General features: G+C 38.4%; 103 protein-coding genes, 7 tRNA genes, 1 rRNA gene and 1 riboswitch (2 of these 112 only partly in view). Of the genes, 22 read left to right on the top strand and 89 right to left on the bottom strand.

Going from position 1 to position 115343, the window contains the following annotated elements; translation table 11 throughout:
* Positions 1–615, top strand: partial view of a pyridoxal 5'-phosphate synthase lyase subunit PdxS gene (gene pdxS / locus ACYQ2D_RS15605; RefSeq protein ID WP_117457990.1) — the 3' portion only. The gene continues 258 nt to the left of window position 1, outside the view; 615 of the gene's 873 nt are visible here — the last part of the coding sequence; its start codon lies beyond the left edge, outside the window; its stop codon occupies positions 613–615.
* Positions 615–1178 (top strand): pyridoxal 5'-phosphate synthase glutaminase subunit PdxT, encoded by a 564-nt coding sequence (pdxT, locus tag ACYQ2D_RS15600; RefSeq protein ID WP_444147719.1) that lies wholly within the window; start codon positions 615–617, stop codon positions 1176–1178. Before pdxS ends, pdxT begins: the two co-directional genes overlap by 1 nt.
* A gap of 51 nt (positions 1179–1229) precedes the next feature.
* On the opposite strand, the gene ACYQ2D_RS15595 is transcribed toward pdxT, so the two are convergent.
* Genes ACYQ2D_RS15595 through ACYQ2D_RS15585 form a run of 3 tightly spaced genes read right to left on the bottom strand, consistent with a single transcriptional unit; the run spans position 1230 to position 4100 of the window.
* On the bottom strand, positions 1230–1910 hold the full coding sequence (locus ACYQ2D_RS15595) for a YoaK family protein (protein ID WP_022302836.1): 681 nt from the start codon (positions 1908–1910) through the stop codon (positions 1230–1232).
* 33 nt (positions 1911–1943) lie between these two features.
* Positions 1944–3284, bottom strand: a complete 1341-nt coding sequence (locus ACYQ2D_RS15590; protein ID WP_022302837.1) for a threonine/serine exporter family protein — start codon at positions 3282–3284, stop codon at positions 1944–1946.
* A gap of 18 nt (positions 3285–3302) precedes the next feature.
* Entirely contained in the window at positions 3303–4100 is a 798-nt protein-coding gene (locus ACYQ2D_RS15585) for a DUF4866 domain-containing protein (protein WP_459786093.1), read from the bottom strand.
* 126 nt (positions 4101–4226) lie between these two features.
* Between ACYQ2D_RS15585 and ACYQ2D_RS15580 the strand changes: the two genes are divergently transcribed.
* Positions 4227–5123: a LysR family transcriptional regulator gene (locus ACYQ2D_RS15580; RefSeq protein ID WP_459786091.1), complete on the top strand. Its 897-nt coding sequence runs from the start codon at positions 4227–4229 to the stop codon at positions 5121–5123.
* A gap of 36 nt (positions 5124–5159) precedes the next feature.
* On the opposite strand, the gene ACYQ2D_RS15575 is transcribed toward ACYQ2D_RS15580, so the two are convergent.
* The 13 genes from ACYQ2D_RS15575 to ACYQ2D_RS15515 all read right to left on the bottom strand — a co-directional run bounded on the left by ACYQ2D_RS15575 (position 5160) and on the right by ACYQ2D_RS15515 (position 23838).
* Positions 5160–6530, bottom strand: a complete 1371-nt coding sequence (locus ACYQ2D_RS15575) for a sodium-dependent transporter (RefSeq protein WP_459786090.1) — start codon at positions 6528–6530, stop codon at positions 5160–5162.
* Positions 6531–6833: 303 nt separating this feature from the next.
* Positions 6834–8231, bottom strand: a complete 1398-nt coding sequence (locus ACYQ2D_RS15570) for a sodium-dependent transporter (protein WP_459786088.1) — start codon at positions 8229–8231, stop codon at positions 6834–6836.
* 170 nt (positions 8232–8401) lie between these two features.
* Positions 8402–9424, bottom strand: coding sequence for a galactose ABC transporter substrate-binding protein (locus ACYQ2D_RS15565; protein ID WP_459786086.1), 1023 nt, complete (start codon positions 9422–9424; stop codon positions 8402–8404).
* A 26-nt stretch (positions 9425–9450) separates the two neighbouring features.
* Complete coding sequence (locus ACYQ2D_RS15560; protein ID WP_117457609.1) at positions 9451–10410, bottom strand: sugar ABC transporter substrate-binding protein; 960 nt, start codon at positions 10408–10410, stop codon at positions 9451–9453.
* Between the two features lie 4 nt (positions 10411–10414).
* Positions 10415–12277: a sensor histidine kinase gene (locus tag ACYQ2D_RS15555; protein ID WP_459786084.1), complete on the bottom strand. Its 1863-nt coding sequence runs from the start codon at positions 12275–12277 to the stop codon at positions 10415–10417.
* A complete protein-coding gene (locus ACYQ2D_RS15550) occupies positions 12258–13868 on the bottom strand; it encodes a response regulator transcription factor (RefSeq protein WP_117457610.1) in 1611 nt (536 codons plus the stop codon). The genes ACYQ2D_RS15555 and ACYQ2D_RS15550 overlap by 20 nt, the downstream gene beginning before the upstream one ends.
* A gap of 113 nt (positions 13869–13981) precedes the next feature.
* A complete protein-coding gene (locus ACYQ2D_RS15545; protein WP_459786082.1) occupies positions 13982–15631 on the bottom strand; it encodes an ABC transporter permease subunit in 1650 nt (549 codons plus the stop codon).
* 21 nt (positions 15632–15652) lie between these two features.
* The gene (locus ACYQ2D_RS15540; RefSeq protein WP_459786081.1) at positions 15653–17161 is read right to left on the bottom strand and encodes a sugar ABC transporter ATP-binding protein; all 1509 of its coding nucleotides are present in this window, start codon (positions 17159–17161) and stop codon (positions 15653–15655) included.
* A 90-nt stretch (positions 17162–17251) separates the two neighbouring features.
* Positions 17252–18550 carry a substrate-binding domain-containing protein gene (locus ACYQ2D_RS15535; protein ID WP_459786079.1) on the bottom strand — a complete coding sequence of 433 codons (1299 nt, stop codon included), beginning with the start codon at positions 18548–18550 and terminating at the stop codon, positions 17252–17254.
* A gap of 226 nt (positions 18551–18776) precedes the next feature.
* Complete coding sequence (locus tag ACYQ2D_RS15530) at positions 18777–19952, bottom strand: NAD(P)-dependent malic enzyme (RefSeq protein WP_459786078.1); 1176 nt, start codon at positions 19950–19952, stop codon at positions 18777–18779.
* 31 nt (positions 19953–19983) lie between these two features.
* Positions 19984–21114, bottom strand: coding sequence for an Ldh family oxidoreductase (locus ACYQ2D_RS15525; protein ID WP_187559214.1), 1131 nt, complete (start codon positions 21112–21114; stop codon positions 19984–19986).
* Between the two features lie 152 nt (positions 21115–21266).
* On the bottom strand, positions 21267–21986 hold the full coding sequence (locus ACYQ2D_RS15520; RefSeq protein ID WP_459786076.1) for a FadR/GntR family transcriptional regulator: 720 nt from the start codon (positions 21984–21986) through the stop codon (positions 21267–21269).
* Between the two features lie 232 nt (positions 21987–22218).
* On the bottom strand, positions 22219–23838 hold the full coding sequence (locus tag ACYQ2D_RS15515) for a Na+/H+ antiporter NhaC family protein (protein ID WP_118701532.1): 1620 nt from the start codon (positions 23836–23838) through the stop codon (positions 22219–22221).
* 160 nt (positions 23839–23998) lie between these two features.
* A riboswitch (Lysine riboswitch) is annotated at positions 23999–24168 on the bottom strand.
* Positions 24169–24416: 248 nt separating this feature from the next.
* Between ACYQ2D_RS15515 and ACYQ2D_RS15510 the strand changes: the two genes are divergently transcribed.
* Complete coding sequence (locus ACYQ2D_RS15510) at positions 24417–25016, top strand: cytidylate kinase-like family protein (protein WP_459786074.1); 600 nt, start codon at positions 24417–24419, stop codon at positions 25014–25016.
* Positions 25017–25283: 267 nt separating this feature from the next.
* Here ACYQ2D_RS15510 and ACYQ2D_RS15505 read toward each other — a convergent pair whose 3' ends face one another.
* The 5 genes from ACYQ2D_RS15505 to ACYQ2D_RS15485 form a co-directional block, all read right to left on the bottom strand.
* Complete coding sequence (locus ACYQ2D_RS15505; protein WP_459786072.1) at positions 25284–26246, bottom strand: beta-ketoacyl-ACP synthase III; 963 nt, start codon at positions 26244–26246, stop codon at positions 25284–25286.
* A gap of 120 nt (positions 26247–26366) precedes the next feature.
* Positions 26367–27338 (bottom strand): ABC-2 transporter permease, encoded by a 972-nt coding sequence (locus tag ACYQ2D_RS15500; RefSeq protein WP_117457618.1) that lies wholly within the window; start codon positions 27336–27338, stop codon positions 26367–26369.
* A 62-nt stretch (positions 27339–27400) separates the two neighbouring features.
* Positions 27401–27955, bottom strand: coding sequence for a DUF5662 family protein (locus ACYQ2D_RS15495; protein WP_459786070.1), 555 nt, complete (start codon positions 27953–27955; stop codon positions 27401–27403).
* Positions 27955–29862 (bottom strand): alpha-amylase family glycosyl hydrolase, encoded by a 1908-nt coding sequence (locus ACYQ2D_RS15490; protein WP_459786069.1) that lies wholly within the window; start codon positions 29860–29862, stop codon positions 27955–27957. Before ACYQ2D_RS15490 ends, ACYQ2D_RS15495 begins: the two co-directional genes overlap by 1 nt.
* Positions 29863–29872: 10 nt before the next feature.
* The gene (locus ACYQ2D_RS15485; RefSeq protein WP_117457620.1) at positions 29873–31447 is read right to left on the bottom strand and encodes a ClC family H(+)/Cl(-) exchange transporter; all 1575 of its coding nucleotides are present in this window, start codon (positions 31445–31447) and stop codon (positions 29873–29875) included.
* A gap of 197 nt (positions 31448–31644) precedes the next feature.
* Here ACYQ2D_RS15485 and ACYQ2D_RS15480 point away from each other — a divergent pair, with 197 nt between their 5' ends.
* Positions 31645–32094: a DUF1292 domain-containing protein gene (locus ACYQ2D_RS15480; protein ID WP_117457621.1), complete on the top strand. Its 450-nt coding sequence runs from the start codon at positions 31645–31647 to the stop codon at positions 32092–32094.
* 75 nt (positions 32095–32169) lie between these two features.
* The gene (locus tag ACYQ2D_RS15475) at positions 32170–33066 is read left to right on the top strand and encodes an amidohydrolase family protein (protein WP_022302763.1); all 897 of its coding nucleotides are present in this window, start codon (positions 32170–32172) and stop codon (positions 33064–33066) included.
* A 96-nt stretch (positions 33067–33162) separates the two neighbouring features.
* Here the strand turns inward: ACYQ2D_RS15475 and fabV are convergent, their stop codons facing one another.
* From fabV to ACYQ2D_RS15385, 18 genes are all read right to left on the bottom strand, one after another.
* Complete coding sequence (gene fabV / locus ACYQ2D_RS15470) at positions 33163–34344, bottom strand: enoyl-ACP reductase FabV (RefSeq protein WP_187559221.1); 1182 nt, start codon at positions 34342–34344, stop codon at positions 33163–33165.
* A 155-nt stretch (positions 34345–34499) separates the two neighbouring features.
* Complete coding sequence (locus tag ACYQ2D_RS15465; protein WP_117457624.1) at positions 34500–35027, bottom strand: dUTP diphosphatase; 528 nt, start codon at positions 35025–35027, stop codon at positions 34500–34502.
* A gap of 6 nt (positions 35028–35033) precedes the next feature.
* A complete protein-coding gene (nrdG, locus tag ACYQ2D_RS15460) occupies positions 35034–35528 on the bottom strand; it encodes an anaerobic ribonucleoside-triphosphate reductase activating protein (protein WP_117457625.1) in 495 nt (164 codons plus the stop codon).
* A gap of 170 nt (positions 35529–35698) precedes the next feature.
* A complete protein-coding gene (locus ACYQ2D_RS15455; protein ID WP_022304798.1) occupies positions 35699–37801 on the bottom strand; it encodes a polyribonucleotide nucleotidyltransferase in 2103 nt (700 codons plus the stop codon).
* Positions 37802–37983: 182 nt separating this feature from the next.
* Complete coding sequence (gene rpsO / locus ACYQ2D_RS15450; protein WP_022304797.1) at positions 37984–38250, bottom strand: 30S ribosomal protein S15; 267 nt, start codon at positions 38248–38250, stop codon at positions 37984–37986.
* A 133-nt stretch (positions 38251–38383) separates the two neighbouring features.
* A complete protein-coding gene (locus ACYQ2D_RS15445) occupies positions 38384–39316 on the bottom strand; it encodes a bifunctional riboflavin kinase/FAD synthetase (RefSeq protein WP_117457626.1) in 933 nt (310 codons plus the stop codon).
* Positions 39317–39336: 20 nt separating this feature from the next.
* Positions 39337–40239, bottom strand: a complete 903-nt coding sequence (truB, locus tag ACYQ2D_RS15440) for a tRNA pseudouridine(55) synthase TruB (protein ID WP_187559209.1) — start codon at positions 40237–40239, stop codon at positions 39337–39339.
* Complete coding sequence (locus tag ACYQ2D_RS15435) at positions 40236–41198, bottom strand: DHH family phosphoesterase (protein ID WP_459786065.1); 963 nt, start codon at positions 41196–41198, stop codon at positions 40236–40238. The genes truB and ACYQ2D_RS15435 overlap by 4 nt, the downstream gene beginning before the upstream one ends.
* Positions 41179–41574, bottom strand: a complete 396-nt coding sequence (gene rbfA / locus ACYQ2D_RS15430) for a 30S ribosome-binding factor RbfA (RefSeq protein WP_022304793.1) — start codon at positions 41572–41574, stop codon at positions 41179–41181. Before rbfA ends, ACYQ2D_RS15435 begins: the two co-directional genes overlap by 20 nt.
* 13 nt (positions 41575–41587) lie before the next feature.
* Positions 41588–44383: a translation initiation factor IF-2 gene (gene infB / locus ACYQ2D_RS15425; protein WP_459786063.1), complete on the bottom strand. Its 2796-nt coding sequence runs from the start codon at positions 44381–44383 to the stop codon at positions 41588–41590.
* Between the two features lie 17 nt (positions 44384–44400).
* On the bottom strand, positions 44401–44751 hold the full coding sequence (locus ACYQ2D_RS15420) for a L7Ae/L30e/S12e/Gadd45 family ribosomal protein (protein WP_459786062.1): 351 nt from the start codon (positions 44749–44751) through the stop codon (positions 44401–44403).
* The gene (gene rnpM / locus ACYQ2D_RS15415) at positions 44702–44980 is read right to left on the bottom strand and encodes an RNase P modulator RnpM (protein WP_187559207.1); all 279 of its coding nucleotides are present in this window, start codon (positions 44978–44980) and stop codon (positions 44702–44704) included. Before rnpM ends, ACYQ2D_RS15420 begins: the two co-directional genes overlap by 50 nt.
* Positions 44981–44986: 6 nt before the next feature.
* Positions 44987–46147: a transcription termination factor NusA gene (nusA, locus tag ACYQ2D_RS15410; RefSeq protein ID WP_459786060.1), complete on the bottom strand. Its 1161-nt coding sequence runs from the start codon at positions 46145–46147 to the stop codon at positions 44987–44989.
* Between the two features lie 32 nt (positions 46148–46179).
* Positions 46180–46644: a ribosome maturation factor RimP gene (locus ACYQ2D_RS15405; RefSeq protein WP_459786058.1), complete on the bottom strand. Its 465-nt coding sequence runs from the start codon at positions 46642–46644 to the stop codon at positions 46180–46182.
* Between the two features lie 127 nt (positions 46645–46771).
* A complete protein-coding gene (locus ACYQ2D_RS15400; RefSeq protein ID WP_459786057.1) occupies positions 46772–47938 on the bottom strand; it encodes a transglutaminase domain-containing protein in 1167 nt (388 codons plus the stop codon).
* A 21-nt stretch (positions 47939–47959) separates the two neighbouring features.
* Complete coding sequence (locus ACYQ2D_RS15395) at positions 47960–50203, bottom strand: DNA gyrase/topoisomerase IV subunit A (RefSeq protein WP_459786056.1); 2244 nt, start codon at positions 50201–50203, stop codon at positions 47960–47962.
* A gap of 11 nt (positions 50204–50214) precedes the next feature.
* The gene (locus ACYQ2D_RS15390; RefSeq protein WP_459786054.1) at positions 50215–52137 is read right to left on the bottom strand and encodes a DNA gyrase/topoisomerase IV subunit B; all 1923 of its coding nucleotides are present in this window, start codon (positions 52135–52137) and stop codon (positions 50215–50217) included.
* Positions 52138–52144: 7 nt separating this feature from the next.
* A complete protein-coding gene (locus tag ACYQ2D_RS15385) occupies positions 52145–52693 on the bottom strand; it encodes a phosphatase PAP2 family protein (protein WP_022304784.1) in 549 nt (182 codons plus the stop codon).
* Positions 52694–52876: 183 nt separating this feature from the next.
* On the opposite strand from ACYQ2D_RS15385, the gene ACYQ2D_RS15380 reads away from it, so the two are divergent.
* The 4 genes from ACYQ2D_RS15380 (at position 52877) to ACYQ2D_RS15365 (ending at position 56363) form a co-directional block, all read left to right on the top strand.
* Positions 52877–52948, top strand: a tRNA-Glu gene (locus ACYQ2D_RS15380).
* A gap of 135 nt (positions 52949–53083) precedes the next feature.
* The gene (locus ACYQ2D_RS15375) at positions 53084–54451 is read left to right on the top strand and encodes an MATE family efflux transporter (RefSeq protein ID WP_022304783.1); all 1368 of its coding nucleotides are present in this window, start codon (positions 53084–53086) and stop codon (positions 54449–54451) included.
* Between the two features lie 688 nt (positions 54452–55139).
* Positions 55140–55427, top strand: a complete 288-nt coding sequence (locus ACYQ2D_RS15370; protein ID WP_117457636.1) for a DUF3221 domain-containing protein — start codon at positions 55140–55142, stop codon at positions 55425–55427.
* Between the two features lie 33 nt (positions 55428–55460).
* On the top strand, positions 55461–56363 hold the full coding sequence (locus tag ACYQ2D_RS15365; RefSeq protein WP_117457637.1) for a trypsin-like serine peptidase: 903 nt from the start codon (positions 55461–55463) through the stop codon (positions 56361–56363).
* Positions 56364–56581: 218 nt separating this feature from the next.
* On the opposite strand, the gene ACYQ2D_RS15360 is transcribed toward ACYQ2D_RS15365, so the two are convergent.
* The 25 genes from ACYQ2D_RS15360 to ACYQ2D_RS15240 all read right to left on the bottom strand — a co-directional run bounded on the left by ACYQ2D_RS15360 (position 56582) and on the right by ACYQ2D_RS15240 (position 86048).
* Positions 56582–58729: an RNA degradosome polyphosphate kinase gene (locus ACYQ2D_RS15360; RefSeq protein WP_459786196.1), complete on the bottom strand. Its 2148-nt coding sequence runs from the start codon at positions 58727–58729 to the stop codon at positions 56582–56584.
* 9 nt (positions 58730–58738) lie between these two features.
* Positions 58739–60283, bottom strand: a complete 1545-nt coding sequence (locus ACYQ2D_RS15355; protein WP_459786053.1) for a Ppx/GppA phosphatase family protein — start codon at positions 60281–60283, stop codon at positions 58739–58741.
* 115 nt (positions 60284–60398) lie between these two features.
* Positions 60399–61259: a patatin-like phospholipase family protein gene (locus ACYQ2D_RS15350; RefSeq protein WP_459786051.1), complete on the bottom strand. Its 861-nt coding sequence runs from the start codon at positions 61257–61259 to the stop codon at positions 60399–60401.
* 193 nt (positions 61260–61452) lie between these two features.
* Positions 61453–62127: a DNA alkylation repair protein gene (locus ACYQ2D_RS15345; RefSeq protein ID WP_187559199.1), complete on the bottom strand. Its 675-nt coding sequence runs from the start codon at positions 62125–62127 to the stop codon at positions 61453–61455.
* Positions 62128–62575: 448 nt separating this feature from the next.
* Positions 62576–63547 carry a sulfite reductase subunit C gene (asrC, locus tag ACYQ2D_RS15340; protein ID WP_117457677.1) on the bottom strand — a complete coding sequence of 324 codons (972 nt, stop codon included), beginning with the start codon at positions 63545–63547 and terminating at the stop codon, positions 62576–62578.
* A gap of 16 nt (positions 63548–63563) precedes the next feature.
* Positions 63564–64355 carry an anaerobic sulfite reductase subunit AsrB gene (gene asrB / locus ACYQ2D_RS15335; protein ID WP_459786050.1) on the bottom strand — a complete coding sequence of 264 codons (792 nt, stop codon included), beginning with the start codon at positions 64353–64355 and terminating at the stop codon, positions 63564–63566.
* Entirely contained in the window at positions 64345–65349 is a 1005-nt protein-coding gene (gene asrA / locus ACYQ2D_RS15330) for an anaerobic sulfite reductase subunit AsrA (RefSeq protein ID WP_459786049.1), read from the bottom strand. Before asrA ends, asrB begins: the two co-directional genes overlap by 11 nt.
* A 109-nt stretch (positions 65350–65458) precedes the next feature.
* Entirely contained in the window at positions 65459–66145 is a 687-nt protein-coding gene (locus ACYQ2D_RS15325; RefSeq protein WP_459786047.1) for a Crp/Fnr family transcriptional regulator, read from the bottom strand.
* Between the two features lie 9 nt (positions 66146–66154).
* The gene (locus ACYQ2D_RS15320; protein WP_459786046.1) at positions 66155–67171 is read right to left on the bottom strand and encodes a M20/M25/M40 family metallo-hydrolase; all 1017 of its coding nucleotides are present in this window, start codon (positions 67169–67171) and stop codon (positions 66155–66157) included.
* 16 nt (positions 67172–67187) lie between these two features.
* Positions 67188–67832 carry a beta-phosphoglucomutase gene (gene pgmB / locus ACYQ2D_RS15315; protein ID WP_459786045.1) on the bottom strand — a complete coding sequence of 215 codons (645 nt, stop codon included), beginning with the start codon at positions 67830–67832 and terminating at the stop codon, positions 67188–67190.
* Positions 67804–68709, bottom strand: coding sequence for a DMT family transporter (locus tag ACYQ2D_RS15310; protein WP_187559195.1), 906 nt, complete (start codon positions 68707–68709; stop codon positions 67804–67806). Before ACYQ2D_RS15310 ends, pgmB begins: the two co-directional genes overlap by 29 nt.
* A gap of 48 nt (positions 68710–68757) precedes the next feature.
* Positions 68758–71070 carry a glycoside hydrolase family 65 protein gene (locus tag ACYQ2D_RS15305; RefSeq protein ID WP_187559194.1) on the bottom strand — a complete coding sequence of 771 codons (2313 nt, stop codon included), beginning with the start codon at positions 71068–71070 and terminating at the stop codon, positions 68758–68760.
* 17 nt (positions 71071–71087) lie between these two features.
* Positions 71088–74081, bottom strand: a complete 2994-nt coding sequence (locus ACYQ2D_RS15300; protein ID WP_459786044.1) for a glycoside hydrolase family 2 TIM barrel-domain containing protein — start codon at positions 74079–74081, stop codon at positions 71088–71090.
* A gap of 81 nt (positions 74082–74162) precedes the next feature.
* Positions 74163–74984, bottom strand: a complete 822-nt coding sequence (locus ACYQ2D_RS15295; RefSeq protein ID WP_117457649.1) for a carbohydrate ABC transporter permease — start codon at positions 74982–74984, stop codon at positions 74163–74165.
* Positions 74984–75919: a carbohydrate ABC transporter permease gene (locus ACYQ2D_RS15290; protein WP_459786043.1), complete on the bottom strand. Its 936-nt coding sequence runs from the start codon at positions 75917–75919 to the stop codon at positions 74984–74986. Before ACYQ2D_RS15290 ends, ACYQ2D_RS15295 begins: the two co-directional genes overlap by 1 nt.
* A gap of 66 nt (positions 75920–75985) precedes the next feature.
* Positions 75986–77224: an ABC transporter substrate-binding protein gene (locus ACYQ2D_RS15285; RefSeq protein ID WP_117457651.1), complete on the bottom strand. Its 1239-nt coding sequence runs from the start codon at positions 77222–77224 to the stop codon at positions 75986–75988.
* 275 nt (positions 77225–77499) lie between these two features.
* Positions 77500–78492, bottom strand: a complete 993-nt coding sequence (locus ACYQ2D_RS15280; RefSeq protein WP_459786042.1) for a LacI family DNA-binding transcriptional regulator — start codon at positions 78490–78492, stop codon at positions 77500–77502.
* A gap of 251 nt (positions 78493–78743) precedes the next feature.
* Entirely contained in the window at positions 78744–78884 is a 141-nt protein-coding gene (locus ACYQ2D_RS15275) for a hypothetical protein (RefSeq protein WP_187559190.1), read from the bottom strand.
* Between the two features lie 169 nt (positions 78885–79053).
* A tRNA-Leu gene (locus ACYQ2D_RS15270) sits at positions 79054–79135 on the bottom strand.
* 116 nt (positions 79136–79251) lie between these two features.
* Positions 79252–80526 carry a diaminopimelate decarboxylase gene (locus ACYQ2D_RS15265; protein ID WP_022303525.1) on the bottom strand — a complete coding sequence of 425 codons (1275 nt, stop codon included), beginning with the start codon at positions 80524–80526 and terminating at the stop codon, positions 79252–79254.
* A 113-nt stretch (positions 80527–80639) separates the two neighbouring features.
* Positions 80640–81266 (bottom strand): alpha/beta hydrolase, encoded by a 627-nt coding sequence (locus tag ACYQ2D_RS15260; RefSeq protein WP_459786040.1) that lies wholly within the window; start codon positions 81264–81266, stop codon positions 80640–80642.
* A 366-nt stretch (positions 81267–81632) separates the two neighbouring features.
* Positions 81633–83069, bottom strand: coding sequence for a pyruvate kinase (gene pyk / locus ACYQ2D_RS15255; protein ID WP_459786038.1), 1437 nt, complete (start codon positions 83067–83069; stop codon positions 81633–81635).
* Between the two features lie 18 nt (positions 83070–83087).
* A complete protein-coding gene (locus ACYQ2D_RS15250) occupies positions 83088–83942 on the bottom strand; it encodes a rhomboid family intramembrane serine protease (RefSeq protein WP_022303529.1) in 855 nt (284 codons plus the stop codon).
* Between the two features lie 75 nt (positions 83943–84017).
* Entirely contained in the window at positions 84018–84959 is a 942-nt protein-coding gene (locus ACYQ2D_RS15245) for a magnesium transporter CorA family protein (protein WP_022303530.1), read from the bottom strand.
* Between the two features lie 27 nt (positions 84960–84986).
* Complete coding sequence (locus ACYQ2D_RS15240; protein ID WP_459786037.1) at positions 84987–86048, bottom strand: lactonase family protein; 1062 nt, start codon at positions 86046–86048, stop codon at positions 84987–84989.
* Positions 86049–86280: 232 nt separating this feature from the next.
* Between ACYQ2D_RS15240 and ACYQ2D_RS15235 the strand changes: the two genes are divergently transcribed.
* From ACYQ2D_RS15235 to ACYQ2D_RS15220, 4 genes are read left to right on the top strand one after another with little or no spacing between them, the layout of a single operon-like run.
* A complete protein-coding gene (locus tag ACYQ2D_RS15235; protein WP_117457655.1) occupies positions 86281–87354 on the top strand; it encodes an ABC transporter ATP-binding protein in 1074 nt (357 codons plus the stop codon).
* Complete coding sequence (locus ACYQ2D_RS15230; protein ID WP_459786036.1) at positions 87347–88162, top strand: ABC transporter permease; 816 nt, start codon at positions 87347–87349, stop codon at positions 88160–88162. The genes ACYQ2D_RS15235 and ACYQ2D_RS15230 overlap by 8 nt, the downstream gene beginning before the upstream one ends.
* Positions 88162–90042: an extracellular solute-binding protein gene (locus ACYQ2D_RS15225; RefSeq protein ID WP_459786034.1), complete on the top strand. Its 1881-nt coding sequence runs from the start codon at positions 88162–88164 to the stop codon at positions 90040–90042. The genes ACYQ2D_RS15230 and ACYQ2D_RS15225 overlap by 1 nt, the downstream gene beginning before the upstream one ends.
* 10 nt (positions 90043–90052) lie before the next feature.
* Positions 90053–90940 (top strand): RluA family pseudouridine synthase, encoded by an 888-nt coding sequence (locus tag ACYQ2D_RS15220; protein WP_117457657.1) that lies wholly within the window; start codon positions 90053–90055, stop codon positions 90938–90940.
* Between the two features lie 116 nt (positions 90941–91056).
* Here the strand turns inward: ACYQ2D_RS15220 and ACYQ2D_RS15215 are convergent, their stop codons facing one another.
* Together ACYQ2D_RS15215 and trpS are read right to left on the bottom strand one after the other, a co-directional pair.
* Positions 91057–91551 carry a heme-degrading domain-containing protein gene (locus ACYQ2D_RS15215; RefSeq protein WP_117457658.1) on the bottom strand — a complete coding sequence of 165 codons (495 nt, stop codon included), beginning with the start codon at positions 91549–91551 and terminating at the stop codon, positions 91057–91059.
* Positions 91552–91595: 44 nt separating this feature from the next.
* The gene (trpS, locus tag ACYQ2D_RS15210) at positions 91596–92600 is read right to left on the bottom strand and encodes a tryptophan--tRNA ligase (protein WP_459786032.1); all 1005 of its coding nucleotides are present in this window, start codon (positions 92598–92600) and stop codon (positions 91596–91598) included.
* Positions 92601–92734: 134 nt separating this feature from the next.
* Between trpS and ACYQ2D_RS15205 the strand changes: the two genes are divergently transcribed.
* Positions 92735–93214, top strand: a complete 480-nt coding sequence (locus ACYQ2D_RS15205) for an S-ribosylhomocysteine lyase (RefSeq protein WP_459786031.1) — start codon at positions 92735–92737, stop codon at positions 93212–93214.
* Positions 93215–93273: 59 nt separating this feature from the next.
* Here ACYQ2D_RS15205 and yqeC read toward each other — a convergent pair whose 3' ends face one another.
* The 17 genes from yqeC to dapF all read right to left on the bottom strand — a co-directional run bounded on the left by yqeC (position 93274) and on the right by dapF (position 106803).
* Positions 93274–94584: a selenium cofactor biosynthesis protein YqeC gene (yqeC, locus tag ACYQ2D_RS15200; protein WP_459786030.1), complete on the bottom strand. Its 1311-nt coding sequence runs from the start codon at positions 94582–94584 to the stop codon at positions 93274–93276.
* Positions 94581–95393: a selenium-dependent molybdenum cofactor biosynthesis protein YqeB gene (gene yqeB / locus ACYQ2D_RS15195; RefSeq protein ID WP_117457662.1), complete on the bottom strand. Its 813-nt coding sequence runs from the start codon at positions 95391–95393 to the stop codon at positions 94581–94583. Before yqeB ends, yqeC begins: the two co-directional genes overlap by 4 nt.
* A gap of 28 nt (positions 95394–95421) precedes the next feature.
* Positions 95422–96036: a sulfurtransferase-like selenium metabolism protein YedF gene (gene yedF, locus ACYQ2D_RS15190; protein WP_459786029.1), complete on the bottom strand. Its 615-nt coding sequence runs from the start codon at positions 96034–96036 to the stop codon at positions 95422–95424.
* Between the two features lie 25 nt (positions 96037–96061).
* Entirely contained in the window at positions 96062–96298 is a 237-nt protein-coding gene (locus ACYQ2D_RS15185) for a putative Se/S carrier protein (RefSeq protein ID WP_459786028.1), read from the bottom strand.
* A gap of 96 nt (positions 96299–96394) precedes the next feature.
* Positions 96395–96967: a biotin transporter BioY gene (locus ACYQ2D_RS15180; RefSeq protein ID WP_117457665.1), complete on the bottom strand. Its 573-nt coding sequence runs from the start codon at positions 96965–96967 to the stop codon at positions 96395–96397.
* A gap of 172 nt (positions 96968–97139) precedes the next feature.
* A complete protein-coding gene (locus tag ACYQ2D_RS15175; RefSeq protein WP_187559182.1) occupies positions 97140–97715 on the bottom strand; it encodes a cytidylate kinase-like family protein in 576 nt (191 codons plus the stop codon).
* Positions 97716–97733: 18 nt separating this feature from the next.
* Positions 97734–98426 carry an LrgB family protein gene (locus ACYQ2D_RS15170; protein WP_459786027.1) on the bottom strand — a complete coding sequence of 231 codons (693 nt, stop codon included), beginning with the start codon at positions 98424–98426 and terminating at the stop codon, positions 97734–97736.
* Positions 98423–98776, bottom strand: a complete 354-nt coding sequence (locus tag ACYQ2D_RS15165) for a CidA/LrgA family protein (RefSeq protein WP_117457668.1) — start codon at positions 98774–98776, stop codon at positions 98423–98425. Before ACYQ2D_RS15165 ends, ACYQ2D_RS15170 begins: the two co-directional genes overlap by 4 nt.
* 174 nt (positions 98777–98950) lie before the next feature.
* Complete coding sequence (locus ACYQ2D_RS15160; protein WP_117457679.1) at positions 98951–99556, bottom strand: HD domain-containing protein; 606 nt, start codon at positions 99554–99556, stop codon at positions 98951–98953.
* Positions 99557–99675: 119 nt separating this feature from the next.
* Positions 99676–99981, bottom strand: a complete 306-nt coding sequence (locus ACYQ2D_RS15155; RefSeq protein ID WP_117457669.1) for a Beta-galactosidase C-terminal domain — start codon at positions 99979–99981, stop codon at positions 99676–99678.
* 24 nt (positions 99982–100005) lie between these two features.
* A complete protein-coding gene (gene lacZ / locus ACYQ2D_RS15150; RefSeq protein ID WP_459786025.1) occupies positions 100006–103032 on the bottom strand; it encodes a beta-galactosidase, LacZ type in 3027 nt (1008 codons plus the stop codon).
* 227 nt (positions 103033–103259) lie between these two features.
* On the bottom strand, positions 103260–104516 hold the full coding sequence (locus ACYQ2D_RS15145; protein WP_459786023.1) for an RNA-guided endonuclease InsQ/TnpB family protein: 1257 nt from the start codon (positions 104514–104516) through the stop codon (positions 103260–103262).
* 53 nt (positions 104517–104569) lie between these two features.
* A complete protein-coding gene (tnpA, locus tag ACYQ2D_RS15140) occupies positions 104570–104980 on the bottom strand; it encodes an IS200/IS605 family transposase (RefSeq protein ID WP_459786022.1) in 411 nt (136 codons plus the stop codon).
* Between the two features lie 199 nt (positions 104981–105179).
* The gene (locus tag ACYQ2D_RS15135) at positions 105180–105590 is read right to left on the bottom strand and encodes a substrate-binding domain-containing protein (RefSeq protein ID WP_459786020.1); all 411 of its coding nucleotides are present in this window, start codon (positions 105588–105590) and stop codon (positions 105180–105182) included.
* Positions 105574–105759, bottom strand: coding sequence for a hypothetical protein (locus ACYQ2D_RS15130; RefSeq protein WP_459786194.1), 186 nt, complete (start codon positions 105757–105759; stop codon positions 105574–105576). The genes ACYQ2D_RS15135 and ACYQ2D_RS15130 overlap by 17 nt, the downstream gene beginning before the upstream one ends.
* Positions 105680–105904, bottom strand: coding sequence for a hypothetical protein (locus ACYQ2D_RS15125; RefSeq protein WP_243182824.1), 225 nt, complete (start codon positions 105902–105904; stop codon positions 105680–105682). Before ACYQ2D_RS15125 ends, ACYQ2D_RS15130 begins: the two co-directional genes overlap by 80 nt.
* Before the next feature lie 86 nt (positions 105905–105990).
* Entirely contained in the window at positions 105991–106803 is an 813-nt protein-coding gene (gene dapF, locus ACYQ2D_RS15120; RefSeq protein WP_117457454.1) for a diaminopimelate epimerase, read from the bottom strand.
* A gap of 152 nt (positions 106804–106955) precedes the next feature.
* On the opposite strand from dapF, the gene ACYQ2D_RS15115 reads away from it, so the two are divergent.
* The 4 genes from ACYQ2D_RS15115 (at position 106956) to asnB (ending at position 111263) form a co-directional block, all read left to right on the top strand.
* Positions 106956–107795 carry a helix-turn-helix domain-containing protein gene (locus tag ACYQ2D_RS15115; RefSeq protein WP_117457453.1) on the top strand — a complete coding sequence of 280 codons (840 nt, stop codon included), beginning with the start codon at positions 106956–106958 and terminating at the stop codon, positions 107793–107795.
* 118 nt (positions 107796–107913) lie between these two features.
* Positions 107914–108765: a dipicolinate synthase subunit DpsA gene (locus tag ACYQ2D_RS15110; protein WP_459786019.1), complete on the top strand. Its 852-nt coding sequence runs from the start codon at positions 107914–107916 to the stop codon at positions 108763–108765.
* A gap of 24 nt (positions 108766–108789) precedes the next feature.
* Positions 108790–109374, top strand: a complete 585-nt coding sequence (locus tag ACYQ2D_RS15105; RefSeq protein ID WP_117457451.1) for a dipicolinate synthase subunit B — start codon at positions 108790–108792, stop codon at positions 109372–109374.
* Positions 109375–109412: 38 nt separating this feature from the next.
* Positions 109413–111263, top strand: coding sequence for an asparagine synthase (glutamine-hydrolyzing) (gene asnB, locus ACYQ2D_RS15100; RefSeq protein WP_459786017.1), 1851 nt, complete (start codon positions 109413–109415; stop codon positions 111261–111263).
* A gap of 30 nt (positions 111264–111293) precedes the next feature.
* On the opposite strand, the gene tsaA is transcribed toward asnB, so the two are convergent.
* Both tsaA and ACYQ2D_RS15090 read right to left on the bottom strand, forming a co-directional pair.
* A complete protein-coding gene (tsaA, locus tag ACYQ2D_RS15095) occupies positions 111294–111989 on the bottom strand; it encodes a tRNA (N6-threonylcarbamoyladenosine(37)-N6)-methyltransferase TrmO (RefSeq protein WP_022303555.1) in 696 nt (231 codons plus the stop codon).
* Position 111990: 1 nt separating this feature from the next.
* Positions 111991–112971 carry a tRNA dihydrouridine synthase gene (locus ACYQ2D_RS15090; RefSeq protein WP_459786016.1) on the bottom strand — a complete coding sequence of 327 codons (981 nt, stop codon included), beginning with the start codon at positions 112969–112971 and terminating at the stop codon, positions 111991–111993.
* Positions 112972–113157: 186 nt separating this feature from the next.
* Between ACYQ2D_RS15090 and ACYQ2D_RS15085 the strand changes: the two genes are divergently transcribed.
* The 3 genes from ACYQ2D_RS15085 to ACYQ2D_RS15075 all read left to right on the top strand — a co-directional run bounded on the left by ACYQ2D_RS15085 (position 113158) and on the right by ACYQ2D_RS15075 (position 113382).
* Positions 113158–113229, top strand: a tRNA-Glu gene (locus tag ACYQ2D_RS15085).
* 4 nt (positions 113230–113233) lie between these two features.
* Positions 113234–113304, top strand: a tRNA-Cys gene (locus tag ACYQ2D_RS15080).
* Positions 113305–113309: 5 nt separating this feature from the next.
* A tRNA-Asn gene (locus ACYQ2D_RS15075) sits at positions 113310–113382 on the top strand.
* 91 nt (positions 113383–113473) lie between these two features.
* Here ACYQ2D_RS15075 and ACYQ2D_RS15070 read toward each other — a convergent pair.
* The 4 genes from ACYQ2D_RS15070 to ACYQ2D_RS15055 all read right to left on the bottom strand — a co-directional run.
* On the bottom strand, positions 113474–113737 hold the full coding sequence (locus ACYQ2D_RS15070; protein ID WP_459786193.1) for an electron transfer flavoprotein subunit beta/FixA family protein: 264 nt from the start codon (positions 113735–113737) through the stop codon (positions 113474–113476).
* A gap of 130 nt (positions 113738–113867) precedes the next feature.
* Positions 113868–113938: transfer RNA gene (locus tag ACYQ2D_RS15065), tRNA-Cys, on the bottom strand.
* 4 nt (positions 113939–113942) lie between these two features.
* Positions 113943–114014: transfer RNA gene (locus tag ACYQ2D_RS15060), tRNA-Glu, on the bottom strand.
* A gap of 88 nt (positions 114015–114102) precedes the next feature.
* Positions 114103–115343: ribosomal RNA gene (locus tag ACYQ2D_RS15055) — 23S ribosomal RNA — on the bottom strand; it runs 1645 nt beyond the window's last position.

Here is a 115343-nt window from a genome sequence, read left to right as displayed (position 1 = left end):
GAAGCACAGATTCTTGAAGCAATTGAAATTGACTACATTGATGAAAGTGAAGTATTATCTCCTGCAGATGATGTTTATCATATCAATAAAAGAAACTTTAAAGTTCCTTTTGTATGCGGTGCAAAGGATTTAGGCGAAGCATTAAGAAGAATTAATGAAGGAGCTTCCATGATTCGTACCAAAGGCGAACCTGGTACCGGTGATGTTGTCCAGGCAGTCCGCCACATGCGCAAAATGAACAGTGCGATTGCTCAGATTAAAGGAATGCGTGAAGATGAATTATTTGAAGCTGCAAAACAGATGCAGGTTCCTTACGAATTAATTGAATATGTTCATGTAAACGGCAAATTGCCGGTTGTAAACTTCGCAGCAGGCGGCGTTGCAACTCCTGCTGATGCCGCACTTATGATGCAGCTTGGCGCAGAAGGTGTTTTTGTCGGTTCCGGTATCTTCAAATCCGGTGACCCGAAAAAACGTGCCAACGCAATTGTAAAAGCGGTTACAAACTATACCGATGCAAAAATGATTGCTGAACTGTCCGCTGACTTAGGAGAAGCCATGGTCGGAATCAACGAGCAGGAAATTGAATTACTGATGGCAGAAAGAGGCAAATAATGACAATCGCAGTACTCGCCGTTCAAGGCGCTTTTATTGAACACGAAAAAAAATTAGAACATCTTGGTGCAGACTGTATTGAACTGAGAAAAGCAGAGGACTTAAATCAGCACTATGATGGAATTGTACTGCCCGGAGGAGAAAGTACCGTTCAGGGAAAATTAATGAAAGAACTTGGTATGTTCGATATCATAAAATCCCAGATTAAAAATGGCATGCCGGTTCTTGCTACCTGCGCCGGAATGATTCTGCTTGCCGATAAACTGGAAGCAGAATCCAAAGTACATCTTCAGACGATTCCGATGACCGTAAAACGAAACGCTTACGGTCGCCAGCTTGGAAGTTTTCATACAAACGCAACGATAAAAGGAATCGGAGAAGTTCCAATGACTTTTATCCGTGCCCCTTACGTTTCCCAGGTTTCTGATGAAGTCGAAATTTTATCTGTTGTAGAAGAACGAATCGTAGCAGTCCGCTATCAAAAACAGATTGCCCTTGCCTTTCATCCGGAACTTGATAACGATTTAAGAATCCACGAAATGTTTCTCTCTTTATGTAACTAAATAAAAGAAATGCCAGACAGCCATATTTTCAGAGCTGTCTGGCATTTCTTATTAGCGTTCTTCCTGTTTAAACATTACAATAAATCCGACAAGCAATAGCAAACAGGAAATCCAAATTGTATGCATACCTAATATTGGAATAAACCTGCTTCCAATTCCTGCACCTAATGCAAACAAAAAAATGATTCCAAAATAATGGAATGATTTATAAAGCATCTGTTTATTATGATTCTGCTGATAAGAACATAATGCCTCCATTCCACTTCTCAGATTGCCAATACACATTGTACTGGCAAATGCATAGCTGGCAACTTTTCTAAAGGATTGAACCTGCATTGCACAGGAAAAGGACACCAGTGCATTGGCAATCAGATTTTGTTCTTCCGGCATAAATCCAACCAAAAACAACAAAACAATTTCAATCAGTAAAATAATCTGTCTCCAATGAAGTCTCTGGGCATTTTGAAAAGACTGACGAATCCACGTCGCAACTGCCACTCCAAATGCAAAAAACAAAACCGGAACCAGGTAACGAATCGTAAGTTCCCAGTTACATGCAAATACATTCTGGCTAAATAATACAATATTTCCTGTCTGCGCATTTGCAAATACTTCACCTCGTGAAACATAAGTATACACATCCTGAAGCCCGCCGGATATGGACAGTACAGCGGCCGTCAAAAATGATTCTGACATCTGTCTTCCTACATGTTGAAAATTTAAAGTTCTCATTTTATCTCCCCAATTAATTTATTATTCTTTCACTCAAGTACAGTACCTGAATGTTTTATCCGTAATAATTCTTGCAAATATAAGTCCTAAAGGCAATGCTAAAATGATAAGCAGTGCCGATGCAAGCCACGAAGCTGCCGCTGTCAGATTCATAATTCCAAGATTATAAAATCCTTTATATAGATATAGTCCGGGAACCATAATTACAATTGATGGAACTGTAATGGAAATTCTTGGATAACCTGCCATACCTTTTAACGTTGAAGCAAGAATCCCCGCAAAAAAGGCACCAATAAAAGCTGCTGCTGCCGGGGGCAGAGATAAGAGGTCAATCAGCTCCAATCTCGTTGTATTTGATATCGCACCTATTATACCAGCGGCAGCAGCAAGACGAATAGGGCTGTTAAACATAATAGAAAATCCTAAAACCCCACAGAAACTGGCAAGTAAACGAAACACAATCCACTGCCATAAGGCAAACTCTAAAGGCAAAAATGGTATTGGTTTAAGCCCCAGTACCATAGCAAGTATCCATGCTGTCATCGTTGCAACCGTTACAATAATCATTGAATAAGCAAGCCTCTCTGTTCCCGAACGCATATCCAGCTTTGCAAGATCAATTCCACTCGTAATAAATGGAAATCCCGGAATAATAAACAGCATAGAACAAATATACCCTGCTTCATGCTGTAAATTCACAGCAAAAATAAGCTCCAATAATTTTAACAAAACCGTATAAGTAAGACAGGCTGTGGATACCGAAGAAATGATACATAAAAACAGCGTAAAATGATGTTTTGAAAGTTTACACCTGATATAGTTTCCTATTCCTGCACCTGCAAATGCACATAACATTTCTACAATTCCTCCGCCAAGAAGGAAAGTAAATGCACCACAAGCCAATGCTGCGAATACAGCTAAAGTAACAGGAGAATATAGACCATGAATTTTTTCAATTTTATCCAGTCTTGAATGAATTTTTTCACAACTTTGCCCGATTTCATCTGTTGCGAAATTGCTTACCAGCTTTTCCAGACGATTCAGCTGCGACGTATTTACCCCTGTATTGGTCAGACATAAAGACTGACTAAAACTATCATTTCCATCAAAACATGTATAATTAATTGACATTAACCCAATATCAACTGTACAAGTAACATTCATAAGTTCCGATAATTCATTCATGGAACTACGGACACGCCATGCTCCTGTGCCACAGGCAAGCATCATAATTCCAACTCTTCCAATTACAGATGCTTTTTCTGACAGACTCGCCCCTGTAATTGGTGTTAAATCTTTTTTATCCGTATATTCATGCCAGAGGACATCCATATGATTTTTCTTAATTGTCGCTTCATTCTTTTTTGTCCTCATATTTTTCCCTCTTTTCGTCTATAAATCAAAGCTGTCTGTTCCTGCCATTTTTATCATTTCTTCTCGACATGCCAGCACCAGTCCATCTATTACTTCAAGATGCTGAAGCATTTTTGATTCAAACTGATGAATTGGCAAAAGAACGCCTAATTCATCAAACGATTTTCCGGGTTTACTGCCTGTTTCCTGACCATAATATACTACAGCTGAAAATGCTTCTTTTTGTATTTTGTGGAAAACAGACCAGATAATATCATATGCCTGTGCTTCGGTCAGATTCAATTTCTTTGTATCCGGAAGCGCATATAAGATGAGAATTCCTCTCTCTTTATTTTCCTGTTTCTCGCAAATATTCATACCTGAAGTGTAATATCTGACCAGATTATATCCATCTGCCAGATATAATTTGGAACGCGGAGCTGCTTTATGCATCTGATAAATTTCCCGAAATTTTTTATATTCATGTTTTGAAACAACTGCTTTTTTTTCTTGTAATAACTCTCCGTCTACATCGGTAAGAAGAACGGGATTCTCCCCGCATTTTCCATGGAACCGTCTCGGTATTAAATAAGACTCCTTTAATAAATCAAACATACTGCGATTACAGAGTTCAAGCAAAAGTGCACTCACATCTCCATTTTTATATGCATTCAGCAAAACTTCCGCAAAATGATGCGGATCCGGATCCATATATCGATTGTCATCACATAAATGATCATAAAATGTCTCCATTAATCTTTCACAGGATTGTTCTGAAGAAAGAATCCTCGAAAATATATTTTCAACCTCTTCTTCTCGTGGTAATACTAATGACATAACACCATCTCCCTATATTTCTCTTGTTTTTTTATTCTAAAAAGATTATAATTTCATATTAGAAATAAGTAAAAGATATCATTGATATAATAGAAATATTTTTTTGATATGTCAAGGAGTTTTCGTATGAATGTAAATTTTGAATATTATAAAATTTTTTATTATGTGGCAAAATACAATAATTTTACTAAAGCTGCCCATGTTCTGAATAACAGCCAGCCAAATATCACACGTGCAATGAACTGTTTGGAACACGAACTCAACTGCACATTATTTGTCCGGACAAACCGTGGAGTCTGTTTAACACCAGAAGGCGAACGACTTTTTACAAGAGTTTCTGCCGCCATGACTCAGCTTCAGCTGGCAGAAGAAGAACTCTCTGACAGTGTTAGACTAGAACACGGCAGCATTTCTATCGGTGCAAGTGAAACCGCACTGAATATTTATTTACTGGAACATCTAAAAAAATTTCATATCGCTTATCCCGGTGTTCGTTTAAAAATCTGTAATCATTCTACTCCACAAGCTATTCGTTCTGTACGAAGCGGTGAAATCGATTTTGCGGTTGTCACAACTCCAACTCAGCTTGATGCACCATTAAAAGAGTTAAAACTAAAATCTTTTCAGGAAATTTTAATCGGAGGGAAAACGTTTACCTCCCTTGCCACTCAAAAATTTTTTCTGAAAGACCTGATAAAATATCCTTTTATTTGTCTTGGCTTAGAAACAGCCACCTATCATTTTTACTATAACTTGTTTCTTTCCCATGGAATCGAACTGATTCCCGATACAGAAGCTGCAACAACTGACCAGATTCTTCCATTGGTAAAAAATGAACTGGGACTTGCTTTTCTGCCAGAAGAGATGACAAAAGAAGCACTTCAAAGACAGGATATTGTTCAGATTCCCCTAAAAGATAAGGTTCCGAAACGTCATGTATGTATGGTATATGATTCTAAACGACCAATGAGCATTGCTGCACAAAAATTAAAAAAGATTCTTCTTGAAGAAAAAAAGCTATAGTGTTAACCCCACTACAGCTTTTTTTACATTATTGATTTACATGGAAATTAATCCAAACGCATTTGCCACTGAACTGATCAAAATAATTGCCGCAAAAATCGGACATAAGTATTTAATCATAAAACGGAAAATCTGTCTTCTCTTAAATGGATGTCCCTCTTGTACCACTTCTTCTTCAATTTTATCGACTCCTACCACTCTTGATATCAACAGACAAGTAGCAATCGCTGCAATCGGCATCATAACAGAGTTTGTCAGGAAATCAAAGAAATCCAAAAACTGCATTCCAATGATTTTAATACCGGCAAGCGGACCATAGCCAAGACAAGATAATGTACCAAGTAAAATCATAATCGCACCCATTACAACTGTGGATTTTTTACGAGTCCAGTGTAATTCATCTTCAAAAGTTGATACTGCACTTTCTGTTAATGCAATGGAACTTGTGATTGCCGCAAACAATACTAACAGGAAAAATAAAATTCCAACCGCAGTTCCGAATCCCATATTTGCAAATACTTTTGGAATGGTAATAAACATCAGTGCCGGTCCTGCATTTAAGGTATCTGCATTTCCACCGGAGAAAGCAAATACTGCCGGAATAATCATAAGACCTGCCATGATTGCAATTGCAGTATCAAAAATTTCTACATTTTGGGTTGATTCCTCAATTGAAGTATCTTTCTTCATATAAGAACCAAACGTTACTAAAATACCCATCGCAATTGACAAAGAATAAAACATCTGTCCCATTGCAGACACTACTGTCATCCAGGAAAAGTTCTTAAAATTCGGTACTAAGAAATATTTTACACCTTCAATTGCTCCTGGTCTTGTCACAGAATAAACTGCAATAATAACTGATAATACAACCAGAATCGGCATCATAAATTTAGATACCCGCTCAATTCCGTTACGCACACCTGCATAAATAATTCCAAGTGTGGCAAGGGTAAAGATTAAGAAACAGATTTCTGTTGATAATCCATTTGAAATAAAGCTGGAAAAATAATTATCGGAAGCCAGATTCTTGGACTGTCCTCCTATATATCCCACCAGATATTTAATAACCCATCCTCCGATAACGGAATAATACGGTACAATCAGAATCGGAATAATTGCATTAATCCATCCTCCAACTGCAAATCCCTTTGACTTTCCAAAGTGCTCAAATGCACCAACGGGACTCTTTCTGGTCATACGTCCTAAAGAACTCTCTGCCATAATCATGGTATAGCCAAATGTCAGTGCCAGTATGATGTAGACCAGTAAAAAGATTCCTCCGCCATATTTCGCTGCCAGATATGGAAATCGCCAAATATTTCCAAGGCCTACAGAAGCACCGGCTGCTGACAATACAAAACCGAGTTTTCCAGAGAAGGTACTTCTTTTCTTGTTTTTGTTCATAAAAATATTCTCCTTCTTTTTTGAATATACCTCTTAGTGTAACATAGGCATGGCAAAAAAGCAATCATAAGGACTGGAGGTTTTTTGCCAGTCAAGTGGATATTCGCAATCCGCTTCGCTACTTGCTCATAACCAAATAGCTGCTACGCAGCTTATCAGAAGGGACTTGCCCCCTCCTGATACAAGCAAGTCCCCGCCCCTGCTTATTGCTTTTCGCAATTGAAGCAGGGGACTTACTTGATTTGGTTAAATTAAAAACAGAGAGAACCTTTCAACCGGAACTCTCTGTTTTTGACTCTCTCATCATTTAATAAATAAATTCAGGAAACCGGTAGACTGTAAGAACAAAATGGTCATAATCACCGGCATGATGTAACAAATCATAATGTTATATAATTTTTTTCGGCCAAATTTGCTACCATTTAATTCCATCTCTTCCGCAATCCACTTCGGTTTCATAATCCATCCGATTAAAATAGAAGAAAGCAACGAAATAAACGGCATCAGGAAACTATTACTGATATAGTCCATAATATCTAATAACTGTCCGATACTTCCATTCGGAAGTTTGACTTCCACATAAAAGATACTGTATCCCAGAGCAATGACTGCTGTTGCAATTAAGTAAATAACAGATAACACTTTTGTTGTAATTTTTCTTTTTGCATGAAATAATTCCATACAGTTTGCAGCAATGGATTCCAATACAGAAATACAGGAAGTTAATGCTGCAAATCCGGCAAGTACGAAAAATACAATTCCAATTAATCTGCCGGCAAATCCCATACTGAAAAATACTTTTGGCAGGGAAACAAACATCAGCCCAGGGCCGGCGGACATTCCGTCTAATCCAGAGAATACATAGACAGCCGGGATAATCATAACACCTGCTAAAAATGCAACACCGGTATCCATAATTTCAATCTGGGATACGGCCTTATTTAAATCAACGTCTTTTTTTACATAAGAACCATAAGTAATCATGATACCCATAGATACACTTAAAGAAAAGAATAACTGGCTCATGGCATCCAGTGTAATCTGTAAGAAACGACTCACTGTAAGCCCGGAAAGATCAGGAGTTAAATAAACTTTTAAACCATCAATACCGGTTCTTACTGTTCCATCATCCAGTGTATTCTTCAGAGTTAATGAAAATATGGCAATTCCAATTACCATGACTAAAAGAATCGGCATGATAAACTTAGAAACTCGTTCAATTCCTTTTTCGACTCCATTATAAACAATAAGAGCCGTTAACAGCATAAAGATAACACCAAACCACACAGAGGATGGCGAAGAAATAAAGGAAGTAAAACAATTATCATCTACTGCCTGTTTTCCTGAACTAAACAAATAAATAGTAATATATTTTAAAATCCATCCACCAATAACTGCATAATAAGTCATAATCAATACCGGAACAAGGAAAGTCAAGATTCCTAAAAATTTCCATTTTTTACGCATTGACTCATAGGCGTAAATCGCACTTTTTCCGGTTTTTCGTCCGATTGCAATATCTGTAGTCAGTAAAGTAAAACCAAAGGTCAGAACCAATACAAGATAGATAATCAGAAAGAGTCCCCCTCCATCTTTCGCAGCCAGGTAAGGAAACCTCCATAAATTGCCGACTCCCACGGCACTTCCAGCGGCAGCAAATACGAATCCTATCTGACCGCTGAATCCACTTTTTTGTTTCATTCTCTTTCACCTCATCTTTTTTATTTGATACTTAGATATCATACCATCAAAACAATCCAGACCTCATCAGTCAGTGTGTTGATTTGCTACGCCAAACAGCGTCTGCTACTCCTTCACCGGAATTTTCATTGGTACATTTTATCATTAAACACTCTTTATTGTCAATTTCTTTATTTCAGAAAATCCTGTACATTATCTTTCGTCACTTTTTCATAAGGCAAATAGATATATCTTTGATTTTCAAATTCCACTTTTTTCATTTTTTCTCCGGTAACAAGCTGACGTGCAAGCTGTGCCATTGCATTTGCCTGTGCCTCTTTATCATTATATACCGTAGCGGCCATCTTTTCTTCTAAAACAGCTTCTAAACCTTCATCTGTGCCATCAATTCCCAAAAAGGCCGGAATATCAGTCTCTGTATAGCCGAGCTTTTCATAGGCATCAATCGCTCCAAGTGCCATATCGTCATTATTTGCCAGCACAAGTTCAATCTGATTGTTATATTGATTGATCATCTGTGTCATTCGATTTTGAGCCTGTGCCCGATTCCAGTTTGCGATTTCATAACTTAGTTTTTCTAATTCAACTCCTTTTTCTTTCAAACTGTCAACTGCACTCTCTGTTCTTACGATTGCATCCTGATGTCCCATTTCCCCTTCCAATACAACATACTGAATTTTTCCGTCTTTATTTCGATCAACCGTTTTTCGTTCCCAAATCAAATCTGCTGCCAGCTCTCCCTGCATGACTCCGGACTGCTTTGCTTTTGCTCCGACATAATACAGTTTCTCCCACTGGTTCAAATCCTCTGCCACAGGCTCCCGATTAAAGAAAATGAGCGGAATATCACTTTTCTTTGCCGCCTCGATAATTTCAGACGGATTGGTTCGATCTGCCAGATTCACACAAAGTACGTTACATCCCTCTTTGATTAAACGCTTCACCTGATCATTCTGTATTTTTTGTGAACCGGCTGCATCCTGAACCGTTACAGATATTTTATGTTGATTTGTTTCCAGCCTGTTGCACTCTTCTTTAAAACAGGACACCAGTTCATTGATATACGTATCACTTTGGTTGTACGAAGCAAGCCCAATATTTATTTTTTCGGTTTCTGTTTTTTCCGGCATTCCACAGGCACTTAAGCCACATAAGCATACCAAAAACACGAACGCCAGTTTTTTTTGTTTCATTTTTTCTTCAGCCTCTCTTTGTTTTCTTACTGACTCATCTTAAATAACAATTCCTGATTTTTTTCTGAAAATAAATTTTCTTTTCGAAGCACAGTATAAGATAATACTTTGCCATGCACACAATACGTCATTTTTTTTAAAGCGTGTGAGAGTTCTACCAGACTTTCATATCCCACATTAAATTCATCCGGTACAAGCAAACACTCTGCTTCTCCGGTATCCAGATAATATGCTGCCTCTGTCGAGCAGCCAATTCCATAAATCATAGAACCATAAATTTCATTTTCTTTTACCGCTTTTCCTGCCTCTACCAGACTTCTATCATCTAACGCAAACAGATAATCTACCTTTTCCTGCTGTTTTAATAGCTTTGCATCTTCTCCCGCTTCTGTCACCCAACAGATTTTGGCATCTGTTTCTGACAAAGCATCCTGTACTCCTTTTTCTCGCTTTTTAATTGCTTCAGAACGATTATTACTTAAAAAAATTCCGACTTTCTTCTGCTTTAATTTTCCATCGTTATCCTTTAACAACTCTTCTACCAGACGTTTTCCCATTTCATAATGGTCCGGCTCTGCTACAGGAATTTTGGAAGTGTTTTCAGGCGCTGCCGAAAGTTCAGAAAGCAATAACACCGGTACCTTTATTTTTTTTAACTGTTCTGCAAGCGTTTCGTCTGCTACCGGCTCGATAATCAGTGCATCTGCTCCTTTATCAATTTCATGTTGAATAGCAGACATTTCCTCTTTTGCAGTCTGAAACTGTGTCGGATTTATAATAAATACATCCACATTTTCATCCTGTGCTGCCATCTTTAATCCATACTTAAAAGCCGACCATTGCGTTTCATCTGAATTTTGAATGATTACGGAAATTCTTTTTAAATCCTGCCCTTGCCTCTTTTGAACTGTAAAAATAATCATTCCGATCAGCAAACATCCTAAAATGCATTCCACTAAAATAAACATTTTTTTGCTACTTTTCATAAATTTATTCCCTGTCTTTTTTCTGTATTTGATCCTTGCTGAATAAATAACCTTTTTCAAGAATCCGACGATTTTCTTCTGTATATACGATTGCAGGAATACGAATCAAAACTGTTGTTCCTTCATCAAGTTCACTTTCGATTTTTAAGCCATACTCTTTTCCAAATAAGATTTGAATTCTGTTATTTACATTCGTAAGCCCTACTCCCGAACCTTTCTTGTGAACTCGATTCGTATCCATCAAAAGAAATTCAATTTCTTCTTGTGGAATCCCAATTCCATTATCAATCACGGATAAAATCAACGTTCCCTCTTCTTTTGTTACCTGAACCTTAATTTCTCCGTCCTCATCTTCTTCCAACAAGCTCATTCCATAGTTAATTGCATTTTCAAGAATTGGCTGCAGCGTTAATTTCACCGCACAATATTGTTCCAATTCTTCATCTACTTCAAAAGCAACCTGAAATTTATTTTTATAACGCACTTTCTGGATATTCATATAACTTTTTGCATGTTGCAATTCATCTTTTAAGCTGATAATCGTATGCCCTTTTGAAAGACTGATGCGGAATAGTCTTGCAAGCTGCGAGATCATAAAAGTCGCTTCGTCATTTCGCTCTCCCTCAATCATCCAGGTAATCGAATCTAACGTATTATATAAAAAATGAGGATTAATCTGACTTTGTAAGGCATCCAGCTCACTTTTTCGCCTTTCATTTTGCTCCCATACAATTTCATTCATCAACGCTTCATTACGTTTATAGGAATTTTGGATTGACTTACCTAAATGCCGGATTTCCAGGGAACCACCAATATAAATATCCGGTTCTTTTCCGGCCTCATGCTCTGATACCGAATGATTCAATTTTAAAATCGGACTTGAAATTCGAAGTGAAACAATTCGATTGACAAGCACTAACATCATTGCCATTAACAGCATCAACATCACAATAAAACATTGCAAATTCGTCAACTGATTTGTAAAAATCGAATACGGTATCACACCAACTAATTTCCAACCGGTATAACTGATTGGACTTACGATTACCTTTCTATGTTTTCCCTCGAAGTATTCATCATAAATCATCTTTTGTGATTTTGCGGCCGCTTCGCTGCTTTCACTGAGCTTTCCGTCACTAATCTGCATCTGTCTCGGATGATAAATAATTTTGCCATTACTATCACATAAATAAAAATACTGCCCATTTTCTAAGGTGTTAATCTGATCCATCATACGTGAGATTTCAGAATAATCCATATCTACCAACAAGACACCTTTTTGTGAATTTACACCATTTGTCAACTCCACAACACGACTTGAAGAAATAACCCAATAATAGCGAAACGTTCCATCATCAAATAAATTCTGGATATGTGGAATCGAAAAATGTATATTTTCCATTTCATCCATCGCATGGATAAACCAATCCTGCTTTGTCACATTTGGATCCTCTTTTTGAGATACGACCGGCTCTGCTGCAATCAGACTTCCAAAATTATTATAAATTGCGATACTTCTTAATCTACTTTTATTTGCTTCATATAATAACTGCATTCCTTTTTGAATTTCTTCTGACTCCGTAGAAAAATCGCTTTCTTTTATCACACTATAATAAGCTGCATCGGAAATTTGTCTCATATTCATCAGATAATCTTCCATGCTTTCTTTGCTTTGTTCCATCAGCTTTTGTGTGCTTTTAATCATTTCCTGCCTGGATAAGTTAGAGAAACGCATATACATTACAATTCCCGTAAGCAGCATGATTGAAACAGAAATAATAGAAAACGCAACCATAATCGTCGACTGGATTCCGCCTGGTTTTAATCTCTCTAAATAGTTTGCGATTTTATTTCTCACCTTTTGCATACTCCGTTCTATATTTCGATGGAGAAACTCCATATTGTCTTTTAAATACATAACTAAAATAATTTGCGTCGGTATATCCTACACTTTTTGCAATCATGTAACTTTTTTCGTTTGTTTCTATTAAACGTTTACATGCTTTTTCCATACGATACTCTGTCAGATAACCCACAAAAGAATTTCCGGTCTCTTTTTTAAACATGCTCGAAAAATACGAATTTGACACTCCTAATTCTTCACAAATATCATCCAAAGAAAGCCCTTCTTCTCTATAATGACTTTCTACATAGGTTTTTGCTTTTGTGATCAACGACTTTGTAGAAGACGAACGGGCATCTGTAATCTGCTCCCGAAAAGAGAGGCTCACTTTTAACAACCATTTTTTTAGTCCTTCCGGTTCTAAATTGATTAAAATCTGATAAATCTCTCCCATTTCTCCGGAAAACTCTTTACTGCTAATTTCATTATTTTCAGAAAAACGATACAAGGTACTGATTAGTTCCATTAATGCAACATGATGTTTTTGTAGTGTCTCAGATGGCACAAACAAATGTTTTAAATAATTTTCCACGCTTTCTTCTATTTGTGCTTCGGAGCCAAGGCGAATCATTTTAAATAGTTCTAAAAGTTCTCCCTCGCTTGACACTTCCTGGTCGACCTGTTTTTTCGGAACAATTTCCTTAATATTAATTGCTCTGGAACTTCCATATAATACTCTGTAGGAAACCGCCTCTTTTGCTCCTTGATAAGATTTTGATAATTCCAGCAGTTCGTTACAAACTGCCCCAACTCCGATGGTGGTAACGGCGCCAAGAATTCTATGCACATATTTACAAAAGCGGTCACATTCGTCTGTCAATTCCGAAATCTCACTTTCCTGTCTAAGCTGTACAATTAAAACAGTATTTCCTAAATAAGCAAAGCATTTCGCTTTCCATTTTGGTGCTAATTGCTCTTTTGCCTGCCTTTCAACTGAAATTGCTAACAGTTGCGGATTCATTCCTTCCGGCACCCGATTGGTCGATGTATGAATCACGATGCAGCCAAACACAGGCGCTTCAAATTGAATTTGATAATCTTTTAAATATTGTTCTAACTGTTCTTCATAAATGCGTCCTTCAATTAAAGTCGAATAAAAGTTTGCCTGAAGCAGCGGTAAGGAATCCATATAATACTTTTGCAGCGTTTCTACATTTCGTTTTTCGTCGATTTCCTGATCCAATTTCTGTTTTAATTTTGCAAATACTTCTGTTAGTTCAATCGCATTTAACGGTTTTAAGATATATTCTTCGATCTCCAAGTGAACGGCTTCTTTTGCATATTCAAATTCATCAAAGCCGGTAAATAACAAAATTTTTGTTGTCGGATATCGGCTTTTGATTTCGCCACAAAGCTGCATCCCGTCCATATAAGGCATTCGAATATCTGTCATTACTACATCCGGTTGGAATTCCTCTATCATCTCAAGCGCCTTTAAACCATTATTCGCATGACCAATTACGCAAAATCCAAGCTTGTCCCAATCTATTTTTCTTTCAATCACTTGTGTTACTTCTTCTTCATCATCTACCAAAAGCAAGCTATATGTATTCATCCGCTTTTCTCCGTTTTTTTCTTTTTAATTTTCTTTTTATTATACATGATTTTATGCCAAAAAAGAATCCTGCATTTTTTTTGCAGGACTCTTCCTTTTGCCTTGATTTTTTATTATTTTTTCTGTACGTATTTTAAGCAGTCCAATGTTACCGCTACAAGAATAATGATACCTGAGAATACGAACTGAAGATTTGTATCAATACCAAGAATGGTAAGAGAGTAGGTCAGTGCTGTAAAGATAAATACACCGGTCACAACGCCTGAAATTTTACCAATACCACCGGTAAAGGATACACCACCTACAACACAGGCTGCGATGGCATCCATTTCCCATCCCTGTCCATATGCTGCGGAACCGGAACCAACCATTCTTGCACATTCCAGCCAGGCACCAAATCCATAAAGAATACCTGCCATGATGAAAGCACCAAGCATTACACCAAATACTGAGATACCAGAGACTGCTGCGGCTTCCGGATTTCCACCTACTGCGAAAAGATTCTTTCCAAATGTGGTTTTATTCCAGATAAACCATACAATTGCAACTGCTGCAACGGCCCAAAGAATAATAGTTGGGAAACCATTTACTTTTGGAATGATCATTCCCGGAATCGATGCTTCAATCGCACCAAAGGATACACCCTTTGTTGAATAAGTAACTAAACCAAAGATTACAAGCATGTTTGCCATCGTTGAGATGAACGGATGCATTTTAAATTTCGCCGTAAAAAAGCCTGCGATTGTGGTAAACAAAGTACATAAGAATACACACACAACTAATGCGAGGAATACTCTGCCTCCAACAGACATTCCTGTAAAGTCAAACACATGTCCAAATACAGTACCGGTATTTATGCCCTGATGCATAATGATGGTTGCTGCAGTCATACCCATACCAACCATACGTCCGATTGACAAGTCTGTACCGGTAAGTAAGATCAGACCTGCAACACCAAGTGCCAAGAACATTCTAGGAGATGCCTGCTGTAAAATATTTAATACATTGTTATAAGTTAACAGCGGAGTTCCTTTTTTAATCGGAGTAATAATACAAAGTGCAACGAATACCAAGATAATTGCAATGTACAATCCATTCTGTAAAAAGAACGAACGGGTATTAAATTTATATTTGTAGTTTTCCCATTTCTGCTCTCTTGTCTCTAAGAAAGTGAACTTTGACAGACGAAGCATATCAATTAAATGATATTTATGATTAAATGCTTCATGTCTTTCATCTTTGATTCCCTGATATTCTTTCTGTAACTCTAATTTTGCATTCGCTAAACGGTTTTTATAAACGTAATTTTCATCTTTAATTTCTTTTTGCTCTTTTAATCCGGAAAGAATTTCTTTGTGCTGTCTCTCTAATTCTGCAAGTCTTTCTTTATAACGTTCCTTGGCCTGTACTTTTTCTGCGGCACAGCTTTCTTTTATCGGTGTATAATACTCTTTATCAAAGTGAGCTTTTAAATAATTTTCTGCATCTGCAATTAATTTTGAAATTTCATCTTTATTTTTACTTTCAACTGCTTTTGCTTTTTCAAGTTCTACCTGACACTGTGAAATTCGGTTTTCACGTTCTCCTTTTGTAAGAGTACGATCTCTTTTGATTCCGTCAATGATATTCTGGTACTCTAATACCTTTGCGGTACCATCTTTTCTAAGTACATCAATCTGCTTTTGAATTTTACCAACATATTCGTCAATTGGCTGACGAAGTTTCATCTTATCTTCCGGTGTAAGAATTTTACTATTTGCCATATCTATCAATCTCCCTTTAATTTACAGGTACTTCGCACTCAGTCTTAAAAGTTCTTCCTGATTTGTTTCTTTCGTATTTACTATTCCAGAAAGACGTCCATTTGACATTACGCCGATTCTGTTTGTAATTCCAAGAATTTCAGGCATCTCTGAAGACACTACGATAATGGTTTTGCCCTGTTTTGCCATGTTAATAATCAGCTCATAAATCTCATATTTTGCACCAACATCAATTCCTCGTGTCGGCTCATCCATCATAAATACTTTTGGATTTCTCTCCAGCCATTTTCCAAAGATAACTTTCTGCTGATTTCCACCGGAAAGACTTGAAATCATATCGTCCGGTCCCATACATTTTGTATGCATGGTCTTAATCTCTTTTGATGTCGCTCTGACCATCTTTGCATCAGAAAGCGCTGCTCCATTTTTATATGCATTTAAGTTAGCAATCGTTGTATTAAACGTAAGGTCTCCTTTTAAAAACAGACCGTTTGCCTTACGTTCTTCCGTAATCATGGCAAAACCATGATCCATTGCTTCTTTTGCACTATTGAAATTCATCAACTGGTGGTTTAAATAGACACGCCCCGCTGCTCTTGTCCTTACACCAAAAATTGTCTCTAATAGTTCCGTACGTCCTGCCCCCACAAGTCCGTACAACCCAAAGATTTCTCCTTCTCTTACATCAAATGTAATATCATCAAGATGTGGCTCAAACTTCGTTGACAAATGCTGAATGGATAACACAACATCTTTTGGAATATTGTCTACCGGTGGGAAACGATTTTCCAGTACACGTCCTACCATCGCAGCAATCAATTCATTCATATTTGTCTCTTTTGAGCTTTTTGTCATAACCAGATTTCCATCTCGAAGTACTGAGATTTCATCACAGATCTCAAAAATCTCATCCATTTTATGCGAAATGTAAATCAAAGAAATTCCCTGTGATTTTAACATTCGCATCATTTCAAATAATTTATTAACTTCTTGTACCATCAAGGATGAAGTTGGTTCATCCAGTACGATTACTTTCGCATTATAAGAAATTGCTTTTGCAATTTCACACATCTGTCGCTCAGATACCGACATATTTTTCATCGGCTGGTCTAAGTTAACAGTCATTCCAAGCTTTCTGAAAAGTTCAGATGCCTCTCTTTTCATCCGGCTTTCATCAATTATTCCCATCGAATTGACCGGATAGCGACCAAGGAATAAATTATCTACGACATTTCTTTCCAAACACTGATTCAACTCCTGATGAACCATTGCAATTCCATTTTCAAGGGCATCTTTCGGTCCGGAAAAACTTACCTCTTTTCCATCAAGAAAAATACTTCCCTCATCTTTCTGATACGTACCAAAAAGACATTTCATCATTGTTGACTTACCGGCACCGTTTTCTCCCATAAGCCCCATTACAGTTCCTCGTTTTACATCCAGATTGATGTGATCCAGAACTCGATTTCGGCCAAAGGATTTACTCATTCCACGAATCGATAAGACGTTTTCTTCTTTCTTATCTGTCATATTCTCACTCCTGTAAACATTCGTTAGCGAAGTTTTAGGGGGAATTGCTCCCCCCTAAAACTTACTTGTTTTCATTCCCTTTTTTACAAATTACTGATTTAAAATTGCAGTATAGGAAGCTGCGTTATCTGTTTTTACCATGTTGATTGCAAATGCATCATACTGACTTGGGTTTCCTAAACGGTTTGTGATATTAGATTCAGTCTGTCCATCACCGGCAATATATTCGATATCCAGATTTAAGAGATCGTCATATTTCTGAAGCAGTGGCTGATAAGTAGAACCTAAGAAGTTATCACCAGAGTTATAAATGTTTAACCATACTTTTTTAGATGGATGTGCAGATTCATCTAACTGCTTAGATACCGGTTCCCAAACAACTGTAGAGTCTGTAAAGTCTGTATAGTTGTCTTCTGTAACTGCTACATTTAATGCATAGTAAGAACGTTCATCTTCTTTATATGTATATACATCATCACTTAATACGTTTCCTGCATCGTCTGCGGTTCCGATACCTGTATCAATATCAACACCGTCTAATGCATTACGCAGTACACGAAGTGTTAAATAAGCCTGTACGTCTGCATGCTGGCTGATTGTTCCGCCGTATCCTTCTCCGATTGCCGCAACTGCATCGCTGTTTGCATCGTATCCGAATGTAGGAACTTTATTATCTTTTGACCATGCATTGAACATAGACATTCCCATACCATCATTATTTGAAACAACTACGTCGATGTCTTTACCAAAAGAAGAAGACCATGTACCGATTGCGTTACCTGCTGTTGCAGCATCCCAGGTTGCACCTGCGGAGTTTTTCATTTCCTGAGAAGCTAACTCACGTACGATGTACTCTTTTCCGTTTACTTCAATTTTTCCATCCTGTACCGCTGTTGCGCTGCCATCTGTATTTGTTCCAACCGGAGCACTATCTGCTTCGCCATCTTTTTCCACTGCTGTTCCAAGCGCTTTACGCACACCTCTTGTACGGGCGATTGAGTCATTATGTCCGATATCTCCGATTGCCAGAACATAACCGATTACGCCATCTCCGTTACGATCGATTTTATCAATGTTTTTCTCGATATATTCTTTTACCATTGTTCCCTGGAGTTCTGCACCCTGGTTTGCATCAAATCCTACATAATAAGTATCTTTGTTGAAGTTTAATGCAGCTGTATCAAGTTCACCAGTAGAACTGTTAGATGGCTGACGGTTGAACCATACTAAAGGTTTATCTTTGTTTGCTACATCTGAGCTTGCCTCAGAGCCGGATTCTGTTTTTGCCTCATCTTTCTTTGCACTGTCACCGGAATCTCCTGAACCACATGCTACAGTTGAAAGAGCAAGTACGCTTGCCATTGCCAATAACGCTAATTTTCTTTTCATAATTTTTTTCTCCTTTTCATTTTTGCTCAAGTGCTTTGTTTATGTTGACAGTATATCGTTTTTATCTCAAATAAACTATAGAATATTTTTTGGTCTTCATTAAAATTTTTAGGATAATCTTCGTTATTTTGACTATTTTTCATCTTATACCGAGGCAGTTTCTTACAAAAAAATATCGCCAGCCACAATTATGACTGACGATATACAAACTCATTCTTATTTTTTGTTATAATCTTGCTACCCCTGTTTTTCTGGCTGCTTCTGCTACTGCTTTTGCTACTGCCGGACCAACTCGTTTATCAAATGCTTTTGGAATGATATAATCCGGACTTAATTCTTCATCTGTAATCAGATCTGCCAAGGCATTTGCTGCTGCAATCTTCATTTCATCGTTGATATCTTTTGCTCTTACATCAAATGCTCCTCTGAAAATTCCAGGGAAGGCAAGTACATTATTAATCTGATTCGGGAAATCACTTCGTCCGGTTGCAACAACCTTTGCACCTCCTTCTTTTGCTTCATCCGGATAAATTTCCGGTACCGGATTTGCACAAGCAAAAATGACTGCATCTTTAGCCATGCTCTCTACCATTTCTTTTGTCACCATCTTCGGTGCCGATACTCCGATAAATACATCCGCACCCTCTAAAGTTTCCGCAAGAGAACCCGCTTTTTTCTCCAGATTTGTAATTTTGCTCATTTCATTTTTGACTGGATTCATGCCATCTGCTCTGCCTTCATAGATTGCACCATGGCGATCGCATAAAGTAATATTTTTATATCCCGCTTTTAATAATAATTTTGCAATCGAAATTGCTGCTGCGCCTGCACCATTCATTACAATTTTTACCTGTGATTTTTCTTTTTTCACAAGCTTCATTGCATTATTTAAACCAGCCAGTGTAATCACTGCTGTTCCGTGCTGATCATCATGGAAGATCGGGATATCACATTTTTCTTTTAATTTTCTTTCGATTTCAAAACATCTTGGAGCCGAGATATCTTCCAGGTTGACTCCGCCAAATGAACCGGAAATCATATAGATGGTATTAACAATTTCATCCACGTCTTTTGATTTAATGCAAAGAGGAAATGCATCGACATCACCAAACGCTTTGAATAATACGCATTTTCCCTCCATAACCGGCATTCCGGCTTCCGGTCCAATATCTCCTAAACCTAATACAGCTGAACCATCTGTAACAACCAGACACATATTCCATCTTCTTGTCAGTTCATAAGACTTTTCAATATCTTTTTGAATTTCCAGACATGGCTGGGCAACTCCCGGTGTGTAAGCTAATGACAAATCATCTTTTGTTTCAACCGGAACATTTGCTACAACCTGAATTTTTCCTTTCCATTCTTTGTGTAATCTTAATGATTCTTTTGCATAATCCATTTTCGTTTTTCTCTCTTTCTCTAATTATTTTTTAATAATTTCCTTCAAAGAATTTACTGTCTTTTTGTAACTGATAACCTTTAAAATAACTATTAAAATCCAATTTTAAGTATTCACAGAGATTTGCAAGCTCTGCCATTGTATTATCGTTGACCTGAATTCCATTTTCCAGACGGTCTTTTTTCGCCAGCACTTCTTTTTCTCCGTGTGTATAGATTCGTTCTGCTCCATCTGCTTTTGGACTTTCTCTTAATGCTTCTAAGTATTCAGAAAAATGTCTCTTAATTTCCTCCGGATTTCCAAAAATTGCCGGGTTTACTGCGATAAATCCATGGCAGATACCTGTTTTATCTTTAAAAGTGCAACATTTATCAGAAGTGACACCCTGTGATAAAATGGAACTAAATAATTCACATAACATTCCGTATCCATACCCTTTGTGGCTTCCATTTACTTCTTTATTTCCACCAAGCGGCATGATTCCTCCGCCTCGTTTTGCCACAATATTTGAGAGTACATCCGGTGCATCTGTGCTTTCTTTTCCGTCTTTATCAAGTGCCCAGCCTTCCGGAAGTGGTTTTTCCATTTTATTATACATTTCCAGTTTTCCACGGGTCACAACCGTTGTAGAACAATCAAATAAAAACGGATACGGTTCTGCCGGCATTGCCACTGCAATCGGATTGGAACCAAGCATTGCTTTTTTACCAAATGTCGGAACCATAATTGCCTCTGAATTCGTGCATGCCATACCAAGAAGTCCTTCATCACTCGCCATCTTTGCATAATAACCGGCAATTCCAAAATGATTGGAATTTCTTACACTAACCATTCCGATTCCGGATGTTTTTGCTTTTTCAATTGCTTTTTTCATTGCATAAATGGAAATCAGCTGCCCCATTCCATTATGCCCGTCAATCACAGCTGAAACCGGTGTCTCAAATACAACTTCCGGTTTCGCAAGAGGATGAATGGTTCCTTTTTCGATTCCTTTATGATAACGTACCATCCTCTGCATACCGTGACTCTCGATTCCAAATAAATCAGCGGTCAAAAGCACATCCTCTATCTCTTTGCTCTGTGTTTCATCAAATCCAAATGCACGAAACACATCATGGCAAAAATGTTCCAGTACTGAATAACTCCATTTTACATATCCCATTGTTGCTCCTCCTTTGGTATTCCGTATTATATATTGGTATTGCCAATTTTTAAATAAAGTATACCACCATTCTTTTCTTTTTTCAACCTTTTTTCCATAAAAAAAGAAGAAAACTTTTTTTAGAAGTTTTCCCCTTTTTTCTTTCGATATTCTCATTGATTCTTCTGCATCATTTCTGCACGTTCTTCAATATACTTTTCTATATTTATCATATGTTCCTGCATATAACGCACTGCTGATTCTTCATCATGGGCAATAATTGCGTCTACCAGTCTCTTATGCTGTTCATCAATTTCTGTAACTGACATTTGTTTCTGCATAATATAAGCACGAATTCCTGTAATAATATTTTCTGTCAGCTGGGAAGCTGCACTCATTACATTAAATAACATTGGATTATTTGCCATTTTCCCGATCTTTATATGTAAATCTCTGTCCAAATCTCCTCTTATCTGTTCATCTTGTTCTACCTCAAGTTTTGCTAAAATCAATTTTAATTCCGCCGCATCAATCGGAGAACAATTTCTGGCAGCCAATTTTGCACATTGGATTTCAAGTGCTGAACGAAGCTGCTGATTCTGCTGAACACTGCTGTTATTTAACTGTAATAAAATTGAAAGCGGACCAATCATACAATTTTCCAAATCTTCTGAAATATAATTTGCCCCTCCATGAACCGTTTTTATAATTCCAAGAAGACTTAAAGACCGAAGCACTTCTCTTATAACCGGTCTTGAAACTCCCATTGCTTCTGCCATTGCACGTTCTGCCGGGAGTGCATCTCCTTTTTTTAATCTGCCTGCTCTGATATTCTCGATAATCTGATTTAAAATTTCATCAAACGCATTTTCCTTATTAATCTGCCTGAACATATTTCTTTCCTTCCTAAAAAATAATGCTTTTCTTTTTCATCCCTTTTTTCATTATACGTCTTTTCATTTTAAGTAACAAGCTGAATTTTACATCAGAAAGAAAAGCCTACGAAGAAAATTTCTCCCCTACTTTTGTTTGATTCAAAGGTAGGGGACTCCTCCTGATACAAGCAAGTCCCCACCCACTGCTTATTGCTTTTCGCAATTGAAGCAGGGGACTTACTTGATTCGGTTAAATAATTGCTTTATGTTTTCTTCTGATTACTTCAAGAATCACAAGTGTAACAATGACACCAAATGCCAGTGATATCCATGCATTTTGTGTGAATCCTGCTACCACATAGGTTACACAGCTGATTGCCGCAACGGTAAGAGCATATGGCAGCTGAGTAGAAACATGATTCACATGGTCACACTGTGCTCCGGCAGATGCCATAATTGTTGTATCTGAAATCGGAGAGCAATGGTCTCCACAAACTGCTCCTGCCATACATGCTGAAATGGAAATAATCATAAGCTGTGGATTTGAATTCTCAAATACATGTACAACAATCGGAATCAAAATTCCAAAAGTACCCCAGGATGTTCCTGTCGCAAAGGCAAGTCCTGCTCCTACTAAAAAGATGATTGCCGGTAAAAATTTCATAAAACTTCCGGCACAGCCCTGCATCACAGTATCCACAAACTCCGCTGCACCAAGACTGTCTGTCATTGCTTTTAAAGTCCAGGCAAATGATAAAATCATAATTGCCGGTACCATCGCTTTAAATCCTTCCGGAATACATCCCATACATTCACGGAATGGAAGAATTCGACGTGCCACATAAAAGATAATAGTAATTAAAATACCAAACATACTTCCGATTACCAGCCCGACAGAAGCATCACTCTGTGAAAAGGCAGTTACAAAATCCACGCCGGAGAAAAATCCGCCTGTATAAATCATACCCAATACACAGCAGACAACAAGACTTAAGATTGGAAATACCAAATCTATTACTTTTCCTCTCTGTGTTACGGTCTCATTTTCCGCTGTTGCATAAGGACGAGCTGATGTAGTATAAATATCACCATTGATTGCATTGTGCTCATGTGTTCTCATTGGACCAAATTCAGCTTTTAATAAAACCATTCCAACCATCATAACCAGCGTTAACAATGCATAAAAATTATACGGAATCGCTTTTACAAAAATCGTAAGTCCATCTTCGCCCTCAACAAACCCACTGACTGCCGCTGCCCAGGATGAAATCGGAGCAATAATGCAGACCGGAGCTGCAGTTGCATCAATCAAATATGCTAATTTTGCACGTGAAATATTTTGTTTATCTGTTACCGGACGCATAACACTTCCTACAGTAAGACAGTTAAAATAATCATCGATAAAAATAAGAACACCAAGTAAAATGGTTACAAGCTGTGTTCCGATACGACTCTTGATTTTTCTGCCTGCCCATCTGCCAAAAGCAGCAGAACCTCCTGCTTTATTCATCAGACATACAACCGCACCTAAAATAACAAGAAAGATTAAGATTCCCACATTATAAGAATCCGATATAACAGAAATAAATCCTTCCTGAATCATATGGACAACGGTTCCTTCAAAACTAAAGTTTGAATAAAACAACGCTCCCACTAAAATTCCAACAAATAAGGAACTATACACTTCTTTTGTAATCAATGCTAACACAATCGCTACAATCGGAGGCACCAGTGCCCAAAAAGTAGCATACATTTTTGGCACGTATTCTGCCGCCTCTCCATCTGCGGCAAAAACTGTCACCGCACAGAAAAAGGTCAGCATGAGAACTGCCATCCCTCCTGTAAGCAGTTTTCTTCTTACGTTTTTCATAAATTTCCCTCTCTTTCTTTTGGAATATACTCCATAAGAGTACATTTGATTTCTTTATTGACCGGACTTTGTAACATTCAAGTCGAAGATTAAAACAAAAGAAAAACCATGAACGGTTTTTCTTCGCAAAGAACCCATTCATGGTTTTTATTCAAAATAACCCTGAGATAGCTCTCCACATTCGTGACAGTATAATGCATCTTATCCATTATCCCAGAGATTGTATTTTTGAGTGCAAATCCATCCCTTCGGCAGTCTCCCCTTTCTTGTTTACCTGTCACTCACCATCTGGTAAAAAATACTCTTGAAGCCCGCACCTCTATCTTTTCCTCTTTTTATCTTTTTATCCGGCTTATGCCAGAAATCTTTTTTCTTTAACAGTTATACTATACCATCTTACAAAGCAAAATCCAACACTTTTCGACAAAAACTTTTCGATATGCGTTTTACACAAATTATATTGTATAAATCTCAAAATTATGTTAAAATAGTATAAACAAAATTCGGATTCATTCTATATTTTTATGTATTATGAAAAAATTTTGAAATATTTTATATGCATTTAAGGAGGGATTTTTATGTCAAAACAGGTAATTACAATTAACCGTACTTATGGCAGTAATGGACGTCTGATTGGAAAAGCACTTTCAGAACGTCTAAACATTCCTTTTTATGACAAAGAATTAATCGAACTGGTCAGTCAGGAATGTAATATTCCGGCAAAAGAATTAGAAAAAGTAGATGAAAAACGCGCAAATCAATGGCATCTTCCTCTAAAAGAAGCAATGCAGATGGAACCGCAGTATCATTTTCGTCCTATGAACGACGTATTGTTTGATGCACAGTCGACTGTTATCCGTGATCTTGCCGAAAAGGAAGACTGTATCATTGTTGGACGCTGTGCAGATTATGTGCTTCAGGAAAAGAAAAACTGCCACCGTGTCTTTATCTATGCTCCATTTGACTACCGGGTTCAAACTGTAATCCGTCGGCTCGACCGCAACGAAACCAGTGCCAAACGACTTGTCAAAAAAATGGATAAAGAGCGCCGTTATTACTATGAATATTTTACAGACCGCAAATGGATGGATATGAATCATTATGATTTATGCATCGACAGCAGTAAATTTTCAGAAACAGCCATCTTAGATATCTTAGAGGCTTTGTATCTAAAATAATTAATCTCCGTGGGCTAATAACCGAACTATAAGTAACCGAACTTCTTAAATTAAAAAGGAGTGTCAGTCAGACTGGCACTCCCTAAAAGCATTATCCTTACAAAAATCCTCTCTTTGAGGCAGAAGAAATCTCTCTGACAGGAATTTTTACCGTAAATAAAATTCCCTTCTCCTGTGCTTTTACACTTATTTTTCCTTTATGATTTTTTACCACATTATTTATTTTTAATTTTAGTTATTTTATTTTTGTAAAGCAGCCTTAAATTTTTACCACTCTAAGAGTACTGCTCCCCAGGTAAGCCCTGCACCAAATCCGGAAAGCACCAGTTTATCTCCTCGATTTAGCATCCCATTTCGGTTCATTTCATCAAGCAGAATCGGAATACTTGCTGCAGATGTATTTCCATACAAGGATAAATTCATTGGAAACTTCTCTTCCGGCTCTTTTAAACGTTTTGCAACAGACTGAATAATTCTGCTGTTTGCCTGATGCAGGATATAATAACGGATTTCTTCTTTTTTTACTTCTGCTTTTTTCAGAACTTCTTCCACACACTCCGGCACCGTCTTTACTGCAAATTTAAAAACCGGTTGCCCTTCCATATACAGGTACTCTTTTGTTTCTGATTCATGATTCAGCAAATTTCTGGTTTCTCTTGCCTTACAGCTTAAGACTCCTTTTCCTGTCCCATCTGATTTCTGAACCAGTTCTAACACCCCTGTCTCTTCTGCACTGACAACCGCTGCTCCTGCTCCATCCCCAAATAACACACAGGTACTTCTATCACTCCAGTCTATCATTTTTGACATCGTTTCTGCTCCGATAATCAACGCTTTTTGATAGATTCCACCTTTTATATACGCCTGCACGGTACTTAAAGCAAACAGAAATCCTGAGCAGGCTGCACTTAAATCAAATGCCACAGCATGTTTTGCACCGATTGCCTCCTGCACCTGACACGCTGTATTCGGGAAAAAATAATCCGGTGTACACGTTGCCACAATAATAACTTCAATTTCTTCCGAAGCGATGCCTGCATTTTCTAATGCTCTTTTTCCTGCTAAAATTGCAAGACTCGTTGTGGTTTCTTCTTTTGCAACCCTTCTCTCTTTGATTCCTGAACGACTGCTAATCCATTCGTCACTGGTTTCTACTATCTTAGATAAATCTTCATTTGTTACAATCTGCTCTGGAACTGCACTTCCTGTTCCTATAATTCTGGCTGTCATTTTATTTACCTCTATTTTCAAATATTTTGATAATCAAACAATATATAGCAAGTATACAAAGAAAGAGGTTATTTGTCAACACAAACAACCTCTTCTCTTACGCAGTCTTATTCACTTTTTTTATTTCTTCTCTCTTGGCTCATAAATTTTCCTGATTTCCTGTGAGAGTTCACGATTTAAATCATCTAAATCTACAACTGAGTGAGGCTCATAATTGGAATAACTGTTTTTCTGTTCCTGCTCTTTTGGCTCGTCCTCTCTCTGATTCCGGTTTCTTCTATAAGAATCCTCTTCCTTGGAAATTCCTTTCCGGTTTGGATTTCCTTTTTTCTTATTCGCAGTCTTATTATCCTGCTTTGTTACTACTTTATTGTTAGTCTGATAAACCGTTTTTTTCTTTTTTTTCTTTCTTGATGGCAGGGATGGAAGTGTCGGAAGTGAAAAACTTCTTGGGCTTCTTTTTCTTCTATCTGAAAATCTGTCTGACGAAAAACCTCTTTCTCGACTTTGTTTGCGCAGATAAGGTCCTGCCTGTATTACAATACCAAATATTCCAAGAATCAGTCCTAAAAGCCAGACCGCTGCATTTTCCTGCATTTTAGAAAGCTCAAACAGGCATTTTACCGCTCCAATTCCGCCACACAGACCGGTAATTACAATCACTACATGTCTCTCATATCCTAATGCCATCGTCGCTACTACAATTCCGACTGCCAGACAGATAATCCGGCTTGTCACATCTTCTCCTGAGATAAAAGAAGAAGTCAGCCAGTAAATCAATCCGGTACAAAGAATAAAAATACCTGCTTTATAAAAGCACCAGGCTATCATCCCAAGAAACAGCGCTGCCAATGCTCCTGCAATTAAAATATAACTCTGTTTTCCTCCAAGATAATACCATGCTGCCGCACCTCCGGCTACCGCTCCGATTGCCAGACCTAAAAGAGTTCCCCATACTTTTCTAAGCCTGTATCCCATAAAACAGTTTAGCAGTGCAAATATCATTCCTGCCAGTAAAATCCCCGTCATATATTTCTGTGTTATATTCCCATATTCTGAAACTACCATGTTTAATATCTGTGTTATATTCATTTCTTTCTACCACCTCTCGCACCTACCTACCTTAACACACATATTTTAACTTCTTAAGTTCATTAATGTGAATTTTTTATTTCTTTTCCTTTAAGATATGAATTACGAATGTAACATAATGTTTCTTTTTCACCTTTTTCTGCCAACATTCGTAATAAAAATTCCAAATCACGGTTTGTATCCTCATGCACAAACCACAATTTGCCCTTGCTTTTCAAAAAATATTCTAAAGGCGCATGGTCAGTATAAGATTCCGGATGATACACTCTCGAAGCACAAATCCTGTCCATCACCATCTCTGCTATATAATTCCTCGGCATCGGCACTCCTTTTATAATGGTATCACAATCAATCCCATAATCTACCCAATGTTCAAAATGATGTTTATTTCTTCCATAGTGATGAATCCACGCTGTTGAAAGCCCTGTTGCTTCTCTCTCCGCATTGTTTGGACTACGGTTTCCCTGATAATATTTACATCCTGCTGAAAATTCTGTCCATGAATACTTTGACAAATCATGGAGCATCCCCTGCCGATATAGTCCTATTTTAAAGCAATATTTCATAACCATCAGTTTATGTTTTGTAATTGTTTTAAAATGTCCCCAGATATGCATTAATTCTCATCCTGCTTTCCTTTTAAAATTACTACGGTTCTTGGTCCAACCTTTATTGTTACTTTCTTCCTTTGAATTTCTTTTTTCTTTTTATTTTTTTCTGTCTTTTCTTCTTTTAAAATTTCCGTTTCAATCTCTGCGTCTTCACCACTTGTCAGAATCTGTTCCCATGACATTTTTTCTGAAAGACTTGGCAGTCCAAATTCATGTTCATTCCAGTGAAAATTATAGGCTGCAAAGAGCAGCTCTTTTTCACATCCGGCATAATCTTCACAGTATAGAATTCCTATGTGACGGTACTGCGGACTTCCGGAATAATACCACGGCTGATTACTATGATAAGAAATATCCGGATATCCCACAGCTTTATAATCTGCCCCTTTTAATTCGCTTTCCAGATGCAAAATCGAATGCATTTTTCGAATGGAAACCGCTTCTTTTACAAATTCAAACAGTTCTTTATTCTGACGCAGTTTTTTCCAGTTCACCCATCCTGTTTCATTATCCTGACACCATGCATTATTGTTTCCGCCCTGTGAGTTTCCAAACTCATCACCCTGAAAAATAAGCGGTGTTCCCTGACTTAACAACAACATAAGAAAAGCGTTTTTCAACTGTCCCATGCGAAGCCGGCGAATACTTTTTTTTCTGCTGTACCCTTCTGCCCCACAGTTCCAACTGCAGTTATACTCAATTCCATCCCTGCCATTTTCTCCATTTGCCTCATTATGACGTTCATCATAAGAGACCATATCCATCATTGTAAGACCGTCCTGGTCTGCCATATAATTAATCACACCACTGTTTTTGTAATTTCTTTTATTTCGATAAAGAAATTCTTCTATCATTCCCTCATCACTTTTTAAAAGATGACGCATACAATATAAAAATCCATCATTGTACTCTGCAATATGCCGAAAAGACGGAATCTGTTTTTGATAAATCTGCTCTGCATTAATATCAGAAAAAAATAATTTACTCTGTGAAAGCCATTTATCTTTTACCAAAACTTCCGGCAATACGCCCTTTCCCATCAGATGAAATCCATCAATATGATACGTTTTCATCCAATAATGCAAAATATCAAGTATCTGTGAAGAACCGACACTTCCATCAAAATAAAACTCCATCAGGCACTCAATTCCTGCACCATGAAGCGAATCCACCATCTTACAAAATTCCTGATATGGATAATCGGTACTGCAAAAAGAGGCCTTTGGTGCAAAATAATTTGCTTCTCCGGTATAGCCCCAACAATTTACCCGTACCTGTTTTTTTCTTTCTCCAAAGCGTTCTGGTTCTTTTACTTCTTTTGAACATTCCCGATACTCGTAAGCCGGCATGAAAAGCACACCTGTAATTCCCAGTTTTTTTAAATAAGCGATTTTCTGCTCTACTCCACGAAATGTTCCTTTCTCCCTTACTCCGGAATCCTTATCTTTTGTAAAAGAACGAACCTGTAATTTATACAAAATACTGTCTGAGAGTAAAATCGGAGAAAATTTTTCTTTTTTCCAGTGATAATTTTCTTTTTGATACCGACATCTTACTGCATGTTCTTCTTTTGGATATTCTTTCCCAAAAGAACTCACTCCGCTTAAAGAATGTGCATAAAAATCCTGCTGCACTTCCCCATCCACACAATAGTTATACTCATACTCATCCATTGAAATTCCGGATATCATAACTGCCCGATAGTCTCCAAAACTTTTTTCTTTTGAAAGTGGAACAGCTATCTCTGGTCTGCTTTCCCCTTTTTTATAGAAAAGCAGACTTACTTCTTTCTCTGCTTCTATACATGCTGTAAACACATATCCTTTTCTTGTTTTTACGACACCCGGACTTTCCGGATAAACGGCTCTCCACTGCAGTTTATTTTCCGTCTCACTCACACATTCTCTGGACAAGTTTTTCACCTCATTTCAATTTTTCCTGTTCCTTACACAGCACTTCCATTCTGTCATGTACACTCGAAGCATCAGACTCATCAGTCATTGTAACAATCGTATCCCCATTCATAAGAATCGTATGTCCCTTTGGAATGAGTTCACTTCCACTTCTTTTAATTGCTACTAACAGACAGTTTTTTGGCCATTCTACCTGCTGTATCATTTTATTTTGAATTTCACATCCATAACTTACAATATATTCCTGTAAAACCTTTTCTCCGGTCTTTTTCGAAACTTTGATTCCTCGTTTCTTTAACAAATTGGTAAGCAGACTTTCATAAATCGGTTCGGATTTAAATGCCGTAGCCACCAGATAAGCGACAATTGAAACCAAGGATAACGACAGCATCTGGCTGAAACTTCCTGTCATTTCAAAAATCAGAATGATTCCGGTAATCGGTGCTCGTACAATTGCTGTAAAATAACCAGCCATTGCCAGTACAATAAAATTGCTGATATACTGTGAATCCATCCCAAGATATGTGACTGCAAAAGAGGCATAAGCGCCTCCAATTAAAGAACCTAATACTAAAAGCGGAAAGAAAATTCCGCCAGGTGCTCCCGAACCAAAAGAAACGCATGAGAAGAATAACTTCATCACAAACAGAAACAGGATTCCCTTTAACATCATATTGCCTTCGGCGACCATATCAACCAGATTATGTCCGCTTCCAAGAATTTCCGGCATTGTAAATCCAAAAAATCCTGCCATCAAAAACGGAATTAACAGTCTTATCGTCTCTGATCGTTTTCCTTTTATTTTTCCAAACAATTCCTGACTCTTTAACGTTACTTTATTATAAAAAGCACCCATAATACCTAAAATAATTCCCAGTGCTATGATATGTCCATAATATGAATCAGGAATTGCTCCTGTCACCTCAAACTGAAAAACCGGACGAAATCCCATAAATTCCGCCGAAATATAATCTGCGGTAATCGACGCTGTCATAACGGAAATCAAGACCGACACCGAAAAGTTTTTATGTATCTCTTCTAATGAAAACATCACACCTGCAAGCGGTGCATGAAATGCTGCGGCAAGTCCGGCACTTGCTCCACAGGTAATCAAATATTTTTCTTCTGTTTTTCCTCTTCCAAGCAGGCTCGAAACCGCTTTTCCTGACATTGCTCCAATCTGAATCGACGGGCCCTCTCTTCCCAAAGAAAGACCTGCAAACAAAGATAAAAAACCTCCAAGAAATTTTGCTGGCAGAACCCTCCACCAGACCTGATTTAATTTTCCTGCCATTTCACCTTCTACCTGTGGGATTCCACTTCCCGAAATAAAAGGTTCCTTTTTTACCAGCCATCCAACAATACATGCCAGCGTAAATAAGATAAAAAACCAGACTCCTGCTGCAAATGGATACTCTCTTCCTAACGCAAGCACAAAATTCATGACTTTTCCCGCATATTCCAAAAGGACACGATACGCAAGTACAATCAATCCTGCTACAACTCCAACTAAAAAGCCTTCTACTGTCAAGATTGATTTAAAATGTGCAGCCCTTTTTATCAAATGAGACGTATCTTCTTTCACTTTCTCTTCTCCTCTCTCATCCGTAAATGTGCTCTTAAAATCTTTCCAGAAACATTAAGAGTACATTTAGAGTAATACTTTTATTATACGTGCCCATAGTAAAAATTGCAATTGCCAATTGTCAATGCTTGAAATCTTTCAAGTCATCTGGTACTATTAATATAACACTATAAGTATTAAGAAAGAGGTAATTACCAATGAGTGAAGAAACTTTTACAACCAATATCGGAGGATGTGACCCAAGTGACTGTGCGTCCTGTACTTCAGACTGTGCCGGAGCCGGACAGGCAATTCCACGCGTTCCAAATCCTACCATTAAGCTGACCTTAGAAGACGATTCCGTTTTAGAATGTGCCGTACTGACTACTTTTGATGTAGAAGGATTTGGCGAATACATTGCACTGATTCCATTAGATAAAAACGGCAAAAATAAGAGTGGAGAAACTTTCCTTTTCCGTTATCATGAAGAAGACGGAAATCCTGTTATCAATAACATTGAACGTGAAGATGAATACATGGCTGCTGCTGAAAGCTTCCAAAACTTTATCGAAAATCTTCCTCACGAAAATGAAATAGACGAAGAGCTGGAGGAAGAACCAGACGGAAAACAAAGTGAAGAACAGGATGAAGATATTTTTGCCGAATAAAAACACTATAATATGCAGTCTCATCAAACCCCAAAAGTTTCCGAGACTACATTCATTTTAAAGGGAGGGAATACTTTGGAACAATTACAAATCTGGGACAGTCATGTTCATTTATTTCCACCGGAAATTTATAATAACTGGGAAACTTATGCTGCCCGCGACTCATGGTTTGGTGTTCTTACCAAGAAGCCGGAAAACCACAAAGGAACAGAAGAAGCCTGGGCCAATGCCGAAGAAGCGCTTGACTGTGCCACACAAGCTGGGATTCATGGTTTAGTCATGCAGGGCTGGTACTGGAACGACGCAGGACTGATGCGTATGCATAATGACTATATGGCAGAAAGCATGAAAAACCATCCCGAACGCTTAAAAGGCTTCATCTCAATTAATCCAAAATTCAAAAAAGAAGCCATTTCAGAAATTGAACGCTGTGCCAAACTCGGCTTTTCAGGGATCGGAGAACTTGGTCCCGGCGGAAACGGCTATGATTTTAACGACCCTGATTTTATTGAAGTCGTAGAATGTGCAAATGCCTATCATCTGCCAATCAATATCCACTGCGGAGAGCCGGTCGGTCATCCTTATCCGGGAAAAGACATGACCTCTCTTGCACCGCTTCCAGGCTTAATTTTAAAATATCCAGATGTTACATTTATCTTAGCTCACATGGGCGGTGGACTTCCTTTTTATGAATTAAATCCACGTTATCATGGAAAGTTCAAAAATGTCTATTACGATACGGCTGCAAATCCACTGCTTTATCACATCAGCAGTTTTCGTGCTGTTATTGGTTTGATTGGAAGCAAGCGACTGCTTTACGGAAGTGACTTTCCACTGCTTTTATATCCGTCTAAAAACAGAGAAATGGATTTTTCCATGTTTGTCAACCAAATAAGAAACGATGCCTGTCTTTCCAAAGAAGAATGGAATGATGTGATGGGTAATAATTTACGACGCATTTTAGATATTTAAACAAAACTATATTGAATCCGAAAAGGAACGCATGCTGCACTTTAACTGACAACATGCGTTCCTTTTCTTATTATCTTATTTTCTTATCTTATTTTTTTATTTTTCTAAACTCGGAATTGCAACTTCTAAGTCTACATCCTTTGCATAGTCCACACCATCAAGATGAAATCCAAACATCTGATAAAAATCCTGCCAATATCCATCAATATCTGAAAGTTCTGCTACATTTTCTGTTGTAACGTTTTTCCAACACTCCATTACTTTATCCTGAACTTCATCGGAAAGTTCCCAGTCATCCATACGGATTCTTCCCTGTTCATCTGTTACCGGTTTTTCTACAAATAATTTTTCATGAAATAATCTTGAAATCTGTTCAATACATCCCTCATGCGTTCCCTGTACTTTCATCACTTTATAGAGAATTGCAAAATACAGCGGTACAATCGGAATTGCTGCACTCGCTTGTGTTACCAGTGCTTTATTGACAGAAATATAAGCCTTAATATCTGAATATTTCTCATTAATTTTTTCTGCGGTCTTTGTCAGATGACGTTTTGCCTGACCAATTGTTCCATCATAATAAATTGGATAAGTCAGTTTCGGTCCAATATAAGAATAAGCTACTGTTACGGCATTTTCAGAAAGCACACCTGCGCCGTGAAGTGTGTCCATCCAATCCATCCAGTCTTCTCCGCCCATTACTTTAATTGTACCTTCTAATTCCCCATCTTTCGCAGGTTCTACGGTCTTTGTCACAATTGTATTATTTCTTAAATCCAGACTTTTTTCTGTAAATGCTTCGCCGGTCGTCTTTAAGGAAGAAGCCCATACCGTTCCATCTGCAGTTGTTCTTCTAGGTGCTGCCAGACTGTAGATTACCATATCAACCTGTCCCAAATCTTCTTTAATCATTTCAATGACTTTTTCTTTTACTTCTAAAGAAAACGCATCTCCATTTATTGATTTTGCATAAAGTCCATTTTTTTCAGCTTCTTTTTCAAATGCAACGGTATTATACCATCCCGGAGTTGCCGTGCGTTTTCCATTTGATGGCTTTTCAAACATGACTCCAATTGTGGAAGCCTGACATGCAAATGCAGCTGTAATACGGCTTGCAAGACCATATCCGGTCGATGCTCCAATTACTAATACTCTCTTTGGTCCTTCTATCGTTCCTTTATCTTTTACATAAGCAATCTGTCGTTTTACGTTCTCATAACATCCTGTCGGATGTGCGGTTGTACAAATAAACTCTCTTACCTTTGGCTCTACAATCATCTTATTTTCCTCCGCCATTTTCCTTTTCTTCTCAAATAGTTTGATTCTCAAAGTATATTATCATAAAAAAAAAGGAAATGCAAGGTTTGTTTTTTACTTCTTTTACTCCCCAGGCATAATTTCCTTTTTTCTTAACTTGTTACAATTTATTACTGCTATTTACTGTCGCATTTATTTGTTGTACTTCCAAATCCACCATTTCTGATTTCCACTACATCATCATCCACTGTGATTCCATATTCCACGAAAATGCCCTGTGCAAATCCAGTTCCGGCTTCCACATTGATTACTTTGCCTTCGTTGGAATCATTTGTAATTTTAATAAACATATGACCCTCATTATCCGAATAAAAATAATCGCTGTCAATAATTCCTACCGTATTATTTAACTGTAAACGATATTTAAATCCCAGACCGCTTCTCGGGTAAACTTTTAAAACCCAGCCTTCTTCCATCTGTACACGGATTCCGGTTGGAATCTTAATCGTCTCCTGTGGTTTTAACTCAAAAGTAAGCGGGCTGAAGAAATCATATCCGGCGCTTCCTGAAGTCGCACGCTTTGGGAGCTTAACAGATTCATAGATACGTTCTAATTCTTCACCGGAAATCTCACCAAAGGTATCCTGCCATCCCTCCGCAAACTGTTCTTTACTGACTTTCATAAATTTTGCAATTCGTTTCATAACGATTTATCCCTCCGCATGCAGAATAATCTGCTTTTCTTTCAATGATTTTTGTACATCAATCACTCTCTGATTAGAACTTCCTTTCCATTTGAGTGCCACATTTTTCTTCTCTATCATAAATTCTCCGTCTACCAGTACATCCAGATAATTTAAGATTTCTTCGCCTTGCAAAGACTCCCATAATGCACCTGTATACAACCAGATTGTCTTGGACGGATACTTTTCTTTGATTTCTTTTGCAAGTTTTGTTACCTCAGATATATTTTGTACATAAAGCGGATCTCCACCGGAAAATGTAATTCCGGAAATATAGGCTTTTTCCAGTTGTTCAAAAATCTCCTGCTTCGCAGACTCATCAAATAAAATTCCACTGTTCGGATCCCAGGTCACAGGATTCTGACACTCTTTGCAACAATGAGAACATCCGGATACCCATAAAACTACCCGAAGTCCGTCTCCATTTAACATATCATCTTTTGTGATATTATGATAACGCATTTTTCTGCCTCCCGTAAATTTAATGTACTTTCGGAATCTTTCTGTGCTTGATTTTGTGAGAAGATTTTTTGTCAGGTATGCCCAAATTTTTGAAGCGTACGTTTAAAAAGGGAGAACCGCTTATCGCCATGTTCTCCCTCTCTATGTTACTTAGTCCTGACTTAAATTTCTTATGCTTCTTCCGGAACGTCCTTAATACTGAAGCTGATTCGTCCCATCTTATCTTTTCCAAGACAGATTACTTTCACTTCATCACCCAGAGTCAGCACATCTTCTACACGGTTAATTCTTTCTTTTGCAATTTTTGAAATATGAACCATGCCCTCTTTTCCAGGGGCAAACTCAACGAATGCACCAAAGTCTTTTATGCTCACCACTTTACCAGTAAAAATCTGACCTTCTTTGAAATCTGTTGTAATAATCTTGATGTAATTAAGTGCTTTATCCATCATTTCTTTTTCTGTACCGCATACAGAAACTGCACCAGTCTCATCAATATCAATTTTCACACCAGTTTCATCAATAATCGCATTGATTGTTTTTCCACGCTGTCCAACTACATCACCGATCTTATCCGGGTCAATCTGAATCTGAACAATTTTCGGTGCATATTTACTTACTTCTTTTCTCGGCTCTGCAATACATTTTTCCATTACTTCTGTCAGAATGTATTCTCTTGCTTCTTTTGTTTTTGCGATTGCTTCTTCAATAATCGGTCTTGTCAATCCATGAATTTTAATATCCATCTGAATTGCAGTAATACCATCATGTGTACCTGCAACCTTGAAATCCATATCTCCAAAGAAATCTTCCAGACCCTGAATATCTGTTAAAACAATATAATCATCGTCTGTTTCACCGGTTACCAAACCACAGGAAATACCTGCTACCGGTTTCTTAATCGGCACACCTGCTGACATCAAAGACATCGTAGATGCACAGATACTTGCCTGTGAAGTAGAACCATTTGACTCAAATGTTTCAGATACAGTACGAATTGCATAAGGGAACTCTTCCGGTGCCGGAAGAACCGGAACTAAGGCTCTTTCTGCTAATGCTCCATGACCGATCTCTCGACGTCCCGGACCTCTTGACGGTTTTGTTTCACCTACAGAGTAGGACGGGAAGTTATAATGATGCATGTAACGTTTGGATGTCTCAAATTCATCCAGTCCATCCAGTCTCTGTGCTTCAGAAAGCGGAGCCAGTGTCGTAATCGTACAAATCTGTGTCTGTCCACGTGTAAACATTGCAGAACCATGTACACGCGGAACTAAATCTGTTTCTGCTGCCAGTGGACGAATCTGTGTGATTGCACGACCGTCTGGACGTTTATGGTCTTTTAAAATCATCTTACGAACCGTTTTTTTCTGATACTGATATACAGCTTCAGAAAGTACAGCCAGCCATTCTTCATTTTCTGCAAATGCTTCTTCTAATTTTTCTGTGATAACACGGATATTTTCTTCTCTTGTCTGTTTGTCATCAGAGAATACAGCCTCTTCCATTTCTGCAGGAGGTACAATCTCTTTGATTGCTGTAAACAGTTCTTCCGGAACAGCGCAGCTTTCATAAGCATGCTTTTCTTTTCCACATTCAGCAACGATTGTATCAATAAAAGCAATGATTTCCTGGTTTACCTCATGTGCTTTAAAGATTGCATCAATCATTTTTGCTTCCGGAACTTCATTTGCTCCCGCTTCAATCATGATTACTTTGTCTCTTGTGGAGGCAACCGTTAACTGTAAATCAGAAATTGTTTTCTGAGCCAGTGTCGGGTTTACAATAAATTCCCCGTTAATCATACCAATCTGTGTCGCCGCACATGGACCATCAAACGGAATATCAGATACACATGTCGCAATAGAAGAGCCTAACATCGCAACAACTTCCGGATTACATTCCGGGTCTACTGACATAACCATGTTATTTAATGTTACATCATTTCTATAATCTTTTGGGAACAGTGGACGCATTGGACGGTCAATAACACGAGAAGTTAAAATCGCATGCTCACTTGCTTTCCCTTCTCTCTTATTGAATCCTCCCGGGATTTTTCCAACTGCATATAATTTTTCTTCATATTCTACACTCAGAGGGAAGAAATCAATTCCTTCTCTTGGTTTTTCAGAGGCAGTTGCTGTACACAGTAACGTGGTGTCTCCGTAATGAATAAATGCAGCACCATTTGCCTGCTTTGCTACACGGTTGATATCAACTGTCAATGTTCTGCCTGCAAGTTCCATTGAAAAACATTTGTACTCTTTGGACATCTCTTATCTCCTTTTCTAAACTAATCTGGCAGCTTCTGTCCGAAACAACTGAAAAAAACAGTTTTATTTTTACACTTATAACACTTTACTTTTCTTAAACTGTTCTTTTCAGTGGTCTCGGCTCCAGTTTTGCCGCCTTTGCTAAAACAGGGCGGAAAAATTCCGCCCCTGGTTGTTACTGATTATTTTCTCAGACCTAATTTTTCAATTAAAGCACGGTATCTTTCGATATCAGTTTTCTTCAGATAATCAAGAAGACCACGTCTCTGACCTACCATTTTTAACAGACCTCTTCTGGAATGATGGTCTTTATGGTTGCTCTTTAAATGCTCTGTCAGCTCTTCAATTCTTGCTGTTAAAACTGCAACCTGTACTTCCGGTGAACCTGTATCACCTGGTGTTCTTGCGAATTCTGCCATAATAGCCTGTTTCTTTTCTTTTGAAATCATTTTAATTTCCTCCATTCATCTTTTTAATCGCCTGTAATTAAGAAACGGTCGGAGTGTCCGGTTTCTGAACTACGGCTGAACTCATACTTGCTCAGTATAGCACAAGATATTTCACTTGTAAAGTCCTATTGTGTTACAATTTTTCATGTAAATCTGCAAAAAATTGTCTTCCTTTTGCCATATCAATATCAAGCTGTCCCTTTAATTCCAGAAGGGATGCAAATTTACGTTCCGGACGCAGATAATGATAAAATCTTACTTCTGCTTCCTGTCCATATAAATCTTCATTACAATTAAACAAATATGTTTCCACACCCAGAAAGTTTTCTTTTACCGTTGGTTTATAACCTACATTGGAGATTCCATCGTACTCTTTTTCTCCAATTTTAGAACGAGTCAGATAAACTCCGTTTGGCGGAAATTTTTTGCTGACTGGCGGAATCAGATTCGCAGTCGGTACTCCAATCGTTCTTCCAAGCTGTCTTCCATGCACGATCTCTCCCCTGGTAAAATACTGATATCCCAAAAGAGCATTTACTTTTTCGATGTGTCCCTCTTCCAGCTCTTCCCTCACATAAGTACTACTGATTTCTCTTGTCCCGTCTGTCAGTTTTTCTACGACTTCCACCGTAAAATCATACTGTGTTCCCATCTGTTTTAATAACTCAGGGTTTCCTTTTCTTTCGTGACCAAATCGAAAATCCGGTCCAACCGCCAGATAAGATACATGCAGACGTTTCACCAGAAATTCTTTTACAAATTCTTCTGCTTCCATATTCATCACAGCATCCGTAAACGGACACGCAATCAAAACATCCACTCCCAGATTCTCTGCCAGTTCCTGTCTTTCCTCATTGGTTAAAAGAGTCTTTGCCGGTTTATGATACAGCTTCACAAGAGGAGAAACATCAAAGGTAAATACGACCGTTGTACAGTTTTCTTTTTTCTTTTGTTTCATGCACGCAATCAGTTTCTGATGCCCTCTGTGCAATCCGTCAAATTTTCCAAGTGTCACAGCACTTCTCTCTTGCGCTTTCAGTACAGGCACTTCGTTTGTGTAAATCATAATGTCTCCTCTTTCTGCTTCTAAAAATCCTGCGGTGTAAAAAAGATGGTGTGCACTCCAAAACATTCCCGTCTTTTCTGATACTCATAAATACCGATAAAATGTCTGTTGCTGTCATACATGCGCACTCTCGTTTTATCCGGCAGGTTCTGATGTGTTATTGCCGGTACTTTATTTCCATTATGAAGCAGTTTATCCATTTCTTTCGGCACTACAACCTCTTCATAATGAGAAAACATTTCTTCTATTGTTACAAGATGAGTATCAAATGTCCCCGCTTTTACTGCAGCCTCAATCGCAGAAAGTTTCATGCTGTCTTTTAACATAAAACGTTCTACCTGCGTACGCAGAAGAGATTCCATACAACCTCCACAGCCCAGTTTCGCACCGATATCATGGCATAAGGTTCGTATGTAAGTTCCCTTTGAACACGTTACTGAAAAACGTACCAATGGCAGATTCATTTCTAAAATCTTGATTTCATAAAGAGTTACTTTTCTTGGTTTTCGCTCAACTTCTTTTCCCTCTCTTGCAAGTTCATAAAGTTTGCGTCCGTTTACTTTCAAAGCAGAATACATCGGAGGAATCTGCTCCTGATCTCCTAAGAAACTTAAAATTGTACGCTCCACCTCTTCGTCTGTCACACTTACCGGATGTTCTTCTAACACTTTACCAGTCATATCCTGTGTATCTGTTACAATTCCCAACCGAAGAACTGCCTCATAAGTCTTTGTTTTATCTGTCAGCAATTCGCAAAGCTTTGTCGCTTTTCCAAGGCAGACCGGAAGCACGCCTTCTGCTTCAGGGTCAAGTGTTCCTGTATGACCGATTTTTTTCTGTCTTAAAATTCCACGAAGCTTTGCCACTACATCATGAGAAGTATAACCCTTTTCTTTGTATACATTAATTACTCCGTTAATCACTGCATTTTTTCCTTTATTTCTTTTTCAATCTGTTTTAGCAGATTATTCATAACATCGTAAATAGACCCCTGCATCGTGCATCCGGCTGCACGTACATGACCGCCTCCTGAGAAATAAGATGCTATTTTATTTACATCTACTTTTGATTTGGAACGAAGACTTACTTTAAATTCCTGTGTCTTTATTTCATAAATAAACACAGCCACTTCCACTCCACGGGTCAGACGAAGCTGTTCTACAATGCCATCTAACTCTTTTGGTCCTACTCCGTAAAAATCCAAATCTCTTTTTCTAAGACAACCAATGATGCATTTTTTATCTAACACCTGAATGCTTTCCATCAGGCATCTTCCCAGAATCTGATTCTGCACATAGCTTTTTTCATAGAAAGACTGGTCAATGATACTGGAAAAATCAATTCCTTTTTCCATCAGCTTTGCCATAACCCGCATGGTTTCCGGTGAAGTACAGGAATATTTAAACACACCGGTATCGCTTGCAATTCCGGTATAAATTGCTTCTGCCACATCTTTTGTGATTTTTTCTTCTTCTAAAAGGTGAAACAACAGTTCTGATGCAGAACTCATTTCAGGTTCAATCAGATTTTCATCTGCAAACCCGTGATTACTGATATGATGATCCAGACAGATCGTCTTCTTTGCTGTTTTCAGCGCTTCTCCTGCAACTCCAATTCTGTCCGGTGAACTGACATCTAAAAGAATCAACAGGTCATATTCCGCCTGTGAATCATATTCCTGTTTTGCTTCTTCCAGATTTTTGATATAAGAAAATCCTTCTTTTACTGTTTCCAAATAAACATCACATTTGATATCCGGTTCATTTTCTTTTAAATACAGGTATATTCCCATACAAGAACCAACACAATCGCCATCCGGACGTACATGTCCGGCAATGGCAACTGTTTTAATACCTGCTAATTTACTCGCTAATTTCTCCATCTTCCTGCACCTCCCCAGCTGCATCTTTATGTGTTACTTCATCAATTAATTTTGACATAGAAACTCCATATTCGATTGATTCATCCAGGATAAATCGGATTTCCGGTGTATTTCTTAAGTTTACAGTCTTAGCAAGCTGTCTTCTGATATAACCCTCTGCACTTCTTAACCCTGCAATCGTATTCTTTTTTGCTTCTTCATCACCCAGAACACTAATATAAGCTTTACAGGTTTTTAAATCCGGTGCTACTTCCACAGAAGTAACAGAGGTCATCGGGTGAATCCGCGGGTCTTTGATTTCCCCACGGATAATCTGTGCAAGTTCCTTATGAACTTCCGCATTTACCCTTGTATTCTTAATACTGTTTTTTCTCATTTATAAAGCTCTCCTATCTTGGTACTTCTACCATAATATAAGCTTCCACTTTATCTTCTTCCTGAATATCGTTAAAGTCCTCAAATACAAGACCACATTCATATCCTGCTTTTACTTCTTTTACGTCATCTTTGAAACGTTTTAAGGAAGCAAGATTTCCTTCATAAATCTGTTCTTCGCCTCTTGTAATACGAACTTTACAGTTTCTCTGGAAGATACCGTCTAATACATAACCACCTGCGATAGTACCGACTCCGGAAGCTTTGAATGTCTGACGAACTTCTGCATGACCAATTACTTTTTCTTCGTATACAGGATCAAGCATACCTTTCATAGCTGCTTCTACATCTTCGATTGCCTGATAAATAACTTTATACAGACGTACATCTACGCCCTCCTGGTCTGCAATTGTTTTTGCAGTCGCATCCGGACGTACATTAAATCCGATAATGATGGCATTTGATGCACTTGCAAGAGAAACATCAGATTCTGTGATTGCACCAACTCCACCGTGGATTACTTTTACTACAACTTCTTCATTAGAGAGTTTAACAAGACTCTGTTTTACCGCTTCTACAGAACCCTGTACATCGGCTTTTACAATAATTGGCAATTCTTTTAAGTTACCGGCCTGAATCTGGGAGAATAAATCATCCAGAGACATTTTTGCTTTTGTTTCTTCAAGCAGACGATTCTTGTTTTCAGAAACGAAGGTAGCAGCAAAGCTTTTCGCTTCTTTATCATTTTCTGTTGCAACTAAGATTTCACCTGCATTTGGAACATCGCTTAAACCAAGAATTTCAACCGGTGTAGACGGACCTGCCTCTTTTACTCTCTTTCCTTTATCATCCATCATCGCACGTACTTTACCGGAGCATGCACCTGCTGCAATGGAGTCACCAACTTTTAAAGTACCTTTCTGTACTAAAATTGTTGCAACCGGACCTTTTCCTTTATCCAGTTCGGCTTCAATAACAAGACCTCTTGCTCTTCTCTTTGGATTTGCTTTTAATTCTTCTACTTCTGCTGTTAACAGAATCATCTCTAAGAGGGTATCAATTCCTTCTCCTGTGTGTGCGGAAACCGGAACAAAGATTGTGCTTCCACCCCAGTCTTCCGGAATTAATTCATACTCGGATAATTCCTGTTTTACACGTTCTACATTTGCGCTTGGTTTATCAATCTTGTTGATTGCAACAATGATTTCTACTCCAGCGGCTTTTGCATGGTTAATTGCTTCAATTGTCTGAGGCATAACACCATCATCTGCTGCAACGACAAGAATTGCAATATCTGTTGCATTTGCACCACGCATACGCATTGCGGTAAACGCTTCATGTCCCGGTGTGTCTAAGAAAGTAATCTTCTGTCCGTTGATTGTTACAACGTAAGCACCAATATGCTGTGTGATACCACCTGCTTCTCGGTCTGTAACATGAGTATTTCTGATACAGTCAAGCAAAGAAGTTTTACCATGGTCAACGTGTCCCATAACACAGACAACCGGCGGTCTTGAAACTAAGAGGCTTTCATCTTCCTCTTCTTCTTTTAAGAGTTCTTCGATGACATCGATTTTTTCTTCCGGTTCTGCAATAATATCATAATCGAGTGCGATTTCCTGTGCTTTTTCAAAATCAATTTCATGGTTTACTGTAACCATGATACCATCCATAAACAGTTTCTTAACGATAACAGATGGCTGCATCTTCATTTTTTCAGCCAGTTCACGGATTGTCATTTTTTCCGGAAGTGTAATTTCCTTTACTTCTTCCTTCTTTTCTTCTACTTTCGGCTGAGTACGTGGTTTCTGAAGTGCTTTTGGAAGTCTCTGGTTTGGTCTTCTTCCTCCACCCTGATTTGGACGTTTTCCGCCTTTGTTATTATTCTGATATTCATCTTTACGAACATCTTTTTTCTTATTGTCTCTGTTTGCCTTACGGCTGTCTTTTTCTACAAACTCTAACTTCGGAACTTCAAATTTGCTTCCTTTGTCATTATTTCTGAATCCACCCTGACGATTGTCATTGTTTCTTACTCCGCCCTGGCGATTGTCATTGTTTCTAAATCCGCCACCCTGACGGTTTTCATTATTTCTTGGTCCACCGCCCTGACGATTGTCATTGTTTCTGTATCCACCTTGGCGATTGTCGTTGTTTCTAAATCCGCCCTGACGATTGTCATTGTTTCTAAATCCACCCTGGCGGCTCTCATTATTTCTTGAGCCACCCTGACGGTTCTCGTTATTTCTGTATCCACCCTGACGGTTCTCGTTGTTTCTTACTCCGCCTTGACGATTGTCATTATTTCTGTATCCGCCCTGACGGTTTTCTCCACGGTTCTCTCCGTTATTATAGCGGTTTGGACGGTCCCCTGTATTTCCCTGACGGTTCTCATTGTTTCTATAATTTCTCTGACGGTTATCGCCTGTATTTCTTCCCTGATTTCTTGTCTGTCCTGACTGTTCATGTCTGTTTTGTGTATTATTTGTATTTTCCGTTTTCATGCCTCCCTGTACCGGATTTTCTCTCTCCGGCTGACGGCTTCCTGCTTTTTTCTCCGGTTTATGACTTGCATTTTGCGGACGAAAAACCTGAATCAGTTTTTTCTTTGGCTTTTCTTCTGATTCCGGCATTGCAGCAGCTGTCACATTCCCCTTTCTAAAATTTGCCCGTACCATTTCTGCATCTTTATCTTCCACGGTACTCATGTGACTTTTCACATCTATATTTTTAGATTTCAAAAAATCCATTACGTCTTTATTGGTTTTTCCAAATTCTTTTGCGAGTTCATGTACTCTTTGTTTTGACATATACCTGCCTCCTTCATTTAGCTACCTGCCTGCTCTAACTTTTTTGTCATGGCCTTTGCAAAATTTTCATCTGTCACTGCGATTAATGCCCGATACTCTTTTCCAATGGCCCTTCCCAATTCCTCCTTTGTTCCGATATTATAAAGCGGTACTTCATAAAACACACACATATCATGAGCACTTTTCTTTGTATTCTTAGAAGCATCTTCTGCTACCAGTACAAGATGTGCTTTTCCCTCTTTCACGTATTTTTCCACGGCGAACTCACCGCTTACCACTTTCCCGGCTTTCATTGCCAGCCCGAGAAGAGACAATTGTTTATTTAGACTCAAGTTTATCAAACTCCTTTTTGAGGCTTTCGTATACATCCGGTGAAATCGGCATTTTCAAAGAACGCTCAATTCCTTTGTTTTTTTCTGCCTTTTCCAGACATTCTTTCTGAAAACAAAGATAAGCGCCTCTTCCGTTTTTACGTCCGGTATCATCTAATACCACTACGTTTTCCGGAGTCTTTAATACGCGAAGCATTTCTTTTTTATTTTTCATTTCACCACACCCTACACATTTACGCATAGGAATCTTTTTTACTGTACCCATGTTCACCTACTCTTCTTCGCTGTCAAAAACTTCACTCTCTGCCTCTGATTCATATTCATCAGCGGATTCTGCATAATTTTTATCTTCCGGATACTCTTCATAAGCTTCTTCGTAAAGCTCATAATCTCCAAGTTCACTTGCCTGTGATTCACTCTTAATATCAATCTTAAATCCTGTCAGTCTTGCTGCCAGTCTTGCATTCTGACCTTCTTTTCCGATTGCAAGTGATAACTGATAATCCGGTACAATTACCTTTGCAGTTTTTGCATCAGGGTCAGCCAATACAGAAATAACCTTTGCCGGACTTAAAGCATTTTCGATTAAGAGTGCAGGATTATCACTCCAGTTGATGATATCAATCTTCTCACCACGAAGTTCTTCTACAATTGCATTGACTCTTGCACCGTTCATTCCGACACATGCACCTACCGGATCTACATCCGGGTCATTGCTCCATACTGCAATTTTGGTACGAGAACCAGCTTCTCTTGCAATACTCTTGATTTCTACTGTTCCATCTTTTACTTCCGTTACTTCTGCTTCAAACAGACGTTTTACCAGCTCCGGATGGGTTCTTGAAACCATAATCTTTGGTCCTTTTGGTGTATCTTTTACTTCCACAATATAGACCTTGATACGTTCAGTCGGCTGGAATACTTCTGTTTTTACCTGTTCATTTTCAGAAAGAATCGCATCTGCTTTTCCAAGGTTAATGCTGTAATTCTTGCCAAGGCTTCTCTGAACAATACCGGTTACAACATCTTTTTCTTTTCCATAATACTGATTGAAAATTACTTTTCTTTCTTCTTCACGGATTTTCTGAAGAATGACATTTTTTGCATTCTGTGTTGCGATTCTTCCAAACTCTTTTGATTTAATTTCTACATTTACCGTATCACCTAAATCATACTGAGAGTTCATTTTCTTTGCATCTTCCAGGCTGATTTCCAATACCGGGTCCAATACTTCTTCTACTACTGTTTTCTCTGCAAATACACCAAACTCACAAGTCTGTGGGTCAATATTTACTTTTATATTATCAGCTTTTCCAAAATGGTTTTTACATGCCTGAATTAAAGACTGTTCAATTGCTTCAAGCAGGGTATCCTTGCTGATAGATTTTTCTTTTTCAAGAACGTTCAGCGCCTCTAGTAACTCAGTATTCATTTTTTATATCCTCCTAAATCTTCTCTTTTTCTTTAAAAATCAAACGCCAGACGAATCAGTGCAATATCTGATTTCTGAAAAGTCTGTTCGCCATCTTCATTTTCAATGGTAACACTGTTTTCATCATAAGATTTTAAAATACCATAAAACTCTTTTTCACGGTTGATTGCACGATACGTTCTGATTTCCAGTTCTTTTCCCATGCTCCGTTTGTAGTCTTTTTCTTTCTTTAATGGTCTGCCAAGTCCCGGGGAACTGACCTCCATAATATAAGCATCATCAATGAAATCCTCTTCATCCAGTTTATCGGAAAATGCACGGCTTACGACTTCACAGTCATCCACTGAAATTCCACCTTCTTTATCAATATAAACTCTGAGATACCAGTTACTTCCCTCTTTTACATACTCTACATCTACCAGTTCAAAATTGTTTGCTTCAATAATCGGAAGCAGTAATGCCTCTGCTTTTTGTTCATAGACTTCTTTCTTGCTCATCTTTTCACCTTCTCTCCCATTTTCCGTTATACAACAAGAGTGGACCTTTTCGGTCCACTCTTATGCTATCGTAGTTATCAAGTTCTTTATCAGCATAACACTATTATTCCCAACTTGCAAGTCTTTTTTACCAATACACCGTAATCAAAAGCTCTGCATCACTGCATCCGATGTTCCACCTGTAGCTGTTTTCTCCATCAAAAGAGTAAAACTCCTGAACTGCCTGTTCAATCAGATTTCCTTCTGCAAGCGCACTGACTGCCTGCTGATAAGCCTCTTCATTTGCAAACTTAAAATCCTCTTTTTCCCGTTTTTCTAAGATAGAAGCTTTTAGTACCTGATAAATCTGTGATTCATCATAAGACTCATACCAGTTCTGATTCTGTTTATAGTAATTATAGCTGTCATCTTTACAGTCAGGAAGCGTGAGATTATCATCCGGTACATGGCTTCTCTCCAGTGTCTGTGCCGTACAGCACAGATATGTGTAAGAGAAATCCTGAATACTATCCTCTTCCGGCACAAATCCGGAACTGCTCCAGGTCGTATCTACATAATAATAATTTTCTCCTATCCGCACCAGATTCCATGCATGCTCCATGTTTTCCGGAATAACTTTTCCTGTTACCAAAGTACAAAAGATTCCATTTCTTACAAGCAGATACTGTGTCGCTTTGGCAAATCCCATACAAACCGTACTTTGATTTAAAAATACACTCTGGATATTCTGATTGTTTTCACTCTCACTGTCATAAAGCACATTCTTCCCAAGAAACTCATAAACATACTTGATTTTATCATATTCGTTTTCACAGTTTGAAAGTTCCTGTGACCATTCCTCCGCTTTTGCTTCTATCTGCCGTTTTGTGTCTTCAATCTCATCTTTTCCCATGTTATAGACCAGATTCAATTCCAGTAAATCCACATCAGAATTTTCTTTTTGATTAAACGAATATTTCTGCTGTTCCAGCCAGAAAATTTCCGGATGATCCACAAAAACCAGATTACTGACTCTGTTAATCTCTTCTTCCGAGCAAGCCTCGACAGTCACAGAATCTTCATAATTTTCAATCCCCGCAAGAATCTGACGGTATCTTGTTTTTTCTTCTTCATTTAGATTCTGATACCCATAAAGAAACGGCTCTTCTTCCGGTGTAATCTCTGCTTCCGGAAGTGTATCCTGTTCTTTTTGTATATCACTGCTTGAGGACATCGGTATCTTGTCTTGGGTACATCCGCATAAGCTAAGTATCAGAACAAGTGTAAAAATCCCAAAACTATTTCGTTTTTTCATAGATTGATTCCTCTCAATTTTTTACACTCTTGTCTTTGTTCCTTTTCCATCTCTCTTTGCCAGTTTCAGCCGATTTAATGAAACGCTCTTGCCCTTATAATCCGCCGTATAATCTGTCCGGTTTTCTAACAAATACGCATGCTCTACTTCATCTTTTGCGCCCAATGTAATTCCTCTTACTCCAAGTGCTGCTTTTTTCTTTAACGGTACTTCTGTTTTCATAAAACGTAAGAAATATCCCTCTTTTGTCTGAAGCACTACATATTCCATTTCATCTGCCGGTTGAACGAAAACGACTTTATCGCCCTCTGCCAGCTTTGTTGCTGTTGTTGTCCTCTTGGAAACCTCAAATTCAGAACCTTCTACTAATTTTACCATTCCAAAAGCAGTTGCAAAAAGCATCCGACTCTGCTTAATCTGATTTAAACTTTCCACATAAACCAGCTGCTCTTTCTTGCTGTCAAAATTGCTGACATTATCAATCGGAACTCCTTTATCTCTCATTTTTCCATAAGGTAAATCTAACACTTTTATAGTATGCAGACATCCGGTATCTGTAAATACACAGATTTTATCGGTATTCATACAATGGAAAATATGGCGGTTTTCCTGATGAATGGTTTCTTTATTTCTTTCATAAACCGACTGATCTACCGTTTTTGCATAGCCAAAACGATCCATCAAAAAGACAACTTCTGCTTCTTCTATTTTCTTTTCTTCGTACACTGCTTCTTTGGCATTTTCTATCTGTGTTTTTCTTGGTTTTCCATAGGCTTTTTTTACTGCCTTTAATTCTTTTATAATCACTGCCGCCATGGAATGATAATGATTTAAGATATCCTCATACTGTGCAATTTTCTTTAAAGTCTCTTCGTGTTCTTTCGTCAGTGCTTCAATTTCAAGCCCGATTAATTTATACAGACGCATGTCTAAAATTGCAGTTGCCTGCTTTTCGGTAAATCCAAGTTTTTTCGCCTGTTTTTCACTGGTTTTCGTGCGGAAACGGATTCCTTCTGTTACGCCGTTTACCAGACAGTTTTTCACCTGTTCCCGATTTTTACTGCCTCTTAAAATTTCAATAATCAAATCAATCACATCGCAGGCTTTGATTAATCCTTCCTGAATTTCCTGTTTTTCTTTTTCTTTGGAAAGCAAGGTGTTATATTTTCGTGTTGTCACTTCAAACTGAAAATCCACATGATGCTCAATAATCTGTTTTAAACTTAAGGTCTCCGGTTTACCATTTGCAACTGCAAGCATGTTGACCCCAAACGTATCTTCCAGACGAGTTTTCTTATATAGCATATTGGTAAGATTTTCAATATCCGTACCTTTTTTTAGTTCCAATACAATACGGATTCCCTCTTTTGAGGACTGGTTTGAGATATCTACAATATCTGTCGTCTTTTTGGATTCCACAAGCCCTGCTACGTCATTTAAAAATTTTCCGATGTTTGCACCAATCATCGTATATGGAATCTCTGTGATAACAAGCAGATTTCTTCCCGCTTTGCCTTTTTCGATTTCCACTTTTCCTCGCAGTTTAATCTTTCCGGTTCCCTTTTCATAAATCGAAAGCAACTCGTCTTTATTGACCACAATTCCCCCTGTCGGAAAATCCGGTCCCTGAATATACTGCATCAGTTCTTCATTTGTAATTTCGTTGTTTTTCATATAGGCAATGACGCCATCTACCACTTCATTTAAATTGTGAGGCGGAATACTTGTCGCCATACCAACCGCAATTCCGTCTGCTCCGTTTAAAAGCAGATTCGGAACACGCACCGGGAGCACTTCCGGCTCTTTTTCTGTCTCATCAAAATTTGAAACAAAATCAACCACGTCTTTATCTAAGTCATTTAAATATACTTCCTGTGTAATCTTCTCAAGACGCGCTTCCGTATAACGCATGGCGGCTGCGCCATCTCCCTCAATCGAGCCAAAGTTTCCGTGACCATCTACCAAAGCCTGTCCCTTTTTAAATTCCTGTGCCATGACAACAAGAGCATCATAGATGGAACTGTCTCCATGTGGATGGTATTTACCCATCGTATCTCCGACAATACGGGCACATTTACGATACGGTCTGTCATAACGGATTCCTAATTCATACATATCATAAAGTGTTCTTCTTTGTACGGGTTTTAATCCATCTCTGACATCCGGAAGCGCTCTTGATACAATGACACTCATCGCATAATCAATATATGATTTCTGCATAATTTCCGAATATTCAGTTCTGATAATATTATCTGCGTTTGCCATTTTCTTTCCCCCTATACATCGAGTTCTGCATCTTGTGCATGTTCATAGATAAATGCCTTTCTCGGCGGCACTTCTGTTCCCATCAGGATTTCTGTAATATCAGATGCCATTCTTGCATCTTCAATTTCTACTAATTTTAACAATCTGGTTTCCGGATTCAAGGTTGTCTCCCACAGTTGCTGTGCATCCATCTCTCCAAGACCTTTATATCGCTGTAAGGTAAAAGCACCTTTATGTGTCTTTCGATAACGCTCCAATGCCTTATCATCGTATAAATACTCTTCTTTTCCTCTTGCCGGCATAGCCTTGTATAGAGGCGGCATGGCAATATAGACATGTCCCTCGTAAATTAATTCCGGCATAAAGCGGTAAAATAAGGTCAGAAGCAACGTAGAAATATGCGCTCCATCCACATCGGCATCCGCCATGATAATAATCTTGTCATATCTTAACTTCTTAATATCAAAATCATTTCCATATCCTTCGGAAAATCCACAGCCAAATGCGTTAATCATAGTCTTGATTTCTGCATTTGCCAGCACCTTATCAATGCTTGCTTTTTCTACATTTAAAATCTTTCCGCGAATCGGAAGAATCGCCTGAAAACTTCTGTCCCTTGCAGTTTTTGCACTTCCACCTGCGGAATCACCCTCTACGATGAAAATCTCACAGATAGATGGATCTCTCTTTTCACAGTTTGCAAGTTTTCCATTGGAATCAAAAGAATATTTCTGTTTTGTCAACAGATTCGTCTTTGCTTTTTCTTCTGTTTTTCTGATTTTTGCAGATTTTTCCGCACAGGCAAGAATGTTTTTCAAGGTTTCAAGATTACGGTCCATATATAAAACCAGTTCTTCTCCGGTTACTTTTCCGGTTGCCTTTGAAGCGTCCTGATTATCCAGTTTTGTCTTCGTCTGTCCTTCAAATCTTGGAGCCGGATGTTTAATGGATACCACTGCCGTCATTCCGTTTCGGATATCTGCGCCGGTAAAGTTTGCATCTTTTTCCTTTAAAATTCCAAGCTCTCTTGCATAACTGTTCATTACAGAAGTAAAGGTTGTCTTAAATCCGGTCAAATGTGTTCCGCCTTCTGCATTGTAAATATTGTTACAAAAGCCTAAGACATTTTCACGAAATTCATTGATATACTGAAATGCTACTTCTACCGTAATTCCATCCGATTCACCTTTAAAATAAACCGGCTCATGAATGACTTCACATTTCTTATTCATATCTTTAATAAATCCAACGATTCCATCCGGTTCATGATAAGTAATTTCTTCGACTTCTTCACCTCTTTTATCACTAAAATGAATCGTAAGATTCGGGTTTAAGTATGCAGTCTCATGCAGACGGCTCTTTACTTCCGTCGCTGAAAATTTGGTTTTTTCAAAAATTTCAGGATCCGGTAAAAAATTTACCTCTGTTCCGGTTTCCCTTGTTTTTCCAAGAGTTGGAAGCAGCCCATCTTCCAACTCAATTGTCGGGATACCTCTCTCATAATGGTCATGATGCACATAGCCTTCTCTGCTGACTTTGATATCCAAATACGTGGATAAGGCGTTAACAACAGAAGAACCAACTCCGTGCAGACCTCCACTTGTCTTATAAGCGGAATTATCAAATTTACCTCCTGCATGAAGTGTCGTAAATACCAGTCGTTCTGCTGAAATTCCTTTTTCATGCATTCCAACAGGTATGCCTCGACCATTATCTCTAATTGTAGCAGAACCATCTTTTTCAAGCGTTACAAAAATATTACTACAATATCCGGCAAGATGTTCATCCACCGCATTATCTACAATTTCGTAAATCAGATGATTTAACCCTTTTCTTGAAACACTTCCAATATACATACCCGGACGCTTACGCACCGCTTCTAATCCTTCAAGAACTGTAATACTACTGGCATCGTAAGTATTCTTTTTTGCCATTTCTATTTCATTTCCTTTCTTTTTCTGTCTTTATTTTAATTTTTCTCTTCAACACCTCTTGATATACCACGCCTGCAAGCAGTCCACAGATTACTCCAATTCCAATCCCTGCTAACACATCTGTCGGAAAATGTACATATAAATACAGTCTTGAAAATGCAATCAAAACTGCCAGAATAAATGCACAGACTCCTGCTTTTTTATTCACATGAAAGATTGCCGTTGCAGAAGCAAACGATGCCTGTGTATGACCAGACGGGAACGAATAATCTTTTGGCATTGCAACTAAAAGGTGCACCGATTCATTTATCCAGCATGGACGCTCTCTTGCAACCAATGGCTTTAACATCAGATTTGCAAAAAGTGCAGAAAAACATAATGCCGTCAAAATCAGGATTCCTGTCTTTCTGTATTTTTTTGTAAAGAGTAATAAAACTCCCAAAGCAATCCAGAACCATCCTGCATCTCCCAAAAATGTCACACCTACCATAAGTTTATCTAAAACAGGTGTATGTATGCATTGTAATGCATCGAGCAATGTAAATTCCCAGCTCATTTTTCTCATTTCCTTTCTCTTAAAAATGCCGCTGATTCTATGTTCAGATTTTTACGCGCTATTTTTCTATCATATCCTATTTCGTCTTGTTTTTCAATTTCAAAAATTGTATGGATTAAAATACAATATTTTTCAAAAAAATGCTTGCTTTTTTATTATTTTATGTGTATTATAAGTGAGTACGGTTCGTTGGTCAAGCGGTTAAGACGTCGCCCTCTCACGGCGAAAACAGGGGTTCGATTCCCCTACGAACTGCTGAGTTGAAAGCATGAAGAATTAGTCTTCGTGCTTTTTTTATGCTCTATTGACAGACATTTTAGATTTCGATACACTGTATTTGAATCTCTGTTTTATTGAGAAGATTTTTGAAAAAAGAAAGGATTTTTTATTATGTCACAGTTGGACACAAATGAAAACAAAATGGGCGTACTTCCGATTCCGAAGCTTCTGCTTCAGATGTCTCTGCCTATGATGCTCTCTATGCTTGTTCAGGCACTTTATAATGTAGTTGACAGTATTTTTGTTGCCCGCATTAATGAAAATGCCCTGACCGCTGTTTCTCTGGTTTTTCCGGTTCAAAATCTGATGATTGCAATCGCAGTCGGCACCGGAGTCGGTGTCAATGCGGTATTATCACGAAGCCTTGGCGAAAAAGATTTTCATACTGCCAATGAATCAGCCAAAAATGGAATCTTTCTGGCACTCATCAGCAGTATTATTTTTGCACTGATTGGAAATCTTGCGGCGACCTTTTTCTTTCACATCCAGACTGATGATGCTCAAATCCGCCAGTACGGTATTTCCTATATGACCATCATCTCTACGATGTGTATTGCAGTTTATATGCAGGTTATGATGGAACGACTCTTACAGTCTACCGGTCGTACCTTTTATACCATGATTTCTCAGGGCACAGGCGCTATCATCAACATCATCTTAGACCCGATTTTAATTTTCGGATTATTCGGTATGCCACGCCTCGGCGTTTCCGGTGCTGCCATTGCAACTGTCTGTGGACAGATTTGCGGAGCACTTTTAGCCTTTGCCTTTAACATCAAAGTAAATACAGACATCAACCTGAATATGAAAGGCTTCCGCCCAAACAAAAAAATTATCGGTACGATTTATTCGGTTGGTGTTCCATCCATTGTCATGCAGGCAATCGGTTCGGTTATGACATTTGGAATGAACAAAATCTTAATTCAGTTTACTTCCACTGCCACTGCAGTCTTTGGTGTTTACTTTAAACTCAACAGCTTTATTTTTATGCCAATTTTCGGTCTCAATAACGGTATGGTTCCAATCGTTGCTTATAACTACGGAGCCAAAAACAAAAAACGAATTACGCACACAATTCGCTTAAGTATTGTCAGTGCAATCTGCATTATGCTTTTGGGGCTTGCATTATTTATGATATTCCCGGCTCAGCTTTTAGGATTATTTAATGCTTCAGGCTCTATGCTTCAAATTGGTGTTCCGGCGCTCAGAATTATCTGCTTAAGTTTCACCTTTGCAGGATTTTGTATCGTTGTCGGTTCTGTCTTTCAGGCACTTGGAAACGGCATATACAGTTTAATTATCTCTGCCACACGACAGCTTTTAATTATTCTTCCAGTTGCCGCACTGCTTGCAAAACTTGGTGGTCTCTCCGCTGTCTGGTGGGCAATTCCGATTGCAGAAATTGCATCTGTTCTTTTAAGTACATTTTTCTTCCGGAAAATTTATAAAGAAAAAATTGCACCACTTGGGAAAGCTTAATATTTTAAACTAAAAAACTGCTGTTAAGTTGAACGATAACTTGACAGCAGTTTTTTTGATTGAATTTGGCTGGGTGTCAAGTAGCAGTCAGTTCCAAAATCAATATGAACCATACCACCTACTTCACTTTTTCATTAGCTTATCACAAGTTTCTGCCTGTTCCCTTAATACACGAATCAGCAGCTGGTATTCACTGACATCATCAAAAATACCATTGCAGAGGTCTTTTATTGCTTTTGCCTCTTCCAGGACTTTTCAATCCTACTTAAGGTATCCTCACTGCGGCTGTGGTAGATAAATAGTGGTATCATTTGTAACAAAAGACATCGTAAGACCTCCCAGATAAGTTCTGGTTATATTTTAACAGATAATGGATGATATGGGTATGGTATCATGTGTTAAATTTTCAAGGTACAAATCTAACTGAATAGGTACGAGCTTTTGACGCTTAAATCATTATATAGTAATATATTTAAAAAGCTTGACCTTAAATAACAAAATATGGTATATTTTAATCAGAGGTTTTGTTGTATGCAACCAATGTTAGTCTAGTATAACTACGTAAATTTTTTATTATAAAAATACTAGTGACAAAATTAAATTTGTCACTCACATCTTATTATTAAATATAAGCACAAATACAAATATTAGTAGCTGAAATATTAAAAAGATTATAAATGAGGTCATTATGAAAAAAAAACTTGCAGTCATCATCATTTTTATATTTGGAATATTTATAGTAGTAGGAAACTTGTGTAAACCAACAGATTTCAGTATAGAAGGTAAAGTTATAGAAAAATATGAGAAAGCATTTCTGTTAGAAACAGATACCTCCGATAAAATACTTTGTAATTGTCCGAAAAATTATGATATTTCACAACTAGAAATCAATGATAAAATTACGGTTTATTTCAATGGTAAAATCTTAGAAACTTATCCCGCACAAATAAAAAAAACAACCAAAATCAAAAAATAATTAAAAATTCTTGCAAACAAGAGAGGAGGTTGTATGAAACAAATTCGATTACTTTTTCTTGGAGTGATACTTAGTATTATGACATCTATAAGTGTATTTGCAAATAGCAATGTGGTAGAAACCGAAATCGAACAAAAAAATTGTCAGGATATAAGCAAAAATATGGAAACCGGAGAAATTCTTTTAAATGAGATACCTACAACTTTAAATAATCCCAGTAGTGGAACTACAGATTCTTTTATACCAAGTGGAATAAAAGAAGATAAGCCTTTAACAAGAGAAATCATTGGAAAAGATAACAGATATAAAATAACAGATACTACTACTTTTCCTAACTCAGCAATTTGCTATGCAGAAATGAAATTTCCTAATTCAGATAGCATTTACGTTGGAACTGCTTGGATGTATGGCAATCGTGTTGCAGTAACAGCAGGGCATTGTGTATATGACTCATCATTAGGCGGATGGGCTGAATGGGTTAGAATATACCCTGGAAGCAATGGAAGTGAATCTCCATATGGAGTCTATTATGCATCTGTGTTACATACTGATACTAAGTATGTAAAGTCAGAAAATTCCAACTATGATTGGGGGCTTTTAGAATTCACTTCAAACATAGGCTCTCAAACAGGATACTTTGGTGCTTCATGGACAACTGACAGTTTAGTAGGAACATGGGTTGTATTAAGAGGATATCCAGCGGAAAAATCTGCTTGTTTATGGACAATGAGTGGAAAAATTGCAACCAGTGGTACTTTTAAATTAGGATATTATATAGATAGTACAGGCGGACAAAGTGGCTCACCAATATACAAAGTAACTAATGGAAATTATCAAAGCCTTGGCATTCATACAAATTATTCACCTACAAATGAATATAATGAAGCAGAACGAATTGATAAATCATTGTTTGAAATCATGAATCAATATAGATAAGATACAATATATTAATGGTTGTTGTTTGCAAGAATTGATTATTCAAAAATTCTGAAATTTGATGCTACATGTTAAATTCCAGAATTTTTTTGTATAATAAAAAAGGTAAAACATTAGCTGATGCTAATTAATATCACTAATGTTTTACCTTTTTATCATACCAAAATCCAGAAAAAAATAATTTCTGCACACTACTTCTTACTCTGCTTACTCTATTTTTATTCTTCCGGTGCTTCTGCCGGAACGAAAATCCGTTTATCTGCCGCAGTTTCCGGCAGTTTGATTTTTGCTCTTCTGGTTGCTTCTTCACAGAAAAAGTCCTGTGAATTTAGCAGCATTTTGCCTCGTTTATCTACTTTCTCATACGTGCCATCCGGCTGAAGAATATGTGCTTTTACATTATCTTCCAATTGAATCTGTAAGATATGTTTCACTTCTTCTTTTAACTGTTCATCTTCTACCGGAAATACAATTTCGACACGTTTGTCTAAGTTTCTTGGCATCCAGTCTGCACTTCCCATAAAGATTTCTTCATTTCCATCGCTGTAGAAATAGAAAATCCGGCTGTGTTCCAGAAAGTTTCCAACAATCGAACGTACGGTAATGTTTTCGCTGATTCCCGGAATTCCCACTTTCAGACAGCAGATTCCTCGTACAATCAAGTCAATCTTTACACCTGCGGCACTTGCCGCATATAACGCTGCAATAATTCCTCTATCGCAAAGAGAATTCATTTTCGCCACAATTCTGGCTTTTCGTCCTTCTAATGCATTTTTTCTTTCGATTTCAATTAAATGAAGAAATCTGTCTCGCATCCATAGCGGTGCTACCACTAATTTATTCCAGGTTCTCGGTTCTGAATATCCGGAAAGCATATTAAAGACTGCCGTTGCATCCTCTCCGATTCTTGCAGAACAAGTCAAAATACCACAATCTGTATATAATTTTGCAGTCGAATCATTATAGTTTCCGGTTCCCAGATGCACATATCTGCGAATTCCATTTTCTTCTCTTCTTACTACCAGTGTAATCTTACTGTGGGTCTTTAATCCAATGACTCCATAAATAACATGACAGCCTGCTTTTTCAAGCATTTTTGCCCAGACAATATTATTTTCTTCATCAAATCTTGCCTTTAATTCCACCAGTACCGTAACCTGTTTTCCATTTTCTGCCGCCTGCGCAAGTGCTTTGATAATCGGTGAATTTCCGCTGACACGGTACAGGGTCTGTTTAATTGCCAGTACATTCGGGTCTTTTGCCGCCTGCTGTACAAAATCTACAACCGGATAGAAGGTCATATAAGGATGATGCAGTAAAATATCTCCCTGTCGGATCTGGGTAAAGATATCCTCATCATTCATCATTGCCGGAACCTGCGCCGGTACATAAGGCTTGGTTTTAAATTCATCAAAACCGGAAAGCCCATACATTTTCATCAAGAATGTCAAATCCAGCGGACCATTAATCTTGAAGATATCCTCATCTTTAATCTGAAATTCCTCTTCCAAAATCTTTAACAGTCTCTCATCCATCCGCTCTTCCACTTCCAGACGAATGACCTCACCCCACTGTCTCTTCTTTAACTGTTTCTGGATTTCCTTTAATAAGTCTGCTGCCTCATCTTCATCAATTGTAAGGTCTGCATTTCGCATAATCCGGTAAGGGCAGGTACAAACCACAGCATTACTTAAAAACAGTTTATTGATATTTCGCTCAATTACTTCTTCCAGTAAAATCACAACCGTATTTCCATCTTTATCATCCGGAAGCTGTACAATTCTTGGAAGTACCGATGGCACCTGAACCGTTGCAAACTCCAACTCTTCTTTCCCTTTTTTATCTTTTTTGGAAATTAATGCACCGATATTTAACGTTTTATTTCGAATCAATGGAAATGGTCTCGCAGAATCCATCGCCATCGGAGTCAGTACCGGATACACTTCATCTTCAAAAAAGGTATCGACAAACTCCTGCTGCTCTTTGGTTAAGTTTTCATGATGCTCTACTACTTTTAAACCAATCTTTTTCAGTGCCGGCAAAAGAGAACGATTGTAGGTATTGTACTGTGTATCTACCAGTTCCTTTGTTACTTTTGAAAGTGCTTTTAATTGCTCTTTTGCAGTCATTCCCGCAATATCCGTTTTGGTATATTTTGCATGCACCATATCTTTTAAAGAAGCAACACGAATCATAAAAAATTCATCTAGGTTCGATGCCGTAATACTCAAAAATTTTAATCGTTCAAACAACGGCAGACTCTTATCTCTCGCCTCACTCAAAACACGCTCATTAAATTTTACCCAGCTCAATTCACGGTTGGTATAATATTCCGGCTTTGTATATTCTTTTTCGTTCCATTGCATTTTTTCCACCTACTTTCTCTTTTTCCGACGTAATACAGGACGAATATTGAACATTTCTTCAAAGAAATCTGCTTTCTGTGTCAGCAGCCCCTCCTCCAACAATAAGTTCTCCTGTGTATCAATCACAAGTACCAGCTCTTTATCCTGAAGCTGTACTTTTATATTCTCTGCTTTTTGTTTATGACTTCGATCCAGTGCATTCGCTACTCTTAAAATCGCAGTCAGCTTTCCAATTATCATATACGTATCTCGGTCAATGGTGCTCTTTGAATCCGCTTCGCCATAATATTTAAATGGCTCATTATTAAAACGCACTATATTTGCAATCATCTCTCGCTCAGCGTGCGAAAGCCCGATAATTTCGGTCGACATAATAATCTCATACGAACATTTTGCGACTTCACTCATGCTGATATATTTTCCACAATCATGCAAAATGACTGCGATCTGCAAAAGCAGGCGCTCTCTTGGTCCCATTCCATGCACTCTTCTCATACTGTCAAAAATCGTCTCTGCAACCTTTAACACGGCACGCACATGGCTCTTACTGCTCATATAACGTTTTGCAATATTTTGTGCACAAGCTAAAATATCGTTTTCAAAATTATGGGTACTACGAATCAAACGTCTGCCCTGTGCATAATCATAAGCAATTCCGTCATTTAACTGTGTTCCCGGAACCCATAGATTCTGTGCCTCCATCTCATCTACAAAGACACGATAAATGATCAAAGCCGGAACCAGGATACTTGCATATTCCAGCGTGATTCCAAGTTCTACGGATAATTGCTCTGCGGATTTATGCACGATTCTCTCATACATCTCCATAAAAACTGCTTTACTGATGGTGCGATTTTCTCCCATTCCATAATCGCTCACCAGCAATTTTTCCATAAAGAAATCTCCCAATAAAATAATATTATCTACTTTTCGCTCTTTTAAATGAAGTTTCTTAAAACTTAAAATGTCATTATGAATTAACTCTTCTACTAATTTTTCATAATAAATAGTTTCTTTTTCGACAGAGAGCAGACGCTCACGGATACGAAGACTTCCCATCTTAAAATTCTGAGTTGTCACAAGCGTATCTTTATCAAATAATGAAATCTGTACATTTCCACCGCCGATTTCTATAATTGCAGTCCCTTTCTGAATAATTTTTGAAAAATCTGCTTCCTTAGCTGCAATCGATTTATATCCAAAAAATCTCTGCTCAGAGTTACTTAAAATTTCAACTCGGATTCCGGTTCTTTGATAAACCTGCTCCAGTACGATCCAGACATTTCTTGCTTCCTGAAGGGTACTTGTCGCACATGCACGGTAAGAAGTCACTTTATACTCTTTCATAATTCTGGAAAAATCTCCGAGTACTTCTCCTAATCGCTGTGCAGACTCATAACTAATTTTTCCATTGGTATAAGTATCATGTCCCAGCTCGATTCTGCTACGCACTTCATCTATCTTTTCAATTCCGATTTTTGGAGAAATCTGATAGATATCCATACTGACTTCGTAAGAACCGACATCAATTGCCGCAAATATTGTTACTGCCATTTTTCCACCGCCTTACATTAGTTTGCTGTTTAATTATATCGTTGTAAGTTGTTGTTTTCTTCTAATCTCTGTTAAATTCAGGTAAATTTTCTTGAAAATTCGTCTTTTTTGTCTTTTAGTTATCAAGATATTCTTTTAGTGCTTCATAATAATTCTGTGCAGTTTCATATCCCTCTTCATATAGTTTGTGCAATTTATCCGTATCCTTTTCAAGTCTTCCGATTTCAACCGGCTTTTGTGGCTGTAAAATAAATACCTTTCCTTCTTTTTCCTGACGGTATAAATAATCCAGGGTCTGATTATACCCAATGTGGCGGTTTTCCAAAGCTTCTATCAGTTTTGGAAACTTCTTTCCATAACGGACTTTCATTGCAGGAATCAACTTATTTTTTTCTTTCCTGTAGGTTCTGTCACGAGTCAGTACCACTACATTTTTCTCATTTCCCATTCTCTGGGCTTCCATAATCGGAATGGAATCTGTAATTCCACCATCCAGATACGGCTTTTTATGAATCCAGACCGTTCTTGACATAAGAGGAAGCGAACTTGACGCACGAACATAACAAGTGTCTTTTTTCATATCTTTGATTTCTTTGTACTCCGCATTCCCACTTTCACAATTGGTAACAACCGCATAAAATTTGGTTTTTTGTCTGTTATATGTATCGTAATCATAAGGATTCAATTTTTCTGGAATTTTACGGTATATCATATCCGTGCCAAAATAATCTCCGGTCTTTATCAGGCTTTTTATTCCACAGTATTCCGGGTTATCCATATAATCAGTAAATGTATGGTACCCTCTGCCTTTTTGTTTAGAAAGATAACTGCATGCCATACATGCTCCCGCTGAAACACCAAAGCAAGTATCAAATTCCAGACCTTTTTCAATAAAGAAATCAAGAATTCCCGCAGTGAATACACCACGCATACCGCCACCTTCTAAAATTAATCCTGTTTTTGTTTTTTTACTCATGCTGTCATCACCTTTTTTTATTATTTATTTAAAATCATTTTACGCTTTTTGTAAGATTTGTACAAGGTAAATTCTTGTAAAAAAAAGAAACCGGCCGGGGCCGGTTTCTGATGGGTGAATATTAGAGATTTGGTTTTGTAGATGCTTTTACATGTCTGTTATAGCGTTAAGAGGTAAGAGTAGAACTTACATTTCATCTCAATCCTCTCAATTCCGCTTTCTGTTCTTCCGTAATTCGATTGCTTTCCATCGCTTTTTGAATTGTCTTCCTATGCACCCATTCCGGCAACTTCCGGTCTTTTAGATATCCAATCACAGCCTCCCATTGCTTTGCAAGCGCAGTCGCAAAATACCAAGCAATCATCATATTGACATAATATTCGTCCGAAATCACAGCTGAGACAAGTTTCGGATATTCATCTTTAAAATCTTCATCTAAATACAGCCGTAATAGCACTCCAATTCCATACCGAATGGTATACGTATCATTTGAAGCAATCCAATTTTTTACATCCACAATCAATTCCGCTTTGTGTTTTTCAAAACATTTTGGTAAGGGTAAATCACAGGTTGCCCAATTATCAATATAGGGTAAAAATTGTGTCACTTCTTTTAAACATTTTTTGTAGTCGCAAATCTGTGTCACAAGCATCAAATGTAAATTATTTTCCTCGTAATACTGATGAGGAAGTTCTTGTAAAAAGTTTTGTGCTTCTTTTGTTTGGGCAAACTCTTTCGCAAATTTACGAAGAATCGGTGTACGAACTCCAATGATTTTTTCTTTTTCTGTCTTCGGTAACAACTTGCTTTGAAAATCACGATATTTTAAATCTTGTAGTTCAAATAAACTTCTTTGTAGTTCTGTCATATGTTGTTTTTTTACCTCGTCTCTGCTTTCTGAATAATAAAGGTTGCAGATGTGTTTTGATTAGATGTTGTATTTCTATTTCGTTCCTTTTTTTACAGATGCATTTCTATTATTTTATTAATGCAAATGTATCTTTAGTTTAGGTATTCTTAAGTTCTGAGGTACTTTTGGCGAACTCGAATAAAAAGAACTGATGGAATAACAAAAAATGAGTTTCAATCCCTCATAGGTAATATACAACAACAGTATTTACGCCATTTCTAATTCTCATTATCCTCTAATCACCCATTTTTTGCAAGTTTTTTCACAAAAAGTCAGTCAATCTCTTTTTAGAAATCACTCATTTTCCTTGATTTTACAACATTTCTTAGAAATCGCCAAATTCACCTTGAGACTGACCGACTTTTTAATTCCTTCCTTTTATTTTGCTTAAGCTAACTTTCTTTCCTTAACAATAATGAATCCCATCCCAGTAAACACATTCTTTTACTATCGTCTCCGGCAGAAATTCTACCCCTTTTAAAGCATACTCCTTAAATTTTTCAAATCCAACTCTATCAATAATATATCCAATATGCTCTTTTCTCGCAGGTGCATCCGGAGAGATATACTCTTCAACAAATTTATACGTATTCTTAATAATCCTAATAATGTTTTCTTCATCTGCCCACACAAGAAAATCCTGTCCAAGTCTTGGATTTTTCTTTCCGGTTCTTCCCATAATGGATAATTTGTAATATTTTTTCTTACTTCTTGTCCATGCTCTGGTCGGACATTTTGTGACACAGACCCCACAGCCGATACATTTTTGAGTATCTCTTTCAATTCGATAATTTTCCATACGAAGTGCGCCCACTGACAAACTGTTACAGCCTTTTATGCACGCCTGGCAGCTGACACAGCGGGCTGCATCGTACTGTGGCATTGTCATTCCGATAATTCCAAAATCATGCATTCTTGCTTTTGCACAATCATTGGAACAGCCTGTACATGCAATTTTAAAATGCAGGTCGTTTGGAAAGATTTCTTTATCAATTTTTCTTGCTAGTTCTGCTGTATTATAATTAGCAAATGGACAGACATTATTCCCAATACATGCCTGAATATTTCTGGTCCCAGATGCTTCGTATCCTTTTTCACGATTCGTTTCAGCTTGATTTGTTTCTACCAGCTCAATAATCGGCTGAAGTTTCTGATTTACTGCTTCCATATCTTCAAGATGGATTCCTTCTATCTCAAATCCCTGTCTTGTTGTTAAATGCACATATCCATTTCCATATTCCTTTGCAATCTCCTGTACCATTCCAAGCACATCGGCATTTAAATATCCGCCTGGCACACGGATTCTGGATGCCCCGATTCCTCGTTCTTTTGTAATTCTCCAGGCATTCTTTTTCGCTTTTTTTGTATTGATATCCAAACTCATTTCGCTTCTCCTAATCTATCAACTCCCTGGCTTCTGTATAATTAAATACCGGTCCATCCAGACAGACATATTTTTCGTTCATTCTACAATGACCGCATTTTCCGATTCCACAACACATTTTTCTCTCATAAGAAGTCCAGATCTGCTCATCTTTAATTCCAAGTTTCTTAATTTCCATAATCGTAAATTTAATCATGACCGGCGGTCCTACGCAGATAAATACCGCATTTTCAGGATTTTTAAATCTCAAATCCGGAATATATTTGGTTACCATTCCAACCGGACCTTCGTATCCTTCCGGTGCTGCATCTACGGTCTGAATTACATGAAATGTTTTTTTCCATTCTTCAAAATCTTTCTTAAACAGCACATCTTCCGGACTTTTAAATCCAGCAATTAGTGTTGTACTGACTGCCTCCTCTGGATGAGCTGAAAAATACTGAATCACCCCACGCATTGGAGAAACTCCGGTTCCGCCTCCAATAATTACGAGTTCCTTCCCCTTATAATTTTCCAGTTCAAACCCATTGCCATAAGGTCCTCTGATAAACAATTTATCTCCCACATAATTTTCAAACACCTCATTTGTCACAGTTCCTACTCTTCGGATGGTAAAATCGACCAGACCATCTCCAATTCCGCTAACAGAAATCGGAGCTTCTCCATACTTCGGAATGGAAAGTTCAAAAAACTGTCCCGGTTTTACTTCTCCATCATACTCCATTCGAAAAGTATATTCCAAATCCGTATGTTTTATCACTTCTTTTATTTTGGAAAGCTTAGGAATGTATTCATTCTTCATTTCTTTTTTCCTCCTTGCTCAACCGGTTAATCAGATTTGAATAGGAAATATACTCTGGGCAGACACTGTCACATCGGCCACAGCCTACGCACATCGGATATCCAAACCGCTTTTCATAATGATAAATTTTATGTAAAACTTTAAAACGTACCTTATCTGCTTTTTTTGTACGGAACTCATGCCCGCCTGCAATCGTATCGTATTTATCTACCTGACAGGATGCCCACACTCTTCGGCGTTCTCCTGCCTTTTCATTATCTTTATAAAAAATATCCTGCATCGTAAAACAAGTACATGTCGGACAGACAAAATTACAACGTCCGCATCCGATGCAACGTGCTCCATACTCTTCCCAGATTGGAAGCTTGGCACTTTCTTTTGATAAATGTTTTGGAAGTTCTACCTTTTCTAAATTTGCTTGCACAAATTCCGGTAACACTTCTTCTTCCGGCGCACCTTTGAAATATTTTTTTAACTCTTCATCTGAAACATCAAGACAGACACGGTTGTTTTCCAATTTTAAATAGGCATCATAGTTCTCGCTTTTGTTGGTTCCCATGCTGACACAAAACCCTGTTTCACAACTTTCCTTACATCCCATCAAGATAAATTTTGCTTTTTTACGCATTCTCGCATAATAGAAATCTTCTTTTCCACTCTTTAAATACATTTCATCCAATCGTTTTAATGCATGCATTTCACAGGAACGAAGAAAAATGAGCAAATCTTTTTCCTGCTCTTTCGGTACGATTGTCTCATCTTCTGTAAAATAAAAAATCGTCTCTCTGATTTTAAGCAGCGATTCCTTAAAAGAATAATCTGAACGCTTTTCCCATTCAATTTCATCCAAATCTTTTATCTTATCATATCGAATCACATCGATTTCTGAGAAGGTTCCCTCTCCTTCTTTTCGTACTGGAGCCCAGATATCATATTTCTTTTTTATGGACTCAAATATTTCTGAAAATGCTTCTCTAGCTAACTGATATCCCATAATCGTTCCTTTCTTCTTACTATTTCTATTTTTTTATACAAAAAAAATCTTTGTTAATATCATTTTATCAACAAAGATTTTTTCTTTCCGTGATAATCATCACGTTTTATTATTCTTTTTCATGAATTTTTTTCAACAACTTATCAATATCTGGAACGAGAATCAGCTTTTCTTGATATTCAATTAAGTTTGATTTTTTCAAATGTCCCATCACTCTTGAGACAGATTCTCTTTTTGCCCCTAGCATGTCTGCCAGAAATGTAATCGTTACTTTAAATGGAATCTGTATTCCCGATGGAGTCTCTATCCCATAGTCTCGAGCCAATTTCCAGACCTTTGCTATAATCTGCTTTTCAAGCCTAAATGAATTTGAAGTGTTCGCCAGCTGATGATACATTTTACGAATTTTCTTTGTACTTGAATAGACCACTTCTCTTGAAAATGCTGCATCTTCCATATAGTCCATAAAATATTTTCTTGGAATCTTTAACATAAGGGTATCGCAAAGTGGCTCTGCACTGATTGACGCGATTGGTTTTTCTACAATTACTTCATTTAAAAGTGCACCATCTGTATAAATAAAGATATTTTTCCGGTCTCCACGGTGATTATGACGGTACAGCACCACATAGCCTTCCACAATGAAATATAATGTATCTACTCGTTCTCGCTCCCGAAAAATAGGAACACCTTTTTCCTGAAGCACTATTTGTCCGTTCTTTTGCACTGATTCTTTTATTGTTTCACTCGCATTTTTAAGTATCGTACATTTTTGGATTGCTTCACTGATTTCCATTTTTCTACCTTACCCCTGATATCCCGCAAGAAACTGCGCAATCAACTCAACGCACCCTTCCACATCTTTTTCATCTGCCACTTCTGCCGGCATATGCATATAGCGCAGCGGAATCGACACTAACACCATCGGAACACCCTGATTAGAAAAATGTATTTGATCTCCATCGGTGTAGGAAAGTCTGCTTGCCGCTTCTCTTTGCACAGAAATGCCTGCTTTCTTTGCACACTCTTCCATCTTTTCATTGAGTGCTTTTACCACAATCGGACTGTTACAAAGCACCGGTCCTTCTCCAAGGCACACGGTTCCCATCTCTGCCGGATCCATTCCACTGCAATCACTTGTATATGTAACATCTACTACAATTGCCATGGTCGGCTGAATTCTAACACTGGTCCAATATGCTCCGGTCTTGGTTGTCTCTTCTCCTGTTGTGGAAGCTGCGTAAATTCCAACTTTACAGCCCAGCGCTTTTGCTCGTTTCAGCGCTTCCATGATAATATAGACACCCAGTCTGTCATCTAACGCACGAGCAGTAAATTTTCCGTTTGCCAGCTTACGAATCGGTGTATCCGGTACGATTGGATCCCCTAGACTTACATAATTTAAAGCATCTGCTTTATCTTTTGCTCCAATATCGATTAAAAACTGTTTCGTTCCGAGATTTTCATCTTTAAAGAGACTGCGATATGCTTCAACTACCCCATAAACTTCTCCGTTTTTGGTCTTAATTCTCACCTGGTGTCCCGGATAGGTCGCCGGCACGATTCCGCCTCGGTCAATCACCTGCAATCTTCCGTCTTCCCTGATATTGGAAATCATAAGCCCGATTTCATCTGCATGTGCCGAAAGCATGATTCTTACATCGCTGTCCGGATTTAAAATGCAAGTTACATTCTGCATTTCATCACGACGGATTTCATCTGCGTAGTTTTTCATTTCTGCTTCTACAACTTCTTGTACCGGTTCTTCATAACCGGATACGGAAATACTGCTAAGAAGGTTCATTAAAAATGTTTCGTTCATTTGGTTCATCTTCTTTCTAGTTTTCTACAACTTTTAATAGTTCCGAAAATGTAGCCAGATTATAAGTTCCAAGTCCACATCCGACTGCATCTCCGATTGCCGCACAATCCATTCCTCCTGCAATTGCTGCCTTAAGTCCGGCTTCTGCATCTTCTACGATCAGACAGTTCTTTGGTGCTTCTTTTATATATTCTGCTGCTTTTATGAATACTTCCGGATCCGGTTTTGATTTTGAAATATTATTTCCATCCGAAATCGCATCAAAATATTCTCCAAGACCCAACTGTCCCAGAATGAATCTTGCATTCTTACTTGATGATCCAATTGCAAGCTTATGGCCGCTTTCACGTAAGCCATCCAGAGTCTCTTTTACTTCAACTGATAAATCCGCCGGACTCATATTTTTCAGAAGTGCTTTATAGATTTCATTTTTCTTTGTAATCCAACGTTCTTTGTCGGCTTCGCTCATCTCTTTTTCATAACGCTCCAGGATAATTTCGAAGCTTTCCATACGGCTCACTCCTCTGAGTCGATTATTGATTGCTTCATCAAAATAGATTCCCAGTTCGTCTGCAACCGCTTTCCACGCTTCATAATGATACTGATCCGTATGACAGATTACTCCGTCTAAATCAAAGATTATCGCATTGTATTTCTTCATTTTTCATTTCTCCTTCTGCTTCCGATAAGTTCGAAATAATGACTGCAATCAAGATAATGATGCATCCGATTACCATACGCAGTGTGATTACTTCATGAAGAATAATGATAGAGAAAATCGTTCCAAAGACGGACTCCATTGAAAGCACAATTGCTGCTTTTGTCTCATCCACATATTTTTGACATGCTGTTTGCAATAAATAGCAAACAGTCGTACTTATTATACCCAAATATAAGACACTTAGCCATCCTTTTGTGGTAACTTGGAACTCCATTTCTTCAAAAATCACAAGACTCGCTGCGGATAATACAAATGCGGTAATCATCTGAACCATATTTAATACCGAAGCCGGATATTTTTTCACAAATTCACTGGTAAAGAAAATCTGAAATGCAAATCCTACAGCACAAAGAAGCGTAAGTCCGTCTCCCAAACTCAGCGTAAGATTGCCATTTAAGGAAAGCAGCGCTACTCCGACAACTGACAGAATTGCCCCAACGATTCCTTTTATTCCAATTTTCTTCTTCAAAATAAGAAATGCGATAAATGGCACAATCACTACATTAAGCGCTGTAAGAAACGCATTCTTGGAAGGTGTTGTATATTGCAGACCAATTGTTTGCAATGAAAACCCCATAAAAAGCGCAATTCCCATTAATATACCTGCTTTTATTGCACCCGCACGTTTGGTTACCTGCTCTGCTTTTTTTCGATTTCCCAGGTCAAGCATTCCCATCAACACAGATGCGACCAGGAATCTTACCATCATAATCTGGAAAGGCTTCATACTTTCCAATGCCATATCACTTGCTACAAATCCTCCGCCCCATATGACCGTAACCAGTATAAGTCCTCCGATTGCCAGCCATTTTTTCATTACTCATCCTCCTGTTTCTTCTAAACTATATTTCTAAAATTTCTATTTTTATATTTCTTTTACAACTCCATTCACTTCAACTTCTACCGCTTCTCCGGCAAGACGTTTTATCTCTGCCTGATTTGCTCCATCCACTGTGATTTCAAGCCATGCACCTCTATAATGCAGACGGAAGGTTAAATTCTGCCATTCTTTTGGCATATTTGGACGCACTTTTAACATACCGTCTTCTCGCTGGGACACTCCCGCAAATCCAAATACAACGGTCTGCCAAACACCACCGGTGTTTGCGGCATGAATTCCCTCTCTTGTATTTCCCTGCATATTCAGCAAGTCAATAAAAGCGGCACGACGCAGATAACGATATGCTTTTGAGTCATCACCCACCTTAAGCCCCATAACCGAAAAAATACTCGGGCTTAAAGAGGAACCATGAAGCGCACGTTTTTCATAGTAAGTATAATTCTCTTTCATTGTCTCTTCGTCAAATTCCTCGCTCAGAAGATGCAGCAACATTACAACGTCCGCCTGTTTTGTAATCTGAGTCTCACTTGCTTTCTTGGTTTTAAGTGCTTCCGGACGCACTGGCCAGTCATTCTCATCATATTGTTCAATTGTCACATTATCCAGTTCAAAATAGCCCTCAAACTGCTCTAACAACTTTGTGCCTTCTTTTCTTGGAAGATAAATTTTTTCTTGTACTTCTCTCCAGGTCTCCATCTCACATTCTGTAAGTCCTGTCTTTTCAACCAACGCACGGTAAGCATCCGCTTTTTCTTCTTTCATCGCAGTTAAAAGTGAAAGCACATATCTTAAATTCCATCTTGCAAGATAATTGGTATACAGATTGTTATTCACCGGCTCATGCCATTCATCCGGACCTGTTACTTGATTAATTTCATAGCGATCCTGTGCTTGATTGTATTCACAACGACTTGCCCAGAATCTTGCGGTCTCTGTCAATATTTCTGCGCCTTTGCTATAAAGGAATTCCATATCCTGCGTAATCTTTATATAATTGCAAATTCCATATGCCACTGCGGCGGTTACATGATGCTCATAGACTGCCACATAACAGCGATAGCAGGTTCCATCCGGTTCAATCGTCCAATCCGGGCACTGTTCTGTTCCGTCATCTGCGGATTCCCATGGATACTGTGCTCCTTTATAACCATTCTTGTGCGCATTTGCGCGTGCGGCATCTAAAAGGTGATATCTGTAATTCTCCAGGTTTTGTGCGGTCTTCGGGAACACCCATGCAAAGAATGGAAGCATAAACAGCTCGGTATCCCAGAACGCATGTCCGCCATACTCTTCTCCGGTTAAGAGTTTTGCTCCGACATTTACATGCTCATCGTGTTCATTTCCGGTGCTCATCAAGTGGAAAATATTAAACCGAATTGCCTGATTTAATTCCGCATCGCCTGTAATCTTAAGATCTGCATTTTCCCACATTTGTGCATACACAGCTTCATGCAATTTTAGTTCTTCTTCAAAACCGGTTTCAATAAATTGTTCGATTTCTTTTTCAACGGTTGTATGCAGTGCGTAAGCCGGACATTCTCTTTCGGTATACATAGAAACATATTTTACAATCTCTACTTCTTTGCCTTCTTCGACATGAATGTCACCAAATTCTATACACTGTTCGCCAAAGATACTTGTCATACGATTTCCAAGCACCGGTTTACCGTCTGCATACGCTTCGATTCGGCAACCACAGCCTACATGCAAATGATTTTCTCTGGTTGCCACTTCGATATAACATCCATCTGTTGCCAATTTTTCATTTGCGGTCATATAAGTATGTTTTACTTTAAATCGCGGTGCATCATAGAAATTAATGATACTGCCATCAATGATACTTTCCACTTCAATGATTCCGCTATAGTTAAGCGGTGTTACATGTAGCTTGATTCCCATACGATGTACATTATTTCTACTGACAAAACGGATTCCTTCAATAAGCGTTTCTCTGCCTTTTGAATCTCTTAAATGTACTCTCTTTCCAAGGAACGCCCCCTTCATATCAAGTACTCTTGCAAACTCTACAATTTCACAATCTTCAATTCCGATTAACTCTTTTTCTACATAAAGCTTGATTCCAAGCCAGTTTGGAAGAGTCGCAAGTTCTCTCATAAATGTCTCTGACTTGTCAAACACTCCATTGATATAAAGATACGGTAAAGTAATTTTGGTGCCTTCTTCATGGCTGCCTCTGATTCCGAGGTAGCCATTGGAAAGTGCAAACAGACTCTCATATTTGAGATTTTCTTTTGCTTCATACTGTTCTTGCCAGATAAGCCATTCTTCACCATGTAACTTGCTTTGCAGATTTTCTGAAAACATTATTTTACTCATGTACAATTTTCTCCTTTTTAATCGATGTACTGTTTTCTCGCTTCTTCAATCTCTGTTCCGCATTTTACTGCCGAAACGGTAAAGGCCATTGCAAAATCCTGAAGCTTCACTTTATTTTCTTCTAACTGTTCTTCGCCACAGCTATTACTTCCAAGCCCGGAATGCAGATAATCCAAATGGATGATGACATGCTCCGCTTTTTCAATTTCAAACGGATGCTGTGCTTTTTCCAAACTTTCATCTGTATAATTCGCAAGATTTAAGCCCAATTTATTTTCCATCTTACATAACAAGCCATCTGTTGCATCTCCGATTCTAAACCATTTAACCTGTTCACGATGACCGTTTTCCTGTGGAAACACATAATCTGTCATCATTTGATCTACCGTACTTTCATAGATACCCATAACCGAAGCTGCCTTGCTGTCAATATAACTTTCTCCCGGACCCATTCCATACCACATGGTTTCCTGTAAGGCTTTATTTGCTTTCATTGTAATTCCAATACGTGGTAAAAATGGCGGTTCCAGCTTACCTCTTTGAACGGCTTTGCCCTGAAGTTCTACTTTCATCTGTCCGCAAGAATAGATTTCATAAGTATAATCACATTCAAATCCCCATGACTGGTTATAGCAGCTAAAGAATGTTTTGATTTGTACGGTCACTTTATCTGCTTCTTCTTGCCAATGTATAGATTCGGTTTCTTCTACCGGTTTTTGAATAAAATATTTATTCATCCAGTCTTCTTTTTTATACATATCATTGTCGATGGTCGCACGATATACGTTCATTCTCGGGCCTTCACTCAGATATTCTTTTCCATTTGCTTCAAAAGAGAGCAACTTTCCAAATACCGTACTAAATTTTGCTGTAATACAGCTGTTTTTTACGGTAAGCACGTCCTGAGACTTTGACACCTGAAGTTTGTCTGCAGCTTTTCTGACTGCAAACTCATCTTTTCTGATTTGTAACGGAATCTGAACTTTTTTGATTTCATGACCTGCCAAAGCATATCTGGTATCTGCTTTCTGGCACACGGTCAAAGTCAGATAATAATCTGTATTTGCCTGTACTTCAAATTCAGTAATCGGCAACGTAATTGTCTTTTTCTCATGCGGAGCCACAAAAAGGTTTTCTACAACTCCTTCTTGTACAATCTGGTTTTCTGCTTGAAGTTTCCAATCAAGTACCACCGTTTCCAAATTCAGGAAATCATAATAATTTGTAAGCTGAATTTTTGTCATACTTCCTTCTACTGCTGCAATTTCAACCGGCGCGATAATCTGCTTATATTCCTCCATTCCCGGAGACGGAGTACGGTCCGGCATTAAAATTCCATCAATACAGAAATTTCCGTTTGTAGGGAAATCTCCATAATTCCCGCCATATTTATAATATTTTTGTCCCTCTTCTTCGGTATAAATTCCATGGTCATACCACTCCCACAAAAATCCACCTTGAAGACGTTTATATTTGCGATATAAATCCTGATATGCCTTTAAACCACCCGGTCCATTGCCCATCGCATGCCCGTACTCACACATCACATGTGGTTTGTCACCTTTCACCTGATATTCGGCAATTTCTTTTAAGCCTTTTAATCGAGTATACATGGTGGAATATACGTCTGTTACTTCTGCTTCAAAATCCCCTTCATAATGAACCAGTCTGGTATCATCCAGCTTACGAATGGCTTCTGCTGCGCTACGGAAATTACATCCAAATGCAGACTCGTTTCCCATAGACCACATAATAATGGATGGATGATTTCGATCTCTTTTTACCATACGCACGCTACGATCTACATAAGCTGCTTTCCAGGTTTCATCGTCTGTAATCCAGGTATAATTCTCTACCCACTCAAAGCCATGGCATTCCAAATCTGCTTCATCAATAACATAAAGTCCATACTCGTCGCACAAATCATAAAAATATTCATTTGCCGGATAATGGGAACAACGCACCGCATTGATATTGTACTGTTTCATCAAACGAATATCCGCTTCCATCAGCTCTCTGGTTATAACTCTTCCTTCTTTTGGATTATAATCATGATGATTGACTCCATTTAATAAGATTACCTGATTATTTACACGGAAATTTTTGTCTTTTATCTCAATTCTACGGAAACCACATCGAACCGTCACTTCCTGCGTTGCGCTCTCAACCGTAAAGTCATACAGATTCGGTGTCTCTGCGGTCCATTTATAAACTTCCGGAAGTTTTGCTTCTATGCAAGCTTCTTTTGTTTCCGAAGTAAGCTTTTCTTCAAGCACCACTTCTCCTTTATAGGAAAGTTTCCATTTAAAGCTTGTGCCTGCCTGTTTCATTGTAATTTTTGCAGTAAATATACCATCTCTATAACTGTCATCTAAGGTGCCGTTTACTTGTAAATCTAAAATCGCATTTTTTTCTTCGTTAATTAATTCGACATCTCTATAAATTCCGGATAGCCACCACATATCCTGATCTTCCAGATAAGTACCATCTGACCATTTATAAACTCGTACTGTAATGTCATTTTCACCGCATTTTACAAAGTCGGTAATTTCAAATTCCGATGGCAGGCGGCTTACTTTACTAAATCCCACATGCGTTCCGTTTACCCAGACATCAAATGCACTATCGACGCCATGAAATTTTAAAATCGTATCTTTTTGTAACCACTGTTCCTCTAAAACTACTGTCTTTTTGTAAATTCCGGTAGGATTTTCATCCGGTACATACGGTGGATTTACCGGAAACGGATAGAGCACATCGGTATAATGCATTTTGTCATAACCTCGAAGCTGCCAGACTGATGGAACATCAATCGTATCCCATTCTCCACATACTCCAGACTGTTCAAATCCTTCCGGTGAAAGTTCCGGAGCCTTGACATATTTAAACTTCCATTTTCCATTTAAGCAGATTCTTTTTTGCGAATCTCTATAAAAAGCAGTTCTTGCTTCTCTTCTCCCAATTCCGGTAATCCGATGGTCTTCCCATCTTTTTACTGTTTTTCTTGCCATAATTTTCTCCTCTCAGCTCTTCTTTTATCGACAATAGCGGCCAGACAGTTCCAGTCTGCCTGACCGCTTTATAAGTCTGTCTTATTTAATAGAGCCACTGGTTCCTTCAACAATATATTTCTGTGCGATAATAAAAATAATAATCGGCGGAATAATCATAATGATTGTAATACAAAGCATCGGAATAATCTGTGTACTGTGAACTCCCTTAAAGGAAGCAAGTCCAAGTGCCAGTGTATATTTGCTTCGATCCTGTAAGAAAATGAGTGGACCAAGGTAGTCATTCCATACCGTCAGCATGTTTAATACACCAACTAAAATCAATGATGGTTTCATAATCGGCATAAAAATTTTCCAATAAATCTGGAACTGATTTGCTCCATCAATTCGTGCAGCTTCTTCAAAGTCTTTCGGAATTCCCATTAAAAACTGTCTCATCAGGAATACATAATAAGCCGAACCAAACCATGCCGGTACAATCAACGGTTTCAATGTGTTGATCCATCCAAACAATTTAAATTCCATATACTGTGGAATCATGGTAACGTCCCATGGAATCATCATTGTTGAAAGTAAGATCATAAAGAGTACGTTTTTCCCTTTAAAATTAAATCTTGCAAATCCGTAGGCAACTAAAGAACAAGAAAGCACCTGACCAATCGTTGTCAAAGCCGTTACCAACACCGAGTTTAAAAGATATGTACCAAACGGCTGTGATTTCCATGCATTTGCAAAATTTTCAAAATGCCATTCGGATGGAAACAGCTTCGGTGGATATGCAATCGCTTCACCCTCTGTCTTAAATGCTGAAAACAACATATAGATAAACGGTGCAAGAAAGTAAAGTGCCACAAGCCCGAGTAAGATATAAATCACTGCTTTTGATTTTTTCGACATCTTCATTACTTGCTACCCCCTTTTTTCTTTTTTGTTTTCTTAGCTCCGCTATTTCTTGCTTCGGTTTCGTAGAATACCCATGCGGAAGATGATCTAAACACAAATGCAGTCAAAATCAGAATAATGATGAACATAACCCAAGCATTTGCACTGGCATATCCAAGTTTATGATGTTTGAATGCATTATTGTAAGTATACAAGCCATAGAAATACGTTGACTTCAGTGGTCCACCGCCGGTTAACAGCATAACCAGTGTTACCTGCTGGAAAGAATTAATAATCGATGTAATCAGGTTAAATAAAATCGTCGGTGTAATGATCGGAAGAGTGATACTGAAAAATTTTCTTGCAGGACCTGCTCCGTCAATGGATGCCGCTTCATATACGTCTACCGGAATATTTTTGATATCGGTATAGAAAATAAGCATCATTGTTCCTACACCAAAGGCACTTGCTATGATAACTGCAAGCAATGCCCAAGCCGGGTCAACCAGCCATTTTGGTCCTTTAATCCCAATCAGTGATAACAGATAATTCAGTACGCCGTAATCTCCATTTAAAATCCAGCCCCAGATAATAGAAACGGCTACACCGGAAATAACGGCCGGAATATAGAAAATTGTACGGAATACTTTTACGCCTCTTACCGGCTGTGTAATCAGCATTGCAAGAAACAATGCGATAATCATATTAAGCGGTACAAAAATCGCTGCATATTTTAAACTGATTACCAATGATTTCCAAAACTGTTTATCTTTTGTAAACATGTCAATATAGTTTCCAAGTCCACGAAAAGTCGGTGCTGTAGTAAGTGGCCAATCAAAGAAACTCATAATTAAGGACAAAATCAAAGGACCGATTGTAAATACAAGAAATCCAATAATCCACGGCATAATAAATAGGTATGGTGTTGCCGTTTTCAGAAATTTTTTCTGTTTCATCTTATCTCTCCCATTGATCGGCATCGGCTTATGCAAATCTTCCGATGCCGATTTACTCAGATTTGGTTACTGTGCATCTGCTGCTTCTTTTAAAACATCTTTTACATCCATATAAGAACTTGGATTAAAGATCTGTTCGAATGAAAGACTAAGGTTTTCTGAAACTTCTGACCAGTCTTCAATCAGAAAACTTGCCGGTGTATGTCCATCACTCTGCTCTAACATTTCATAGAATGGTGCATATTTGGCTTCATCCATAATTCCTTCAGATTCTACAACACTGTTTAATACCGGAAGCTCGATACCGATTCTTGCTTTATTGCATTCTTCGCCTGTCCAGTATTTTACGAATTCCCATGCAGCTTCTTTATTTTTACTGTCTTTTGAAATAGAAAGTCCGGAAGAACTTAAAATACTTACAGATGTTTTTCCGTCAAAAGAAGGAATCTTAGCAATACCATAATTCATTCCATCTTCATCTAATGAGTTAATTGACCATGAGCCATAGATATACATTGCTGCGGTTCCGGCACGGAATTCATCGGTTCCGTTCTTTTCTGTAGCAATTGCGTATCCGTCTTTTTCCATATCCTGGAACATCTGGAAGACTTCCTGAGATTCTTTGGAGTCGATCTTTCCTGCCATCACGCCTTCCTCATCGCAATAAGCAGCTCCATTACTCCACAGATACATTTCAAAATCGTATGGATCTGGTTTCATCTGGAATGCAAACCCTTTCTGACCGGTTTTTTCTTCAATTGTCTTAGCCGCAGTTTGAAGGTCACTCCAGGTCCAGCTATCTGTCGGTTCTTCTACACCTGCCTCAGCAAACAGGTCTTTGTTGTAAAAAAGTGCATGTGTGGTAAATCCTACCGGAATACCATAAGTGGTGCCATCGAATGAGTTATAGTTCCACAGTGTACTGTAAAAATTGTCTTTATACTCTTCGCCCTCTTTATCAATGTATTCATCCAACGGTTCAAGTCCATCTGCATATGCCGGATAGTTCCACATATATACCACATCCGGTGTATCTCCTGAACCCATACCTGCACTGAGTTTTGTATCAAAGTCACTTCCGTATGCTTCTAAAACTACTTCAATATCATCATGTTCCTGATTAAATTTGTCTACTAATTTTTGCTGTGCATCGACATCATCTGCTACGTCCCAGGTTGCAAAACGAACTTTTGTCTTTCCGTCGCTTGTTTTTTCGCTGCCTCCCTCTTCTTTGCTGCCACACGCAGTCATCATCATCGTTCCGGTAAGTGCCGCCACACAAATAATTGCAATTCTTTTTCTCATAATTATTTCCTCCTTTGTTTTTATCTCTTTTTAACTGGTAAAATCATTCTACTATTTTACTGGTTAATTGTAAATAGTTTTTACCAAATAAATGTATTTTCTACATTTTATCCACTATTTTCAATTCTTTTTTATACATTTTTCACAATTCATTTTCTTCAAAAAGTTCTTTTGTTCAGTAAAACAATTATCATTTACTAAGTTAATGTTTTTTCTATTTTTACAAATAAAAAAACCATGAGCTTTTTCTCATGGTTTCTTTATTTCTTAATTTATTATTTTACTGTTTTAACACTATCACGCACATAAAGTTTCGTAGGAATCGATACTTTTACACAAATTTCTCTTCCCCGCACGATTCGTTCTTCCAAAAGCTTTACCGCATACTCTCCCATAAACTCCATATATAACCTCACTGTCGTAAGCGGTGGAACCATATATTTTGCGGTTGGAATATCATTAAATCCAATGATACTGATATCATCCGGTATCTTAAGCCCCAGTTCATATGCCGCCCGATAACTTCCTGCTGCCATCGAATCATTTGCAACAAATAATGCCGTTGGCATATTTCTTTCATTATAGAGTTCTTTTAGTAAACGATAACCGTATTTCGCATAATAATCGCCAAATTTCGTATACTCCGGATGATACAATCCCCTCTTCATTAGCGAATCCTGAAAACACTGCATTCGTGTATCTAAGATTTCATCGCCATTTTGATTTACTCCGCGACAGCCGATCATTCCGATCTTCGTATGTCCGCATTCCACCAAATACGACACAATCTCTTCTACTGCCTGATTATAATCTACTACAATCGAATCAAACTTCTTATGATTCGGATCTGCATCAATAAATACAACCGGGCACTCCCATTTTTCTATTGACTCTATCATCTTTTTGGTAAATGTACCGGTGCAGATTACTCCATCAATGCCGCTAAGTACCTCTGGCTTGTCATCCAGTTTTACAATCTGCTTTATATGTCCTTCTTTTTCCAATTTTTTCTCAATTGCCAGACGAATACAAAGGTAGTACGGATCTTGAAGTTCTTCTTCCGGTGAGTACGAATAGAATACCCCAACCTTCATCTTTTTTCTTCTCTTTTTCTGCGTACGAACTTCGTATTCTAATTCTTCTGCAATTTCAAAAATCTTTTGCTTCGTCTCTTCCTGTGCATTTAAGGTTTCATCATGGTTTAACACTCTGGAAACCGTTGCAATTGAAACCCCCGCTTTTGTTGCTATATCCTTAATGGTCGCCATATCTTCCCTCTTTACTCTTTCTTTTTACTTTTCACTATCGTTTGTAACAACCATTATATCATATTTTTTCATAAAAGGAAGATTTTTAGATAAAATTTTTATAGTTTTACTGGGTTTTTGTTTATTTTTTTACTAACGAATATTTATAGGTCAGCGTAAGCAGTTTCATCACAATTCGTTTTTTAACGGATATTCATATTTACTTTACTACGTGGTTTTACATCAGCTAACTGTTTCACAACTTCATTTAATTATAAACCTGACAAAGTTCTCATTACCAAATCCACATCTTTATTTTCAAGTTCCGGGAATACACCGCTGTCATCTGCATGGCAGAGCGTTTGTTTACCTGTTTGCCGGAACTGCTGCCACCCATGAATTACCCCTCCCATGCGGTGCAGTGGCTCCTATGGACGTGGTACTCTGCCTATGAAGATAGACATACCATGCAGGACAAAGTCCTACAAATGACACAAATAGCAAATAATCACTTTGAAGAGCTATGCAACACGAAATGCAACACAAAATAAAAAAAGTCCTTAAAACTAAGGACTTTTTCACTGCCGCTGGCCGGACTCGAACCGGCACGGTGTTACCCGCTTGATTTTGAGTCAAGTGCGTCTGCCAATTCCGCCACAGCGGCAAGCTGATTGGTTTGGCTGAACCGTTTATTATAATATCATGCTTTGCTACACAATGCAAGTCTTTTTTTAATTTTTACGGGCAGATTTTTTGTTTTTTCTGCCCGCCTTGTCTTTTTTACTGCTGAATCAGCTTATCATAGATATCAAAGCAGTCAAATGTTGCAAAGTAGTCTTTTGGCTCTTCTGCTCTGCGGATTAACTGTGTGCTTCCATCTTCTTTTAATAAGACTTCTGCTGATTTCAATTTTCCGTTGTAATTATATCCCATTGCAAATCCGTGTGCACCGGTATCATGAATTACCAGTAAGTCTCCCATATCAATTTTCGGAAGCATACGGTCTACTGCAAATTTATCATTGTTTTCGCAAAGAGAACCTGTTACATCATATTTGTGGTCGCAAGGTTCCTTTTCTTTTCCCATTACTGTAATGTGATGGTAAGCGCCATACATAGCTGGACGCATTAAGTTTACTGCGCACGCATCTACACCGATATATTCTTTATGAGTATGTTTTTCATGAATTGCTTTTGTTACAAGACAACCATACGGTCCCATCATGAAACGTCCCATTTCAGAATAGATTTCTACATCACCCATTCCAGCCGGAACAAGTACTTCTTCATAAACTTTACGGACACCTTCTCCAATGACACGGATATCATTTGGTTTCTGGTCTGGTGTATAAGGGATACCAACACCACCGGATAAATTGATAAATTTAATATTTGCTCCTGTTTCTTCTTTTAATTTTACAGCAAGTTCAAACAGACGTTTTGCAAGTTCCGGATAATATTCATTTGTTACAGTGTTACTTGCAAGGAAAGCATGAATACCAAATTCTTCTGCACCTTTTTCTTTTAAAATACGAAACGCATCAAAAATCTGCTCGGTTGTCATTCCATATTTTGCATCTCCTGGATTATCCATGATTCCATTTCCAAGTTCAAATGTTCCGCCTGGATTATAACGGCAGCTGATTCTCTTTGGAATTGTTCCGATAGTATCTTCTAAGAAATCAATATGAGTAATATCATCTAAGTTAATGGTTGCACCTAATTTATAAGCATAAGCATATTCTTCTGCCGGTGTATCATTTGATGAAAACATAATATCTTTTCCTGTGCATCCGATTGCAGAAGACATCATAAGTTCTGTATAAGAAGAACAGTCACAGCCACAGCCATACTCTTTTAAGATATTAATCAAAAATGGATTTGGGCAGGCTTTTACTGCAAAATATTCTTTAAATCCTTTATTCCAGGAAAACGCTTCTTTTACTGCTTTGATGTTTTCACGGATTCCTTTTTCATCATACAGATGAAATGGTGTCGGATACTGTTTTACAATTTCATCCAACTGTTCTTTAGTAACAAATGTTTTTTTCTCCATTTTGTTCTATTCTCCTCAATTTTTCTCTCTAATCATATATACACGGTTATTATATGTCACATGCTTTCATTTTTCAACAAAAATTTTGTGGATTAAAGTGATAAACAAAATCATTACTGATTTATAATTACCCATGAAAATGCTTTTGCCGTTCTTTCTCCTGCTTCTTTAAAATGATTTCCTTGATTCCATTCCAAAATACACTTCACTTTATTTTCTTTCATAATTTTCTCCACTTCTCTAATATTATCTCCAACTGTTGACAGCATCGCATTTTTGGTTTTGTCTTCTTTGTCTCCAAGACTCAAATAGATACAGGGACTTTTTACTTCATTTTCTTCCAAATAAGTGAGGAAACCCGGAAACCATACCGACGGTGATGCAGCCGCTATTCCGGCAAATTTACCGCTCTGGCAACATGCCCAGAGACTAAATAATCCTGCAAGCGAATATCCTCCCAGATAATATTTTTTATTTTTATCCGAACATAATTTTAATATCTCCGTAAGCAACTCTAATGCTCCATCACCAAATGCTTCTTTTCCAAATACTGCCGGTGCTTTCCATGGTGATAATTCTTGATTCCAGTTATCTACCTTTATTGCAAGCATTTGTATCTCTTTTTTTGTATTTATTTTTATTCGTTCAACTTGATTTGGTATTTCATTCAGATTATGAGTTCCAACAGGTTGGATTAGTACAATATTTGATTCTGGATTTCCATATTTATATAGCTTCATTCAAACAATTTCTCCTCACATCTTTCATTCAAATTCCTGCTTTTTATCATTAGAATTCTATAACTATACGCCACCACTTTTCATTTGCTGACCGATTTTCACTCTAAAATTTCCACTCCTGCTACCACTCCATTACATGATATCTTTCTTTTGATGCAGTATACATTACTATTCCTCCTATACTCTCAAATTCTTTCGGGTTGTTTTTATACTACTTATGTTGTAATTCTTTTTACAAACATCAATTCATGCCTTTATTATACATTAAAATTTTCTCTACTCATACTACAAATATTTATGCTACAAAAGGAGCTGTCCATCCGGACAGCCCCTTCTATCTGTTTCTATCTCTATTCTAATCGATTCTTATTTTACCTCAATTACATGAAGCATATTGGTAACATTCTGCTCATTTACGGAGCTGTTTGTTGCCGGGTCACCGGCAGTTAAAACTACTAACTGACCTTTTTTCACCAGACGTTTGCGTTTTACTGTTTCCATTGAATTGAGCAGAATATTTTCTGTTGAGTCTTTTGTATAACCTTTTAATGGTTTTACACCCCAGTAAAGCTGCATCTTATGCTGTACAGATTCGTTTGGTGTAATCGCATAAATCGGCATTGGAGGTCTGAAACTGGATACAAGACGTGCCGTCTTACCTGACATTGTCGGTGTAATAATGCAGGCTGCCTCCAGATTTCTCGCTGTACGCACAGAAGAGATTCCAATTGCACTTGAAATTTTTGTCTTCCGATACATGCTTCTGTGTGTAACATATTTATCATAATCTACATACTGTTCGGTGCTTTCTGCAACTTCTTCCATCATCTTTAAGGCTTCTACCGGATATTTTCCTGCTGCGGTTTCTCCGGAAAGCATAACAGCGTCTGTTCCGTCATAAATTGCATTTGCTACATCGCCAACTTCTGCACGGGTTGGACGTGGATTACGAATCATGGAATCCAGCATCTGAGTCGCAGTAATAACCGGTACATATTTTTCATTACATTTCTGAATGATTGTTTTCTGAATATGTGGAACTTCCTGTGGCGGAATTTCTACACCAAGGTCGCCTCGTGCTACCATAATTCCATCCGCCGCTTTGATGATTTCATCAATATTATCAACACCTTCACGGTTCTCAATTTTTGCAATGATTGCAATATGCTCTGCATGATGCTCGGTTAAAATCTTACGGATTTCATTGACACCTGCTGCATTTCTGATAAAAGAAGCGGCAATAAAATCAATATCCTGAGAAATTCCAAAGATAATATCATTTTTATCTTTTTCTGTAATTGCCGGAAGTTTAATTTTTACATTCGGCACATTGATTCCTTTTTTCTCTCCAAGTTCTCCGCCATTTTCAATCAGACAGACAATCGAATCTTTCTTTGTTGCCTGTACCTCGAGTTCAATCAGACCATCATCAATCAGAATCTTGTCACCTTTTTTTACATCTTTCGCAAGACCAGGATAGGTAATAGAACATCCTTTTTCATTTCCCACGCACTCTTCTACATAAAGAGTAAAGGTTTCTCCCTCTTTTAATGTAACTTTCTGTCCGCCTTCTAAAACTCCGGTTCTGATTTCCGGACCTTTCGTATCAAGAAGAATTGCAACCGGTCGGTCTAATTCCTCTCTTACGTTTTTCAGCAGATTCATACGATTTTTCTGTTCCTCATAGTCACCATGCGAAAAGTTAAATCTTGCCACATCCATTCCATTTTTTACGAGTGCACGCATTATCGTTTTTTTATCGGTATTTGGTCCCATCGTACATACAATCTTTGTCCTGCGCATAATATCATATCCTCCTGATTATTTGATATGTGTATGTGTAAATAAATGTTCCTGACAATATTCATAGTTTCCATTGCATTTGGAACAGAAACGAAATTCCAAATCGTCCCCATCATTTTCTGTTCTGCCACAAATTGCACATTTATGTTTTGTTATATTTGGTGTCATCTTTGGATGAACCGCCTTCTTAAACTGCTGTTTTCTGTGTATTTCACGTGGCGAAATCGTTTTATAATTTCTTGTCATAAAGAAGAAAATAATAAAATTCAGTAACGACACAAGAATCATCATACGGACAGCCCATGCACCATATCCGGATACACGAATAAAGTTATAAGCCAGATATGCAATATCAAGATATGCCATCCATTTAATCTTAATCGGTATTACAAAATATAACAGTACCTGCATATCCGGATAATTTGCCGCAAATGCAAGGAATATTGACAAGTTAATATAATATGTCGAAATTATGCTTGCTCCATAAAGGGAAATCTGAAGTCCGCCAATGAAATACAGCAAGAAAGCTCCAATCACAGTGAATAAAATTCCACTGAAAATGTACACGTTATACCGGAACTCTCCCCATGTTCTTTCAAGCGCTGTTCCCAGTGAATAATAAAAGAGTAGCATAATAATTGTAAAAATATCCAGTCCTGAAGGCGGAATTAACACCCAGCTCACCAGTCTCCAAATCTGTCCATGCAGTATATGGTACGGACTCAAAGCCAGATAGCCCATAATACCTACTCCGGTCATGTTTTGAAAAACCTCCAGGGCATATCCAATCACATAACACAAAATAATATATTTCGTCAATTCCGGTATTGCATACCTGCCGAATTTCCGTTCCATTTTATTTAAAAAATTCATTTCATTTCCTCATTTCCGGTTTATTCCCGCCCTCAAGAAATTTTCTGATTTCACTTTAAATTAAAGGAATGAACCCTAAAACAGGTCTTTCTTTGAAAAAATAATTGCCACAATCAGACTTAGTATCAAAGACAACACAATTACAATAGCAAATCCATACGGACTGTCTGCAAATGGCATCCCGAATGATTTTACATTCATTCCATAGGCACTGAAAATCATAGTCGGAATGGACATTACAATCGTAACTGTTGCCAAAAATTTCATGACAATATTTAAGTTGTTTGAAATAACAGACGCAAACGCATCGGTCATTCCACTTAAAATTCCACTGTAAATATTTGCCATCTCAATCGCCTGCTTGTTCTCGACGATAACATCCTCAAGCAGGTCTGTATCGTCGGGATATTTTTTAATCCGGTCTACCTTTAAAAGCTTTTCCAGCACCACTTCGTTAGAACGAAGGGAAGTAATAAAGTAGACCAGTGATTTTTCCAGTTCAAGAAGTTCTATCAGCTCCTGATTTCTGGTCGAAGCATGCAGTTTCTCTTCCACTTCTTCACTTTTCTTATCTATGATACGCAGATAATGCAGGAACATGCTTGCATTATTATACAGAATCTGTAAAATAAACCGCGTTTTCATATAAGTATAAAAATTGCGTACACGCCCGTCCATGAATTTTCCAAGAACCGATGTATCTTCCAGACAAACTGTAAAAATCATTTCATTTGTGATTATAATAGAAAGAGGAATGGTTCCAAACCAGTCCTTGTCTCCTCTTTCCTCTATAATCGGAGTATCCACCAAAATCAAGGTATAATTTTCTTCAACTTCTATACGGGAGCGTTCTTCTTCATCCAGAGGTGCACGTAAATCATCTACTTCTATCTGAAACCGATTACAGATTTCAAAAATTTCCGTAGCAGTCGGATTTGTCAGGGCAACCCAGCAACCTTCACATGCTTCCTCCATCTGATGCATTTTTCCATCAATGGTTTTAAAAATTCGAATCATGGTATCTCCCTTCGTCTGCCATGAATATTATTCTGCGTAATCACATTTATGGAAAATAATACTGTTTGGAGTTTCTACCTTAAGCGGTCTTCCTTTCATAATTAACAGCTTTTTCTCATAATCAATTGAAAATGTTGTGATAGAGTTTGATTCATGATTGACAACAGCCAGATGACGACCGTCCGGGAATACATCAAGGTCTTTTGGATATTCTCCACTGATTGGCAGTACGAACTGTCTTTCAATGTGACCTGTCTCTTCATCTACTTTATACATTGCAACCGTATTTTCTCCGGCTGTAGAAGTAAACAGATATTTTCCATCTTCAGAAAGACACATTCCAGAAGTTGCATCATGTGCCTCATCTTCATGGGAAGCCAAAGTGCTTTCTGTCTGAAGCAGTTCAAATTTCGGATTTTCACCGCTTCCATCATAACTGTAAACCTGAATTTCATTTTTTAATTCATAGTTTACAAAGGCAAACTTTCCATTCGGGCTGAATTTGATCAGTCTCGGACCAGATTCTCTGACACAACGAAGAACGTCAACCAAATCCAGCTTACTGGTTCTCTCTGTCGGACGATAAATCTTAATCTGATCAATTCCATTATCAACTGCACACAGATATTTTCCATCCGGAGTCGGACGCACACAACTGACATGCGGACGGAAGTTTCTTTCTGCAACACTGCCAAGACCTTTATGGAAGACACCATCCATAACACTTCCAAGTCGTCCGTCTCTATGTGTGTGTACTACGGTAACTTTTCCATCATGATAGCCTGCAACATACAGATATTTTCCTTTTGTATCGGTGGAAAGGTGACAGCCTCTCATTCCATCAATACCAACTTTATTAATAAAGGTTAAATCCCCATCCGGCTCGATTGCAAATACTGCCACACCTTCATCAGCGATAGAGTACAGATATTTTCCGTTTACAGAGATAGCCAGATGGGAAGAATTATTTACAGGAACTACTTTTCTCTCTGTCATAGTTCCCTCTTCCACATTTACGTCATATAAATGAATTCCAATACTGCTTCCGTGAGTATAAGTTCCAACATAAGCAACATACTTTTCTTTCATTATAGTAATACCCTCCTGTCTGTTTTTTATTCGTTCCGTTGTCCGGTCTACCGACATTCTACCACAAAGTTTTTTTTTATACAATGCAATTTCCCCCGATTTTACAAACATTTATCTCGCCCTTCTATTGACAGGATTTTCGGTTCTAGTATAATGAAATTTAAAAGCCTGGTAGGAATCATTCCGTTTCTGCCGGCATTTTATTTACTATACTTTATTTAAGGAGACTGCCATGAAAAAAACACTGGTGGATTTTATCCATATCTCAAAAGGGTTTGGGGAACAGCTTGTTTTAGATGATTTAAATCTGTCGGTTCATGAAAATGAATTTCTCACTCTGCTTGGTCCAAGTGGATGCGGAAAAACAACCACTCTTCGTATCTTAGGAGGATTTGAATCCCCGGACAAGGGACAGGTCATTTTTGACGGTCAGGACATTACGCATCTTCCCCCAAATAAGCGGAATTTGAACACCGTATTCCAGAAATACGCTCTTTTTTCTCACATGAGTGTATCCGAAAATATTGCTTTTGGCTTGAAAATTTCCGGAAAATCTGATGCCTATATTAAAGATAAAATCCGATATGCCCTGAAACTTGTAAATCTGGAAGGATATGAAAACAGACTTCCGGATTCATTAAGCGGCGGTCAGCAGCAGAGAATTGCAATTGCCCGCGCAATCGTAAATGAACCACGTTTACTGCTCTTAGATGAACCACTTGGTGCTCTTGACTTAAAACTTCGTCAGGACATGCAGTATGAACTGATTCGTTTAAAAAATGAACTTGGTATTACCTTCATCTACGTCACTCACGATCAGGAAGAAGCCCTTACCATGTCCGATACGATTGTTGTTATGAATCAAGGTTATATTCAACAGATGGGTTCTCCGGAAGATATCTACAATGAGCCACAAAATGCTTTTGTAGCAGACTTTATCGGAGAAAGTAATATCATCGAAGGAGTTATGATACAAGACCGCCTGGTACAGATTCTTGGTGCAAAATTTGATTGTGTCGATACCGGATTTGGACAGAATAAACCGGTCGATGTAGTCATCCGTCCAGAGGATGTTGACCTTGTAGAACCGGAAAAAGGCACAATTACCGGTGTAGTCACACATTTAATTTTTAAAGGTGTCCACTACGAGATGGAAGTGCAGGCAAATGGATTTGAATGGCTTGTTCACAGCACAGATATGTTTCCGGTCGGACAAAAAGTCGGCATTCATGTAGACCCGTTCGATATCCAGATTATGAATAAACCGGAATCGGAAGATGAGGAGGCGATAGGAGTTAATGAATAAGAAAAAATTGCTTGCCGGACCTTATCTTTTCTGGGCTCTGGCATTTATTCTCATCCCGCTTGCTATGATTGTCTACTATGGTCTTACTGATGCAAATGGTCATCTGACCTTTGAAAATCTTCTGGCTATCGGAACGGTTGAGAATTTTAAGGCACTCTGTCTTTCCCTCCTGCTTTCTCTCATCAGCACCGCCATCTGTCTGCTCCTTGCCTATCCTCTGGCAATCATTCTTTCCAATATGAAAGTTGGTCAAAATGGATTTATTGTGCTCATTTTTATTATCCCTATGTGGATGAATTTTCTTCTGCGCACACTGGCATGGCAGACCCTGTTGGAGAAAAACGGAGTCATCAATCAGGTGTTACACTTTTTCCATCTGCCCACACTCCAGCTAATCAATACGCCTTATGCGATTGTTCTGGGCATGGTTTACAACTTTTTACCGTTTATGGTTCTTCCGCTTTACAACGTTCTCTCCAAAATTGACAAAGATGTCATTTCTGCTGCAAGAGACTTAGGGGCAACAGAATTTTATACGTTCCGTAAAATTATCTTTCCTTTAAGTATACCAGGTGTTGTAAGCGGTATTATTATGGTTTTTGTTCCTGCACTTACCACCTTTGTTATTTCTGATTTACTTGGTGGAAGCAAAATTTTGTTAATCGGAAACGTCATCGAACAAAAATTCAAACAAGGAAGCAACTGGAATGTCGGAAGTGGTCTTTCTCTGGTGCTGATGGTCTTTATTTTGATCAGTATGGTGATTACAACCAAATATGATAAAAATGGAGAAGGAGGCATGTTCTAATGAAAAAAACAGCACGTAATATCTACCTTGGATTCATTTTATTTTTAATGTATGCCCCGATTGCGACTTTGGTTGTACTCTCTTTTAACTCATCCAAATCCCGTTCAAAATGGGGTGGATTTACGCTCAAATGGTATTCTTCCCTGTTTCAGGACGACGCCATTATGAGTGCCCTTTATAATACCCTTGCAATTGCGTTTCTTTCTGCCTTAATTGCAACCATTATCGGCACTTGTGCCTCTCTTGGCATCACCGCAATGAAAACAAAATGGCGCACCGTTATCATGGGAATTACCAATATTCCTGTTTTAAATTCTGATATCGTAACCGGAATTTCCTTAATGCTGCTTTTTATTGCGTTTCGTTTTACTTTAGGCTTTTCTACAATCCTGATTGCACACATTACTTTTAATATTCCTTATGCAATCTTAAGCGTCATGCCCAAACTAAAACAGACCAATAAAAGCACTTACGAAGCTGCCCGCGACTTAGGTGCGGGACCATTTCAGGCATTTATGAAAGTCGTATTTCCAGATATCCTCCCGGGTGTATTGTCCGGATTTTTAATGACTTTTACCATGTCACTCGATGATTTTATCATCACCCACTTTACAAAAGGTCCCGGAGTTGATACACTTTCTACAAAGATTTATTCTGAAGTACGAAAAGGAATCCGTCCGGAAATGTATGCACTTTCCACTCTTTTATTCTTATCGGTTATGGTAATTATGATTTTAATGAACACCTCACCAAAAGAAACGGATTCTAAAAAGGCTGGTTCAACCGCAAAAGATTTTAAACGAAAGCGAAAAATCCCATGGCATCAGGTAATCCCTGCCGGATTTATCTTATTAATCGCAGTAACCGGATTAGTTCATCATGTAAGAACAACCGGAAGTGTCTCCGAAGAACAGGTAATTGTTTACAACTGGGGAGAATACATCGACCCTGATGTGCTTGACATCTTTGAAGAAGAAACCGGAATTCAGGTTATCTATGAAGAATACGAAACCAATGAAATCATGTATCCTAAAATTCTTTCCGGTGCTATTGCTTATGATGTAGTATGTCCTTCGGATTATATGATTCAACGTATGCGTGAAAATGGACTGTTAAGCAGATTAAACCTTGATAACATTCCAAATCTGAAAAATATTGACCCTGCCTATTTAACCCAGAGCCAAAGTTTCGACCCTGATAATGAATATTCCGTTCCATATTGTGTTGGAACAATCGGTATTCTCTACAATAAAAATATGGTAGATGAGCCAGTTGACAGCTGGAATATTTTATGGGATGAAAAATACAAGGATCGCATCTTAATGCAGGATTCTGTACGTGATGCGTTTGCTGTTGCCTTAAAACGTAAAGGCTATTCCTTAAACTCAGTCGAAGTTGATGAACTCATTCAGGCAAAAGATGATTTAATTGCCCAGAAACCGCTTGTACAGGCTTATGTGGTAGACCAGGTTCGCGACAAAATGATTGGAAATGAAGCCGCTCTCGGTGTTATTTATTCCGGTGAAGCGCTTTATACACAAAGAGAAAATCCGGCACTTGAGTATGTCATTCCAAAAGAGGGTTCCAATATATGGATTGACTCCTGGGTGATTCCGTCCAACGCCAAAAATAAAGAAAATGCTGAAAAATTTATTAATTTCTTATGCCGACCTGATATAGCTCTTATGAACTTTGAGTATATCACTTATGCAACTCCTAATGCGGCTGCAAGGGCTTTAATCGAAGATGAAAGTATCCGAAACAGTGAAACTCTGTTCCCATCCGATAAAGATTTGGCACGCTGTGAAACATTCCGTTTTCTTGGAGACGAGGCAGATTCTTATTACAACGAACTTTGGAATAAAGTAAAATCAAATTAGGAGTGATACCTTGAACCGAACCTTTACTTATCTTATTACTCAAAAGGATTCCCCTTGCACAGTGGAATCCTATTTAAAAAAACGAGGTTATTCTCATCCGATTTTGGTTCAGTTAAAAAAGACCCAAAACGGAATTTTAGTCAATCAAAAATGGGCTTATGTCAAAACAATTCTAAATCCCGATGATAAACTTGAAATTCATCTGGAAGAGACCGCTTCTTCTGAACATATTGTTCCGGTTGAGCTTCCCTTCTCTATTGTTTATGAAGATGAAGATATCCTTGTTGTAAATAAGCCGGCAGATATGCCGATTCATCCCTCAATTAATAATTATGAAAATACTCTGGCAAATGCAGTTGCCTACTATTATAAAAAACAGGGAGAAACTTTTATTTTCCGCTGTATCAACCGCTTAGACCGTGATACAACCGGACTTTTAATCATTGCAAAGCACGCTTTAAGTGCCTCGATTCTTTCAAAACAGATGAAGGCACGTGAAATCCGCCGGACTTATCTTGCAGTCTGCAAAGGTCAGCTTCCGGCCGAAGTCGGCATTATCAATGCCCCAATTGCCAGAAAAGCAGATTCTGCGATTGAACGCTGTGTTGATTTTTCTAATGGAGAAAGCGCAGTAACCCATTATCGGGTGCGGTATTACCAGAATGGCTATTCCCTTGTGGAACTTCATTTAGAGACTGGACGCACCCATCAAATCCGGATTCATATGCAGTATCTTGGAAATCCACTTCCGGGGGATTATCTTTACTGTCCGGATTACTCTAAAATCTCACGCACTGCCTTACATTCCTACCGGCTTGCATTTTGTCATCCGATTACCGGAAAGCGAATGGATTTTTACGCACCGCTTCCCACGGATATGGCAGCATTTTTTCAGTAAATAAAAAAGTACTGCGTATTTCTTTCAAATCACGAAATACACGGTACTTTTTTATTGCTCTTTATTATTTTTTCTGGCTGCTCATACAGATAAGCCTATGGGGGTTCTCCACCAATTTATAATGCCCGAATTCTCGGCACTTCATCTACATGCAGATATTTTCCAATTGTTTTTACAATAATATCATGGTTGATAAATGGATTCTGATCTGTCACGACAATTGCTCCAATGACTCCCACTTCCTCTACACGAATCGGAAATCCTCCACCCATGCAGGAAAACTCTTTTTCATCAAGTCCAATATCTTCTAAGGTTTCTTCATTTTGCTTTAATTCGCTGTATAAAAGCAGACTGCTTTTTTCCATTATTTTTACGGTATTGAAGGTCCGGTCTGTAAAACGGTCACTGTTTAATGTAGTCGTATTTCCGGCATACTTAAATACCGTGCTGCCATTATTCTTTCGAATTGTAATCGAACAATCCAATCCACGTTTTTTACTCTCTGCCACCAGCATAATTCCTAACTGCCATGCATCCTCATTTGTAAAATGATTGAACTGTAAAATCTCTTCCTGCAGACTTAAAACATTAATTACTTCATCCATTGTCATACGCCATTCCTCCTGTCTGACTTTATGTGAAATACTTTTTATATTTAACGGATTCTGTCTGGAAAACCTACTTTTCGCTGTACTTTGCGGAGTGTTTTATTTGCATAATAGCTGGCTTTTTCTGCATTTTCTTTGATAATAGAATCTAAGTAAGCCTTATCTTTTTCCAGTCTGGAAACTTCATCCTGAAGTGGTTTTAACACACTTACTACAGCTTCACCGACTGCCATTTTCAGTTCTCCATAACCTCTTCCTTCAAATTCTTTCACCGCTTCATCCGGTGTTTTACCTTCACATGCACAGTAGATATCAATCAGGTTCTTCAGTCCCGGCTGTTCCTCTCTATAAGCAATATTTGCCTCGGAGTCTGTCACTGCACGTTTACATTTACGGATAATTGTATCCGGGTCATCCATCAGATAAATACTTCCATTTGGATTTTCATCGGATTTAGACATCTTTTTAGACGGATCCTGAAGACTCATGATTTTTGCTCCAACTTTTCCAACATAAGCTTCCGGAATAGTAAATACATCCCCATAAATATTATTAAAACGAGTAGCAATATCTCTGGTTAATTCCAGATGCTGCATCTGGTCAATTCCTACCGGAACAACATCTGCCTGATATAATAAAATATCAGCAGCCATCAAGACCGGATAGGTAAATAAACCTGCATTGATGTTATCTGCATGTTTTGCTGATTTATCTTTAAACTGCGTCATACGATTGAGCTCGCCCATATAGGTAAAACAGTTCAAAATCCATGCCAGTTCTGCATGTCCGGATACATGGGACTGATAATAGATACAATTCTTTTTCGGGTCTAACCCTGCTGCAATGTAAAGAGTCAGAAGTGCTCTTGCTCTTTTTCTAAGTGTAGCTGGGTCCTGACGCACCGTAATAGAGTGCATATCTACAACACTGTAGAAACATTCATACTCGTCACTTAACTTTACCCAGTTTTTTAATGCCCCAAGATAATTTCCAAGAGTCAGATTTCCAGTTGCCTGCATACCACTAAACAACACTTTTTTATCATTAATCATCTTTTTGTCCTCCAAGTTTTGCTAAAATAAATTGTAACATTGTGCCACTGTAAAGTCAAATATACTTGCACGAAAATTTAATTCGATTTATAATAAATTTTGAAAAAACAAACCCTGAAAGGAGAATTAGCTACATGGAAAAAATTGCAAGCTTTACCATTGACCATATAAAATTACAGCCTGGAGTTTATGTTTCCAGAAAAGATCACATTGGAGACGAAGTAATTACCACTTTTGATTTAAGAATGACTTCCCCAAACGAAGAACCTGTTATGAATACTGCTGAGATGCACACAATTGAACATCTCGCTGCTACTTTTCTTCGCAGCCATAAAGAGTATGGCACAAAAACCGTTTACTTTGGACCTATGGGATGCCGTACCGGATTTTATCTGCTTTTAGCAGGTGACTACGAATCCCGCGATATTGTTGATTTAATGGTGGAAATGTTTACTTTCATCCGTGACTTTAAGGGCGAAGTGCCTGGGGCTTCCGCAAAAGACTGTGGAAACTATCTTGATATGAATCTCGGTATGGCAAACTATCTTGCTAAAAAATATCTGGATGAAGTCTTAATCGATATCAAACCGGAACGTCTGGTTTATCCAGAATAATTCCAAGTTCAAATCAGACAATATAAAAATATAAAAACACCAAAAAGAGGAAGCAAAGTTTACTTTTCTGCTTCCTCTTCCGGTTTATAATCATAATCTTTTAATTCTGTTTTCTCTTCTGCTTCACAAAGATACACATCTTCCAGATGACGTTTTAATACCCGTTTTCCTCCGGTATCTCCCTCTAATTCCAGCAATTCTTCTCGGTATTTCTCATGAAAAATTACCGGATTTCCAATCTGCTCATTCCAGACTACTGCTCCGATTCCTTTTTCACTTCTTTGAAAGCCTTCCAACAGACGAAGAATGGTCTCTTGTTTTAAATGTGGCTGGTCTGCCACAACAAAGCAGTAACATTCTCCTTTTACATTTTCTTTATGAACCGCCCGAATTCCTTTTTTTATCGAGGCAGAAATTCCCTGACTGCTGTCTGGATTATCCACTGCCAAAAATCCATACTCTTCTGCTGATTTTCGAATTCGTTCATACTGGGATACCACACACACTCCTGCCACATGTTCTGAATGTTGTCTCACCCAGTCCAACTTTTCCATTAGAATTTGATACATTGGCATTTTTTCCATCGAATAAATCAGCTTATTTCCACCAAATCGTCTTGAAAAACCGGATGCCAGCATAATCAGAAAAAACTTCTTTTTTTCCGGCATTTCCAATTTTTTCTCATAAATCACCGGAACAGACAGCTTTTCTTCAAACGTTTGTGAATCCTGCTGATTAAAAATCACTCCAATTTTTCTTTTTGGATTTGATAAAGAACCGGTTAATTTTTCAAGATACCCTTTTTCCAACAGCTTTGCCACAATTTCCGGTGTCAACTGTTTTTCTCTGAAATCCGCCTGATTTAAAATTTCCTGTGCTTTTTCCAGTCGGAAACAGACTTCTGATAATGGGTGATTAAATGCCTGCATGCTCTCTACAATTAAAATATGAGTTGTTATCTGATAAATCACCGGCTCATGTTCTGCCGGCACTTTAAAGGGATAATGTTTCGCTCCATCTGCTTCAATAACCACTGCATCATAACTTTCTAACACTTCTTCTAACTGTGTTTCCAAAAGCCCCGCAATTTTCTTTTCCTGCTCCAGTTTTCGCCCTGCAATTACAACTTTTCCGGGTACTCCTGCCTCTTTTATGGTCTTCGTATCTGCATCAAGAAGACCTGTCCTTCCAAGATAAAATGGATGCTGAATATGCGTACTTGTTGTTACCAATACTTTCATTCCCAGACCTGCCAGCTCATCTGCCAGCTTTAATACACAAGTGGTTTTTCCTCCTGCTCCCACAAAAGAAAACACTGGTTTTTCTGGCAGTTCACCCATTGTTTTTTTTATTTTTTTCAACAGACTCATAGACAGCCTTTCTCATAGGCACAGACTAATTCTAATACGCTTCCTGCCAGACATCTCGCCTTATCTGAAATCAGGGCGCAATGTTTCTGCGATTCTTTTCTTGGGTCAACATCTGCACTCTTAAACCCTTTTGTCACTGGAAAACCATCTGGTAAAATTCCACGAATCACACCCGTAATTTCTGTTTTTACTTCTATTACTTCTCCTGTATCTGTTTGAACTTCTCCAATACAGGCTTTCGCTTCTACCCAGTCTCCAATATCAAACTTTTTAAAAAACACACCCTCTGCCGGTGCATGAATGACTCGCTCTTTTCCGTATCCGCCAATGACTCCGGGAATCCCCGTATTTTCAATTGCACTTCCTTTGTCTAAAATTTTCCCAAGGTAATGCCCTCTTTTGGTTTCCACTACATAATCCACATCTTTTCCTGCTTCAAATCCTGGACCAAGTGCAATCGTAAGAGGTGCCATTTTTCTTGTTGTTCCAAGATTTTTTTTCGCAATAATTGCATCAATTAAAATTTCCGGTTTTAATAGAGGAATACTTTCTCCTTTCGGGTCAACCAAAAGCACCGGATGCAGTGGTTTTGCCTCTTTAAGTGCCTCTTTTACACTATTCACGCAAACGCAGGTTATCCCTTCTACACATGCACTGCCATTTTCTACAGCTTCCGAAAATGCAACCAGACGCCGGATAGCTGACGGCTTATCTGTCTCTAAAACAATCACAGAATATCCGCTTTTTGAAAGACGGTGAATCACTCCTGTTGCCAAATCTCCGCCGCCTCTTACTACGATTGGCTTCATTATCCTATCCTCCTGTTTTTTCATTTCTTTAAGGACGGATGACCTTCGTAGCTCCCGCCATTTTCTGTGCAATTTCATACATATTTGTCACATTTCCAACTACAAGCTTGGACTGCATTTGATAATGATTTAAGCAAGTTCCACAGGCTAAGATTTCCACACCATTTTTTTCTAATGTTTTTAAATCTTCCAGACTTTCTGAACCTTCACATGCGAGGAAAATTCCGCTGTTATACATTAAAACTGTCTTTGGAAGCTCCTCTAACTGGGTTAAGGCATAGATATATCCTTTGATTAAAATTTTTCCAAGTACTTCATCGCCCTCTCCCATCTTATTTGAGCACAGTACCACCACTGTTCCCTTCCCTGCCGATTTTACTTCCTGTGGCTGTTCTTCTTCCGTTTTTGCTGACGAGAGTTCTGTCTTATCAGTCGGGACAATATGTACCTCATATTTCTTTTCCTCTAATCTGGTATAGGCAAATTCACAATTTTGAGAAGACGCAAACTTTCTCAGATTATCTACAGCAATCTGATTGTCAACCAGAATCTGAAATCCTTCTTTCTTTCCTTCTTCTAATTCTTTTTTTGCTACCACAACCGGTCCTGGGCATGCAACTCCAAGTGCATCAATTACTTTCATCTCTAATCCCTCCTAAATATTCTATTTAAATCATTACATGGTAAATTTGGTCAAATTCTATCTTCTTATTTTTCATTTTCGTTTCTAAGACTTTTTCTTTTTCCGGTAAAGTACACCAACATAATCCACAGCCTGCCGATACTACACCCGGCAGAGGAATCAGACGTCCCGGAAGTTCTTCTTTTTGACAGAATTCCTCCATTGCAATTGCCTGCGTAGTTGTATGAAAGGTAATCACCAGCTTCATCGTCTTTTTTCTCATGTTTTCATCCCCTTACGCCTTTCATCTTTATTCTAATAGAAAGCAACAAAAAAAACAAGAATAGAAACCTTCTATCCTTGTTTTTTGTCCTACACATTATCTTGCTTTTTTTAATGCAGCACGAAGCGCTGTTCCCACAATCATTGCTACTACAATTTTAACTAAATCTCCTGGAATATACGGAATCACTCCTGCCGCAAGACCAGCTGCTGCACTCATATGTGCCTGGAAGCACAACCATGCTGTTCCAAATGCATAGCAGACTACTGTTCCTAATACCAGTCCGACTGCTTCCATTACTTTATTCCCCGGAAACAGTTTCATCAAAAGCCCTGCAATTAAGGTCAGGAAAATAAATCCAATCAAATATCCGCCAGTCGGACCTGCCAGTTTTCCAAATCCACCGGAAAATCCAGAAAATACCGGAACACCGACCATTCCGATTAATAAGTAAACCAGATAACTAATTGTTGCTCCATTCAGACCCAACACATAAAGACTTAAATAAATTGCTAAGTTGGTAAAACTGATTGGAACCGGGCTAAATGGAAGCGGAATTGATAATGGACCTAAAATACAGGTTACCGCTGTCATCAGTGCAATAAATGTCATCTGTCTGGTTGACATTTTCTTTGTTGTATGTTCTTTGTTCACTGTTGCTGTATTCATGTTTTTTTCCTCTCTTCTCTTTGTTTGACTTCCTTAGTATATAGAATTCCGTCTTTAATGTCAACCTTTTTATTTATTATTAGTTAACATTTATTTTAACAAGAAAACATGGATAACAATTCCATGCTTTCTTTCCAGATTACTTTTTTCTTCTTAGGTCAATTTTTTGTTTTCATTTCCGAAGATTAAGATAATCCAAAATTAACTCTACCGTTTGGTCGATTCCAAGCACCCCTGTATCAATGCACAAGTCATAATGCTCTGCTTTTCCCCAGGTTTCTCCGGTATAATACTTATGGAAATCCGCCCTCTCCTGCTCGATTTTTTCAATTCTTGCCTCCGCTTTTGACGGACTGACTCCATCTCTTTTGGTCACCATGTTCACTTTATCCGATTTTTGTGCATACAGAAAAATACTCGTACAGTCTGCATCGTCTTTGAACACATAATTTCCGCATCTTCCAACCAAAACACAGGATTGATTTTCACATAGCTTACGAATCCTGTCAAAGGCACGTTTTCCTCTGCATCCTTCTTCCTGATTCATCGCAATCGCATAAAGCAGGCTGTTAATTGGCTGTTCTTCATAAAAACAGCTTACTTCTTCATATCCTGATTTTTCCTTTGCAAGTTTCATCAATTCTTCTTTTCCATAAAACGGTATTGCAAGACGTTTCGCAAGTTTTTTCCCAATTTCTTTTCCACCGCTTCCATACTGTCTGCCAATGGTAATAATTAATCTACTCATGCCTTACACACTCCTTTTCTACATAAACCCAGCAAATACACTTGCTCCTACTACTGTAAGAAGTCCTGCTACTGCAATTGCAAGACTGCTCATCGCTCCTTCAACCGGTCCCATTTCCATAGCTCTTGCTGTTCCGATTGCATGAGAAGCTGCGCCAAGTGCCAATCCTTTTGCAACCGGCTCTTCAATGTGGAACACCTTACAGATCGTCTCACCGATCATATTTCCAAGGATTCCTGTAACAATGATAACAGCTACGGTAATCGTTACAATTCCACCAAGTTCTTCTGATATCCCCATTCCAATTGCTGTTGTAATGGATTTTGGAAGCATGGTTACATACTGTTCATGAGAAAGTCCAAATAATTTTGCAAGTATTAATACTCCAACAAGACTTGCAAGTACCCCTGAAATCAATCCTGCGGCAACTGCCTTTAAGTTCTTCTTTAATAACTCTAACTGCTCGTACAACGGCACTGCAAGGCAGACAGTAGCCGGTGTTAAAAGATAACTGATGTATTTTCCACTCTGATTATAAGATTCATAACTGATATTTCCAACTACCAGTACTGCAATAACACAAATTACACCGATTAAGAGCGGATTAAACACTGCCATCTTAAATTTTTTCTTTAAAATCAATCCGATTTCATAACCTACAAGACTTAAGACTGCTCCTCCAAATAAAGAAACATCTAAAAATTCTTTCATTTCCTCTTCCCCTTTCTGATAATTCCCTGTGTCACAAGTCCGGTTACCACCATAACAAATACTGTTGTCACAACAGTAATAATTCCAAGCGGAATAATCACCGGCTGTAAGATTCCCCAGGAATCAATCAGACCTGCTGCTGCCGGAATGAACATAACCGGCATAATCTCTATCAAAAAAGCAGATGCCTCCTTTACCTGATGCAGTTTTAATACTCCTGTCATAAGTGCCGCCAGCATAAACACCAGTCCATATACACTTGCCGGAATCGGAAGCGGTAACACCTGATGAAGCACTTCTCCTAAAAAGGAAAAGGCTAAAATGACCATAAATTGCTTTAAGTACTTCATAATCTTTTTTTCCTGTTCTCCTCTCTTTTTGTGTTTACCAATTTAATTTTCGTCTTTACCAATTATACTCTTGCGCCAAAAAAAGTCAATGCAGGAATGTAAAACATTCTTAAAATCTCTGCATTGACCTCTTGTTTTAAAGTTCTAAAAATCCTTTTATAATTACACAGCTTTTTACTGGCGAATATAAATCCCCTGTTCTTCAATGAAATCTTCCAAATCCTGAAGAGCATCCTGCGCCCAGGTTTCTGATAAAGATAAATCTGCCGGTTTTGGGAAAAACATCGTTTCTGCCATTTCTTTTCCGGTTTTTGTCTTAAAAATTTTCTCTACTGATTTTTGAATAGTATCAGCAGAATTTCCGTTTTCAAAATAATTGACCAGAAAATCCGCTTCTACCAAAATCTGATAATCCATCCCATCTATATTTGTATACGTATGATGATGTCCCACCAGATACGAAACCCTTTCAATCACAGCCTCCTCAAACCCAATCACACGCATCATCTTCTCTGCCTCAGCCGGTCCTTCCTGCTCCTGAAATTTTCCATCGCTCTTTCCATATTTTGCTTCTGCCGGCTTGATTCCAATGTCATGCACTAAAGCTGCGCACTCTAAAATAAACTGGATTTCTTCCTCTAATTTTTCTGCTTTTCCTATCGCCTGTGCAAAGCTGTGTACTTTTACAAAATGCTGGATTCTTGCCGGGTCTCCTGCATCATAAGCCATCATTTCCCGATACAGTGTTTCTTTTAATTTTTCTTTTGCGTCTTGATTCATACGCCATCCAACCTTTCCCTTATTATCGTAAAGAAAATCAAAAAAAGCAGACAAAAACCTTCAAAAAGACTTCTTTGTCTGCTTTATTTTTCCATTATATCACTCTTTTTTGTATGTGTCTATTGCTTTTGTTTCCTTAAAATTACTGTGTCAAACCCTGCAATTGTCCCATCATAACTGCCCAGCCATACCTCAAATCCATCTTTCGGAAATTCTATTTCTATCCGGTTACAATTGAAATTTTGCACAATCCTATAAACTGCTTTTTCATTTTCCCGGCTGGTGACTTCCACACCATAAGGGATTTCTTTCATTAGAACAGTAATGTTGCTGTTTTTCACAAGCTTTTTATAAAAATCATCATAAAAATCCTGTTCAAAATCTGCACAGATTTCGTAACATTCGCCTGCAAAAATTCCTGTCAAGCGAATATCTGCAATATGCTTTGATTAAATCCCCTTAAAGGAAAATTTAAATTCTTTTTTCTGGCTTACATCCAGCAGATATTCCGGATGTGTTTTGGCACCCCAGCTGTCATCTCCGCCAACACCCATCTGCTGCATAGAAGCTCTTACTACTGTATAATGTACTTTCGGCAGTTCAAACGGATGTGCCGCATTTTCAATTTCATGCGGAGTGTAAGGAAGTGCGGAAAATTCCATTTTATCACTCTTAAAGAGCATACCTCTGCCCTTTCTATCCGTTACTTTTGCCCAGCGTACCCCTGTTTTATTTCCACATTCCTGCGGAACTAAATATTTTGCCATGTTTTCTTCTACTTTATTTTGATAAATGCCAAGTTTTGCACCTTTATTTCTATCTACATAAGTCTCTTCCGGTCCCATTCCATACCAGGTTACCTGATTATAGTCCGCATCGAATTTGAAAATCATGCCAAATTCCGGCATATCTCCTAAGTCTTTTACCGGTTCATAAGAAAGTACCGTCTCGATTGTTCCATCTGCAAATACTTCATAAGAAAGTTCACACTCTGCCTGTGGAGTCGTCGGCAGGCAATAAGTAAAACTTACAATTACAGAATGTGCTTTTACTTCCAGCTTTGGTTCATACATTCCACCCTCTGGTTTTTTATGCGATAAATACAGGCTTGCCAGTTTCCACTGTCCATAACGCATTGGCATCAGATTTCCATAGTCATTATCGGTTGGCGCTCTCCAGAAATTTGGTTTTGGGATGGCTTTTATCATTTCTTTTCCACCATACACATAGGATACCAATCCGCCATTTAAGTATGAGAACATCACTTTAAAACCGTCCCCATGGATTCCAATATTATGTGTACTCTTAACAACCTCTAATTCTCCCTTTGGAATCTGTACGGTTCTTTCAACCTTATACACACCCTGTCCAAATGCAACTTCATGACCTCGTTTTGCCCAGACTGTATCTTCTTTTAACAGAAATGCTACTGTTATTACATACTCTCCTGGCAAAGTCTGAACTTCAAACGGAAGCGGATATGTTTTTTTGCCAAGTGGTGCTACATCTGTTTCAAGTTGTTTTCTTGCAAGTTCTTTTCCATCTTTTTCAAGCACTGCCACACAGTCAAACCGATTTGTATTCACAAATAAATTTTTATTTTCAACTGTAACCTGTGTTTTTTCTACGACAGCAGTAATGTTCTGGTAATTGAACTTTACTTCCTGCATTTTTGGAGATGGCTCTCTGTCTCCTCCATAAGCAATTCCATTTCCACTAAAATTATAATCACACGGACGGTCATCAAAGTCTCCGCCATAAGCCTGAAATTCTTCTCCATAACGGTCTTTTTTGTAAATAGACTGGTCAATGTAATCCCATATAAATCCACCCTGATATAACGGCTCTGTATCTGTCAAATCGGTATATTTATGCATTGCACCACAGGAATTTCCCATCGCATGCGTATACTCACAGCAGATAAATGGCTTGCTTCTATCCTTTTTCAGAAATTCTCTGATGCTTTCTACTGACGGATACATCTGGCTTTCCATGTCACTGGTATCGTTATATCTTCTGTCATTAAATACCCCTTCATAATGTACCAGACGAGTCGGATCCTCATTTCGGTAAAACTCTGACATTTCATAAATCACACTTCCGCCAAAGGACTCATTTCCGCAGGACCAGATAAGAATCGCCGGATGGTTTTTATCTCTTTGATACATGGAATTAACACGGTCTAACAGCATGCCTTTCCATTCTTCTTTATCACACGGAACAACATTGGTATAATCCGGATGCTCTTTTCCTGCCTGAGTGTCCCAGCTTCCATGTGTTTCCATATTATTTTCAGCAATCATATAAATTCCGTATTCATCACATAACTCATAAATATCAGAACCATCCGGATAATGACAGGTACGAATTGCATTGATATTATTCTGTTTCATCGTAACCAGATCTTTGATTAACTCTTCCCTTGAAACATGACGTCCTGTTACAGAACTAAATTCATGACGGTTGACTCCTTTAAAGACAATTCGTTTGCCATTTAAGGTCATAATATTGCCTTTCATCTCAAATCTACGGAATCCCACGCGGTATGGAATCACTTCCATAAGCTTCTGATTTTCATCAAACACTTGAATGAGTAAATCATATAATTCCGGTGCTTCTGCACTCCATAATTCTGGCTGTTCTACCAAAACTACAAACCTGCTTTCACTTTCAAGTGCCCCTTCTATATTTACAATTACTTCTCCGTCTTTGCTCAGACAAATCTTAACGTTTCCGTTTCCAACTCCTTTTAAAACCAGTTCCAAATCTGCTTTTGTAAAAGTTTCATCCAGTAAAGTGCGCACTCTCATGTCACGGACATGTACTTCTGGAATGGTATACAGATATACATCCCTGTAAATTCCGGAAAAACGGAAGAAATCCTGATCCTCGCACCAGCTGCTGCTTGTAAATTTAAATACCTGTACTGCAAGCTTGTTTTCCCCATCTTTAAGAGAATCCGTTAACTCAAACTCTGACGGTGTAAAGCTGTCTTCGCTATAGCCCACAAAGACTCCATTTAACCAGACTGCAATCCCACTTTCTGCTCCCTGGAAAGAAATAAAAACTCGTTTTCCTTTCATATTTTCCGGTACTTCAAAATATTTTATATAACTTGCTACCGGATTAAAATGAGTTGGAATTTCTCCTAGTTTGACTTCTTCCCAGCCTTCCCAAGGGTACTGTACATTTGCATACTGAGGTTCTCCATATCCCTCCATCTGAATATGTGCCGGTACACGGATATCATCCCAGTTTTTACAATTATATTCTGTTTTTTCAAATCCTTTTATAGTGCTCTCATAATTTTTTGCATAATGAAATTTCCAAAGACCATTTAAATCATATTTATAATTTTCTTCTTTTTGCAACATCGCTTCCATGGATGTATAATATTTATGGTCGGAATGTGCCTCTACTCTGTTTTCCTGAAAATACTCTGGATCTTTTACTTTGCCATAATCAAAACCGCTCATACTATATCCTCCTAAAACCTGATTTTTATCATACTTTCTCAGTATATCATATTTCCTTTGACTTCGTTGATTTTCTCAATAAAATCTCATAATCCATCATACTTTTTTGAGCGTATTTTTCTCCCTGTGAACTACTCGGCAACTGAGTTACCAGAGCATCTGAAATCTGGCGGGATACCGCCTTTTTTCAGGGTGCGTCCATGACACCAATACTGCTTGCCTTTCGGCTATGCAGCTACTTTTATTATATCTGGTTTTTTTAGTCCGGTTACGGACAGTTCTTTCTGTTTTCCGGATACGGAAAGATATTTCCGCAGGATATTAAATGCGCCTACCGCATCTGCATTGTATCTTACTCCGTCAGTTACATACATGCCCCGTTCTTTTCGGTTTGATGCTTCTGCATATCTTTTTGATACTTCTGGTGATAACGGGCTGCACTGGCTGGTATAGCTTTCTTCTTGTTTTATCAATGGGATCCCATACCGTTTCAGCTTATATTCCAGCATGATATACAACTTATTATACGGCAGGCTGTGAAACTTCTGGTTTGTCTTGTGTCCCATATCTTTTTCTTTCCGGATATTTCGAATGTCTCCCACAACCACACAGCGGATCTCTTCTTTTCTGCAGTATTCTGCGATCCATCTGGTCACTTTGTGAAGATAATCCTTCACTGCATTCTGCTTTTTCCTGTAAAGTCTCTGGATATGTTTCGATGATTTTGGATATTTTATTCCTCTTTCCGATTGTTGTGTATACCATACTGACTGCACTCTGGCGATCTCTTTATGAAAATATCTTTCCAAAGAGAGATATTTTCTTCCCAGGATAAAAGCCCGGCCATTTCCAGAATCATAACAGGTCATCAGATTATGAATCCCCAGATCTATAGATAAGTAATGTCCATTCTGGGAAAGCTGTTCCGGCTCTTCACTCTCATAAATAACAATAAGGGCGCATTTTCCATTCTCCGGCGGATAGATCCGCAATTGTTTTATATGGTCCATGCTCCTGAAAATCTTATTTTCAAGATATAGAAATTTCTCATGGATCTCGTATGTTTCTTCCATATAGCTTTTCAGATTCTTTGGCAGAGACAGTCGCAGCTGGTCTGAACCTTTCTCATGCTGGATCCCCATCTGCATATATGTAACCGGGATATTTCCCTGTTTAAAACGGGGCGGATTTGGTTCTTTGATCCCTCCAGTCTTTTTTAGGACATAAAAGGATTTCCATGCTTTGTCCAGCTGCTTGCAGATCTCCTGCGCTGTCTGTGACAGAAGCTGTTTATACCACAGATTTCCTTTATGTGCTTTTTTCTGATAATACCAGTCAGGATACTTTTCCAGCCCCAGCTCTTTATAATGACGCCGTTCGTAGTTGCAGATATTCCAGAGTTTGGAGGCTACATAACACATATGCCCTATGATATTGGAATATTCCTGACTGATCTTTATGGATGTTTTATGTGACAGCAGCATTCCTCTTCCTCCTTTAAGCACTGCGCAGATAGGGCTTCACACTCCATCTTGAATCAATACGATTTGCTCTGATGTTCAATATAACGGCGGATATTTTCTTCAGATACAGATCCGATCGTTTCCACATAATAAGAATGGTTCCACAACCCTCCTTTCCATAGCTGGTTTTTTATTTCCGGAAAACGTTCGAACAGTTTTCTGCCAGTGATCCCTTTCAAATACTTAACGATTGCCGTTATAGAAAGTTTTGGTGGAGCTGATACAAAGCAGTGGACATGGTCGCCTTCACCACATTCAAATAAATGAACAGTAAAGCCCTTGTCCTCAGCAATCTGCTGCACCAGTTCCTGAAGGTATTCCTCAATTTCTGGTTTTAATATCTTCCGTCGGTATTTCACTGACCACACCATATGGTAGTTAATATTACACACGCAAGTTCTATAATGTATTAGGTTTTCTTTCATGCATATAGTATATCATATTGAATTGTAATGCGCAACAATTGTCCGAACATATTTTCGTTTTTATTATATACCGGTTACGGCATTTATTTTTTATATTTATATTTTAACAGAGGATGAGGATTATTATACTGTTTGCATCGTGCAGATATGCACACTCCTGCGCTTTCATCTCGGTAATTGAATTGCCGAGGATTCCCGCTTATTGTCCTAAACAATGAATCATCTGTGTTCCCATTCGGATTCCCACCTGTCTTGCCGGAACACTGACCGCTGTAATTGACGGTGAAAAACAGTTTAAACTAGAACTGTTATATAACGAAGCAATTGCAATATCTTTTGGCACTCGGTAACCTCCTGCCTGTAATCGTGACATCATCCATGTACTGATTACATCATCACCACAGATAATACACTGTACTTTTTTTGCAATCATATCACTGATAATTGTATCCAGAAAATCAATTTTCAGAGCACCGGTATAATAAAGCTGTTCCCTTTCAGGGATTCCGTTTTTTATTAATGCTTTATAAAATCCATTGCGTCTGCTGCGATTTACGTTAAAAGATAAGTCTTCTACCACAAGCGCAAACCGCTCAAATCCCTGTCCCACTAAAATTGAGACTAAATATTGCTTTCATAGATGGAATATACATCCTGAAAAAGATTCCAAATTCACTTAATCCATCAATTCGTGCTGCTTCAATAATGTCCACAGGAAAGGCTTTCGCATTGGTACGAGACATCATAATCAGAAGCGGAGTTGCCAGTGATGGAAGCATAAATCCAACTGCTGAGTTTAATAACCCAAATTTGGAATACATCCGAAACAGCAGAACCTTCCTCTTTTTTGCTTGAGCCACAACCTGCCAGCAGGCTTACTGCCATTGTTGAGACCAAAATGCACGAAATTAACTTTTTCTTCATAATAAGCTCCTCCTCTTTTGCGCAATTTTTATCGCTCTATTTTGCACAAAAAAAAGAACCCTTATTGCAGGGTTCTTTTTCGAACATTAAAATCCTAATTTCTTTTTAAATTCTTTGGTCAGTTTTACACTTCCAATACTTTCCACACTTCCAGTCATTTTCAGATTCCAATTCTCATCAATCTGAATCCACAGCTTTCCACCCGGCATGTGCACCATCACATCCTGACCAACCCAACCTTTCTTATATGCAACAGCTGCGGCGGCACAACTGCAGGTTCCGGACGCCAGAATATAACCGGCTCCTCTTTCAAAGATTTCAATATTAAGATTATTTTTATCTTCTACTTGAAGCAGCATAACATTAATTCCATTTTTAAACATCTTAGATTCTGCAATCTTTTTTCCAAGTTTACAGACCTTTTCACGGTCGATTGTCTCTGCCGGAATCACACAATGCGGATTTCCGATTGAAGCAATAAATGCAGAATATCGTTCTTCCCCAAGCGTTACCGTTTTTTCCTCTCCAAAACTCATTTTCCCCATGTCTGCCTGAATCCGGCTTCCATCATCGTTTAAAAAACGAACCTTTACGCTTCCACCTGCAGTCTCCAGCGTCAGCCTCTCACTTAATGTATAACCGGCATCTTTTAAATATCTTGCAAAAATCCGAATTCCATTTCCAGCCCGCTCTGCTTCACTTCCATCTGAATTAAAGACACGCACTCTAATTTTTTTCTCTTCATCCAGATAAGGTCCTGCTAAAATTCCATCTGCTCCGACTCCAAAATTCCGGTCACAGATTTTTTTTATCTGTTCTCTGGTCAGTACTTCTTTATTTTTTATAACATCATACACCAGATAATCATTTCCGATACCCTGATATTTTACAAATTCCATTTTATTTTCCCCCAATTTTCTATTCTTTTAATTTCAGAAGTCTATCTATTTCCTAGTGTATCAGACATCTTTATGTTATAATATAAATATTATGTCAAAAATGTTGCAAAAAATGTTCAATTTATCAAAAGAACCGAAAGGATTTAACACTTATGGAATCAGAAACATTCAATAAAGCCGGATATTTAAAAGACAATTTCCGCTTATTTCATTTAACAGATACAAATTCTCTTCCGATTTCCTATCATTACCATGATTTTTATAAAGTATTTCTTTTATTAAAAGGTGATGTCACTTACCATATCGAAGGAAAAACTTATGACTTAAAACCTTATGATTTGGTTTTAGTAAATGCCGGAGAAATTCATAAACCGGTTATTAACAGCACTTTTTATGAACGAATGATTCTATATATTTCCCCGGATTTTTTAGAACGTTATAAAGAATCCGGGGATTTGCTGGATTCCTGTTTTACCAATGCAGAAAATAATCATTCTCACGTACTCCGTGTCGAACTATTTGCCAAAAGCCGTCTTTATGAAACACTGGTTGAACTGGAAGGTTCTCTTGCACAGGATGACTTTGCTTCCGGTCTATACCAAAACACACTATTTCTTCAATTTTTGATATTATTAAATCGTGCTTCCATGGATTCTTATTCAAGTGCCTACATTCCAAACAGCTATTGTAACTCCAAGATTCTGCCGATTTTAGAATACATTGCAGAACATCTTGTGGAAGATTTAAGTATTGATACACTCTCTTCCAAATTTTATATGAGCCGTTATTACCTCATGCATTTATTTAAAAAAGAAACCGGATACAGCGTTGCCAATTATATTTCCACAAAGCGTCTGCTCCATGCCCGCGCTTTAATTCAAAGCGGAACCTCTGTCACAGAAGCGTGCTTTGCAAGTGGATTTAAAAATTATTCTACTTTTTCAAGGGCATATAAAAAGCTCTTTCTGATATCTGCACGTGAACACCGCTAATACAGCATAAATCAGGCCTCTATACCGACGCTGTACCAGTTCTGTGTCGGTAACTGTCTGCACCTTTTTCGTACTTTCATCATATAGTAAAGAAATGTTTTTTCTGACTGGAACAAACATGAATAAAAAAACATTCGATTTTACCATCATCGGAGGAGATATGCGTCAAGTCTGCCTTGCAAAATTACTCGCTTTAAAGGGATACTGCATCTGCCACTATGGTCTCTGTGAACCATTAAAAGCGCCCTGCATCCAACCTTTGGATTCTCTTTTAGAAGCAGTCTCCTCTTCTTCTGTTTGTATTGCACCAATTCCGTTTTCCAAACTTCTCAATAAAGCTCCTTATCTTGAATTTGCTGACCTGCTTTCTGATGGACACACCCTGTTCGCAGGCTGTATTCCAAAGCCTTTTTTTAAACTCATTCAGGCAAAAAACATCCCTGCTTTTGACTTTATGGCTTCACCTGAATTTTCTTACTGGAATGCAAAAGCAACCGCAGAATCCACTCTTGCAAATGCCATTCTCTTAAGTCCCCGCACACTTTTTGAAAGCCGTTGTCTTATCTTAGGATATGGAAAATGTGCCAAAGCGCTCGCCCGACTCCTTTCTATGCAGACACCCTATCTAAGTGTTGCTGCAAGAAACCCTGTTCAGCTTGCCGAAGCTTCTTTGACGGGCGCACAGATCATTTCCTTAGAACAGCTTTCCGATTGTGAATTATCTTCTTTTGATTTTATTTTTAATACCATCCCTGCACCAATCTTAACAAGTGCCCTTTTAGAACAGATTTCTCCTTCTGCCTTATTGCTTGACCTTGCCTCTGCCCCTGGTGGCTTTAACCTCGAAGAAGCAAAAGCAATGGGGCGAAATGCACATCTGCTCTTAGGACTCCCTGGAAAATACGCACCTCTTTCCTCTGCCGAAAAAATGATGTCTTTCATTTTTCAGCACATCAAAATTTCATCCTAAATAAAAAAGGAGAGGTTCTTTCTTATGTCATTATCTGGAAAAAAAATAGGCATTGCCTTTACCGGTTCTTTTTGCACCTACGCCCGAATTTTTGAAGCACTTGAAGCACTCCAAAAAGAGGGAGCTGTCATACAGACGATTTTTTCTGACTCTGCACAAAGTATCGACAGCCGTTTTGGAACGGCTGAAAGTTTCTTAAAAAGGGCAGAAGAAATTACAGGTTTCCCTCCAATTCTTACCATCAAAGATGCCGAACCAATCGGTCCAAAAAGCCTGCTTGACCTGCTTGTCATCTTTCCATGCACCGGAAATACGCTTGCAAAACTTGCAAACGGAATCACCGACACTCCGGTTTTAATGGCAGCAAAAGCTCATCTTAGAAATGATAAACCACTCTTATTATCCGTCTCCACAAACGATGCCCTTGGTTTGAATATGAAAAATATCGGGCTTTTAATTAACGCAAAAAATATTTTCTTTATTCCATTTGGACAGGACAATCCAGTCAAAAAACCAACTTCTCTGATTTCACATCCAGAACTTCTGATTCCATCTATTGAATCAGCCTTGAACAAACAACAGATTCAGCCTTTAATCAAAGCCTGGTAATCAACTCACCACTTATAGAATTGGAAAGGAGTATCTCTATGTGTGGAATTGCCGGATTTTGTAATCCAAGAAACGATTTTATGCAATCTCAAAACAAATGGATTTCTATTCTTGAAGCCATGAACCACACCCTTAAACGACGTGGCCCAGATGATGAGGGAACGTATCTTTCCTCTCACTGTGGTCTCTCTCATGTGCGACTTGAAATTATTGACTTATTAACCGGGCATCAGCCTATGATAAAACAATGCGCCTCCGGAAATTATTCGATTGTCTTTAATGGCGAAATTTATAACATGAAACCTTTACGGGAAGAATTAAAAAAAGCTGGAACTGTTTTTATCACTAACAGTGACACCGAAGTAATTTTAAATGGTTTTATGCTTTATCGGGAAGACTTTATCAAAAAATTAAACGGTATCTTTGCAATTGCAATTTATCATGCAGAAGAAAAACGACTCTGGCTTTTCCGCGACCGTATAGGGATTAAACCGTTATTTTTTACGATAACGGATAATACGCTTGTTTTTGCATCAGAAATCAAAGGACTCTTTATCTATCCGGGAATTAATCCTGTCGTTGATAAAAACGGTCTTTGCGAAATCTTTGCCCTTGGTCCTGCACGTACTTGTGGAAACGGTGTTTTTCAAAATATCTTTGAACTGCTTCCAGGTGAATTTTTAACTTTTTCCATAGACGGATTAAACAGACAGTTTTATTGGAAATTAGAAAGCCGTCTACACGAAGATTCTTTTTTGGAAACCATCGAAAAAACGGCATGGCTGATTGAAGATTCTGTAAAAATGCAAATGCTTTCTGACATTCCAATCTGTACTTTTTTATCCGGCGGCTTGGACAGTAGTCTGGTTACTGCTATTTGCGCAAAAGAATTGCAAAAACAGAACCGCCGATTAAATACGTTTTCTTTTGACTTTAAAGATAATGCGAAATATTTTCAGTCCAACTCTTTTCAACCAAGTCAGGATACTCCCTGGGCGAAAAAAACGAGCCAATATCTTAATACCGCTCATCACCTTTTAGAATGTGATAACACAGCCCAGTTTGAGTGTCTGTTCCGTGCTGTAGATGCTGCCGACCTGCCATGTATGGCGGATGTGGAATCTTCTCTGTTATATTTTTGTTCCAAAGTAACCGCCTATAATAAAGTCACGTTAACCGGAGAATGTGCGGACGAAATTTTCGGCGGTTATCCATGGTTTCATCAGGAAAAAGCATTTCGTACTCCTGCTTTCCCGTGGTCCTCTGATTTTGCTCCTCGAAAACTTCTCTTGTCCGCTGATGTTCTTGCCACACTTCCAATAGAAGAATACTCTGCCTCTGCTTATGAAGCAACCATTGCTGAGACTCCACGCCTTTTATCGGATTCCCCAACAGAAAAACGCAGACGAGAAATTTCTTATCTCAATCTGCGCTGGTTTATGATGACACTTTTAAATCGTATGGACCGCACCAGTATGTATTCCGGCTTAGAAGCGCGCGTTCCGCTTGCTGATTACCGCATTGTCGAATATGTTTTTAATGTTCCATGGTCCATGAAATGTCCCAATGGAATCGTGAAAGGTCTGCTTCGATATGCCGGTTCTGAATTTCTTCCCGAAGAAATTTTGTGGCGGAAAAAAAGCCCTTATCCGAAAACTTATGACCCTGCTTATGAAACCCTCCTCGCTGACCGTCTAAAAGAAGTGCTTGCTTCTCCAAATGCACCAATCCGTACCTTACTGGATACAAAAAAAGTTCATCAATTTTTAGAAACACCATCTGATTATACCAGACCATGGTATGGTCAGCTCATGGCCGGACCGCAGATGCTTGCTTATCTTTTGCAGGTTAATTACTGGCTGGAGCACTATAAGATTAAACTGGTGTGAACAAAAACACTTTACCCTATCCGTATTTTCCTAACAGGACTCTTGTTTTACTTCACAGACTGTCAGACAGTCGTCCTTTACCCTGAAGCGGATTTCCATTCCTGCAAACGGGAATCCATAAATCCGCTCGGGGTCTTGTTGATAAGCCGGTCTGGGATCTTGTTCTAATACTGCATAAAGCGCCGGTCTTTTTTCTTCTGGCACAAGTCTTTCTAACTCTTCTGGAATATCAACCTTTATCCTGTCATTTTGATGCACACTTGCAAAACTGCCTTCTGCTTCTGGATGACAATCCGAATACGGAATATAAGGTTTGATATCAAAAATTGGTGTTCCATTCATCAAATCTGCACCCTTTACATAAAGAATCGGTCTTTCTTTTTCATCAAATTCTATCTTCTCTAACCGAACACAGGATAATCCCATTCCATTTGGACGAAACGGAGAGCGGGTTGAAAATACTCCTTTTCTTGTATTTCCGCCTAATTTCGGTGGTCTGACCGTCAAGGAATAGTTTTCCCTTCTATTTTCGGAGAATCCCCAGATAAGCCAGATATGAGAAAATTCTTCGAGTCCTTTTACAGCTTCTTTCGTGCCATATTCCGGTTCAAATAAAATCTTTCCTTCCAATTCTTCGACCAAACCGCTCTGTCTGGGAATTCCAAACTTGGAAGAAAAATCCGTAACAATGTGTGCAATTGCCTGAATTTCATACTGTTCTTTCATCTTATCTCCCCTCCGCGTCCAGCTTTCCAAATGCACCATTCGGTATTTCCGGATAATGTTTCAATAATTCTTCCACTGCCATTCTATACTCTTTAAGATTTTGGCAACGTTTGATTTTGGTGTTCCAGATGTCCATCTTTGGAAATGAATACCGAAGATAGCACCAGATTTCCTTTAATTTAAACAAGGCTTTCTCTTCATTGACTGCATTTTCGGTGAAATCCTGATAAAGACGCTCCAAAAATGCTCCCCAAACTTCAAGTGACGGCAATTCTTGTCCATGAATTACGGAAAGCAGACCTGGATTTGCAAGTACACCTCTTCCGAGCATCACGCCATCTATTTTCGGAAATCGCTTTACCACGTCTTCATAATCCTCTTTGGTAAAAATATCTCCATTATAGATTAACGGTTTTTCATTCTTTTGATATACACCTGCAAAAGCATCGAATCGTGGACTCCCTTTATAATAATCAGTCTGAACTCTCGGATGAACAATTAATTCCTCATAAGGATAATTAGAAAAAAGTTCAAATAGTTCATCTATCTCTTCCTCATGATAACGACCAAGCCTTGTCTTAATTGAAATTTCGATTGGACATTTATCAAAAATCTCATCTAAAAACTGCTTTAATTTTTCTTTCTTTTCTAAAAATCCCGAACCTCTTCCACCATTTACCACCGGTCTTGACGGACAGCCCAGATTTAAATTCACTTCTTGGTATCCATATTCCATTAGTCCTTTTACGGTTCTTAAAAAATCTTCGCTTTGATTCGTCAATATCTGTGGAACCAGATACATATTTTGATTATTTTCCGGAAGAATATCCCGTTTTTCTCTATAATTAAACAGACGCCCCTTATTTGGCTTTGCAGAAATAAAAGGCGCAAAATATTTATCCATCGGAAAGAAAAATGCATGATAGGCATTTCTGTAAATCGCTTCTGTGACCTCCTCTAACGGAGCCATATAATACTTCATTCTTTTAGTTTCCTCTCACTTTTCTCTTCAAGTCGAACGCAGACATTATAGCAGAGCTGTCCGAAAAAGTATAGTTTCTACTCTTCTTTTTCTATTATTTAAAATTTTTCCAAAAAATGCTTGCTTTTTTATTATTTTTATGCTATTATAAATCTCGGTTGTAACACTAACAACAATTAAATATTTGGCTCCATGGTCAAGCGGTTAAGACACCGCCCTTTCACGGCGGTAACAGGGGTTCAAATCCCCTTGGAGTCACTAAGGCGCCATAGCCAAGTGGTAAGGCAAAGGTCTGCAACACCTCTATCACCAGTTCAAATCTGGTTGGCGCCTCTTATTCCTCCTTAGCTCAGTCGGTAGAGCATGCGGCTGTTAACCGCAGTGTCGTTGGTTCGAGTCCAACAGGGGGAGTTTTTTATTGCCCAGAAATGCGCATCGATGAAATAAGAATTCATCGATGCGTTTTTTATTTGAAAAATCTATTCTTTAATCACTTTAAGTCCTAACGCACACAGATTTCATCTTCTCTTACTTCCACAATCTCAGCTACCCATGCTGCGTGTGGAATCGTCAGATATTCTGCCATCGCTGGTTCTATAGTATCCCCATCAATGGTCTGTCTCCCACAGATAATCAAATCTGCGTCGCCAATCACCTGGATTCCCTGTGCAAGCGCATAAAAAGTTGCCAAGACATCTGCCCCTGCAAATTTTCGATCAGAAAGAATCTCTGCGTCATCTGCTCCCATCGTATAGGCATCCCGCATCATTTCTTCTGCCTAAGGCGGTCCCGTTGTCAATACTGTTACACTTCCACCCACTTTTTTTCTGTTATAAAGCTTTTTCATATACGCAAAAAAAGTTCTAAAACAAATCGTTTCAGAACTTCTTAATCAGAGGCGCCAACCAGATTCGAACTGGTGATAGAGGTGTTGCAGACCTTTGCCTTACCACTTGGCCATGGCGCCTTAGTGACTCCAAGGGGATTTGAACCCCTGTTACCGCCGTGAAAGGGCGGTGTCTTAACCGCTTGACCATGGAGCCAAATATTCAATTGTTATCGTACCTTCAAAACTACATATACAAAACCGAAACCATGCAGACACTTGCCGCTCCACTGATTTCTCAGCTTCTGGTCAAGCCCTCGACCGATTAGTAGCAGTCAGCTCCATACATTGCTGCACTTCCACCTCTGCCCTATCTACCTCGTCGTCTTCAAGGGGTCTTACTTCTTTCGAATGGGATATCTCATCTTGAGGGGGGCTTCACGCTTAGATGCCTTCAGCGTTTATCCCTTCCAGGCTTGGCTACTCTGCCATGCAGTTGGCACTACAACAGATACACCAGCGGCCTGTCCATCCCGGTCCTCTCGTACTAAGGACAGCTCCTCTCAAATATCCTACGCCCACGCCGGATAGGGACCGAACTGTCTCACGACGTTCTGAACCCAGCTCGCGTACCGCTTTAATGGGCGAACAGCCCAACCCTTGGGACCTACTACAGCCCCAGGATGCGATGAGCCGACATCGAGGTGCCAAACCACTCCGTCGATGTGAACTCTTGGGAGTGATAAGCCTGTTATCCCCAGGGTAGCTTTTATCCGTTGAGCGATGGCATTCCCACTTAATACCACCGGATCACTAAGCCCTACTTTCGTACCTGCTCCACCCGTCGGTGTCGCAGTCAAGCTCCCTTCTGCCTTTGCACTCTTCGAATGGTTTCCGTCCATTCTGAGGGAACCTTTGGGCGCCTCCGATACCCTTTCGGAGGCGACCGCCCCAGTCAAACTCCCCGCCTGGCATTGTCCCACCGCCGGGTCACGGCGGCTGGTTAGAAACCCAATACTGCAAGGGTGGTATCCCAACATCGACTCCGTAGCAACTGGCGTCACTACCTCTCAGTCTCCCACCTATCCTGTACATGCAATACCGAATCCCAGTACCAAACTGGAGTAAAGCTCCATGGGGTCTTTCCGTCCTGGCGCAGGTAACCAGCATCTTCACTGGTACTTCAATTTCACCGGATGCATTGCCGAGACAGCGCTCAAATCATTACGCCTTTCGTGCGGGTCGGAACTTACCCGACAAGGAATTTCGCTACCTTAGGACCGTTATAGTTACGGCCGCCGTTTACTGGGGCTTAAATTCAATGCTTCGTTTCCTGACATCTCCTCTTAACCTTCCAGCACCGGGCAGGCGTCAGCCCATATACCTCACCTTTCGGTTTCGCATAGACCTGTGTTTTTGCTAAACAGTTGCTTGAGCCTATTCTCTGCGGCCCGCTTTTACACGGGCACCCCTTCTCCCGAAGTTACGGGGTCATTTTGCCGAGTTCCTTGGCAATGCTTCTTCCGTCGGCCTTAGGATTCTCTCC

The organism is Blautia stercoris (assembly GCF_054657695.1).
The sequence above is the reverse complement of the archived record's forward strand: the minus strand, read 5'-3'. Positions and strand labels throughout refer to the sequence as shown.

What these genes read in the sequence shown, in the direction of transcription:
- pdxT (WP_444147719.1), top strand. Translation starts at nt 615, where the DNA reads ATGACAATCGCAGTACTCGCCGTTCAAGGCGCTTTTATTGAACACGAA.
- ACYQ2D_RS15595 (WP_022302836.1), bottom strand. Translation starts at nt 1,910, where the DNA reads ATGAGAACTTTAAATTTTCAACATGTAGGAAGACAGATGTCAGAATCA.
- ACYQ2D_RS15590 (WP_022302837.1), bottom strand. Translation starts at nt 3,284, where the DNA reads ATGAGGACAAAAAAGAATGAAGCGACAATTAAGAAAAATCATATGGAT.
- ACYQ2D_RS15585 (WP_459786093.1), bottom strand. Translation starts at nt 4,100, where the DNA reads ATGTCATTAGTATTACCACGAGAAGAAGAGGTTGAAAATATATTTTCG.
- ACYQ2D_RS15580 (WP_459786091.1), top strand. Translation starts at nt 4,227, where the DNA reads ATGAATGTAAATTTTGAATATTATAAAATTTTTTATTATGTGGCAAAA.
- ACYQ2D_RS15575 (WP_459786090.1), bottom strand. Translation starts at nt 6,530, where the DNA reads ATGAACAAAAACAAGAAAAGAAGTACCTTCTCTGGAAAACTCGGTTTT.
- ACYQ2D_RS15570 (WP_459786088.1), bottom strand. Translation starts at nt 8,231, where the DNA reads ATGAAACAAAAAAGTGGATTCAGCGGTCAGATAGGATTCGTATTTGCT.
- ACYQ2D_RS15565 (WP_459786086.1), bottom strand. Translation starts at nt 9,424, where the DNA reads ATGAAACAAAAAAAACTGGCGTTCGTGTTTTTGGTATGCTTATGTGGC.
- ACYQ2D_RS15560 (WP_117457609.1), bottom strand. Translation starts at nt 10,410, where the DNA reads ATGAAAAGTAGCAAAAAAATGTTTATTTTAGTGGAATGCATTTTAGGA.
- ACYQ2D_RS15555 (WP_459786084.1), bottom strand. Translation starts at nt 12,277, where the DNA reads ATGCAAAAGGTGAGAAATAAAATCGCAAACTATTTAGAGAGATTAAAA.
- ACYQ2D_RS15550 (WP_117457610.1), bottom strand. Translation starts at nt 13,868, where the DNA reads ATGAATACATATAGCTTGCTTTTGGTAGATGATGAAGAAGAAGTAACA.
- ACYQ2D_RS15545 (WP_459786082.1), bottom strand. Translation starts at nt 15,631, where the DNA reads ATGGCAAATAGTAAAATTCTTACACCGGAAGATAAGATGAAACTTCGT.
- ACYQ2D_RS15540 (WP_459786081.1), bottom strand. Translation starts at nt 17,161, where the DNA reads ATGACAGATAAGAAAGAAGAAAACGTCTTATCGATTCGTGGAATGAGT.
- ACYQ2D_RS15535 (WP_459786079.1), bottom strand. Translation starts at nt 18,550, where the DNA reads ATGAAAAGAAAATTAGCGTTATTGGCAATGGCAAGCGTACTTGCTCTT.
- ACYQ2D_RS15530 (WP_459786078.1), bottom strand. Translation starts at nt 19,952, where the DNA reads ATGGATTATGCAAAAGAATCATTAAGATTACACAAAGAATGGAAAGGA.
- ACYQ2D_RS15525 (WP_187559214.1), bottom strand. Translation starts at nt 21,114, where the DNA reads ATGGGATATGTAAAATGGAGTTATTCAGTACTGGAACATTTTTGCCAT.
- ACYQ2D_RS15520 (WP_459786076.1), bottom strand. Translation starts at nt 21,986, where the DNA reads ATGTTCAGGCAGATTAATAAGGAAAATGCGTTTGATGAAATTTTAAAT.
- ACYQ2D_RS15515 (WP_118701532.1), bottom strand. Translation starts at nt 23,838, where the DNA reads ATGAAAAACGTAAGAAGAAAACTGCTTACAGGAGGGATGGCAGTTCTC.
- ACYQ2D_RS15510 (WP_459786074.1), top strand. Translation starts at nt 24,417, where the DNA reads ATGTCAAAACAGGTAATTACAATTAACCGTACTTATGGCAGTAATGGA.
- ACYQ2D_RS15505 (WP_459786072.1), bottom strand. Translation starts at nt 26,246, where the DNA reads ATGACAGCCAGAATTATAGGAACAGGAAGTGCAGTTCCAGAGCAGATT.
- ACYQ2D_RS15500 (WP_117457618.1), bottom strand. Translation starts at nt 27,338, where the DNA reads ATGAATATAACACAGATATTAAACATGGTAGTTTCAGAATATGGGAAT.
- ACYQ2D_RS15495 (WP_459786070.1), bottom strand. Translation starts at nt 27,955, where the DNA reads ATGCATATCTGGGGACATTTTAAAACAATTACAAAACATAAACTGATG.
- ACYQ2D_RS15480 (WP_117457621.1), top strand. Translation starts at nt 31,645, where the DNA reads ATGAGTGAAGAAACTTTTACAACCAATATCGGAGGATGTGACCCAAGT.
- fabV (WP_187559221.1), bottom strand. Translation starts at nt 34,344, where the DNA reads ATGATTGTAGAGCCAAAGGTAAGAGAGTTTATTTGTACAACCGCACAT.
- ACYQ2D_RS15465 (WP_117457624.1), bottom strand. Translation starts at nt 35,027, where the DNA reads ATGAAACGAATTGCAAAATTTATGAAAGTCAGTAAAGAACAGTTTGCG.
- nrdG (WP_117457625.1), bottom strand. Translation starts at nt 35,528, where the DNA reads ATGCGTTATCATAATATCACAAAAGATGATATGTTAAATGGAGACGGA.
- ACYQ2D_RS15455 (WP_022304798.1), bottom strand. Translation starts at nt 37,801, where the DNA reads ATGTCCAAAGAGTACAAATGTTTTTCAATGGAACTTGCAGGCAGAACA.
- rpsO (WP_022304797.1), bottom strand. Translation starts at nt 38,250, where the DNA reads ATGATTTCAAAAGAAAAGAAACAGGCTATTATGGCAGAATTCGCAAGA.
- ACYQ2D_RS15445 (WP_117457626.1), bottom strand. Translation starts at nt 39,316, where the DNA reads ATGATTTACACAAACGAAGTGCCTGTACTGAAAGCGCAAGAGAGAAGT.
- ACYQ2D_RS15435 (WP_459786065.1), bottom strand. Translation starts at nt 41,198, where the DNA reads ATGGAGAAATTAGCGAGTAAATTAGCAGGTATTAAAACAGTTGCCATT.
- rbfA (WP_022304793.1), bottom strand. Translation starts at nt 41,574, where the DNA reads ATGAGAAAAAACAGTATTAAGAATACAAGGGTAAATGCGGAAGTTCAT.
- infB (WP_459786063.1), bottom strand. Translation starts at nt 44,383, where the DNA reads ATGTCAAAACAAAGAGTACATGAACTCGCAAAAGAATTTGGAAAAACC.
- ACYQ2D_RS15420 (WP_459786062.1), bottom strand. Translation starts at nt 44,751, where the DNA reads ATGTATACGAAAGCCTCAAAAAGGAGTTTGATAAACTTGAGTCTAAAT.
- rnpM (WP_187559207.1), bottom strand. Translation starts at nt 44,980, where the DNA reads ATGGGTACAGTAAAAAAGATTCCTATGCGTAAATGTGTAGGGTGTGGT.
- nusA (WP_459786060.1), bottom strand. Translation starts at nt 46,147, where the DNA reads ATGAATACTGAGTTACTAGAGGCGCTGAACGTTCTTGAAAAAGAAAAA.
- ACYQ2D_RS15405 (WP_459786058.1), bottom strand. Translation starts at nt 46,644, where the DNA reads ATGAGCAAGAAAGAAGTCTATGAACAAAAAGCAGAGGCATTACTGCTT.
- ACYQ2D_RS15400 (WP_459786057.1), bottom strand. Translation starts at nt 47,938, where the DNA reads ATGAAAAAACGAAATAGTTTTGGGATTTTTACACTTGTTCTGATACTT.
- ACYQ2D_RS15395 (WP_459786056.1), bottom strand. Translation starts at nt 50,203, where the DNA reads ATGGCAAACGCAGATAATATTATCAGAACTGAATATTCGGAAATTATG.
- ACYQ2D_RS15390 (WP_459786054.1), bottom strand. Translation starts at nt 52,137, where the DNA reads ATGGCAAAAAAGAATACTTACGATGCCAGTAGTATTACAGTTCTTGAA.
- ACYQ2D_RS15385 (WP_022304784.1), bottom strand. Translation starts at nt 52,693, where the DNA reads ATGAGCTGGGAATTTACATTGCTCGATGCATTACAATGCATACATACA.
- ACYQ2D_RS15375 (WP_022304783.1), top strand. Translation starts at nt 53,084, where the DNA reads ATGTCACAGTTGGACACAAATGAAAACAAAATGGGCGTACTTCCGATT.
- ACYQ2D_RS15370 (WP_117457636.1), top strand. Translation starts at nt 55,140, where the DNA reads ATGAAAAAAAAACTTGCAGTCATCATCATTTTTATATTTGGAATATTT.
- ACYQ2D_RS15365 (WP_117457637.1), top strand. Translation starts at nt 55,461, where the DNA reads ATGAAACAAATTCGATTACTTTTTCTTGGAGTGATACTTAGTATTATG.
- ACYQ2D_RS15360 (WP_459786196.1), bottom strand. Translation starts at nt 58,729, where the DNA reads ATGCAATGGAACGAAAAAGAATATACAAAGCCGGAATATTATACCAAC.
- ACYQ2D_RS15355 (WP_459786053.1), bottom strand. Translation starts at nt 60,283, where the DNA reads ATGGCAGTAACAATATTTGCGGCAATTGATGTCGGTTCTTACGAAGTC.
- ACYQ2D_RS15350 (WP_459786051.1), bottom strand. Translation starts at nt 61,259, where the DNA reads ATGAGTAAAAAAACAAAAACAGGATTAATTTTAGAAGGTGGCGGTATG.
- ACYQ2D_RS15345 (WP_187559199.1), bottom strand. Translation starts at nt 62,127, where the DNA reads ATGACAGAACTACAAAGAAGTTTATTTGAACTACAAGATTTAAAATAT.
- asrB (WP_459786050.1), bottom strand. Translation starts at nt 64,355, where the DNA reads ATGAAGAATGAATACATTCCTAAGCTTTCCAAAATAAAAGAAGTGATA.
- asrA (WP_459786049.1), bottom strand. Translation starts at nt 65,349, where the DNA reads ATGGGATATCAGTTAGCTAGAGAAGCATTTTCAGAAATATTTGAGTCC.
- ACYQ2D_RS15325 (WP_459786047.1), bottom strand. Translation starts at nt 66,145, where the DNA reads ATGGAAATCAGTGAAGCAATCCAAAAATGTACGATACTTAAAAATGCG.
- ACYQ2D_RS15320 (WP_459786046.1), bottom strand. Translation starts at nt 67,171, where the DNA reads ATGAACGAAACATTTTTAATGAACCTTCTTAGCAGTATTTCCGTATCC.
- pgmB (WP_459786045.1), bottom strand. Translation starts at nt 67,832, where the DNA reads ATGAAGAAATACAATGCGATAATCTTTGATTTAGACGGAGTAATCTGT.
- ACYQ2D_RS15310 (WP_187559195.1), bottom strand. Translation starts at nt 68,709, where the DNA reads ATGAAAAAATGGCTGGCAATCGGAGGACTTATACTGGTTACGGTCATA.
- ACYQ2D_RS15305 (WP_187559194.1), bottom strand. Translation starts at nt 71,070, where the DNA reads ATGAGTAAAATAATGTTTTCAGAAAATCTGCAAAGCAAGTTACATGGT.
- ACYQ2D_RS15300 (WP_459786044.1), bottom strand. Translation starts at nt 74,081, where the DNA reads ATGGCAAGAAAAACAGTAAAAAGATGGGAAGACCATCGGATTACCGGA.
- ACYQ2D_RS15295 (WP_117457649.1), bottom strand. Translation starts at nt 74,984, where the DNA reads ATGAAGATGTCGAAAAAATCAAAAGCAGTGATTTATATCTTACTCGGG.
- ACYQ2D_RS15290 (WP_459786043.1), bottom strand. Translation starts at nt 75,919, where the DNA reads ATGAAACAGAAAAAATTTCTGAAAACGGCAACACCATACCTATTTATT.
- ACYQ2D_RS15285 (WP_117457651.1), bottom strand. Translation starts at nt 77,224, where the DNA reads ATGAGAAAAAGAATTGCAATTATTTGTGTGGCGGCACTTACCGGAACG.
- ACYQ2D_RS15280 (WP_459786042.1), bottom strand. Translation starts at nt 78,492, where the DNA reads ATGGCGACCATTAAGGATATAGCAACAAAAGCGGGGGTTTCAATTGCA.
- ACYQ2D_RS15275 (WP_187559190.1), bottom strand. Translation starts at nt 78,884, where the DNA reads ATGGGAGGGGTAATTCATGGGTGGCAGCAGTTCCGGCAAACAGGTAAA.
- ACYQ2D_RS15265 (WP_022303525.1), bottom strand. Translation starts at nt 80,526, where the DNA reads ATGGAGAAAAAAACATTTGTTACTAAAGAACAGTTGGATGAAATTGTA.
- ACYQ2D_RS15260 (WP_459786040.1), bottom strand. Translation starts at nt 81,266, where the DNA reads ATGAAGCTATATAAATATGGAAATCCAGAATCAAATATTGTACTAATC.
- pyk (WP_459786038.1), bottom strand. Translation starts at nt 83,069, where the DNA reads ATGCGCAGGACAAAGATTGTATGTACGATGGGACCAAATACCGATAAA.
- ACYQ2D_RS15250 (WP_022303529.1), bottom strand. Translation starts at nt 83,942, where the DNA reads ATGAATTTTTTAAATAAAATGGAACGGAAATTCGGCAGGTATGCAATA.
- ACYQ2D_RS15245 (WP_022303530.1), bottom strand. Translation starts at nt 84,959, where the DNA reads ATGATTCGAATTTTTAAAACCATTGATGGAAAAATGCATCAGATGGAG.
- ACYQ2D_RS15240 (WP_459786037.1), bottom strand. Translation starts at nt 86,048, where the DNA reads ATGAAAGAAAAGTATGTTGCTTATGTTGGAACTTATACTCACGGAAGC.
- ACYQ2D_RS15235 (WP_117457655.1), top strand. Translation starts at nt 86,281, where the DNA reads ATGAAAAAAACACTGGTGGATTTTATCCATATCTCAAAAGGGTTTGGG.
- ACYQ2D_RS15230 (WP_459786036.1), top strand. Translation starts at nt 87,347, where the DNA reads ATGAATAAGAAAAAATTGCTTGCCGGACCTTATCTTTTCTGGGCTCTG.
- ACYQ2D_RS15225 (WP_459786034.1), top strand. Translation starts at nt 88,162, where the DNA reads ATGAAAAAAACAGCACGTAATATCTACCTTGGATTCATTTTATTTTTA.
- ACYQ2D_RS15215 (WP_117457658.1), bottom strand. Translation starts at nt 91,551, where the DNA reads ATGACAATGGATGAAGTAATTAATGTTTTAAGTCTGCAGGAAGAGATT.
- trpS (WP_459786032.1), bottom strand. Translation starts at nt 92,600, where the DNA reads ATGATTAATGATAAAAAAGTGTTGTTTAGTGGTATGCAGGCAACTGGA.
- ACYQ2D_RS15205 (WP_459786031.1), top strand. Translation starts at nt 92,735, where the DNA reads ATGGAAAAAATTGCAAGCTTTACCATTGACCATATAAAATTACAGCCT.
- yqeC (WP_459786030.1), bottom strand. Translation starts at nt 94,584, where the DNA reads ATGAGTCTGTTGAAAAAAATAAAAAAAACAATGGGTGAACTGCCAGAA.
- yqeB (WP_117457662.1), bottom strand. Translation starts at nt 95,393, where the DNA reads ATGAAGCCAATCGTAGTAAGAGGCGGCGGAGATTTGGCAACAGGAGTG.
- yedF (WP_459786029.1), bottom strand. Translation starts at nt 96,036, where the DNA reads ATGAAAGTAATTGATGCACTTGGAGTTGCATGCCCAGGACCGGTTGTG.
- ACYQ2D_RS15185 (WP_459786028.1), bottom strand. Translation starts at nt 96,298, where the DNA reads ATGAGAAAAAAGACGATGAAGCTGGTGATTACCTTTCATACAACTACG.
- ACYQ2D_RS15180 (WP_117457665.1), bottom strand. Translation starts at nt 96,967, where the DNA reads ATGAATACAGCAACAGTGAACAAAGAACATACAACAAAGAAAATGTCA.
- ACYQ2D_RS15175 (WP_187559182.1), bottom strand. Translation starts at nt 97,715, where the DNA reads ATGAGTAGATTAATTATTACCATTGGCAGACAGTATGGAAGCGGTGGA.
- ACYQ2D_RS15170 (WP_459786027.1), bottom strand. Translation starts at nt 98,426, where the DNA reads ATGAAAGAATTTTTAGATGTTTCTTTATTTGGAGGAGCAGTCTTAAGT.
- ACYQ2D_RS15165 (WP_117457668.1), bottom strand. Translation starts at nt 98,776, where the DNA reads ATGAAGTACTTAAAGCAATTTATGGTCATTTTAGCCTTTTCCTTTTTA.
- ACYQ2D_RS15160 (WP_117457679.1), bottom strand. Translation starts at nt 99,556, where the DNA reads ATGAATCAAGACGCAAAAGAAAAATTAAAAGAAACACTGTATCGGGAA.
- lacZ (WP_459786025.1), bottom strand. Translation starts at nt 103,032, where the DNA reads ATGAGCGGTTTTGATTATGGCAAAGTAAAAGATCCAGAGTATTTTCAG.
- ACYQ2D_RS15145 (WP_459786023.1), bottom strand. Translation starts at nt 104,516, where the DNA reads ATGCTGCTGTCACATAAAACATCCATAAAGATCAGTCAGGAATATTCC.
- tnpA (WP_459786022.1), bottom strand. Translation starts at nt 104,980, where the DNA reads ATGAAAGAAAACCTAATACATTATAGAACTTGCGTGTGTAATATTAAC.
- ACYQ2D_RS15130 (WP_459786194.1), bottom strand. Translation starts at nt 105,759, where the DNA reads ATGCTTCCATCACTGGCAACTCCGCTTCTGATTATGATGTCTCGTACC.
- ACYQ2D_RS15125 (WP_243182824.1), bottom strand. Translation starts at nt 105,904, where the DNA reads ATGAAGAAAAAGTTAATTTCGTGCATTTTGGTCTCAACAATGGCAGTA.
- dapF (WP_117457454.1), bottom strand. Translation starts at nt 106,803, where the DNA reads ATGGAATTTGTAAAATATCAGGGTATCGGAAATGATTATCTGGTGTAT.
- ACYQ2D_RS15115 (WP_117457453.1), top strand. Translation starts at nt 106,956, where the DNA reads ATGGAATCAGAAACATTCAATAAAGCCGGATATTTAAAAGACAATTTC.
- ACYQ2D_RS15110 (WP_459786019.1), top strand. Translation starts at nt 107,914, where the DNA reads ATGAATAAAAAAACATTCGATTTTACCATCATCGGAGGAGATATGCGT.
- ACYQ2D_RS15105 (WP_117457451.1), top strand. Translation starts at nt 108,790, where the DNA reads ATGTCATTATCTGGAAAAAAAATAGGCATTGCCTTTACCGGTTCTTTT.
- asnB (WP_459786017.1), top strand. Translation starts at nt 109,413, where the DNA reads ATGTGTGGAATTGCCGGATTTTGTAATCCAAGAAACGATTTTATGCAA.
- tsaA (WP_022303555.1), bottom strand. Translation starts at nt 111,989, where the DNA reads ATGAAAGAACAGTATGAAATTCAGGCAATTGCACACATTGTTACGGAT.
- ACYQ2D_RS15090 (WP_459786016.1), bottom strand. Translation starts at nt 112,971, where the DNA reads ATGAAGTATTATATGGCTCCGTTAGAGGAGGTCACAGAAGCGATTTAC.
- ACYQ2D_RS15070 (WP_459786193.1), bottom strand. Translation starts at nt 113,737, where the DNA reads ATGCGGGATGCCTATACGATGGGAGCAGATGACGCAGAGATTCTTTCT.